Source organism: Kitasatospora sp. NPDC089509, assembly GCF_044749365.1.
Taxonomy (GTDB): domain Bacteria; phylum Actinomycetota; class Actinomycetes; order Streptomycetales; family Streptomycetaceae; genus Kitasatospora.
Genome location: NZ_JBIVHS010000005.1, coordinates 418,457 through 510,102 on the forward strand (window position 1 = coordinate 418,457; position 91,646 = coordinate 510,102).

General features: G+C 72.5%; 78 protein-coding genes, 1 pseudogene and 2 riboswitches (1 of these 81 cut by a window edge). Of the genes and pseudogenes, 41 read left to right on the plus strand and 38 right to left on the minus strand.

The annotated features are described in order from the left end of the window. Both ACIP4P_RS14095 and ACIP4P_RS14100 read right to left on the minus strand, forming a co-directional pair. Positions 1 to 1,996, minus strand: partial view of an ATP-grasp domain-containing protein gene (locus tag ACIP4P_RS14095; RefSeq protein WP_400917693.1) — the 5' portion only. The gene continues 605 nt to the left of window position 1, outside the view; the window shows 1,996 of its 2,601 coding nt (coding positions 1-1,996); its start codon is at positions 1,994 to 1,996; its stop codon lies beyond the left edge, outside the window. 85 nt (positions 1,997 to 2,081) lie between these two features. After that, positions 2,082 to 2,399, minus strand: coding sequence for a hypothetical protein (locus ACIP4P_RS14100; RefSeq protein ID WP_400917695.1), 318 nt, complete (start codon positions 2,397 to 2,399; stop codon positions 2,082 to 2,084). 311 nt (positions 2,400 to 2,710) lie between these two features. Between ACIP4P_RS14100 and ACIP4P_RS14105 the strand changes: the two genes are divergently transcribed. Next, entirely contained in the window at positions 2,711 to 3,934 is a 1,224-nt protein-coding gene (locus tag ACIP4P_RS14105; protein WP_400917697.1) for a helix-turn-helix domain-containing protein, read from the plus strand. Between the two features lie 73 nt (positions 3,935 to 4,007). On the opposite strand, the gene ACIP4P_RS14110 is transcribed toward ACIP4P_RS14105, so the two are convergent. Beyond that, positions 4,008 to 5,204, minus strand: coding sequence for an MFS transporter (locus tag ACIP4P_RS14110; RefSeq protein WP_400917698.1), 1,197 nt, complete (start codon positions 5,202 to 5,204; stop codon positions 4,008 to 4,010). A 145-nt stretch (positions 5,205 to 5,349) separates the two neighbouring features. Here ACIP4P_RS14110 and ACIP4P_RS14115 point away from each other — a divergent pair, with 145 nt between their 5' ends. The 9 genes from ACIP4P_RS14115 (at position 5,350) to ACIP4P_RS14155 (ending at position 19,214) form a co-directional block, all read left to right on the plus strand. After that, positions 5,350 to 6,627, plus strand: coding sequence for an ATP-grasp domain-containing protein (locus ACIP4P_RS14115; protein ID WP_400917700.1), 1,278 nt, complete (start codon positions 5,350 to 5,352; stop codon positions 6,625 to 6,627). After that, a complete protein-coding gene (locus ACIP4P_RS14120) occupies positions 6,624 to 8,876 on the plus strand; it encodes an ATP-grasp domain-containing protein (RefSeq protein ID WP_400917702.1) in 2,253 nt (750 codons plus the stop codon). The genes ACIP4P_RS14115 and ACIP4P_RS14120 overlap by 4 nt, the downstream gene beginning before the upstream one ends. Then, positions 8,873 to 10,819: a prolyl oligopeptidase family serine peptidase gene (locus ACIP4P_RS14125; protein WP_400917704.1), complete on the plus strand. Its 1,947-nt coding sequence runs from the start codon at positions 8,873 to 8,875 to the stop codon at positions 10,817 to 10,819. The genes ACIP4P_RS14120 and ACIP4P_RS14125 overlap by 4 nt, the downstream gene beginning before the upstream one ends. A gap of 112 nt (positions 10,820 to 10,931) precedes the next feature. Further along, the gene (locus tag ACIP4P_RS14130; protein WP_400917706.1) at positions 10,932 to 12,137 is read left to right on the plus strand and encodes a fatty acid desaturase family protein; all 1,206 of its coding nucleotides are present in this window, start codon (positions 10,932 to 10,934) and stop codon (positions 12,135 to 12,137) included. Continuing rightward, positions 12,134 to 13,111 (plus strand): proline dehydrogenase family protein, encoded by a 978-nt coding sequence (locus tag ACIP4P_RS14135; RefSeq protein WP_400917708.1) that lies wholly within the window; start codon positions 12,134 to 12,136, stop codon positions 13,109 to 13,111. Before ACIP4P_RS14130 ends, ACIP4P_RS14135 begins: the two co-directional genes overlap by 4 nt. A gap of 72 nt (positions 13,112 to 13,183) precedes the next feature. Continuing rightward, entirely contained in the window at positions 13,184 to 14,314 is a 1,131-nt protein-coding gene (locus tag ACIP4P_RS14140) for an aminotransferase class V-fold PLP-dependent enzyme (RefSeq protein ID WP_400917709.1), read from the plus strand. Next, positions 14,311 to 17,406 (plus strand): AMP-binding protein, encoded by a 3,096-nt coding sequence (locus ACIP4P_RS14145; protein WP_400917711.1) that lies wholly within the window; start codon positions 14,311 to 14,313, stop codon positions 17,404 to 17,406. Before ACIP4P_RS14140 ends, ACIP4P_RS14145 begins: the two co-directional genes overlap by 4 nt. Further along, positions 17,403 to 18,596 carry a cytochrome P450 gene (locus ACIP4P_RS14150; protein ID WP_400917713.1) on the plus strand — a complete coding sequence of 398 codons (1,194 nt, stop codon included), beginning with the start codon at positions 17,403 to 17,405 and terminating at the stop codon, positions 18,594 to 18,596. Before ACIP4P_RS14145 ends, ACIP4P_RS14150 begins: the two co-directional genes overlap by 4 nt. Positions 18,597 to 18,728: 132 nt before the next feature. Further along, positions 18,729 to 19,214 carry a GNAT family N-acetyltransferase gene (locus ACIP4P_RS14155; RefSeq protein WP_400917715.1) on the plus strand — a complete coding sequence of 162 codons (486 nt, stop codon included), beginning with the start codon at positions 18,729 to 18,731 and terminating at the stop codon, positions 19,212 to 19,214. Between the two features lie 156 nt (positions 19,215 to 19,370). Here ACIP4P_RS14155 and glnA read toward each other — a convergent pair whose 3' ends face one another. Further along, positions 19,371 to 20,783: a type I glutamate--ammonia ligase gene (glnA, locus tag ACIP4P_RS14160; RefSeq protein WP_350515858.1), complete on the minus strand. Its 1,413-nt coding sequence runs from the start codon at positions 20,781 to 20,783 to the stop codon at positions 19,371 to 19,373. A 327-nt stretch (positions 20,784 to 21,110) separates the two neighbouring features. Here glnA and ACIP4P_RS14165 point away from each other — a divergent pair, with 327 nt between their 5' ends. After that, positions 21,111 to 21,578, plus strand: a complete 468-nt coding sequence (locus ACIP4P_RS14165) for an RDD family protein (protein ID WP_400917717.1) — start codon at positions 21,111 to 21,113, stop codon at positions 21,576 to 21,578. Positions 21,579 to 21,689: 111 nt separating this feature from the next. Here ACIP4P_RS14165 and ACIP4P_RS14170 read toward each other — a convergent pair whose 3' ends face one another. From ACIP4P_RS14170 to ACIP4P_RS14205, 8 genes are all read right to left on the minus strand, one after another. After that, positions 21,690 to 22,379, minus strand: coding sequence for a DUF4191 domain-containing protein (locus tag ACIP4P_RS14170; protein ID WP_350515860.1), 690 nt, complete (start codon positions 22,377 to 22,379; stop codon positions 21,690 to 21,692). A 109-nt stretch (positions 22,380 to 22,488) separates the two neighbouring features. Then, entirely contained in the window at positions 22,489 to 22,722 is a 234-nt protein-coding gene (locus ACIP4P_RS14175; protein ID WP_400917719.1) for a hypothetical protein, read from the minus strand. Positions 22,723 to 22,966: 244 nt separating this feature from the next. Beyond that, entirely contained in the window at positions 22,967 to 23,920 is a 954-nt protein-coding gene (lipA, locus tag ACIP4P_RS14180) for a lipoyl synthase (protein ID WP_363436186.1), read from the minus strand. 232 nt (positions 23,921 to 24,152) lie between these two features. Further along, positions 24,153 to 24,923: a lipoyl(octanoyl) transferase LipB gene (lipB, locus tag ACIP4P_RS14185; RefSeq protein WP_400917810.1), complete on the minus strand. Its 771-nt coding sequence runs from the start codon at positions 24,921 to 24,923 to the stop codon at positions 24,153 to 24,155. Positions 24,924 to 25,069: 146 nt separating this feature from the next. Then, complete coding sequence (locus ACIP4P_RS14190; protein ID WP_400917812.1) at positions 25,070 to 26,992, minus strand: helix-turn-helix domain-containing protein; 1,923 nt, start codon at positions 26,990 to 26,992, stop codon at positions 25,070 to 25,072. Positions 26,993 to 27,137: 145 nt separating this feature from the next. Beyond that, complete coding sequence (locus ACIP4P_RS14195) at positions 27,138 to 28,493, minus strand: MFS transporter (protein ID WP_400917721.1); 1,356 nt, start codon at positions 28,491 to 28,493, stop codon at positions 27,138 to 27,140. A 247-nt stretch (positions 28,494 to 28,740) separates the two neighbouring features. After that, entirely contained in the window at positions 28,741 to 29,280 is a 540-nt protein-coding gene (locus ACIP4P_RS14200) for a hypothetical protein (RefSeq protein ID WP_400917723.1), read from the minus strand. Positions 29,281 to 29,427: 147 nt separating this feature from the next. Further along, the gene (locus ACIP4P_RS14205) at positions 29,428 to 30,189 is read right to left on the minus strand and encodes a 3-hydroxybutyrate dehydrogenase (RefSeq protein WP_400917725.1); all 762 of its coding nucleotides are present in this window, start codon (positions 30,187 to 30,189) and stop codon (positions 29,428 to 29,430) included. 309 nt (positions 30,190 to 30,498) lie between these two features. Here ACIP4P_RS14205 and ACIP4P_RS14210 point away from each other — a divergent pair, with 309 nt between their 5' ends. Next, the gene (locus ACIP4P_RS14210; protein ID WP_400917727.1) at positions 30,499 to 32,433 is read left to right on the plus strand and encodes a regulator; all 1,935 of its coding nucleotides are present in this window, start codon (positions 30,499 to 30,501) and stop codon (positions 32,431 to 32,433) included. Positions 32,434 to 32,519: 86 nt separating this feature from the next. Here the strand turns inward: ACIP4P_RS14210 and ACIP4P_RS14215 are convergent, their stop codons facing one another. From ACIP4P_RS14215 to ACIP4P_RS14225, 3 genes are all read right to left on the minus strand, one after another. Next, positions 32,520 to 33,743 (minus strand): cation:proton antiporter, encoded by a 1,224-nt coding sequence (locus ACIP4P_RS14215; protein WP_400917729.1) that lies wholly within the window; start codon positions 33,741 to 33,743, stop codon positions 32,520 to 32,522. A gap of 168 nt (positions 33,744 to 33,911) precedes the next feature. Next, on the minus strand, positions 33,912 to 35,243 hold the full coding sequence (locus ACIP4P_RS14220; RefSeq protein WP_400917731.1) for an NAD(P)/FAD-dependent oxidoreductase: 1,332 nt from the start codon (positions 35,241 to 35,243) through the stop codon (positions 33,912 to 33,914). A 495-nt stretch (positions 35,244 to 35,738) separates the two neighbouring features. Then, positions 35,739 to 36,644 carry a TIGR01777 family oxidoreductase gene (locus tag ACIP4P_RS14225; RefSeq protein ID WP_400917733.1) on the minus strand — a complete coding sequence of 302 codons (906 nt, stop codon included), beginning with the start codon at positions 36,642 to 36,644 and terminating at the stop codon, positions 35,739 to 35,741. A 65-nt stretch (positions 36,645 to 36,709) separates the two neighbouring features. On the opposite strand from ACIP4P_RS14225, the gene ACIP4P_RS14230 reads away from it, so the two are divergent. Further along, the gene (locus tag ACIP4P_RS14230) at positions 36,710 to 37,210 is read left to right on the plus strand and encodes a GNAT family N-acetyltransferase (RefSeq protein WP_400917735.1); all 501 of its coding nucleotides are present in this window, start codon (positions 36,710 to 36,712) and stop codon (positions 37,208 to 37,210) included. 97 nt (positions 37,211 to 37,307) lie between these two features. Then, entirely contained in the window at positions 37,308 to 38,393 is a 1,086-nt protein-coding gene (locus tag ACIP4P_RS14235) for a DUF2510 domain-containing protein (RefSeq protein ID WP_400917737.1), read from the plus strand. 30 nt (positions 38,394 to 38,423) lie between these two features. Here the strand turns inward: ACIP4P_RS14235 and ACIP4P_RS14240 are convergent, their stop codons facing one another. The 7 genes and pseudogenes from ACIP4P_RS14240 to cobU all read right to left on the minus strand — a co-directional run. Then, positions 38,424 to 38,939: a DUF4240 domain-containing protein gene (locus tag ACIP4P_RS14240; RefSeq protein WP_350515873.1), complete on the minus strand. Its 516-nt coding sequence runs from the start codon at positions 38,937 to 38,939 to the stop codon at positions 38,424 to 38,426. 142 nt (positions 38,940 to 39,081) lie between these two features. Next, positions 39,082 to 40,866, minus strand: a complete 1,785-nt coding sequence (gene sucB, locus ACIP4P_RS14245; RefSeq protein ID WP_400917739.1) for a 2-oxoglutarate dehydrogenase, E2 component, dihydrolipoamide succinyltransferase — start codon at positions 40,864 to 40,866, stop codon at positions 39,082 to 39,084. A gap of 76 nt (positions 40,867 to 40,942) precedes the next feature. Continuing rightward, complete coding sequence (gene lpdA / locus ACIP4P_RS14250) at positions 40,943 to 42,331, minus strand: dihydrolipoyl dehydrogenase (protein ID WP_350515875.1); 1,389 nt, start codon at positions 42,329 to 42,331, stop codon at positions 40,943 to 40,945. 405 nt (positions 42,332 to 42,736) lie between these two features. Beyond that, positions 42,737 to 44,242, minus strand: a complete 1,506-nt coding sequence (locus ACIP4P_RS14255; RefSeq protein ID WP_400917741.1) for a leucyl aminopeptidase — start codon at positions 44,240 to 44,242, stop codon at positions 42,737 to 42,739. A 256-nt stretch (positions 44,243 to 44,498) separates the two neighbouring features. Further along, a complete protein-coding gene (locus ACIP4P_RS14260) occupies positions 44,499 to 45,290 on the minus strand; it encodes an adenosylcobinamide-GDP ribazoletransferase (RefSeq protein ID WP_400917743.1) in 792 nt (263 codons plus the stop codon). Positions 45,291 to 45,418: 128 nt separating this feature from the next. Further along, the gene (locus ACIP4P_RS14265; RefSeq protein ID WP_400917745.1) at positions 45,419 to 46,534 is read right to left on the minus strand and encodes a nicotinate-nucleotide--dimethylbenzimidazole phosphoribosyltransferase; all 1,116 of its coding nucleotides are present in this window, start codon (positions 46,532 to 46,534) and stop codon (positions 45,419 to 45,421) included. An 11-nt stretch (positions 46,535 to 46,545) separates the two neighbouring features. After that, positions 46,546 to 47,118, minus strand: a pseudogene (gene cobU, locus ACIP4P_RS14270) (bifunctional adenosylcobinamide kinase/adenosylcobinamide-phosphate guanylyltransferase); the annotation flags it as partial. Positions 47,119 to 47,225: 107 nt separating this feature from the next. Between cobU and ACIP4P_RS14275 the strand changes: the two are divergent. After that, the gene (locus tag ACIP4P_RS14275) at positions 47,226 to 47,426 is read left to right on the plus strand and encodes a hypothetical protein (RefSeq protein ID WP_350515879.1); all 201 of its coding nucleotides are present in this window, start codon (positions 47,226 to 47,228) and stop codon (positions 47,424 to 47,426) included. Between the two features lie 43 nt (positions 47,427 to 47,469). Here the strand turns inward: ACIP4P_RS14275 and ACIP4P_RS14280 are convergent, their stop codons facing one another. Together ACIP4P_RS14280 and ACIP4P_RS14285 are read right to left on the minus strand one after the other, a co-directional pair. Further along, the gene (locus ACIP4P_RS14280; protein ID WP_350515914.1) at positions 47,470 to 48,192 is read right to left on the minus strand and encodes a methyltransferase domain-containing protein; all 723 of its coding nucleotides are present in this window, start codon (positions 48,190 to 48,192) and stop codon (positions 47,470 to 47,472) included. Between the two features lie 197 nt (positions 48,193 to 48,389). Then, a complete protein-coding gene (locus ACIP4P_RS14285; RefSeq protein ID WP_350515880.1) occupies positions 48,390 to 48,983 on the minus strand; it encodes a DUF3043 domain-containing protein in 594 nt (197 codons plus the stop codon). A 301-nt stretch (positions 48,984 to 49,284) separates the two neighbouring features. Between ACIP4P_RS14285 and ACIP4P_RS14290 the strand changes: the two genes are divergently transcribed. Together ACIP4P_RS14290 and ACIP4P_RS14295 are read left to right on the plus strand one after the other, a co-directional pair. Continuing rightward, on the plus strand, positions 49,285 to 50,094 hold the full coding sequence (locus ACIP4P_RS14290) for a PspA/IM30 family protein (RefSeq protein ID WP_350515881.1): 810 nt from the start codon (positions 49,285 to 49,287) through the stop codon (positions 50,092 to 50,094). Between the two features lie 34 nt (positions 50,095 to 50,128). After that, positions 50,129 to 50,428, plus strand: coding sequence for a hypothetical protein (locus tag ACIP4P_RS14295; protein ID WP_350515882.1), 300 nt, complete (start codon positions 50,129 to 50,131; stop codon positions 50,426 to 50,428). Between the two features lie 81 nt (positions 50,429 to 50,509). Here the strand turns inward: ACIP4P_RS14295 and nadA are convergent, their stop codons facing one another. Beyond that, positions 50,510 to 51,694, minus strand: a complete 1,185-nt coding sequence (gene nadA, locus ACIP4P_RS14300) for a quinolinate synthase NadA (RefSeq protein ID WP_400917748.1) — start codon at positions 51,692 to 51,694, stop codon at positions 50,510 to 50,512. Between the two features lie 220 nt (positions 51,695 to 51,914). On the opposite strand from nadA, the gene ACIP4P_RS14305 reads away from it, so the two are divergent. The 3 genes from ACIP4P_RS14305 to ACIP4P_RS14315 all read left to right on the plus strand — a co-directional run bounded on the left by ACIP4P_RS14305 (position 51,915) and on the right by ACIP4P_RS14315 (position 55,063). Continuing rightward, positions 51,915 to 52,838: an NADP-dependent oxidoreductase gene (locus ACIP4P_RS14305; protein WP_400917750.1), complete on the plus strand. Its 924-nt coding sequence runs from the start codon at positions 51,915 to 51,917 to the stop codon at positions 52,836 to 52,838. A gap of 168 nt (positions 52,839 to 53,006) precedes the next feature. Next, positions 53,007 to 53,471 carry an Lrp/AsnC family transcriptional regulator gene (locus ACIP4P_RS14310; protein ID WP_363436151.1) on the plus strand — a complete coding sequence of 155 codons (465 nt, stop codon included), beginning with the start codon at positions 53,007 to 53,009 and terminating at the stop codon, positions 53,469 to 53,471. A gap of 224 nt (positions 53,472 to 53,695) precedes the next feature. Further along, positions 53,696 to 55,063 (plus strand): pyridoxal phosphate-dependent decarboxylase family protein, encoded by a 1,368-nt coding sequence (locus ACIP4P_RS14315; RefSeq protein WP_400917752.1) that lies wholly within the window; start codon positions 53,696 to 53,698, stop codon positions 55,061 to 55,063. A gap of 75 nt (positions 55,064 to 55,138) precedes the next feature. Here ACIP4P_RS14315 and ACIP4P_RS14320 read toward each other — a convergent pair whose 3' ends face one another. Continuing rightward, positions 55,139 to 56,002: a GNAT family N-acetyltransferase gene (locus ACIP4P_RS14320; RefSeq protein WP_350515886.1), complete on the minus strand. Its 864-nt coding sequence runs from the start codon at positions 56,000 to 56,002 to the stop codon at positions 55,139 to 55,141. A gap of 244 nt (positions 56,003 to 56,246) precedes the next feature. Here ACIP4P_RS14320 and erpA point away from each other — a divergent pair, with 244 nt between their 5' ends. Then, on the plus strand, positions 56,247 to 56,600 hold the full coding sequence (gene erpA / locus ACIP4P_RS14325; protein WP_350515887.1) for an iron-sulfur cluster insertion protein ErpA: 354 nt from the start codon (positions 56,247 to 56,249) through the stop codon (positions 56,598 to 56,600). A 99-nt stretch (positions 56,601 to 56,699) separates the two neighbouring features. Here erpA and ACIP4P_RS14330 read toward each other — a convergent pair whose 3' ends face one another. Further along, positions 56,700 to 57,386 carry a hypothetical protein gene (locus ACIP4P_RS14330; RefSeq protein WP_400917755.1) on the minus strand — a complete coding sequence of 229 codons (687 nt, stop codon included), beginning with the start codon at positions 57,384 to 57,386 and terminating at the stop codon, positions 56,700 to 56,702. A 102-nt stretch (positions 57,387 to 57,488) separates the two neighbouring features. Next, a complete protein-coding gene (locus ACIP4P_RS14335) occupies positions 57,489 to 57,698 on the minus strand; it encodes a hypothetical protein (RefSeq protein ID WP_400917757.1) in 210 nt (69 codons plus the stop codon). A gap of 279 nt (positions 57,699 to 57,977) precedes the next feature. Between ACIP4P_RS14335 and ACIP4P_RS14340 the strand changes: the two genes are divergently transcribed. Continuing rightward, complete coding sequence (locus tag ACIP4P_RS14340; RefSeq protein ID WP_400917759.1) at positions 57,978 to 58,955, plus strand: carbohydrate kinase family protein; 978 nt, start codon at positions 57,978 to 57,980, stop codon at positions 58,953 to 58,955. On the opposite strand, the gene ACIP4P_RS14345 is transcribed toward ACIP4P_RS14340, so the two are convergent. Next, positions 58,948 to 60,393 carry a cysteine desulfurase/sulfurtransferase TusA family protein gene (locus ACIP4P_RS14345; protein ID WP_400917760.1) on the minus strand — a complete coding sequence of 482 codons (1,446 nt, stop codon included), beginning with the start codon at positions 60,391 to 60,393 and terminating at the stop codon, positions 58,948 to 58,950. The two genes, ACIP4P_RS14340 and ACIP4P_RS14345, sit on opposite strands and share 8 nt — an antisense overlap. Before the next feature lie 316 nt (positions 60,394 to 60,709). Here ACIP4P_RS14345 and coxB point away from each other — a divergent pair, with 316 nt between their 5' ends. The 4 genes from coxB to ACIP4P_RS14365 all read left to right on the plus strand — a co-directional run bounded on the left by coxB (position 60,710) and on the right by ACIP4P_RS14365 (position 65,202). Continuing rightward, on the plus strand, positions 60,710 to 61,564 hold the full coding sequence (coxB, locus tag ACIP4P_RS14350; protein ID WP_350515892.1) for a cytochrome c oxidase subunit II: 855 nt from the start codon (positions 60,710 to 60,712) through the stop codon (positions 61,562 to 61,564). Next, positions 61,561 to 63,336, plus strand: a complete 1,776-nt coding sequence (gene ctaD / locus ACIP4P_RS14355; protein WP_350515893.1) for a cytochrome c oxidase subunit I — start codon at positions 61,561 to 61,563, stop codon at positions 63,334 to 63,336. The genes coxB and ctaD overlap by 4 nt, the downstream gene beginning before the upstream one ends. After that, positions 63,336 to 63,758, plus strand: coding sequence for a cytochrome c oxidase subunit 4 (locus tag ACIP4P_RS14360; RefSeq protein ID WP_188304003.1), 423 nt, complete (start codon positions 63,336 to 63,338; stop codon positions 63,756 to 63,758). Before ctaD ends, ACIP4P_RS14360 begins: the two co-directional genes overlap by 1 nt. A 187-nt stretch (positions 63,759 to 63,945) precedes the next feature. After that, positions 63,946 to 65,202 carry an Ig-like domain-containing protein gene (locus ACIP4P_RS14365; RefSeq protein WP_350515894.1) on the plus strand — a complete coding sequence of 419 codons (1,257 nt, stop codon included), beginning with the start codon at positions 63,946 to 63,948 and terminating at the stop codon, positions 65,200 to 65,202. 19 nt (positions 65,203 to 65,221) lie between these two features. Here the strand turns inward: ACIP4P_RS14365 and ACIP4P_RS14370 are convergent, their stop codons facing one another. The 5 genes from ACIP4P_RS14370 to ACIP4P_RS14390 form a co-directional block, all read right to left on the minus strand. Continuing rightward, positions 65,222 to 65,593, minus strand: coding sequence for a GntR family transcriptional regulator (locus ACIP4P_RS14370; protein ID WP_350515895.1), 372 nt, complete (start codon positions 65,591 to 65,593; stop codon positions 65,222 to 65,224). Positions 65,594 to 65,710: 117 nt separating this feature from the next. Then, positions 65,711 to 67,369, minus strand: coding sequence for a cytochrome bc complex cytochrome b subunit (locus tag ACIP4P_RS14375; protein WP_400917762.1), 1,659 nt, complete (start codon positions 67,367 to 67,369; stop codon positions 65,711 to 65,713). Continuing rightward, a complete protein-coding gene (locus tag ACIP4P_RS14380) occupies positions 67,366 to 68,418 on the minus strand; it encodes a Rieske 2Fe-2S domain-containing protein (protein WP_400917763.1) in 1,053 nt (350 codons plus the stop codon). The genes ACIP4P_RS14375 and ACIP4P_RS14380 overlap by 4 nt, the downstream gene beginning before the upstream one ends. Before the next feature lie 8 nt (positions 68,419 to 68,426). Continuing rightward, positions 68,427 to 69,236 carry a c-type cytochrome gene (locus tag ACIP4P_RS14385; RefSeq protein WP_350515898.1) on the minus strand — a complete coding sequence of 270 codons (810 nt, stop codon included), beginning with the start codon at positions 69,234 to 69,236 and terminating at the stop codon, positions 68,427 to 68,429. Between the two features lie 187 nt (positions 69,237 to 69,423). Next, complete coding sequence (locus ACIP4P_RS14390; protein ID WP_350515899.1) at positions 69,424 to 70,044, minus strand: heme-copper oxidase subunit III; 621 nt, start codon at positions 70,042 to 70,044, stop codon at positions 69,424 to 69,426. Between the two features lie 396 nt (positions 70,045 to 70,440). Between ACIP4P_RS14390 and ACIP4P_RS14395 the strand changes: the two genes are divergently transcribed. The 3 genes from ACIP4P_RS14395 to ACIP4P_RS14405 all read left to right on the plus strand — a co-directional run bounded on the left by ACIP4P_RS14395 (position 70,441) and on the right by ACIP4P_RS14405 (position 73,867). Then, positions 70,441 to 70,866, plus strand: a complete 426-nt coding sequence (locus ACIP4P_RS14395) for a hypothetical protein (RefSeq protein WP_400917765.1) — start codon at positions 70,441 to 70,443, stop codon at positions 70,864 to 70,866. A 118-nt stretch (positions 70,867 to 70,984) separates the two neighbouring features. After that, the gene (gene trpD / locus ACIP4P_RS14400) at positions 70,985 to 72,061 is read left to right on the plus strand and encodes an anthranilate phosphoribosyltransferase (protein ID WP_350515901.1); all 1,077 of its coding nucleotides are present in this window, start codon (positions 70,985 to 70,987) and stop codon (positions 72,059 to 72,061) included. Positions 72,062 to 72,333: 272 nt separating this feature from the next. Beyond that, a riboswitch (SAM riboswitch) is annotated at positions 72,334 to 72,449 on the plus strand. 53 nt (positions 72,450 to 72,502) lie between these two features. Beyond that, positions 72,503 to 73,867, plus strand: coding sequence for an aminotransferase class V-fold PLP-dependent enzyme (locus ACIP4P_RS14405; RefSeq protein ID WP_400917766.1), 1,365 nt, complete (start codon positions 72,503 to 72,505; stop codon positions 73,865 to 73,867). A 15-nt stretch (positions 73,868 to 73,882) separates the two neighbouring features. Here the strand turns inward: ACIP4P_RS14405 and ACIP4P_RS14410 are convergent, their stop codons facing one another. Both ACIP4P_RS14410 and ACIP4P_RS14415 read right to left on the minus strand, forming a co-directional pair. After that, complete coding sequence (locus ACIP4P_RS14410) at positions 73,883 to 74,164, minus strand: Lrp/AsnC ligand binding domain-containing protein (RefSeq protein WP_350515903.1); 282 nt, start codon at positions 74,162 to 74,164, stop codon at positions 73,883 to 73,885. Positions 74,165 to 74,205: 41 nt separating this feature from the next. Beyond that, positions 74,206 to 74,988, minus strand: a complete 783-nt coding sequence (locus ACIP4P_RS14415; RefSeq protein ID WP_400917768.1) for a rhomboid family intramembrane serine protease — start codon at positions 74,986 to 74,988, stop codon at positions 74,206 to 74,208. Between the two features lie 200 nt (positions 74,989 to 75,188). On the opposite strand from ACIP4P_RS14415, the gene ACIP4P_RS14420 reads away from it, so the two are divergent. The 6 genes from ACIP4P_RS14420 to ACIP4P_RS14445 all read left to right on the plus strand — a co-directional run bounded on the left by ACIP4P_RS14420 (position 75,189) and on the right by ACIP4P_RS14445 (position 82,369). After that, positions 75,189 to 75,452 (plus strand): hypothetical protein, encoded by a 264-nt coding sequence (locus tag ACIP4P_RS14420; protein WP_400917770.1) that lies wholly within the window; start codon positions 75,189 to 75,191, stop codon positions 75,450 to 75,452. 267 nt (positions 75,453 to 75,719) lie between these two features. Further along, complete coding sequence (locus ACIP4P_RS14425; protein WP_400917815.1) at positions 75,720 to 77,030, plus strand: NYN domain-containing protein; 1,311 nt, start codon at positions 75,720 to 75,722, stop codon at positions 77,028 to 77,030. 199 nt (positions 77,031 to 77,229) lie between these two features. Further along, positions 77,230 to 78,264 carry an NlpC/P60 family protein gene (locus ACIP4P_RS14430; protein ID WP_350515906.1) on the plus strand — a complete coding sequence of 345 codons (1,035 nt, stop codon included), beginning with the start codon at positions 77,230 to 77,232 and terminating at the stop codon, positions 78,262 to 78,264. Between the two features lie 336 nt (positions 78,265 to 78,600). Continuing rightward, positions 78,601 to 78,757: riboswitch (cyclic di-AMP (ydaO/yuaA leader) on the plus strand. Between the two features lie 10 nt (positions 78,758 to 78,767). Further along, entirely contained in the window at positions 78,768 to 79,892 is a 1,125-nt protein-coding gene (locus ACIP4P_RS14435) for an NlpC/P60 family protein (RefSeq protein ID WP_400917772.1), read from the plus strand. Positions 79,893 to 80,135: 243 nt separating this feature from the next. Next, on the plus strand, positions 80,136 to 81,182 hold the full coding sequence (locus tag ACIP4P_RS14440) for an NlpC/P60 family protein (RefSeq protein ID WP_350515908.1): 1,047 nt from the start codon (positions 80,136 to 80,138) through the stop codon (positions 81,180 to 81,182). 155 nt (positions 81,183 to 81,337) lie between these two features. Further along, complete coding sequence (locus ACIP4P_RS14445; protein ID WP_400917775.1) at positions 81,338 to 82,369, plus strand: hypothetical protein; 1,032 nt, start codon at positions 81,338 to 81,340, stop codon at positions 82,367 to 82,369. A 30-nt stretch (positions 82,370 to 82,399) separates the two neighbouring features. Here the strand turns inward: ACIP4P_RS14445 and ACIP4P_RS14450 are convergent, their stop codons facing one another. Next, entirely contained in the window at positions 82,400 to 83,776 is a 1,377-nt protein-coding gene (locus ACIP4P_RS14450) for a glycosyltransferase 87 family protein (protein WP_400917777.1), read from the minus strand. Between the two features lie 211 nt (positions 83,777 to 83,987). Between ACIP4P_RS14450 and ACIP4P_RS14455 the strand changes: the two genes are divergently transcribed. Beyond that, complete coding sequence (locus ACIP4P_RS14455) at positions 83,988 to 85,124, plus strand: glycosyltransferase family 4 protein (protein WP_400917779.1); 1,137 nt, start codon at positions 83,988 to 83,990, stop codon at positions 85,122 to 85,124. A 70-nt stretch (positions 85,125 to 85,194) separates the two neighbouring features. Here the strand turns inward: ACIP4P_RS14455 and ACIP4P_RS14460 are convergent, their stop codons facing one another. Beyond that, positions 85,195 to 86,988 (minus strand): AMP-dependent synthetase/ligase, encoded by a 1,794-nt coding sequence (locus ACIP4P_RS14460; protein WP_400917780.1) that lies wholly within the window; start codon positions 86,986 to 86,988, stop codon positions 85,195 to 85,197. A gap of 347 nt (positions 86,989 to 87,335) precedes the next feature. Between ACIP4P_RS14460 and ACIP4P_RS14465 the strand changes: the two genes are divergently transcribed. The 5 genes from ACIP4P_RS14465 to ACIP4P_RS14485 all read left to right on the plus strand — a co-directional run bounded on the left by ACIP4P_RS14465 (position 87,336) and on the right by ACIP4P_RS14485 (position 91,555). Further along, positions 87,336 to 87,770 (plus strand): SRPBCC family protein, encoded by a 435-nt coding sequence (locus ACIP4P_RS14465; protein WP_350515651.1) that lies wholly within the window; start codon positions 87,336 to 87,338, stop codon positions 87,768 to 87,770. Between the two features lie 24 nt (positions 87,771 to 87,794). After that, a complete protein-coding gene (locus ACIP4P_RS14470; protein WP_400917782.1) occupies positions 87,795 to 88,967 on the plus strand; it encodes an ArsA family ATPase in 1,173 nt (390 codons plus the stop codon). 93 nt (positions 88,968 to 89,060) lie between these two features. Then, a complete protein-coding gene (locus ACIP4P_RS14475) occupies positions 89,061 to 89,465 on the plus strand; it encodes a DUF5304 family protein (protein WP_400917784.1) in 405 nt (134 codons plus the stop codon). 192 nt (positions 89,466 to 89,657) lie between these two features. Next, complete coding sequence (locus ACIP4P_RS14480) at positions 89,658 to 90,599, plus strand: ROK family glucokinase (protein WP_400917786.1); 942 nt, start codon at positions 89,658 to 89,660, stop codon at positions 90,597 to 90,599. A 182-nt stretch (positions 90,600 to 90,781) separates the two neighbouring features. Then, positions 90,782 to 91,555 carry an endonuclease/exonuclease/phosphatase family protein gene (locus tag ACIP4P_RS14485; protein WP_400917788.1) on the plus strand — a complete coding sequence of 258 codons (774 nt, stop codon included), beginning with the start codon at positions 90,782 to 90,784 and terminating at the stop codon, positions 91,553 to 91,555. The last annotated feature ends 91 nt before the right edge of the window (positions 91,556 to 91,646 follow it).

Genomic DNA, 91,646 nt, shown 5'->3' on the forward strand with positions numbered 1-91,646 from the left:
TGGGGTCGAAGTGCCACATCGACAGCGGCGTCTGCTCGTCGATCATGGTCAGGCAGGGCGCCCCGTAGCGGCCGACGGCCAGGAAGAGCAGCTCTCCGCCGTGCACGAAGCCGTCCGCGATCCACTCCTCGCCGCCGACGTACTCCTCCAGGACGAAGGTGCGCTGCGCCGTGCGGTCCGCGCGGTAGCGGCGGCTCAGGGCGCGCAGTCCCTCGAAGCCGTCCACGACCGCGGTGCGCGCGGTCGCGGCGCCGGCGATGGGCTTGAGCACCGCCTTGTCGTACTCCCATGCGACGCCGGAGACGTCGTGGACGTCGTCGATGACGGTGACCCGGGCGGTCGGTATGCCCGCCGCCGCCACCTTGCGCTTCTGGAGCGACTTGTCGCGGAAGTGCACCGCGGTGACCGGGTCGATGGCGCGGCAGCCGAGCTGTGCGGCGACTACTCCGGCGGTGACCAGCGCCCATTCGTCGGAGGTGTGGACGGCGTCGAAACGGTGCTCGCCCAGCCCTGCCCGGTGCAGGGCCATCAGGACCGCCTCAGGGCTCTTGTGGTCGTCGACGAGGAGGACGGTCAGCTCCGCGGGGACTTCGGCGAGTCCGTGGTCGTAGCCGGCCGCGCCCCACACGACGACCGCGTCGACCCCGCCGCGCACGCAGGCCTGCATGACGTACTTGTCGGTGCCCAGCAGCAGGACGCTGGGGCGGCGCTCGTCCTCGGCCACCTTGTAGACGTCGTTCTTCAGGGTCTGGATGGCGCGGTGGTCGGCCCGGATCCGCTCCATGTCGTCCGCCGTCAGGAAGATCCGCAGCGGGCTGGTGAGCAGGTCGACGGTGGGGCTGATGAGCTTGCCGGGGCCGAGCTTGACGCCGACCAGGTGGACGCTGGGCAGGGCCTCGATCCGATCGACGGCCGCCCGGTCCACCGACTCCACCAGGCCGCTGAGCTCGGTGCGGGTGCTGTGGACGGCGGCCGCGGCGCGCGGGGAGTAGACCCGGCCGGCGTACCGCCGGGTGAACTCCTCGGGACGGGCGTAGGCGAGGGCGGTCAGATCGGCCTGGTTGGCACCCAGGCAGAGGTCGTGGAAGCCCGGGTTCATGTTGCCGTTGAGGCGGGCTCCGATCTCGACCAGGGCCGGGCCCTGCGGGGTCATGATGACCTCGGCGTGGGCGGGGCCGTGCTCGATACCCAGCGCCTGCAGCACCGTGTCCACGTACGCGATCAGTTCGGGGACCGGGTGGGCGTCGGGGGAGAGCAGGACGTCGAGGTCGTAGATGTTCTTGCCGTTGGGCAGGATCTCCTTCTCGTACTCCCAGACCCCGCAGACGTAGCGCTCCCCGGCGACGCTGACGGTGTCGACGATGTACTCGGTGCCCTCCAGGAAGGACTGGACGAGGGCCTCGGAGTTGCGCTGCTCGAAGATGTCGGTCGAACCCAGCACCGCGCGGGCCGCCGCGAGGACCTCGGCCGTGTCGTGGCAGCGGTAGACGTGGTCGGTGGAGGCCGAGCTGAGCGGCTTGACGATCACCGGGTAGGTGCCCGCCTGCTCGGCCCAGTCGGCGAGGGCCTGCGGATCACCGCTCTTGTACTGGTCCGCGCAGCGCACACCCGCACGGCGCAGGGCCTCGATCATCTCGTACTTGTCGCGGCGGGCGGCGGAGAGCGCCGTGCCGTTGGTGGCGAGGCCCAGGGACTCGCTGAGTGCGTCGGCGAGCGGGACGCCGGGCTCCTGGCCCGCGAGTACGGCCACCGGGCCGAGTGCCCGCAGTGCCTCGACGGTCGTCTCGAAGGCGGTGGCGTCCGGGCAGGAGAAGTGCTCCCGGTAGGCACCGGGGTCCGGCTGGAGCATGGTCGCCATCGGTTCGGCGGAGCTGTACACGTGCACCACGTCGACGCCGAGCCGGGCGAAGGCGGGAGGCAGGAAGGTCCCGGTCGAATATCCGTCGACGATCACTGCGGTCTTGACCGGGTGGGCCGGAGGCGAGTCGGAAGCCATCGGGTCCTTCACTCTCTGGGGCGGTGTGCGAGGCATGAGGGGCGGCCGGTGAACGGGCCGGGGCACTGGCGGGGTGAGGGCGCGGCTACGGCTGCGGGGTCGGCCAGCCGATTTCGGCGTCGGGGGAGTGCAGCGAGGCCACGGCGACGGGCCAGCCGATCTCACTGGCGAGGGCGACGCCCTTCGGCGGGGCCGGCCAGCCGATTTCGGCGTCGGGGGAGTTCACGGAGGCGACGGCGACGGGCCAGCCGATGTCGTTGGCGACGGCACCGCTCTTCGGCGGGGCCGGCCAGCCGATTTCGGCGAGGGCGTGTCCAGCCGGTCCGGCGACGGCGAACAGGGCCACGAAGGCGATGGCGCCCGCGGTGATTCGAGCTCTGATGGCACGGATGGACGAACGCACGGCAACTCCTTGACAGAAGAAAGAAGGGAGGCCCGCGGCCTGTTCGTGACTGCCGCGATGACCAGGAAGCTAGTGCAGCCACCCACAGCTTGGCAAGTCATTGCCAAGCAGTTGGCAACGTCGGGCTGGATCGATTTTGGAGGCCATGGGCTACCTGCCCACGCATTGGGCAAGAATTTGTCGGGTCGTCCCGTTAAGGGCTAGCCTCGCCTTGCTGCGGGCACCCCCTGCCGCACGGAGAGCTGGGGACCACCCGCGCTGCCCGGGGCCTCCCCCCGTCCCCTGTCCGTCCGATTCCTGGGGTTGATGACGTGTTGGAACAGCCGTTGTTCGGCCGCCGGCTCAAGCAGCTCCGGACTGAGCGGGGGCTCTCGCAGGCCGCCCTCGCCGGAGAGGGCATGTCCACCGGCTATCTGTCGCGACTGGAGTCCGGCGCACGGCAGCCCACGGCCCGAGCCGTGGAGCACCTGTCCGCGCAGCTCGGCGTGGACGCCTCGGCGTTCGCCGAGGTCGTCACGGACTCGCTGACGCGCTCCCTGGCCATCGCCGCCTCGGCCGACTCCGACGAGAACGTGGCGCAGGTGGAGCGCGCGCTCGCGGGGTCCGGCGGGCAGGATCCGCTGTTGCGGTGGCAAGCCCTGTGGATGGTCGCCCAGTGGCGCCGCCGCCGGGGCGAGCACGAGGAGGAGAGCCGGTCCCTGGAGGAGTTGGTCCGGCTCGGCGACGAACTCGGCCTGCCTGAACTGCGGTCCCGGAGCCTGACCCAGCTGGCCCGCTGCCTACGTGCGCGCGGCGAGATCCCCCGGGCCACCGAGGTCGCCTCGGAGGCCCACCGGCTGGCCTGCGAGCACGGACTCCCGGCGGCCGACGTGGCCGCCACCCTGCTCGCGCTGGTCGCGGCGGAGGCCGAGGCCGGCCGTCTCTCCGAGGCGCGCGCCCACGCGGACGAGCTGACCGTCCTGACCGAGGGCCGCACTGACACCCTGTGGGCCGAGGCACTGTGGACGGCCGCCGCCGTCCGGGTCCGACAGGGCGATTTCACCGCCGCCCAGGGGTTCCTGGACCGGGCGCTGGCCGGGTTCGCCAGTGCCGAGAACCTGACGCTGTGGACGCGGCTCAGGGTCGCGGCAGCCCGGCTGCACCTGCAGAAGGTCCCGCCGGAGTTCGAGCTCGCCGAGCACTATGTCGAACAGGCCGAGACCAGCCTCGCCTTCGTGGGCATCCCGGCGCTGGGGCAGGAGGTGAACGTCCTCAAGGCCGAGATCGCCTTCGAGGGCAAGCGGTTCGCCGACGCCCGCACCCTGCTGGACCGGGTGCGCGGCACCGACCCGAACATGACGTATCGTGACCGGGTCCGGCTGGACATCCTGCACAGCCGACTGCTGATCGTCGAGGGCGCCGAGGCGGAGGGACTGGCCGGGATGCGCCACCTCGCCGAGCAGGCTCAGGGGGCGTCCAACATCGACCTCGCCGCTGAGATCTGGCGGCTTCTGGCCGAGACGCTCGCCCAGGCGCGCGGAACCTCCGGGTCCTGAGGACACCGCGGTAGGCCGGACACCGTGAAGGGACGCCGTACGGGCGTCCCTTCACGGTGTCCGGCCTACCGCCTCAGCCGAGCCGGCGGCCGATGACCAGCCCCGCGCCCGCGAGGACCAGGAACCCGCCGCAGCCGAGGAGCATCCCGCCCCAGCCGTGGGCCGAGTACAGCGCCGTGCCGATGAGCGACCCCGCCGCGCCGCCCGCGAAACTGGCCAGCATGAACAGCGTGTTGAGCCGCGCCCGGATCGCCTCCTCCAGGCGGAAGATGCGCACCTGATTGGCGATCTGGGAGCTGCTGCTGCCGTAGACCAGCAGGTTGGAGCCGACCACCAGAGCGGTCAGCGAGCGGTCGCCGTACAGGCCGAAGAGCAGGAAGGCGGCGCACACGCAGGCGAACGCCAGGAGGTTGACGTGGCGGGGGCTCCGCCGGTCGCTGAGTCGGCCCGCCGAGTACGAGAGCAGCGCCGCCGGCAGGCTGAACAGACCGAACAGCCCCGCCCAGGCCACCCCCTTGCCGAAGGGTGCGGCGGCGAGGTGGAAGGCGAGTGTCGCCCAGAACGCGCTGAAGGCCGCGAACACCGTCGCCCCGAGGAACGCGGACAGCCGCAGCTCCGGATGGGCCGTCACCAGCCGCGGGAGTGAGGCGATCAGTCGCCGGTAGGGCACCGGGCCGCCGGCCGCCCGCTCGGGCAGCAGCCTGGGGAGGAAGAACACCAGCGAGCCGGTGAGCACGGCTGCGGCGAGGTAGGCGGTACGCCAGTCGCCGCTGAGGCCGACGACGGTTCCGGAGAGCGTGCGCGAGAGCGTCGAGCCCAGGGTCAGCCCGATGCCGATCACGCCCAGGGCGCGTCCGCTGCGGCCCGGACCCGCCATGGAGGCGGCCGTCGGCATGATCACCTGCGGCAGCACGGTGGTGGTGGACAGGGCCACCGTCGCGGCCGTCAGCGTGGCCAGGCCGGGGGCGAACGCTGCGGTCAGCAATCCGGCCGTGGTCAGCAGGAGCAGCACCGTGGTCAGCCGGCGCAGCCGGGCTCCGTCCGCGAGCGGGACCACCAGGCCGATGCCGAGTGCGTACCCGACCTGCGCGGCGGTGGCCACCAGGCCCGCGGCCGAGCCCGTGATGCCGAGGTCGGTGGCGATGGCGTCCAACAGTGGCTGCGGGAAGTAGATGTTCGCGACGGTGAGGGCGCCCGCGGTCGCGAGTGCTGCCGCGGTACCGCGGCTCAGACCCGGTCGAGGCGGTGTTTCGAGTGCTGCGGCGGTCATGGCCGGTCCCTCCGCGTACGGGAGCAGTGGATGTTGCCAGAACGATGTTGCCAGGCCGACGATCGATATGGCAATCTCTTGCCAACCCTCTGGAAATAAGACCGGCCCAACCGATTCTTGGGTTCTCCTGAGCAAGGTGGATGACATGAGCGGCACTCAAGTGCGCCCTGTAGCAGTGCTAGTTGACGCGTACACCAGCGGCAACTACTTGCCTCCAGCATTTGCCAAGCTGGATGTCGACGTCGTGCATGTGCAGAGCACGCCCGAGCTGATGACCTCGATGCGGTTGCCCGACCTCGACGCCTACCGGGCAGTGCTCCCGTACGGCACCCCGGCCGAAACCGCCGACCGCCTCCGGGGGTTCGACCCGGTCTGCGTGGTCGCCGGCCAGGAGCCGGGAGTCGAGCTCGCCGACGAACTGTCCGAGCTGCTCGGCCTGCCGACCAACGGCACGGCGCTCTCCCGCGCCCGCCGTGACAAGTACGAGATGATCGAGACCCTGCGCCGCGCCGGAGTCCGCTGCGCCGAGCAGCTCAAGAGCGGCAGCGCGGAGGAGCTCGTCGAGTGGGCCGAGCGGCGCGGCGAGTACCCGGTGGTCGTCAAGCCGCTGTCCTCCGCCGCCACCGAGGGGGTGGCCGTCTGCCGCGGCCCCGAAGAGGTGCGCGAGGCCGCCGAGGCCGTCCTGGGTACCGTCAACATCTTCGGCGAGCGCAACGACGAGGTCCTCGTCCAGTCCTTCCTCCAGGGCGAGGAGTACATGGTCGACTTCGTCTCGTACGCGGGACAGCGCCGCGTGTGCGGGATCTGGCAGTACCACAAGCGCCTCGAAGGCACCCGCCGGATCTACGACCGCGACTCCGTCACCCCGCCCGGGTCGAGCCCCGCGCCGGAGATCATCGCCTACATGTACGAGGTGCTCGACGCCCTCGGCATCCAGTACGGCCCGACCCATGCCGAGGTCATCGTCACCCCGCAGGGACCGGCTCTGGTCGAGATCGGCGCCCGCCTCTCCGGCGGCGTCCTGCCCGACTTCCACGACTTGTGCACGGGAGCCAACCAGGCCGACCTCACCGCCGTCGCCTACGCCCGGCCGCAGGAGTTCCTCGACCAGTACGCCGGCCACTCCTACCGCAAGCTGACCGAGGCGAGCCAGATCTTCGCCGCCACCACCCTCGACGGTGTCGTCGACAGCCTCGACCAGGACGTCCTCGCGCAGATCCGGGCGTTGGAATCCGTCCATCTGGCGGTCCCCAAGCTGGCCCCGGGCAGCCGTATCCGACCCACGGTCGACCTCTACACCGCCACCCTCGTGGTGTGGACCCGCCACGATTCCACCGAGGTCCTCGAACGGGACTACGCGCGCGTCCTGGAGCTCGCGGACCGCCTCTACCGGCTGCGAGAGGACGCGGGGGTCGCCGCATGAACACCGCATCGCAAGCGCACCGGATGCTGCTGATCGGTGGCGGCGGGGCGATGACCCTCAGCGTCGACGTCGCGCTCCAGGCACTGGAGCAGGCACGCTCCCGAGGGTTGGGCACCCACGTGACCAACCTCGCCGACACGCTCGCCGCGACCCCCGAGGTCACGGCCGCCGCCGACGGCGCCACCGCCGTCGACTTCACCCGCCCCGGCGAGACCGCCGCCTGGGCCGCCGCCCGCGCCGGATCCGGCGACGCACCGTCCGTCGTGTTCGGCGTACGGGAGATGGCCCAGGTCGCCGTCGCCGAGACCGCCGAGCGACTCGGCCTTCCCGGCAACCCGCCCTCTGCGGTCCGCCGGATCCGTACCAAGGACGCCTGCCGCACGGCCCTCGCCGCCGCCGGATTCCGCCAGCCCGCCGTGCGGCTGTGCCACAGCGCAGCCGACGCCCTCTCCTTCCTCGCCCGGACGGCGGGGCCCTGGGTGGTCAAGCCGCGCGACGGCGCGGACAGTGCCGGCGTGCGCAAGGTCACCGGGCCCGCCGACCTGCCGGCCGCACTGGAGCAGCTGCCGGACCGCGAAGCCCCCTTCCTCGTCGAGGAGTTCGTCCAGGGCGAAGAGTTCAGCGTCGAGGGAATCTTCCTCGGCGGTGCCCCCCGTGTGCTCGCTGTCACCGCGAAGGAGAAGCTGGCGCCCCCGTACTTCGTCGAGATCGGCCACGTACTGCCCGCCGCCCTCCCGGCGGAGACGCGCCAGGAGATCGAGGACACCGTCCGCGCGGCACTCACCGCCCTCGACCTTCGGTTCGGACTGTTCCACGTCGAACTGTGGCTGACCGCCGAGGGAATCGTGCTCGGCGAGGTGCACGCCCGCATCGGCGGCGGCTGGATCCACCGGATGCTGCCGCACGCCCGGCCCGGCCTGGAGCTCTACGGGGCCGTCTACGACGACGTGCTCGGCCGTGCCGTGGAGACCCCCGCCCTCACCCGGGCCGCGGCCACCCGCTACTTCGCGCCGCCCGCCGGCCGGGTCACCGCCATCGAAGGATGGGAGGCCGTGGTCGCGCATCCGGCCGTGCTGCACGCCGAACTCCGCCTCGCGCCGGGCGACACCGTCCCCGGCTTCCGCTGCGGCGGGGACCGGGTGGGTGCGGTGGTCGTCGGGGCCGACACGCCCGAAGAGGCCCGGGAGCTCGCCCGCGCACTCGTCGACTCCGTCCGCATCACCGTCGAACCGCCCGCACAGGCGCCCGAGGTGTCCGTCACCGTCGAGCCGAGACGGCTGACCAGCTCCTTCCAGATCTCCCACATGACCATCGAAACGGTCGACATCGTCCGGCTGCGACTGCTGTCCGCCGACGGCGTCGACGGCGAGGGAGAGATCGCCGCCGACCTCGGCTACGGACAGGACGGCCCGGCCATCGCCGCCGAGGCCCGGGAACTGGCCCGCACTCTGGCCGGTGAGTGCACCACGACCGGGGACCCGGTGGAGCCGATCCGGACCCGACTGGCGAAGGCCGCGGCCGACGGTGTCAGCGCGCCCGCCCGGATGCTCGTCGAGATGGCCTTCCTGGACCGTGCCGCCCGGCAGGCCGGGGTACCGGTGTGGCGGCTTCTCGGCCTGCCCGAGCCCGGCCGCATCCGGCTCCTGCACACCGTGCCCATCGGCGAAGAGATCCCCCGTGACGGCAGGCCGCTCAAGATCAAGCTGGGCGGGTCCGACGACGCGGCGGTGCTGCGATCCCTGACCGGGGTCGACGCCCCGTTGATCCTCGACGCCAACCGCGGCTGGGACCGCGCCGACTGGGAGCGACTGCGCCCCCTGGTGACCGAGCTCGCCCCGGCCGTCCTGGAGGACCCGGTCCGCGACCCCGGGCTCATTCCCGAGATCCGCGCCGCGCTCCCCTCGACCGCCGTCCTCCTCGACGAGGGGGTCGCCACCCCTGCCGACGCCGAGTTCGCGGTCCGGGTGGCCGGCGGCCTCAACGTCAAGCTGATGCGCTTCGGCGGACTGCTTCCCGCACTCGCCGCACTGACCTCCGCGACCGAGCAGGGCGCCGCCCGCATGCTGGGCTGCTTCCTGGAGCCGCCGCGCGCCATCGCGTACGCCGCGCAGCTCGCCGGGCTGTGCGACTGGTCCGACCTGGACGGGCACTTCTGGGTGAGCGACGACCCGGCCGTGGAGCAGTACACCCTCGACAGCAGCACCCCGGGCATCCCTCGGATCGCGTACGGACGGGGCGCCGACGCATGACGGCCGCCCGACAGCAGCTCCCGCACGGAAGCTGGCCCTCCCCGGTCGCCCCCGAGGACGCCGCTCGCGGCGACGCCCTGCTCGAATGGGTGGGATTCCTCGGCGCCGACGTGTGCTGGACGGAGGTGCTCCCCGAACAGGACGGCCGCAGCGGGCTGATGCGCCGTACCCGCGAAGGCACCCGCGAGGTGCTGCCGCCCGGTTGGGACGTGCGAACCAGGGTCATCGAGTACGGCGGCCGGCCCTGGCTGGCCGTCAGCGACCGGGCCGAGGACGGCATCGTCTTCACGCACGGCCCCGACCAGCGGGTCTACCGCTGGCAGCCGGGCGGCGACCCGGTGCCGCTCAGCCCCGCCGGGGACTGGCCGGGGCAGCTCCGCTACGCCGACTTCGCCGTGCGCGACACCGAGGTGTGGTGCCTGCGGGAGACCGTCGGTGACGAACGGGCCGTGGAGGCCGTGCGCCACCTGGTGGCGCTGCCGCTCGACGGCCGTGCCGCCGCCGACGCCGGCGCCGTGCGCGAACTGGCCGCCACCCACCACTTCATGACCGGCCCGCGCATCGAACCGGGCGGCCACCGCGTGGCCTGGCTCGGCTGGAACCACCCCGACATGCCATGGGACAGCACCGACCTGATGGTCGCCGGGATCCGGGCCGACGGCACCCTCACCCGGGCGGTACCGGTCATGGGCGGCCCAGGGGAGTCGGTCACCCAGACCGAATGGGCCGCCGACGGATCCGGCACCCTCTACGCGGTCAGCGACCCCGACGGCTGGTGGAACGTCCACGAGATCCCTCAGGGCGGCAGGCCCCGTAACCTCTGCCCGCGCCCGGAGGAGTTCGGCGAGGCGCTGTGGCGGATCGGTCTGCGCTGGTGCCTTCCCCTGCTGGACGGCCGCCTCGCCGTCGTCCACGGAGTGGGCGAGCGCCGACTGGGCATCCTCACCGCCGACGGCACTCTGACGGACTTCGAGGGGCCGGCCACCGAATGGCACTTCGCGGCGACCGACGGCCGCCGCATCGCCGCCGTCGTCTGCTCGCCCGGGCAGCGGCGCACCGTGGTACTCGCCGACCCGGCCGACGGGAGCATCGACGTCGTCCGAGCCCCCACCGACGGCGCGCTCGACGCCTACGCCACCACACCGCACCGGCGCACCTACCGGGGGCCCGACGGCGAGGCGGTGCATGCACACGTCCACCCGCCCCACCACCCGGCCGTCACCGGGCCCGACGGCGAACTGCCGCCCTGGCTGGTCTTCGTGCACGGTGGCCCCACCAGCCGCACCCACCTGGTCCTCAACCAGGAGATCAGCTACTTCACCAGCCGCGGCATCGGCGTGCTCGACGTGCAGTACGGCGGCTCCACCGGCTACGGCCGGGCCTACCGGGAACGGCTGCGCCACAGTTGGGGGCTGACCGACGTCCGCGACTGCGCCACCGCCGCCCGTGGCCTGATCGCCGATGGGCTCGCCGACCCCGCACGGATCGCGATCCGCGGCGGCAGCGCCGGCGGCTGGACGGCGGTGGCCTCGCTCGTCGCCGAGCCTGACCTCTACCGGGCGGCCGGTATCTACTACCCGGTGCTCGACCCGGTGAGCTGGCGTGCGAAAGGCGGCACGCACGACTTCGAATCCCGGTACCTGGACAGCCTGATCGGCCCCTGGCCGCAGGCCGCCGACCGGTACGAGCGGCAGTCGCCGCTGGCCGGCGCCGAGTCCGTCCGCACCCCCTTCGTCCTGCTGCAAGGGCTCGACGACACCGTCTGCCCGCCCGCGCAGGCCGAACGGCTGCTGGAACGGATCGACCCGGCCCGCGCCCCCCACCACTATCTGACCTTCGAAGGCGAAGGCCACGGCTTCCGGCGCTCCGCCACCGTCGCCGACTCGCTGCGGGCCGAACTGCGGCTCTACGGGCAGGCATTCGGCTTCTCGCCCGCGCACTGAGCCCCCCGCGCACCGAGCCCCCGCGTACCGAGCCCCCCGTGCACTGAGCCCCCGTGCCGCACCGCCGCGCGGCCCGACGCTTCACGCTTCACGAACGAACGAAGGCGCTTACATGTCTGCATTCGAACAGCTGAACTTCGACCGGCTTGCGCCAGGAGTCCGCAAGGAGCTCCGCGCCCTGCGCGCCCTGGACGACTACCACGGTCCGCTCGCCATCCTCTTCGAGTACGCACTGGTCGCCGCCTCCGTGGCGCTGTGCGTCGGGGTCTCGTACTGGTTCTACCCGCTGGCCCTGATCGTCATCGGCTCGGTCCAGCGCTTCCTCGCCCACTTCCTGCACGAGTCCAGCCACAAGGTCCTCGCCCGGAACAAGGTCCTCAACCTGGTCGGCGGATCGCTGTTCTCGGGCTACCTCGTGTGGCACCTCTACGGTCCCTACCGCAGTTCCCACGTGGGCAACCACCACCGCAACCTCGGCGACGAGCAGAACGACCCCGACTACTCCTTCCACATCGAGTGCGGGCTCTACGACACCGAGCGGTCCGACCGGCACTTCTTCCTCAAGGAGGTCATCCTCTCCGCGCTCGGCCTGCGCACCTTCGCCTACCTCGGCTACATAGCCCGCGAGCGGGTCTTCTGCGACAGCTCCCAGATCACCGTCTCGGTGCCGGTCCCGCTGCGCATCGAGCGGATCGTCTTCCTCGCCCAGTGGGCCGCGATCTTCGGTGTCTGTGCCTGGCTCGGTGTCCTGCCCGGACTGCTGCTGTTCTGGTTCGTACCGCTGTTCACCACCAACGTGGCGATCGGCTGGCTGGCCGAGCTCTCCGAGCACTACCCCATGCCGGAGAGCGAGAACAAGCAGGTCCTGCTCACCCGCAACCGCCACGGCATCCTCCTGGAGCGGTTTCTGATCAGTCGTCACAACGACCGCTACCACCTCGTCCACCACATGAACGCGGGCATCCCGTTCTGGAACCTGGGCCGCGCCCACAAGGTCCTGCTGAACGACGCCGGCTACGCGGCTTGGGACGGCCTGTGGGCCGGCGCCTTCACCCGCCCCCGCTCCCGCCGCGGCAAGGAGACCGTGATCAGCTACGCGGCCAAGTACCGGGTCTGGCGGCAGGCGGGCGGCGACCCCGCTGCGGTCGGCCCCAGCTTCGCCCAGCTGATGATGCTCGCGGCCCAGGCCGGGACTCCGGTGGACCCCGCCTCCCTGGTCCCCGCCTTCCCGGGTTCCGTCCCGAACACGATCCCCTCCCGCATCTCCCGCATTCCCGCTCCCGCCCGTACCGAAGAGAAGATCAAGGTGCTGTCATGACCTTCGCCATGTCCCAGCGCGCGCTGCACCAGGCCGCCGGCCAGGGTCTGCGCATCCTGGCCGCCGACGAGCGCTGCCGCGAGGCCTTCACCACCCCCGGCTCCATCCTCCAGGACGTCCTCTCGCCGGCCGCGCGGCGCTACGTACTGGCGCCCGGCCGCGAGGAGTTCCTCAGCCACCTCCAAACCCTGCGGGCCAAGTCCTACCGGATCGCCGTCGAGTTCGTCGGCGAGGAGAACTCCGACCCCGCCGAGATCGAACGGGTCGTCGACGAATACCTCGCGGTCCTGGCAGACGAGTCCGTGCCCGTCCAGCTCGGCTTCGACCTCTCCAACCTGGGACTGGCCGTGTCCCGCGAACTCGCGGTCGAGAACACCGCCCGGATCGCCGGGGCCGCCGCCGCTCGCGGCGGCGAGGTCGTCCTCAGCATGGAGCGCGCACCCGCCGTGGACGACGTCCTCGGCGCCTACCGCGAACTCGCCGCCGACCACCCCAACCTCGGTGTCACCCTCCAGGCCTACCTGCACCGCACCGCAGGGGACCTGGACTCCCTTCCCCTGGAAGGCCGGAAGATCCGCCTGGTCAAGGGCGCCTTCAACGAGTCCGTCGGGCAGGCCCTGGGCCGGGGCCCCGCCCTCGACCAGCGCTACCTGGAGCTGGCCCGGGAACTCGTGGACCGCGGCGCCCGGTTGAGCCTGGCCACCCAGGACCCGGCGATCCTCACGGAGGCGAAGGAGTGCGGCCTGCTGGACCGCGTCACCGAGATCGAGATGCTGCACGGGGTGCGCCCCGAGCTGCTGCGCACCTATCGCGAAGCCGGTTACGCCTGCCGCATCTACGCCACCTACGGAGAGAACTGGTGGCTGCACCTCCTTCACCGGCTCGCGGAGCATCCGCCGATGGTGTTGACCGCGCTCGCGGACATCGCCGAGCGCCATCAGAACCGCGGCCACACCGTGGGCGCCGGTTACTGACCGCGCCGCCGTGCCACGGGGCGACGGCGAAGCACTTTCACACGGACCAGCAGAGGCGGAGCAGTGGGAGACATGATTCACCTGAACACGGCCGGGGCGGGCCTGGTACCCGCGGAGGTCCGGCGGACCATGGCGGAGGTTCTCGACCGCGAAGCCGCACACGGGTGCTACGAGACCGAGGAGCACTACTCCCCGGTCGTGGGCGAGGAGATCTACCGGCGGATCGGCCGCGTGCTCGACGCCCCCGCCCAGGACGTGGCACTCTTCGACAGCGCCACCCGGGCTTGGTGCGCCGTGGTGCCCAGGCTCCCCCTCGGCCCCGCCGACCGGGTGTGGGTCACCCCGTACGAGTACGCCGGCAATCTCATCTCCCTGTTCAACCTGCGCGACCGCACCGGCTGCCGCATCGAGGTCGTCCCCACCCTGCCCGGCGGAGACCTCGACCTCGACTGGATGGCCGCGAACATCGCCGACGACGTGGCGCTGGTCTCGGTCACCCACGTCCCGTCCGGCTGCGGCATCGTCAACCCGGTCGAGGAGATCGGCCGACTGCTCGCGCCGTACCGCTGCTTCTACGCCGTCGACGCCTGCCAGTCCATCGGCCAGATCCCGGTGAGCGTCCGCCGCATCGGCTGTCAACTGCTCACCGGCGCGGGCCGCAAGTTCCTGCGCGGCCCCCGGGGCACCGCCTTCGCGTACGCGGCCCCCGAGCTGCGTGCGGTCCTGGAGACGGACTTCCACGATCTCCACGTCGCGCGGGTCGACTCGCCCACCGGCTACCGCGTCGACGACCACAGCGCCCGCTCCCTTGAGCTCGCCGAACGGGGAACGGCCGCCACGGTCGGCTTCAACAGCGCCCTGACCCTCTTCGAGGAAGGCACCCCGTTCGACCAGCAGGAGGTGTTCCAGGCGCTGCGCGCCACCGTGGAGGCCGTTCCGGGCACCGAGCTGATCGCCCCGGGCACCCGGCAGTCGGGCATCGTCTCCTTTCGCCACGACCGGGTCCCGGCCGAGGTCATCCGCGCCCGCCTCGCCGAACGGCGCATCAACGTGTGGAAGATCGTCGGCCATCACACGCCGATCTTCATGGCGCGGCACGGGGTGGAGACCGCCGTCCGCGCGTCGGTCCACTACTACAACACCCTGGACGAGGTCGAGGTGTTCGGCCGGGCCCTGCACGAGGCCGTCGGAGCCGGGGCATGAGCGGCCACCGCCCGGAGACGCTGCACACCGCGGTCGCCCTGTGGGCCGCCGAGCGTCCCGACGCCACCGCCGTCATCCACGGCGCACACCGCGTCAGCTACCGGGAACTGGACCGCACCGCCGACGCCTGGGCCGCGGCCCTCGGTGCCCGCGGCGTCGCCGACGGCGACCTGGTGCCCATCCTGTTGCCCCGGGGGATCGACCTGGTCACGGCCGTGCTCGCGGTACTCAAGCTGGGCGCCGCCTACGCGCTCCTCGACCCGGCCTGGCCCGATCGGCGGATCCGCGAGGTGGCCGCCGAACTCGACGCACCGCTGATCATCGGCGACAGCGACAGCGCAGCGCGGGCCTGCCTGCCTGCCTGGACCCCGCCGCCCGCCGGCTCGGACCTGCGTCCGCCCGCCGGGTTCCGGCCCGTCGAAACCGATCCCTCCGCCCCTGCCTGCGTGTTCTTCACCTCCGGGACCACCGGGCGGCCCAAGGGCGTGCTCACCCCCCACCGCGCCACTGCCCGCCTCGTACGTCCCGGTACCTTCGCCCGCTTCGGCACCTCCACGGTGATCCCGCTTGCCGCGGCCCTGCCCTGGGACGCGTTCTCCCTCGAACTGTGGGCCGCGCTGCTCAGCGGTGGCTCTTCGCTCGTCATCGACGAGCCCTACCTGTCGGGCCAGGCCATCCGTGAGGCGGTCACCGCGCACGGCGTCGACACCCTGTGGCTCACCAGCAGTCTGTTCAACCTGACCGTCGACGAGGACCCGGACGCCTTCAGCGGGCTGGCCCAGGTGATGACCGGAGGCGAACGGCTCTCCGTACCGCACGTCCGCGCCTTCCTGCGAAGGCATCCCTCGATCGCCCTGATCAACGGGTACGGACCGGTGGAGAGCTGCGTGTTCGCCACCACGCACCGCATCACCGCGGCCGACTGCGAGCTGCCCGGAGGCATCCCCGTCGGCCGTCCGGTCCCCGGTACGGCCGTCCACCTCGTCGACGGGGAGATCTGCGTCTCCGGAGACGGGCTGGCGTTGCGCTACCTGGGAGACCCCGTGCTCACCGAGGAGAAGTTCCCCAGCATCCCCCTCGCCGACGGCGGCGCGACCCGCGTCTACCGCACCGGAGACCTCGGGCGGCTCGACGAGGACGGCGTACTGCACTACCTGGGCCGGGCCGACCGCCAGGTGAAGATCCGCGGACACCGGATCGAACCCGCCGAGGTCGAACGGCAGATCGAGGCTCTGCTGCCCCGTGTGCGTACCTGCCGCGTCGTGGCCCGCCGGGACGCCACGGGCACCGCCGAAGCCCTGCTGGCCTTCTGCCTGCCCGCCGAACCGGGCGACCCGCTCACCGGCGCCGAAGACGTGCTGCGCGATGCGCTCGTGCCCTACCAGCGCCCCGAGGCGTTGATCGGCGTCGAGGCTTTCCCGCTGACCGGGAACGGCAAGCTCGACGAACAGGCCCTGCTGGCATCGGCCCCGGCGGTCCGCGCTCCGGCCCGCCCTGCCCGCGCCCCGGCCGGTGCGCCGCGGCCGGCGGCGGGCGGACAGCCCCTGGCGGCCCTGGTCGCCGAGGTGTTCGCCGCAGTGCTGGACCTTGGGTCGGTGCCCCCGCACGTCCCGTTCACCGACCTCGGTGGCAGCTCGCTGGCGGCCGGCCGGGTCTGCGCACGCCTGGCCCGCGAACTCGACCGGCCCGTACCCGTGTCGAGGCTGTACGCGCACCCGAGCGCCCGGGCCATGGGAGAGTGGCTCGCCGCCACTCCCGCCGAAGCGGTGCCGGCCCCGGCCCCGGCTGCGTCCGGATCCGGCGTACCGCTCACGCCCATGCAGACCGGCTACCTCACCCGACACCTCCTCGTGCCCGAGGACCGGTCGGCCCACTGCCTGCTGCTCTTCGAGATCACCGGCGCACTCGACCTGGACGCCGTCGAATCCGCGATCGACGCCGTGCACCAACGCCACGAGGCACTGCGTTCCGCCTACCGCGCCGACCCCCACCCGATGGCCTGGCCCTGCGAGTTCCCGGCTCCCGTCCTGGAGATCCTCGATCCGTGCCCCGACACCGGCGCGGCGGTCGAGCTCCTGAGCGACATCCTGGGCGACCCCCTCGAACTCGCCGAAGGAGAGGTGTGGCGCACCGCCCTGGTGCCGCTGGAGTGCGGTGACCGCCAGGTGTTCGGTTGCGTCGTGCACCACATCGCCTTCGACGGCTGGTCCGAATCGGTCTTGAGCGCCGACCTCGCCACCGCGTACGAGCAGGCCCGCCACCGAGCCACCGCGCCCGCACGCCCTGCCGCCCTGCCTGCCGGGCTCCCGGTCGCCGAGGCGGGCCGGCTACGCGCCGAGCGGCTCGCCCAGACCGATCCCGACCGTCAGCTCGCCGCGCTCACGGCCGAGTTGCGCGACGTGCCCGAACTGCGCTGGCCCGCACCGCCCTCACCGGAGACCGCGGCCTCCGCCGAGGGCACGGCCCGTACGGAACTGCTCCTCGACGAGGACGCCGGCCACCGCCTGGACGCAGCCGCCACCCGGTCCGGTGTCAGCCGGTACGCCGTTCTCCTCGCGCTGTACGGCCGACTACTCGCCGAGATCACCGGCGGGCGGGACTTCGCCGTCGGCGTGCCCGTGGCCCAGCGCGACGACGCAAGGCTCCACGACGCCGTCGGCTGCCACATCGAGATGGCCTGCCTGCGGCTGCGCGGCCCGGTCCTCGACGGCGGCCCGGCCGCCGTCGCCGAGGCCGGCCGCATCCTCCGCACGGCCTTCGCCGCGCAGGACGTGTCCTTCCACGCCCTCGTACGTCACCTCAACCCACCGCGCACCGGTCGGCCCCCGCTCTTCCAGACACTGCTCGTGCTCCAGGACAACGCCCCGGCCGAGCTCCCGCTCGCCGGACTGCACACCGAGCTCCTGCGCCCGCCCTACCTCGACCTTCCACTTGAGGTCCACACCGAAGTCTGGCCCTGTCCCGACGGGCGGCTGCGGCTCGCGGTCAGCCACCGCACCGCCGCCGTGACGCCCACCGTCGCCCGCGAACTCCTCAAGGGCCTCGCCGACCTCATCCATTCCCTGCCGCTGCCCGAAGGACCCCTCCGATGACCCTGCTGGCTCCCGAGAGCGTCAGCCTCGTCGACCCCGAGCTGTACGCCACCGGCGACCCGTACCCCGTCTTCCGCTGGATGCGCGACAACGACCCGGTGCGCTGGCACAGCGCCACCCAGTACCCCGGCTTCTGGTCGGTGACCCGGTACGACGACATCCGCGCCGTCTACGGTGACGCCCGCGTCTTCAGCTCCGCCCAGGGCATCCTGCTGCGCCCCCGGAACCACGGCCAGGACCCTGGTGGCGGGCGCACCCTGGCGCTGACCGATCCGCCGCGCCACAAGGCGCTGCGCACCCTGGTCGCCGACTGGTTCACCACCCGCTCGGTACGGGCGCTGGAGGACGCGATGCGCGAGGCGGTCCGCGCCGTGCTGGCCCGCGCGAGTGCCCTCGGCGAGTGCGACTTCGTCACCGACGTCGCGGCGCGGCTGCCGCTGTACGTCATCTGCCGGCTCATGGGCGTACCGGCGCACGAGCAGGAGATGCTCTTCTCGCTCACCAGCCAGGCCTTCGGCGCGGGCGAGCCCGAGATCCGCAGCATCGCCCACCAGCAGATCATGGCCTACTTCGTGGAACTGATGTACCGGCGCATGGACGAGCCGGCGGACGACCTGGTGAGCGCTCTGGTCAACGGCGAGGTCGACGGCGAACTGCTCACCGAGGAGGACATCCTCCTCAACTGCGACAACCTCCTCGTGGGCGGTACCGAGAACGTCCGCCTGGCGGTCGCCGGCGGCATGCGGACGTTCCTGGAGCGCCCGGCGGACTGGGAACGCCTGCGCGTCGACCGGAGCCTGATGCCGACGGCGGTCGAGGAGGTCCTGCGCTGGACCTCCACCGCCACGCACATCATGCGGACCGTCACCGAGCCCGTGCTCCTGAGGGAGCGCCGGCTGGAGCCGGGCGACCGGGTCGTCATGTGGACCCCGTCGGCGAACCGGGACGAGCGCTACTTCGAGGACCCGGACACCTTCGACATCGCCCGCCGCCCCAACCGGCACCTGGCTCTGGGCGCAGGCGAGCACTTCTGCCTCGGCGCGATGATGACCCGTACCGAGATGCGGATCCTGTTCACGGAACTGCTCGACTCCGTGCGCTCCATCGAACAGACCGGGCCCGCAGTACCGCTGCGCTCCATCGTCGTCAACGGGCTGGAAAGCCTACCGGTGAGGATCACCGCAAGGTGAGTCCACATTGCGCCCTTGGTCGCGGACCCACGAGTTTCGGTTGAGCCGCGGCAGTTCGGGTGGAGAGACCGGGCCCCGGGAGTTGTCGCAGTCAGGTCATGGACTGCCCCGGGCCTGAGTACTCTGTTCCGGATGGAGATCCGTATCGCCTCTGACGAGGACTGGCCGAGCATTTACCCGTTCTACTCCGCGATCATGGCCGAAGGTAAGACGTACGCCTTCCCCGAGCAGCAGAGCCTCGACGAGGCGAAGCCGTGGTGGATGGAGAACCCGCCGGGTCAGACGGTGGTGGCCGTCATGGACGGAAAGATCGTGGGCTCGGCGAAGATGGGCCCGAACAAGCCCGGACGCGGAGCCCACATCGGGACGGCATCCTTCCTGGTCGACCCGGCGTACCAGGGAAGGGGCGTGGGCCGTGCCCTGGGCGAGTACGTCATCAACTGGAGCCGTGGGCAGGGCTTCCGCGGTATCCAGTTCAACGCGGTGGTGGAGGTCAACGCCCCGGCGGTGCACCTCTGGAAGTCCTTGGGGTTCGAGGTGATCGGCACGGTGCCGGGGACCTTCGACCACCCCGAGCACGGCCTGGTCGGCCAGCACGTGATGTTCCACCGGCTTTGAGCGAGAGGGATCGAACTCGGCCCACTCCTGTGTCACACCGCGAGCCCCAGGGCCTGCCGGCGTGATTCGGCCGAACGCGTTTCCGTAGGTCAGCGTGGTGCCGACCTACGGAAACGATGAGGGGTCGAACTACTTTTCCGCAGGTCAGAGCGGGTTCTACAGGTCGTAGTACAGCTCGAACTCGTGCGGGTGGGGCCGGAGGGCGATCGGGGCGATCTCGTTGGTGCGCTTGAAGTCGATCCAGGTCTCGATCAGGTCCGGGGTGAAGACGTTGCCCGCGAGGAGGTACTCGTGGTCGGCTTCGAGGGCCTCCAGGACGGCCGGGAGCGAGGAGGGCACCTGGGGGACGTTGGCGTGCTCCTCGGGGGCGAGCTCGTAGAGGTCCTTGTCGACCGGCTCCAGCGGCTCGATCTTGTTGCGGATGCCGTCCAGGCCGGCCATCAGCATGGCGGAGAAGGCCAGGTACGGGTTGGAGGACGGGTCCGGGGCGCGGAACTCGATGCGCTTGGCCTTGGCGTTGGAGCCGGTGATCGGGATGCGGATCGCGGCCGAGCGGTTGCGCTGCGAGTAGACCAGGTTGACCGGCGCCTCGAAGCCCGGGACCAGGCGGTGGTAGGAGTTCACCGAGGGGTTGGTGAAGGCCAGCAGCGAGGGGGCGTGCCGGAGCAGGCCGCCGATGTAGTACCGGGCGGTGTCGGAGAGGCCCGCGTAGCCCTGCTCGTCGTAGAAGAGCGGGGAGCCCTCGGTCCACAGCGACTGGTGGACGTGCATGCCGGAGCCGTTGTCGCCGAAGATCGGCTTGGGCATGAAGGTGGCCGTCTTGCCGTTCCGCCAGGCGACGTTCTTGATGATGTACTTGAACAGCATCAGGTCGTCGGCCGCGTGCAGCAGGGTGTTGAACTTGTAGTTGATCTCGGCCTGGCCGGCCGTGCCGACCTCGTGGTGCTGGCGCTCGACCTCCAGGCCGGACTTGGCCAGCTCCAGCGACATCTCGGCGCGCAGGTCGGCGAAGTGGTCGACCGGCGGAGTGGGGAAGTAGCCGCCCTTGTACTTGACCTTGTAGCCGCGCACGTCGCCCTCGGCGGCGCCGCTGTTCCAGGCGCCGGCCTCCGAGTCGATGTGGTAGAAGGACGCGTTGGCGCTGGTCTCGAAGCGCACCGAGTCGAAGACGTAGAACTCGGCCTCGGGCCCGAAGAAGGCGGTGTCGGCGATGCCGGAGGAGGCGAGGTAGGCCTCGGCCTTCTTGGCGACGTTGCGCGGGTCGCGGCTGTAGGCCTCGCCGGTGACCGGGTCCTGGATGAAGAAGTTGATGTTGAGGTGCTTCTCGGCCCGGAAGGGGTCGAGCCGGGCGGTGGCGAGGTCCGCGACCAGGGCCATGTCGGACTCGTGGATGGCCTGGAAGCCGCGGATCGACGAACCGTCGAACATCAGGGTCTCGGACGGATCGAAGGTCGCCGCGGGTACGGAGAAGTGCTGCATGACGCCCGGCAGGTCACAGAAGCGGACATCGACGAACTTGACGTCGTTGTCCTGGATGAACTGCTTCACTTCGGCGGCGTTGTTGAACATCCATCCTCCTCGGCGTGCGAATTGGGCTCACCCTAGGAATGGGTCGTTTCCAGCCGGTGACCCGCTCGTTTCCTAGATGTTAACCACGACCGCCGAACGGGCCGCAAAATCCTACGGGACGGGGCAAATCACCTCGCCGAGCTGGGGGTCCTCCGCGAAGTGGTCTGGACCACTTGGTAAGCCGGTCGAGCGGGATTCACCCGGTCGTGGAGCAGGCCCCGAGCAGGCCGCGAGTGCTCCGCCGACGCTCCGCCGACGCCCCACCCGCGCCCCGCCCGGAGGGGAGCCGGTGCCGGTCCGCGGCGTGAGCCCGGTTAGTGTGGATTCGTGGACACCAGAGAAGCGTTGGGATCGTGGATCGACGGCCCCAAGGCGGCCGCCGAGAAGATGGGCGCCGACTTCGGCTACCGCGGCGAGCGCCTCGGGCTGCCCAAGGAGGGCCCCGGCTCGATCGCCGGCCCCGGCCGACGGATCGGCGCGCTGTTCGTCGACGGCTGGCTGGTCTCGCTGATCTCCTTCGGCCTGCTGGCCAAGGGGGACACGGCCGAGGCCAACCTGTGGACCCTCCCGCTGTTCTTCCTGGTCGCGGTGATCCTGCTCTCCACCTCCGGCACGACCCTCGGCAAGCGGCTGTTCGGCCTCCGGGTGGTCCGCTTGGACGGGCGCCGCGCGACCATCCCGCAGGTCCTGCTGCGCACCGTGCTGCTCTGCCTGGTGGTGCCGCCGCTGGTCTGGGACCGTGACACCCGGGGCCTGCACGACAAGGCGGTCGGCACCGTCGAGGTCCGGATCTAGTCCGATCTAGCGCGACAACGCGACAACGCGACCGACAACGCCACAACGTCGAACGGCCCGCCCCGGAGGATCCGGGGCGGGCCGTTCTGGTGTCGTCAGGGGAGGGGCGGGTCAGCGGGCCTGGCCACCCTTGGGCATCCGGGCACCCTTGGGCATCGGACCCTTGGGGATCGGCGCCTTGGAGAGCAGGTCGCCCAGCGCGCGCAGCCGGTCGTTGGTCTCGGTGACCTGGGCGGCGGTGATGGAGCGGGGCAGGCGCATCAGGTGGATCTGCAGCTTCTTCAGCGGGATCTCGCCCTCGCCGGTGCCCACCACGATGTCGTGCACCGGCACGTCGCCGACCACACGGGCCATCTTCTTCTTCTCGGAGGCCAGCAGCTGCCGCACCCGGTTCGGGTTGCCCTCGCCGATCAGCGCGATGCCGGCCCGGCCCACGGCGCGGTAGACCGCGTCCTGGTTACGGGTGACGGCGACCGGGGTGGAGTTGGAGCTCCAGCCGCGCCGGATGTTGTTCAGCACCGCAGCGACGGCGCCCGGCTGTCCCTCCATCTGTCCGAACGCGGCGCGTTCGGCCCGGCGCCCGAAGACGATCGCCATGGCCAGGACGGCCACGATGAAGCCCAGGATGCCCAGGTAGACGGGATGGTCGATCGCGAAGCCGATGGCGAGGAACACGCCGAAGGTCAGCAGGCCGACGCCGGCGATGATCAGGCCGATCTTGGTGTCGACCTTCTTGGTCATGGTGTACGCCAGGCGGATCTGCTTCAGTCGCCCGGGGTTCTCGGATGTTTCCCTCGCCATAACGCTCATGGTACGTGGCACGGGTACGGGATATCCAAGCCCGGGTACCCGTTCGCCCGAACCGTGACCCTCGGGTCCGCTCACGGTCGCGCACAGCGACGCCGCGGCCTCAGCGGGGTACGGAGCGTGTTCCCGCGGCGCGCGAGGCGGCCTCCGTGACTTCGGCGCCCTCCGCGCCCCCGGCGCCCTCCGCGTCGTGCCGTCGGTCCGCCGCGTGCTCGCGGTCCTCGCACACCGCCGCCCAGGCGTTGCGGCGGGCGTGCCGCTGCCCGGGTGCCAGCAGGACGCTCTCGGCGAACCGCAGCGCCGCCCCCACCGACCGGATCCGCACCTGCAGCTGCATCCCGAACAGCTCCTCTCGTAGCCGGCCACGGCTGATCCCGACCGATTGCTGTCACCGATCACCGTGATCGATCACCGGCACCGATCACCGTGGCTGAGAAGAATCGAACGCCCACCAGGCGTCCATCATCCCCACCCCGTGTTACCAGTCCGTGACCAGGCAGTCAAAGCGCGGTGAAACCCGGAAGGGCGGAGCCGCAGCTCCGCCCTTCCAACGGCCCAGTGGCCGAAAACCGCTCTCGGGATCAGACCGCGGCCTGCTCGCGCCGCTCCAGCGCCTGCCGGTACAGCCGGCCGGCCCGGTACGACGAACGCACCAGCGGCCCCGACATGACACCCGCGAAGCCCAGCTCCTCGGCCTCCTCCTGGAGCTCGACGAACTCCTGCGGCTTGACCCAGCGCTCCACCGGGTGGTGGCGCAGCGAGGGCCGCAGGTACTGGGTGATGGTGATCAGCTCGCAGCCGGCCCCGACCAGGTCGGCCAGCGCCTGGCTGACCTCCTCGCGGGTCTCGCCCATGCCCAGGATCAGGTTGGACTTGGTGACCAGCCCGGCCGCGCGGGCCTGGGTGATGACGTCCAGCGAGCGCTCGTAGCGGAAGGCCGGGCGGATCCGCTTGAAGATGCGCGGGACCGTCTCGACGTTGTGCGCGAGCACCTCGGGGCGGGAGGAGAAGACCTCGGCCAGCTGCTCGGGCACCGCGTTGAAGTCGGGGATGAGCAGCTCGACGCCGGTGCGGCCGGCGGCGCGCTCGGCGGTCATCGCGTGCACCTGGCGGACGGTCTCGGCGTACAGCCAGGCGCCGCCGTCCTCCAGGTCGTCGCGGGCGACGCCGGTGATGGTGGCGTAGTTGAGGTCCATGGTGACGATGGACTCGGCGACCCGGCGCGGCTCGTCGCGGTCGAACTCGGCGGGCTTGCCGGTGTCGATCTGGCAGAAGTCGCAGCGGCGGGTGCACTGGTCACCGCCGATGAGGAAGGTCGCCTCGCGGTCCTCCCAGCATTCGAAGATGTTGGGGCAGCCGGCCTCCTGGCAGACCGTGTGCAGCCCCTCCTTCTTCACCAGCGACTGGAGGGCGTTGTACTCCGGGCCCATCTTCGCGCGGGTCTTGATCCACTCGGGCTTCCGCTCGATGGGGGTCTCGCTGTTGCGGACCTCCAGGCGGAGCAGCTTCCTGCCGTCGGGCGCGACAGCGGACACGTGCGACTCCTAGAACTAGACGGGGTACCCCCAGGGTACGCCTGTGGTTGTACGGCCTGTGCCGGGCCTGCCGCCCTGCAATCGCAGGGCAACACGGCTACCGGTCAGTAGATTCCCAGCGGCTGGGGCTTCCTCGGACCGACCCGGGACCAACCCCGGACCAACCCGGAGCCGACCCCGGACCAACCCCGGCCTGACCCCGGGTCCGACCCCGGGCCCGACCGGAACGGGCTCAGCGGCTGAGCGCCGGCTCCGGCAGCTCCGCGAACACGTCCTTGAGGTGCCGCTCGACCGTCGGCGTCGCCTCGCCCACCGGGAAGTCGCGCCCCAGCTCGCCGGCCAGCGAGGCCACGCCCGCGTCCCGGATGCCGCACGGCACGATCTTGTCGAAGTAGGTCATGTCCGGGTCGCAGTTGAGCGCGAAGCCGTGCATGGTCACCCCGCGGGCGACCCGCACCCCGATCGCGGCGAGCTTGCGGTCGCCGCCGCGCTGCCCGGCGTTGGACGGCGCGTACTCGGGCCCGGCGAGCCGCGGGTCGATGCCCAGCGGCAGGCCCATCCGCAGGGTCAGCTTGCCGATGTCGACCACCTCGGCGGGGTCCACCACGGCGTCCGGGAGGTGCTGGCCGAGCACCCAGACCCCGCTGCGGCCCTCCACCCGGGTGGTCCCGACGCCGAAGTCGGCGGCGGTGCGGATCAGCGCCTCCTCCAGGCGGCGGACGTACGCGATCACGTCGATCGGGTCCGGCAGCTTGATGATCGGGTAGCCGACCAGCTGGCCGGGGCCGTGCCAGGTGATCTCCCCGCCCCGGTTGACCTCGACCACCGGGGTGCCGTCCAGCGGCAGGTCGGCGGGGTTGGTGCGCTTGCCCATGGTGTAGACGGGCGGGTGCTCCAGCAGCAGCACGGTGTCGGGGATCTCGTCCGCGACCCGCAGCGCGTGCAGGCGCTGCTGCTCCTCCCACGCCTCCTCGTACGGGACGACGTGCTCGCCTATGCCCATTCGAACGAACCGTACGTTCTCGCTCACCGCTGCCGCTCCTTGCCAGGCGTTCGAGACCAGCCTCGCGTTCGAGACCAACCTCGCCACTGTACGCCCCGGCCCCGACGGACCGGTCAGCCGCCCGTGCCGGGGTCCGGACGGACCGGTCAGCCGCCCGCGCCGGGGTCGGACAGCAGTTGCAGCCGCAGTGCCAGCTGCAGTTCCAGCGACCGTTCCGGCTGGTTCCAGTCCGGGCCGAGCAGCGCCTCGACCCGGTCCAGCCGCTGCACCACGGTGTTCACGTGGACGTGCAGGTCGTCCTTGGCCCGGGTGAGGCTGCCGCCGCAGTCGAAGTAGGCGCGCAGGGTGCGTACCAGTTCGGTGCCGCGCCGGGCGTCGTAGGCGAGCAGCGGGCCCAGGGTGGCGCCGACGAACCCGTCCACGTCGTGGCCGTCGCCGAGCAGCACGCCGAGGAAGCCGAGGGTGCGGGACGAGGCGCCCTCCCCGGCGCGGCCGAGCACCCGCAGGGCGCGGACGCAGCGCAGGCCCTCGGCGTACGAGGCGGCCAGCGCGGCCGGACCGGCGGCCTCCCGGCCCGCGCCGACGGTGGCCGGGAAGCCGGCCAGTCGGGCCAGCCGTTCGGCGGCCTCCCGGGCGGTCCGCTCGGGGTCGTCGGTGCCGCCCGGCGTGACGGGCACCAGCAGCACCACCGCCTCGCCGTGCTCGGCGCTGACCCCGCGGGAGCCGAACAGGTAGCGCCGGGCCGCGCCCGCCAGCCGGCCCCGGTGGTCGCCCGTCCCGTCGGCGGGTTCGGCGACCAGCACCAGGTGCGGCCGGGCGAGGTCGACGCCGAGCCGGCGGCCGCGCGCGGTGAGCCCGGCCGGGTCGCGCTCGGGGGCGGTGAGCAGGTCGGTGAGCAGTTCGCCGCGGACCCGGTTCTCGGTCTCCGCGACCGAGCGGCGCAGCAGCAGGAGCAGCGCGGTCACCACGCTGGCCCGCTCGAACAGCCGCCGGTCGGCGTCGTCGAGGTCGGGCCGGCCGCGCAGCACCATGGTGCCCAGCGTGTCGTGCCCGGCGAGCACCGCGCACACCCACAGCGCGCCGTGCCGCACCGACCGGCCCTCGGCCCGGGACGCGGCGACCGCCCCGACCAGTTCGGCGCCGGGCGCGGGCCGTCCGGCCAGCGGCTCGCCCTCGGCGTCCAGGACCGCTATCTCGCCGTCCAGCAGGTGGGCGACGGCGGCGGCCACGTCCGGCACCTCGGCGCCGCGCAGTACCAGGTCGGTGAGCCGGTCGTGCGCCTGCTCGGCACGCTGGACGGCGGCGGAGTGGGCCCGCACCAGCCCGTTGGCGGCGTTCAGCTCGGCCAGCGCGGCCCGGGTGTCGGCCAGCGACTTGGCGGTGTCCAGGGCGATGGCGGCGTGCGCGGCCAGGGTGCAGAGCAGCGCGACCTCGTCGGGGGAGAAGGCGCGCGGGGTGCGGTCGGCGGCGAACAGCACGCCGATGACCTCGCCGCCGAGCAGCAGCGGCACGCCGATGATCGCCACCAGGCCCTCGTCCAGCACGCCCGCGTCGATCGTGCCGGTGTGGTGGAAGCGCTCGTCGGTGCGGTAGTCGGGGGTGGCGTACGGGCGGGCGGTCTGGGCGACCAGCCCGCCCAGCCCGTCGCCGAGGCTGAGCCGCAGGGTCTGGAACAGGACGGACACCGAGCCGTCGGTGACCCGCATGTAGGTGTCGCCGGCGGCCTCGTCCGGCAGGGTCAGGTACGCGGTGTCGGTGCCGAGCAGCATCCGGGCCCGGCGGACGATCGCCTGCAGCACGGCGTCCAGGTCCCGGGAGGCGGCGAGGTCCCCGGCGGTGTCGAACAGGGCGGTCAACTCGGCCTCGCGGCGCCGGTGTTGACGCAGAGTGCGGTGCACCCGCAGGGCCTGCCAGGTGGCGTCGTCGATCTCGGCGAGGACGTCGGCCGACGCCCCGCGGCGGCGGGCGTCGGCCAGCACCTCGGCGAAGTCCTCGGTGGCGGCGCCGGAGGCGAGCAGGTCGAGCAGCCGCCGCAGTGCGGGGGCGGCGCTCTCGTCGGGGTGGTTCACGGTGCGGGCCGCCAATCGGCGTCGGTTCCGACGGTTGCGAGGAATCGCGATGCTATCGCCTCAACCCCCGGGCCCCGTCCGGCCGATCCTGCCGGACGGACGGTGAGATCGACCCGACGGGCGGTGGGATCGACCGGACGGGACCTCAGGCCACGGCGGGCTTTCCGACCGTCGCGCCGTCCTCCGAGACCTCCTCCTCGACCGCCGTCAGGTCCTGTCCCCTGGTCTCCCGCGCGCACAGCACGGCCAGCAGGGTGAGCGCCGCGGCGGCGGCCATGTACACCGAGATGGGGGTGGCGCTGCCGTAGTCCTTGAGCAGCGCGGTCGCGATCAGCGGGGCGGGCGCGCCGGCCGCCACCGAGGCGAACTGGGCGCCGATCGAGGCCCCCGAGTAGCGCAGCCTGGTCGCGAACAGTTCGGAGAAGAAGGCCGCCTGCGGCGCGTACATCGCGCTGTGGAACACCAGGCCGACGGTCACCGCGAGCACCAACTGCCCGAACGAGTGAGTGTCCACCAGCCCGAAGAACACGAACGCCCAGACCCCGACCCCGGCCGCGCCCACCAGGTACACCGGTTTGCGTCCGACCCGGTCCGACAGCGCGCCGAACAGCGGGATCAGCGCGAACTGGATCGCCGAGGCGATCAGCACGGCGTTCAGCGCGCTCTGCTTGTCGAAGTGGGCATGGGTGACGGCGTACGTCAGCACAAAGGTCGTCATCACGTAGTACGAGATGTTCTCCGCCATCCGCGCGCCCATCGCCACCAGCACCTCCCGCCAGTGGTGCTTCAACACCCCGACCAGCGGCGGCTGTTCGGCGGTCGGCCGGTTCTCCAGCGCCTGCCGGAACAGCGGCGACTCCTCCACCGCCAGCCGGATCCACAGCCCCACCGCGACCAGCACCGCCGACAGCAGGAACGGCACCCGCCAGCCCCAGGCCAGGAACGCGCTCTCCGACTGCACCGCCGTCATCAGCGACAGCACCCCGGCCGCCAGCAGGTTCCCGGCCGGTGCCCCGCCCTGGGGCCAGGACGCCCAGAACCCCCGCCGCCGTCGGTCCCCGTGCTCCGACACCAGCAGCACCGCCCCGCCCCACTCCCCGCCGAGCGCGAAGCCCTGCACCAGCCGCAGCGAGGTCAGCAGCACCGGCGCCGTCACCCCGACCGAGTCGTACGTCGGCAGCAGCCCGATCGCCGTGGTCGCCCCGCCCATCAGCAGCAGGCTCAGCACCAGCAGCTTCTTCCGGCCCACCCGGTCCCCGAAGTGCCCGAACACCAGCGCCCCGAGCGGCCGGGCCGCGAACCCGATCGCGTAGGTCAGGAAGGACAGCAGCGTCCCCGTCAGCGGATCGCTGTTCGGGAAGAACACCTTCCCGAACACCAGGGCCGCAGCCGTTCCGTACACGAAATAGTCGTACCACTCGATCGTCGTGCCGATCAGACTCGCGGCCACCACTCGTGGGAGTGAACGGGTCGCCGCCGAACCAGGGGCAGGGGCATTCATGGGTCACCACTTCCAGACGCGGACGATGTCGCCACAAGGTAGGAACCCCACGCCCCACCGCCTATGTGATCGACCCACACAGTCCCTGGGTAAGGCATGGCCCGCATCCCCACAACTTCCTGAGCCCTGAGCCGTTGCCCGATCCATTCGCCCTCAGGCCGAAAAGCAGCCGGGGGCCGGGCGACGAAATCGCCCGGCCCCCGGCCGCGGTGACGCTGTCCACAGGCCCTGCAGGCCCTACCGGCCACTAGTGCCGGCAGTGCCAGGAGAGGTCCTCCACCCCCGCGGGGATGGTGCTGAACAGCACCCGGTACAGCGGGCCGTCCACCGGCTCGGTGCCCGAGGCGTTGAAGCGCACCGGGTACTCGGCGTCCTCCGCGGAGACCATCGTGAACCCTGCCTCCCGGACCAGTTCGGCGATGGCCTGCTCGGTGCCGGCGGCCGGTTCCTCGATCACCTCCACACTGAGGATGCGGAACCTCCGCGGCCAGCCCCTGGTCACGCGCAGGAGCATGGCGTACGGGCCCACCATGGACAGGCGCAGGCTCCACTCGCGGGGGCCCTCCCTGAGCTCTAGGACGAAGCAGACATGGTCGTTCTCGTCCGACATGTTCGTGACCTTCACGAGCCGGGAGAGGGTTGCAAGCAGCTCCGCGTGCGTGTCCTCCACCCTCGCCCCGGACGCGAAGCGGAAGTCCGGGTCCTCCAGGCTTCCGTAGGTGTGGCGGGCACGGTCGAGGTAGCCCTCGATCCGGACCTCCTGACTGCTGTCCCCAGGGCGTGCCATGGACCTTCCCCTTCCCCGTCGTCGCTCGGACCTTGTGCTGTGGTCGGGTCCGACCGTTCTCGACCGGGCGGCCGTAGCGCGTCCCGCCGAGCCGGTTCGAGCCGGTTCGACCCGGTTCGACCCGCGTCCGGCGCGTCCCGTCCTGCCTCAGTGTGCCGTCCAGCCGCCGTCGATGGGCAGGCTGGCCCCCGTGATGTAGGCGGCGGCGGGGGAGCAGAGCCAGAGGGCGAGGCCGGCGACCTCGGCGGGCTCGATCAGGCGCTTGACGGCGGTGCGGTCGAGCATGATCCGCTCCACCACCTCCTCCTCGGGGATCCCGTGGGCCAGCGCCTGGGCGGCGATCTGCTTCTCCACCAGGGGAGTTCGGACGTAGCCGGGGTTGAGGCAGTTGCTGGTGACGCCGTACGGGGCGCCCTCCAGTGCGACGGTCTTGCTGAGGCCCTCCAGGGCGTGCTTGGCGGTCACGTAGGCGGACTTGAAGGCGCTGGCGCGCAGGCCGTGGACGGAGGAGATGTTGACGATCCGGCCCCACTCCCGCTCGTACATGTGCGGGAGGGTTCGGCGCAGGATGCGGAACGGGGCCTCGACCATGACGCGTTGGATGAGCGTGAAGCGTTCGATCGGGAACTCGTGTACGGGCGCCACGTGTTGGAGCCCGGCGTTGTTGACCACGATGTCGGCGTCGGCCGGCAGGGCGTCCACGGCCTCGGGGTCGGCGAGGTCGGCGACGATCGCCTGCCCGCCGATCCGGTCCGCGAGTTCCCGGGCCGGGCCGGCCGCGAGGTCGACCACGTAGACCCGGGCGCCGGCCCCGGCGAGGGTTTCGGCGCAGGCGCGGCCGATGCCCGAGGCGGCCCCGGTGACCAGGGCCGTGCGACCGTCGAGCGGGGTGGCGGTAGAGGTGTCCATGGCCGAGAACGGTAGGAATCCGGTGGCGCCGCTCCCATGTGGTGGACCGCTACAGCATCCTGTCGACCCCTGGCGGTCACCACTATGACCATCGATCGACGGTTCGACCCCGGAAGGCCAAACCCATCCTGACCTCGCTTCCCCACAATGGGCGCGGTTGCTTCACCCGTTCGGAGGATTGCTCGGTCAGATCCACCCATAGCGCCCGAATGCTCGCTACATTCACGCCGATTCCCGACAGGGGGCGCCGCCCCAGGCGAACCGATGTGCTGGTGGAGCCCGGTGCGACGTCCGAGAGGTGTGACTGACATGCCCCAACGGCCTGCAACCGACAGCCCGGCGTACGGACCGCTCGACCCGCTCGGCCAGCGCCGAGGCCCGGTCGGCCGGGCCCTTCCGGACGCCTCCGACGCCCAGACCGCCGACACGCTGACCGCCGACGCCCCGACCGCCGACGAACTGCGGCTGCCCGCACAGGCCACACCGGCACAGGCCACACCCGCACAGGCCACACCCGCCCGGCACGAACCCGCCACGGCCCCCGCCCGGCACGAAGCCATCGCGGCCCCCGCGCCCGCGACCACCAGCGGCCACGGCACCCACCCCGGCGGCAGCCACACCGGCCACTCCGGCCCGACCCCGCAGAACGGCCAACTCGCCGCCCTGATCGAGGAGGCCGGCTTCTCGCACGCCGGCCTGGCCCGCCGGGTCGACCAGCTCGGCCTGGAGCACGGCCTCGACCTGCGCTACGACAAGACCTCGGTCACCCGCTGGTTGCGCGGCCAGCAGCCCCGCGGCGCCACCCCCGCGCTGATCGCCGAGGTCTTCACCCGCCGCCTCGGCCGCCGCCTCACCGCCCAGGACCTCGGCCTGGACGCCTGCGCCCCGGTCTACGCGGGCCTGGAGTTCGCCGAGACCCCGCAGGAGGCGGTGGACATCGTGGCGAGCATGTGGCGCAAGGACAACGGCCCGCAGTCCGAGCTGCGCCGGATCGCCTTCACCCCGGCCGGCCTGGTCGTCCCGAGCCGGGACTGGCTGATCGGCCGCACCGACGAGCGGGTCGCCCGGGACGGCTCCACCCTGGCCCGCCCGGACACCGCCACCGGTCCACCGGGCGCGGCCGCCGGCGCGCCCGTCCCGGGCACGCCCGGCGCTCCCGTCGTGAGCCCGGCGCGCACCCAGCCGGCGGGCGTCCCGGGCCTCCCGGGCGCCCGCAGCACCGCCGGGACCACCGGCACCGCCGCCACCATCGGCCGGGTGCCCACCCAGAGCCGCCGCCCGCCCGCCGCCGTCGAACCGCCGTACACCGACCCGACCCGGGAGGCCCGCCCCGCGCTGCGGGTCGGCCGCGGCGACATCGCCGCCATCCGCGCCGTCGGCGACCTCTTCCGTGCGCTCGACCACGCCTACGGCGGCGGCCACGCCCGGCAGGCGCTGGTCCGCTACCTGGAGAGCGAGGCCGAGCCGATGTTGCGCGGCCGCTACGGCGAGCAGATCGGCCGGGCCCTGTTCGGGGCCGTCGCCGACCTGACCAGGCTGGCCGGCTGGACGTCCTTCGACATCGCCGCGCACGGTCTGGCCCAGCGCTACTTCGTCCAGGCGCTGCGGCTCTCCCAGGCCGCCGGGGACCGCGCGCTCGGCGGCTACGTGCTGGTGACGATGAGCCAGCAGGCCGTCCACCTGGGCCACGGCCGGGAGGCCGTCCAGCTCGCCCGGGTCGCCCAGCAGGGTGTCGGCACCGCCGTCCCGCCGGTGGTCCAGTCGCTGATGCACGCGGCCGAGGCGCGTGGGCACGGCCTGCTGGGCGACGTCCGCTCCTGCACCACCGCACTGGTCCGGGCCGAGCGCTCGCTCGCGGCCTCCCGGACGGGCGACGAACTGCCCTCCTGGGCACGGTACTTCGACGAGGCGCAGCTCTCCGACGAGTTCGCCCACTGCTACCGCGACCTCCAGCAGTGGCGCACCTCCGCGCAGCACGCCGAGAAGTCGCTGCGGCTGCGCTCGCCCGCCTACGCGCGCAGCCGGATCTTCTGCCGGCTGGTGCTGGCCACCGCCCGGCTCGGCATGGGCGACCTCGAAGAGGCCTGCACCATGGCCACCGACGCGCTGCGGGCGGCGGGGGAGATGCGCTCGGCCCGCTCGCTGGAGTACGTCCGGGACTTCCACCGCCGCCTCACCCCGTACCGGGGCAGTCAGGTGGCCCGAGCCTTCGAGGAGACGGCCCGCCAGGCGGGCGTGATCTGATCCGGTCCAACCGGGCCGATCCCCCACCGGGCCGATCCAACCAGGTCGGGTCAACCGGGCCGGGCCGGGCCACCGGGGCCGGGAGCTCACCAGCTCTCGGCCCGGACCCTCGGCTGCCCGGAGTCCGCGGCCGCCGGCCGCGCCCCGCCCCGCACCCGCTGCGCCACCAGCGGGAACACCAGGACCGAGAGCATCCCGGCGCCGACCAGCGCCGCCGCCGTCGAGGACGGCAGGTGCCCGGCCTCCACCTCGATCGTGGTGATCACCACGACCAGCGGCAGCGCCGTGGCCCCGTACAGCCCGAGCGCGGCCCGGTCCCGCCGGGCGAGCCCGGCCGGGGCGAGCAGTGCCGCCGGCCCGCCGCGCACGGCGAGGAACAGCAGCAGGAACACCGGGACGAGCAGCAGCGTGCCGGGGTCGTCCAGCAGCGCGTCCAGGTCGAACTTCATCCCGCTGACCACGAAGAAGATCGGCACCAGGAAGCCGAAGCCGATGCTCTCCAGCTTGGCCTCGATCACGTCCTCCTCGGCCTGCCGGATGCCGGCCAGCAGCAGCCGGGAGACGATCCCGGCGGTGAAGGCGCCGAGCAGCATGTCCAGGTCGAGCCAGAGCGCGGCCGCCACCATCACGGCCAGCACCAGGATCACCGCCCGGACCGCGAACTGCCCGGAGGTGCGCAGGGTGCGTTCGATCAGCCGGGTGGCCCAGGCCGGGCGCGGCCGGCGGGCGCCGAGGACGGCGACGGCGGTGATCACCGCGAAGGCGCCGAGGATGACCGCGGTCCGGGCGGGGGAGTTGCCGCTGAGCAGCACGGCGATCGCGATGATCGGCCCGAACTCGCCGACCGCGCCGGTGGCCATCACCAACGAGCCGAAGGGGGTGGGGAGTTCGCCGGAGTCGCGGAGGATCGGCAGGATCGTGCCGAGCGCGGTGGTGGTGATCGCGAGCCCGGCGAAGGCGCCGTTCCACGGGTCCCGGTTGATCAGCGCGCCCACGCCGAGGGCCGCGACGAGCGAGACCAGCCACGCGGTGCCCGCCCGTTTCAGCGGGCCGCCGCGCAGCTTGGCGAAGTCGATCTCGTACCCGGCCAGGAACATCAGTATGGCCAGGCCGAACTGGGACAGCGCGTCCACCAGGTCGTCGACGTGCGCCCAACCCAGGACGTCCGGGCCGATCAGGACGCCGAGCACGATCTCGAACACCACGGTCGGTACGGCGATCCACCGCAGCAGCCGGTCGGCGAGCAGCGGCGCGGCGACGGCTGCGGCGGGGATCAGGATCAGCGCCACCGGCTGGGCGGAGGCGCTCACCTCGAAACCGGCTGAACAGCAGAAATCATCCGATGAACGGTCAGAACGCACATGCGGGAATCCTGGCACGCCGTCGGTCTGTCACCCCGGCAGACCGCTGGTGTGTCCGTCCTCCCGTACGGCCGCCCCGCGCTGCGCCGCCCTCGGCCGCCCCGCGCCGCGCCGGCCTCAGGCCGCCGCCTCGGCCCCCCGCGCGCCGGCCGGCACCCCGAGGTCGCCCAGCACCGCCTTCGCCGCCCGCCGCCCGGAGACCAGCGCGCCCTGCACGGTGCTGGTGTCCCGGTGGTCCCCGGCGACGTACAGCCCGGCCAGCAGCCGCACCGGACGGCGGGGGTTGTGCGGCGGCGGCATCGCCGGCAGCGCGTCCGGGACGTGCCGCACGCTGAGGAACTGCCAGTCCGCGGTCGGGACGCCGTACAGCTCGGCGAGCCGGGCCCGGACGGCCGGTTCCAGTCCGGCCGGGCCGCCCGCGTCGAAGGCGCGCCGCCCGAGCACGGTGCTGGCGATCAGCGCCTGTCCGGCCGGGGCGTAGGACGGGTGCAGCTCGCTGAGCACCAGCGAGTGCGAGACCAGCGACGGGTGCCCGTTCGGCCGGTCGGCGTCGAGCAGCAGCACGGCCTCGCCGATCGGGGCGCGGTCGGCCGCGTGGAAGAAGGTGGTGACGGAGTGGAAGTCCGGCAGCCGCAGTCCGGGCAGCAGTTCGGCGGCGGAGCGGGCGTCGGTGGCGACCACCACGGCCTGGGCGCCGATCCGCCCGTGGGCGAGGGTCTCCACGCCGTCGGCGCCGATCGCGGTGACCCGCACGCCGGTCCGCACGGTGCCGACGGGCAGTGCGGCGGCCAGCTGGGCGGGCACGGCCGCGATCCCGTCGGCGGGCAGACAGAGCCGGCCGCGGGCGTAGGAGCGCAGTACCAGGTCGGCGATCCGGCTGCTGGTGCCGAGGGTCGGATCGCTGAGCAGTGCGCCGAGCAGCGGCCGCAGGAAGCCGTCGACGGTGCGCGGGGCGAGCCCGTGGCCGGTGAGCGCGCGGGCGGCGGTGGTCTCCGGCCGGGCCAGCAGCCGACCGGCCGGGGTGGTGGCGATCCGGCCGAGCCAGCTGCCGAGCCGGGCCTTGTCCAACGGGCTGCCGAGCGGGGCCCGGAGGGCGGCCTGTCGGGCGGCGGTGAGCTGCGGGTCCCCGGCGCGGTAGCGGCGGCCGGCGTTGTGCACGAGTACGCCGGGCGCGAGCGGGCGCAGGTCCAGGCGGTCGAGGTCGAGCGTCCGGCGCAGCTCGGGGTAGGCGGTGTTGAGCAGGTGGCTGCCGTCGTCGAGGCGGAAGCCGTCGAGTTCGCGGGTGGCCATCCGGCCGCCGATCCGGTCGGTGGTCTCCAGCACCTGGACGGTGAGGCCGTGGCCGGTGAGCGCGCGGGCGGCGGCCAGGCCCGCGAGGCCGGCGCCGACCACGACGACGTCCGGGTCGGACGGGCGGCGGGCGCGGCGGGTGAAGTCGTACGTGGGCACTGGGGTGCTCCCTCCCTGGTCCCGGGGCTCCGGCCGACGCAGGCAGCGGGGTGCCGGGACACGGTCCGAGGAAGGTGATGCCCAGTCGGTGTGAGCGTCAGACAAGTGCGATGGACCGGATGCGGGGCTCGCGAGGGGTTGTGCAGCGCCGGGCGGGGGCGCGGTCACGGACAGTGCGCCGTGGTGGCCGGGTTACCGGGTCGGCGGGCGCGTACGGTCACCGGGGGCGTGCGACGCGCCCGCCATGTGCTCCCGTGCGCCCCCTCTCCAAGCCCCTCCCCGGGCCCCTCCGACCCCCGCCCGGCATATGCCCCTGGCCAGGGCGAATGCCGTACGGGGACTACGCAGAACGCTGCGTCGCAGGGTCACCGGAGGGGTCGCACCACCGTTCCCGGCGGCCTCCCGGACCCCGCCCGCGCGTCACCGGACCCCATGCGCGCGTCACCGGACCCACCCGAGCACCGCGCCCCAGGAGGCCTCAGACCTCACGGGGTGTCACAGCGCCGCCCGCACCACCGAGTCCAGGTCCGGGTGCGCGAACCGGAAGCCCGCCTCCAACAGTCGCCGCGGCACCACCCGGTGGCTGCCGACCACCTCGACCGCCAGCTCCCCGAGTACCGCCTTGAGCACGGCCTCGGGCACCGGGAACGGCGTCGGCCGCCGCAGCGCCCGGCCGAGCGCGGCGGTCAGCTCGGCGTTGGTGGCCGGCTCCGGCGCGGTGAGGTTGAAGGCGCCGGAGAGGTCGTCCCGGTCGAGCAGGAAGCGCAGCGCCGCCACCTCGTCGGCCAGCGAGAGGTAGCTCCAGTACTGCCGTCCGCTGCCGAGCCGGCCGCCCAGTCCCAGCTTGAACAGCGGGAACAGCCGTCCGCCCGCACCGCCCGCGGCGGAGAGCACCATCCCGGTGCGTGGGTGGACGACCCGGATCCCGGCCCGCTCGGCCGGCCGGGCGGCCGCCTCCCACTGCACGCAGACCTCGGCCAGGAAGTCGTCCCCGGCGGGGGAGTCCTCGTCGATCACCTGGTCGCCGGTCTGCCCGTACCAGCCGACCGCGGAGGCGCTCAGCAGCACCTTCGGCGGCTCCTTGAGCGCCGCCAGCGCGACGGCGAGCGTCTCGGTGCCGTACACCCGGCTCTCCCGGATCTCCCGCTTGTAGGAGTCCGTCCAGCGGCGGTCGCCGACCCCGGCGCCGGCCAGGTGCACCACCGCCCCGACCCCGGCGAGCCCGTCCCGGTCGACCTCGCCGAGCAGCGGGTTCCAGCCGATCGCGGTGCTGCCGTCGGGCTGCGGCCCGGTCCTGGAGCGGTGCCGGACCAGCCGGACCACCTGGTGGCCGTCCGCCAGCAGGGAGCGGACGAGCGCCGAACCGATCAAACCCGTGGAGCCTGTGACAGCGATGCGCATGGGCCCATCCTCGCAGCTCTTATCGCCCGTCACCTTTCGCATGTGCCCCGTTAGCATCATGCGCCATGACCCGCGAAGACGATCCGATCATCCGCCCGGCCCGCCCCGAGGACGAGCACGCACTCGCCGCGCTCAACCGTGCCACCTGGTCCCCCCTCTCCGAGGTCTCCCCGCGGCCGTCCGCCGAGGAGGGCGTCTTCGACGAGCGGCACACCCCCGACCAGTACCTGCTCGCCGTCCTGGACGGCCGGGTCGTCGGCTACGTCCGCCAGGTCCCGGCGACCCCGCTGGAGTGCAACCGGCACGTCCGGCAGATCCAGGGCCTGGCCGTGGACGATTCGGCGCGCGGCCGGGGCCTCGGCCGCCGGCTGGTCGAGGCGGCCTGTGCGGCGGCCCGGGCCGGCGGCGCCCGCCGGATGACCCTCCGGGTGCTCGGCTGGAACGCCCCGGCCCGTCGGCTGTACGAGAGTTGCGGCTTCGCGGTCGAGGGCGTGCTGACCGAGGAGTTCCTGATCGACGGACGGTACGTGGACGACGTGTGGATGGCCCGCCGACTGGTCGGCTGAACCCGTAAGCGAACTGACGCATCGTCAGTTCCGGCGGTGCAGAGTCGTGACGTAACCGCGCTGTCTGGGACGGGGATCCGCCGGGTACCGTACGCCCGTGAGCAACTCGACGCCTCCCGGGTGGTACCCGGTCCCCGGTGCGGACGGCACCCCCGGTCACGAGCGCTGGTGGGACGGCAACGCCTGGACCGCCGAGCTCCGGCCGCTCCAGGGCGGTGCCGGACAGCTCGCCGACGCCCCGACCCAGCCCTGGCAGCCGCCGGCCGGCCAGCCGCCGCAACAGGGCTACGGCTACCCGGCGCAGAGCGGCTCGCCCGGCTACGGCTACCCGGCCCAGGACGCGGTCCAGTCCGCCGGCTACGGCTACCCGGGCCAGGCCGGCTACCCGGGGGGCCAGGCCGGCTACCCCGGCCAGGAGGCCTACCCGGGCGCCGGCTACGGCTACCCGCCGCCGGCCGCCCCCAGGAACCGGACCGGCCTGATCGTCGGCATCTCGGTCGCCGTGCTGGCCGTCGGCGGTCTCGTCGTCGGACTGGTGGTCAACAACGGCGGGGACGACAAGGCCGGCCCGACCCCGAACCCCACGGTCACCATCACCCAGAGCGACAGCCCGCAGCCGAGCCCCACCCCGACCCTGCCGACGCCGACCGTCCCGGCCCCCAAGCCGGTCCCCACCCTCAAGAGCACCGTCCCGGACCCCCAGCACGCGATCACCGTCCCGGTGTTCGACGGCTGGGACGCGGGGGCCAACTCCGCGAAGTCCACCGTCTACCTCGGCAGCGGCCGCTACACCTGCGCCGACGGCAACTCCTGCATCCGCGGCCAGTTCTCGGTCCAGAAGGACACCGCCCAGGGCGACACCCCCAAGGCCGCCTCCGACGCCGCGATGCCGGCCTACGCCGGGACGATCTTCACCGGGATCACCTCGCACACCGACTCCGGCTCCGGCTACGTGAGCGTCGCCGGTGTGCTCGGCTACGCCACCCGCTGGCACATCCGCACCTCGGACGGCACCCAGGGGTACGTCCTGCTGGCCGCCGTCCCGGCCAAGGGCGGCGGCTACGTGGTCTTCGAGGGCGGTGTGGACGACGACCCGGCCGCACCGGACGCCTCGGTGCTGGACCAGATCCTCAAGGGGATCAAGCAGGACGGCTCGGCGGCCTCCCCCGGCACCAGCACCTGAGGCGCGGCGACGAACCCTGGTGGGTAGGCCCTAGTCCCCGTACCGCTCCCAGAGCTTGGGGAAGCGTTTCGCCATCACGTCCGGATCCTCGAAGTCCAGCGCCGTCCCGGCCGGCCGTCCCGGCTGCCGCCCGCCCACGTCGGGCAGCGGCAGCCCGGTGAGCTGCTCGTACGCCTCGTCGGCGGCGAAGCCGAGGTCCTCCGCCTCGCCGTCCTCCTCCTCGTCGAACTCGGGCAGCAGGTCGGCGAGGTCGTCCGGCTCGGCCAGCCCGCCCTCGAAGACCTCCCGGCCCTGGCCGATCAGCCAGCAGCGGAAGTAGTCGAAGGAGTCCTCGGAGGCGCCGCCCAGCAGCAGGTTGGCCGCACCCCACAGGTCGTGCCGGTAGGCGCGCTGGAACCGCGCCTCGAACAGCCGGGCGAAGTCGATCACGTCGTCCGGGGTCAGCTGGACCAGCTGTTCCACCAGCCTGTCGGCCTGTTCGTCGGGGTCGCCGTCGGCGGCCTCCCAGGTGTCGTCGATGATCTGCCAGAAGTCGGTCTCGTCCATCACCGCTCAAGCATCCCTGTTCCGTCGTCTCCACGCATGCCATGACCCGGCGGAATCCGCACCCCGGGAACGCCGGAGCCCCGCGCTGTCCGGGGACGGCGCGGGGCTCCGGTACGACCGCAGTCACTTCCGCGGCAGTGCCTTACAGGCCGAGCTCGACCTCGAACTCGCCGGCCTCCAGGATCTCCTTGACCGCGACCAGGTAGCGGGCGGCGTCGGCGCCGTCCACCAGGCGGTGGTCGTAGGAGAGCGAGAGGTAGGTCATGTCACGGATGCCGATGGCGGTGCCGCCGTCGGCCTCGATGACGACCGGGCGCTTGACGGTGGCGCCGATGCCCAGGATGGCGGCCTGGTTCGGCGGCACGATCACGGTGTCGAACAGCGCACCGCGCGAGCCGGTGTTGCTGATGGTGAAGGTCGCACCGGACAGCTCGTCCGGGGTGATCTTGCTGTCGCGGACCTTGGCGGCCAGCTCGGCGGTCTTCTTCGAGATGCCGGCGATGTTGAGGTCGCCCGCACCCTTGATGACCGGGGTCATCAGACCCTTCTCGGAGTCCACCGCGATACCGATGTTCTCGGTGTCGAAGTAGGTGATGGTGCCCTCGGCGTCGTTGATCCGCGCGTTGACGACCGCGTGGACCTTCAGGGCCTGGGCGGCGGCCTTCACGAAGAACGGCATCGGGGAGAGCTTGACGCCCTCGCGGGCGAGGAAGCCCTCCTTGGCCTTGGCGCGCAGCGACATGATCTTGGTGACGTCCACCTCGACCACGCTGGTCAGCTGGGCCTGCTCGTGCAGGGCCTTCATCATGTTGTCGCCGATGACCTTGCGCATGCGGGTCATCTTGACCGTCTGGCCGCGCAGGGCGGACGGCGCGGCGGCGGCCTTCGGCGCAGCGGCCGGGGCGGCGGCGGCGACCGGGGCCGGAGCGGCCTTGGCGGCCTCCGCGGCGGCGATGACGTCCTGCTTGCGGATGCGGCCGCCGACGCCGGTGCCGGCGACGGAGGTCAGCTCCACGCCGTGCTCGGCGGCGAGCTTGCGCACCAGCGGGGTGACGTAGGCGTCACCGCTGTCGGCCACCGGGGCGGCCGGGGCGGCGGCCGGGGCCGGAGCGGCAACCGGAGCCGGAGCGGCAACGGGGGCCGGAGCGGCGACCGGGGCAACCGGAGCCGGGGCAGCGACCGGAGCGGGAGCGGCAACCGGAGCCGGAGCGGCAACGGGGGCCGGAGCGGCGACCGGGGCAACCGGGGCCGGGGCGGCGACCGGAGCGGGAGCGGCAACCGGGGCCGGAGCGGCGGCGGCCGCACCCGGGGCACCGATCAGCGCGAGCTGGGCGCCGACCTCGGCGGTCTCGTCCTCGCCGACCAGGATCTTGACGACGACACCGGCGACCGGCGACGGGATCTCGGTGTCGACCTTGTCGGTGGAGACCTCGAGCAGCGGCTCGTCGATCTCGACCGTCTCACCCTCGGCCTTCAGCCAGCGGGTGACGGTGCCCTCGGTGACCGACTCGCCCAGCGCGGGCAGCAGCACCGGGGTGGCGTCGCCGGCCGGAGCGGCCGGAGCAGCCGGGGCGGCAACGGGGGCCGGAGCAGCGACCGGAGCCGGAGCGGCAACCGGGGCCGGAGCGGCGGCAACGGGAGCCGGAGCGGCCTCGACCACGGGGGCCGGGGCGGCGACCGGGGCGCCGGTGCCGTCGTCGATGATCGCCAGCTCGGCGCCGACCTCGACGGTCTCGTCCTCGCCGACCTTGATCGAGGAGAGGATGCCGGAAGCCGGGGCCGGGATCTCGGTGTCGACCTTGTCGGTCGAGACCTCGAGCAGCGGCTCGTCGACCTCGACACGCTCACCCTCGGCCTTCAGCCAACGGGTGACGGTGCCCTCGGAAACGCTCTCGCCCAGCGCGGGCAGTGTTACTGAGACCGCCATGGTTTCAGCGACTCCTATCAAGTCTTGCGTACGGGAAGTACGGGAAGTACCGGAAAAGGGGGGGTGGTGGGCGCGATCAGTCGTGCGCGTGCAGCGGCTTGCCGGCCAGCGCCAGGTGCGCCTCGCCCAGGGCCTCGGACTGGGTCGGGTGCGCGTGGATCAGCTGCGCGACCTCGGCCGGCAGGGCCTCCCAGTTGTAGATCAGCTGGGCTTCGCCGACCTGCTCGCCCATGCGGGCGCCGACCATGTGGACGCCGACCACGGCGCCGTCCTTGACCTGGACGAGCTTGATCTCGCCGGCGGTCTTCAGGATCTTGCTCTTGCCGTTGCCGGCCAGGTTGTACTTCAGGGTGACGACCTTCTCCTTGCCGTACAGCTCGACGGCCTTGGCCTCGGAGATGCCGACGGAGGCGACCTCCGGGTTGGAGTAGGTCACCCGCGGGACGCCGTCGTAGTCGATCGGCATCGGCTTGAGGCCGGCCAGGCGCTCGGCGACCAGGATGCCCTCGGCGAAGCCGACGTGGGCGAGCTGCAGGGTCGGGGCGAGGTCGCCGACGGCCGAGATGGTGGGCACGTTGGTGCGCATGTACTCGTCGACCAGGACGTAGCCGCGGTCCATCGCGACGCCGTTCTCCTCGTAACCGAGGCCGGCCGAGACCGGGCCGCGGCCGATGGCGACGAGCAGCAGGTCGGCGTCGATCTGCTTGCCGTTCTCGGTGGAGACGCGGACACCGGACTCGGTGTACTCGACGCCCGAGAAGCGGGCCTTCAGCTCGAACTTGATGCCGCGCTTGCGGAAGGCGCGCTCCAGCAGCTTGGAGGAGTTCTCGTCCTCCAGCGGGACCAGGTGCGGCAGCGCCTCGACGATGGTGACCTCGACGCCGAAGGACTTCCAGACCGAGGCGAACTCGACGCCGATGACGCCGCCACCGAGGATGACGACCGACTTCGGGATCCGGTCGAGCTTCAGGGCGTGGTCGGAGGAGATCACGCGGTTGCCGTCGATCTCCAGGCCCGGGATCGAGCGCGGCACCGAACCGGTGGCCAGCACGATGTGGCGGCCTTCGATGCGCTGGCCGTTCACGTCGACCGAGGTCTGCGAGGAGAGCTTGCCCGCGCCCTGGATGAAGGTGACCTTGCGGGACGCCACCAGGCCCTGGAGGCCCTTGTACAGGCCGGCGATGACGTCGTCCTTGTACTTGTGGACGCCGTTGATGTCGATGCCCTGGAAGGTGGCCAGCACGCCGAACTCGGCGGCCTCCTTCGTCTCGTCCGCGATCTCGGCGGCGTGCAGCAGGGCCTTGGTCGGGATGCAGCCGCGGTGCAGGCAGGTGCCGCCCAGCTCACCCTTCTCGACCAGGGCGACGCTCAGACCCAGCTGAGCGGCGCGGAGCGCCGCGGCGTAACCGCCGCTTCCGCCTCCGAGAATGACTACGTCGAAAACGGTGCTGGCGTCGTTCGCCACGTCACGTCCTCCATGCAATGGGGTGGGTCGCCGGGCCGGTCGCGGTCCGGTGGGTCGGAAGCCTTTGTGGGGCGCCCAGTCGTGCCGGAAATACATCTTCGCACTTGTTCGCGGTAGCTGATGTCCGGGTCCACCCCAGGGGTGGTCCACGGAGTGGTCACCGGGGCGGGAACACCCCCGACGGAAGGGCATCATTGCAGCTCAAGGCCCTGTTGACAGCCGCCGGACGGGCGTCTTCCGCGGTGTTCGGGGCCGCCTCTTCCGCAGTGCGGAACAAAGTTTCGCCCGTGGCGAACAAGGGTGCGGTGGGGTGTTCGGGTCTACTCGCCGGTAACCCTCCGGGAACGCCGACGGGGGCCCGGCGCACACGCGCCGGGCCCCCGTCACGGGCTCAGGGCCGGAGGATCAGGCCTTGCCGTTGGCCGCGGTCTGCTCCGCGAACCGGACCAGGGTGCGCACCGCGCTCGCGGTGCCGCCCTTCGGGGTGTAGCCGAACGGGGCGCTCTCGTGGAACGCCGGGCCGGCGATGTCCAGGTGCGCCCAGTCGATGCCCTCGGCCACGAACTCCTTCAGGAACAGACCGGCCACCAGGCCGCCGCCCATCCGCTCGCCCATGTTCGCCAGGTCGGCGATGGTCGAGTCGGTCATGCCCTTCTTCAGCTCGGCCGGCAGCGGCATCGGCCAGGACTGCTCGCCGACCTCGCCCGCGAGGGTGTGCAGGTTCTCGCGCAGCTCGTCGTTGTTGGCCATCACGCCGAAGGTGCGGGTGCCCAGGGCCAGCACCATGGCGCCGGTCAGGGTCGCCACGTCGACGATGACGTCCGGGTTCTCCTCGCCGGCCTTCACGATCGCGTCGGCCAGCACCAGGCGGCCCTCGGCGTCGGTGTTCAGGACCTCGACGGTCTTGCCGCCGTACATGCGCAGCACGTCACCCGGGCGGGTGGCGGTGCCGGACGGCATGTTCTCGGCCAGCGCCAGCCAGGCGGTCACGTTGACGACCAGGCCGAGCCGCTTGGCGGCGACCACGGCGGCGAACACGGCGGCGGCGCCGGCCATGTCGCACTTCATGGTCTCGTTGTGGCCGGCCGGCTTCAGCGAGATGCCGCCCGAGTCGTAGGTGATGCCCTTGCCGATGAACGCCAGCGAGGCCTTCGCCTTCGGGTGGGTGTAGGCCACCTTCACCAGCCGCGGCGGGTTGGCCGAGCCGGTGCCGACGCCCAGCAGGCCGCCGAAGCCGCCCTTGGTCAGCGCCTTCTCGTCCAGCACCTCGACCTTGAGGCCGTGCTCCTTGCCGGCCGCCTGGGCGATCGCGGCGAAGCTCTTCGGGTTCAGGTCGTTCGGCGCGGCGTTGACCAGGTCGCGGGCGCGGTTCATCTCCTCGCCGATCGCGGCGGCCCGCTCCACGGCGGCCTTGGCGTCCTTGCTGCCCTTGCGGGCGGTCAGCACGACCAGCTCGCCGACCGGCTCCTTGCCGGCGCCGTTGGCCTTGTACGTGCCGTAGGAGTACGAGCCGAGCAGGCCGCCCAGCGCGACCGCCTCGACCTCCTCCGCGGACTCGACCGGCAGGGCCAGCGCGGCCTTCTTGACGCCGGCCAGGGTGCGGGCGGCGACACCGGCGGCGCGGCGCAGCGTCTCCAGGTCGTAGCCGGTCTCGGGGGCCTCGCCGAGGCCGACCGCGAGCACGAGCGCGGCCTTCAGGCCGGCGGGGGAGGCCACCTTGGCGGTCTCGCCCTCGGCGCCGGTCGCGCCCAGGGTGCCGAGGATCTCGGCCAGCTTGCCCTCGAACGCCTCGTTGACGGCCTCGGCGCCGGGGGCCAGCACAATGCCCTTGGGGCCCTTCGCGACACCGACCACCAGGGCGTCCGCGCGCAGGGAGGCGGCGGAGGAGGTGCTCACAGACAATGCAGTCACGTAATGCGTCCTGTTCTTTCGGGGTCCACGGCCGGTCGCGGCGTGACTGCCGAACCGGCGCAGCCCGCCGTCAAGGACCGTCCGTCCGACGGGCCCTGCGGGTCCGGGCCCCCTGGCGCGCGCGTCCGCCGGAGCGGCCGCGCACACCAGAGGACCCGGCTCCTCGGTGCGCCGGGCGGGCAGGACCTGCGACGGTGCAGGGCTGCGGTGCTTCACGCATGGTAGTCCGCATGCTGGTATCACGCGCCGCCCGGTGTCAGCCGAGCAACGCCAGGGCGATCAGCGTCCCGGTCGCGGCGGTCTCCGCCATCGCGCCGAGCACGTCCCCGGTGATCCCGCCGAACCGGCCGACACACCGCCCGAGCAGCAGCCGGGCGCAACCGAGGCCGAGCACAACGGCCAAGGGGAGACGAAGGGCTGACCAGCCGTCGAACGCTCCGACCGCGGCCAGGGCGAGCGCGGCGAGGGCCGTCCCGGCCGCGGCCCCGGCGGGTGTGACGGTGCCCGCCACCATCGCCCCGAGCCCACCCGGGCGGGCGGCCGGCACCGACCGCCGACAGCCCCAGGCGAGCGCGCAGCGCGCGGACACCGCCGAGGCGAGCACCGCGAGCGCGCCGCGCGTCGTCGAGTGCCCGAACTGACCGGCCAGCGCGGCGACCTGGGCCAGCAGCACCAGCAGCAGGGTCAGGACGCCGAACGGGCCGATGTCGGACTGCTTCATGATCCGCAGCGCGTCCTCGGCCGGCTTGCCGCTGCCCAGCCCGTCGGCGACGTCCGCCAGGCCGTCCAGGTGCAGACCCCTGGTCAGCGCGGCCAGCACCCCGACCGCCGCCACCGCACCGAGCGATCCGCCCGCCCGCCAGGCCACCAGGGCCCCGACGACGGCCGCGATCCCGCCCAGCACCGCCCCGACCACCGGAGCCGCCGTCATCGCCCGGCCCCCCGCCGCCCGGTCCCAGCGCTCCACCCGCACCCGCAGCACCGACAGCGTCCCGAACGCGAACCGCAGCCCCTCGCCCCACGTCGCCCGCTCGCCGCCGCCGGCCATCGCTCCCACTCCTCCAGCACACCCGAACCGCACCGACAGAAACCCCGCGCCCGCCCGGGCCGCACCCGGGCAAACAGAATCCCCGCGCCCCGACGGGGGCGCGGGGAACCGCGCGGGCCGGACCGGGTCTAGAGCCGCCGCAACAGATCGGCCGCCGACGGCAGCTTCGGCTGCTCCTTCGGCGCCGACGGCACGAACGGCCGCGGTGCCTCGTCCGCGAGCGCGTCGCCCGCCGCCTGGAGCAGCGGCAGCGCGAGCACCGCGCCGACGCCCTCGCCCACCGTGATCCCCTGGTCCTGCAGCGGCGTCAGGGTCAGCCGGTCGTACGCCTTCGCCTGGGCCGGCTCACCGCTGGACTGCCCGGCCCGCCACCACTCCGGCGCCCGGAAGGCGATCCGCTGCGCGACCAGCGCGCAGGCCGAGGAGACCACGCCGTCCAGCACCACCGGCAGTCGGCGGACGGCGGCCTGGAGCAGGAAGCCGGTGATCGCCGCGAAGTCGGCCCCGCCGGTGGCGCCGAGCAGCGCCAGCTGGTCGCCGAGCACCGGCCGGGCCCGCCGCAGCGAGTCCCGGACGGTGGCGCACTTGACCATCCAGACCCGGTCGTCGATGCCCGAGCCGCGCCCGCACACCGCCGCCGCGTCCGTCCCGCACAGCGCGCCGACCAGGACGGCGGCCACCGTGGTGGAGCCGACCCCGAGGTCGCCGAGCAGCACCAGGTCGGTGCCGGAGTCGGCCTCCTCGTCGGCCACCGCCATGCCGGCCCGGAAGGCCCGGACGGTCTCCTCCGGGGTGAGCGCGTCCTCGACGTCGATCCGGCCGGAACCGCGCCGGATCCGGTGGGCGACCACCTCGTCCGGGAAGTCCGCCGGGTCGACGTCCACCGCGACGTCGACCACCCGCAGTTCGGCGCCGTAGCGCGAGGCCAGTCGGGCCACCGGGGCGCTGCCGTCGAGCACGGCCCGCACCCGGGCCGCGGTGCCGCCGGCGGCGGGCAGCCGGGAGACGCCGAGCGCGGCCACGCCGTGGTCGGCGGCGAACAGCAGCACCTTGGGCGCCGAGACCGGCCGCACCGGGGAACGCCCCTGTACGGACGACAGCCAGCTGCCCAGCTCCTCCAGCTTGCCGAGGCCGCCACGCGGCCGCCCGGCTTCCTGCCAGCGTTCCTCGGCGGCCCGCCGGGCGCTGTCGTCGGGGCGCTCGACGAGCGAGGAGAACGTATCGAGATCCACGGTCGTGTCCATCGTCCGGAAGGCTACACGCCGCAGGTGTGCGGGCTCGGCTTGACCGTCAGAACCTGTCCGGCGACGACCAGCTGCACCCGCTCCGAGGCGTCCGCCACGGCCATGTTGAGCCGGCCCAGGGTGTCCCGGAACCGCCGTCCGGCGGCGGTGGCCGGCACCACGCCCATGCCGACCTCGTTGCTCACCGCGACGGCGGTCCGCGAGGTGTTCGCCCAGGCCACGGCCAGTGCCTCGCAGCGGCGCTGCACCGCGGCCTCGCCGCCGGCCGCCCAGGTGGCGTCGTCCCAGGCCCCGCACTCGTCCATCACGGCGGTCAGCCACAGCGCCAGACAGTCGATCAGCACCGGCGCCCGGTCCGCGTCGTCGGCCAGCACGGCCTCCAGGTCGCAGGTCTCGGCGGTGCGCCAGCCGGCCGGGCGGCGCACCCGGTGCAGCTCGACCCGCTGGGCCCACTCGGCGTCGCCGTCCCTGGTCCCGCCGGTGGCCACGTACAGGACGTCGGGGTGCGCGCCGAGCAGCTGCTCGGCGCGGGTGGACTTGCCGGAGCGCGCGCCGCCGAGCAGCAGCGTGCGGGGGAGCGGGGGGTGGGTCGCCATGCCGTCCATCCTGCCCGACAGGCATACGGAAGATCGGGCCGGGCAGGCTATGGTGCGCAGCACACAGCAGGCAGCGTCAGTGGGAGGAGCCGGGCATGGTCTGGACGTGGCGGTACGAGAAGACGGACGGCACTGCGGTGACGCCGAGCCTGGCCCAGGAGGAGTTCGCCGGCCAGGGGGACGCCGAGACCTGGATCGGGGAGACCTGGAAGCAGCTCGCCGAGGAGGGCGTGGACACCGCGGTCCTGCTGGAGGACGGCACCAAGATCTACGGGATGAGCCTGCACGAGGGCTGACCTCGCCGCGGGGCTGATCCCCGCACGAGCGGGCGAGTGACCGCTACTTCGCCCCGAACACGTGCAGCAGCGCCGCGACCTGCCGGTACGGGTCGGTGCGGGCGGCCCGGTCCTCGGCCTCCAGCAGCTGGGCCAGCTGCCGCCCGTCCACCGGCGGGGCCGCGTCGTCGGGGGCGTTGTCGGTGAAGACCCGGACGCCGTACCAGTGCCGCAGCGGCACCGACACCTCGGAGAGGGTGACGGTCAGGTCGGCGAGCCGGTCGGCGCGGGCGGCCAGCCCGAGCCGGTTGTAGTACCGGTCGCTCTCGAAGGCGTGCAGGGTGGCCCGCCAGTCCCCGGCGGCGGCGGGCCGCAGCGCCAGCGCGTCGCGGTTGCGGACCAGCAGCGAGAGCAGCCCGCCGGGCGCCAGCAGCCGGGCCAGCGAGGCGATCATCGGATCGGGGTCGGGCAGGTACATCAGGACGCCGTGGCAGAGCACCACGTCGAAGCTGCGCGGGCCGAACCAGCGCCCGCACTGGTGGCTGTCGCCGCTGAGCAGCTGCATCCGGCCGCGCACCTCGGGCGGCTCCTCGGCGAGCGCCCCCTGGGCGACGCCGAGCGCGACCGGGTCGGAGTCGATCCCGGTGACGTAGTGTCCCGCCCGGGCCAGCCGCAGGGCCTGGGTGCCCTGCCCGCAGCCGATGTCGAGGACGCGCTGCCCGGTGCGGCCGGCCAGCTGCTCGGCGAGCTGCCGGGAGACCAGCTCCTGCCGGACGAAGTCGCGCAGTCCGCCGAGCCGGTCGAGCCAGGCGCCGGTGCCGCCGGCGAAGGAGCCGCTGCGGGAGGGCAGCTTGCGCTCCTGGCCGAGCCGGTCGTGGCCGCCGCCCCCCTGACCGGGGAGCCCGCTGCCCTGTCCGGGAAGTGCGTAGAGGCCGGGCCCCTCCCAGGACGGCGGGGCCCAGCCGGAGTCCACCGGTTCGGCGGTCAGGGCTTCTCTCCGCGCCGCACCTGCGGCTTGGGCAGGCGCAGCCGGCGCATCTGCAGGGTGCGCATGACGCCGTAGGCGACGGTGCCGCGGGTGTTCTGCCCGGCGAAGCGCTCGGCGAGCTGCTTGCGCAGGCCGAAGCCGAGGCGGACGAAGTCCAGGATGACCAGGACGAAGAACAGCAGGAACAGCAGCGTGGACAGCAGCTGCAGGGCCGGCACCTTGACGATGCTGAGCACCAGGATGACCACGGCGGCCGGCAGGAAGAACTCGGCGAGCGACCAGCGGGAGTCCACGTAGTCGCGGGCGAACTTGCGCACCGGGCCCTTGTCACGGGCCGGCAGGTGGCGCTCGTCGCCGTCGATCAGCGCCTGGCGCTGCTTCTCGCGCTCGACCCGCATCCGGTCGCGGGCCTGGCGGGAGGCCTCCTTGCGGTCCTTGGGCACGGTCACCCGGGTGCGCCGGCTGGCCTCGGCCTCACTGCGCTTGGGGGTGGGTCGGCCCTTCTTGGCCTGCGGGTCGCGGACCTGGGGCGTCTCGTCCTCCAGCACGGTGGCGGAGGCGGCGGCATCATCTGAACGGCGTCGGAACACACCACCAGCGTACGGGGTGCGCGGCCGCGACCACGGGTCCCCTCGGACCCAAACGCATATCGATCCGTCCGGTCGTGTCCCGACCCGGGTCGCCCGGGCTCTTCCCGTAGGGGATCAATCGGATGGACTATGGGGAGGATGAGAAGCGGATCCACCCGGGGGATGAGGATCCGACGCTGGTCGCTGTAGCAGTCTTGTTGCAGGCAGGTGCACTGCGGCGATGGGCTCGCTGCACATACACTCGTCGTGTCTGGTAACGAGATTTAAGACCGCAGGCCGGAGAAGGGGGCACCCGAGGCCCATGAGCGACGGAATCATGAAGCGTATGGGGCTGATCTTCCGCTCCAAGGCGAACAAGGCCTTGGACCGGGCGGAGGATCCGCGTGAGACGCTCGACTACTCGTACCAGAAGCAGCTCGAACTGCTGCAGAAGGTACGGCGTGGCGTGGCGGACGTCGCGACCTCGCGCAAGCGCCTGGAACTCCAGCTGACCCAGCTCCAGCAGCAGTCCGCGAAGTACGAGGACCAGGGCCGCAAGGCGCTGTCCCTCGGCCGCGAGGACCTTGCGCGCGAGGCGCTGACCCGCAAGGCCAACATGCAGTCCCAGATCAACGATCTGGAGACGCAGTACCAGGCCCTGCAGGCTGAGGAGGAGAAGCTCACCCTCGCCTCCCAGCGCCTCCAGGCCAAGGTGGACGCCTTCCGCACCAAGAAGGAGACCATCAAGGCCACCTACACCGCGGCGCAGGCCCAGACCCGCATCGCCGAGTCCTTCTCCGGCATCTCGGAGGAGATGGGCGACGTCGGCCTGGCGATCCAGCGTGCCGAGGACAAGACGGCGCAGATGCAGGCCCGGGCCGGTGCGATCGACGAGCTGCTGGCCTCCGGCGCGCTCGACGACGCCAGCGGTCTCGGCCGCAAGGACGACATCGAGGCCGAGCTGGAGCGGGTGGCCGGCGGTTCCGACGTCGAGCTGGAGCTGGCCCGGATGAAGGCCGAGCTGTCCGGTGGCCCCGCCGCCGGTCCGGCCGCGATCGAGCAGGGCAAGCCGGCTCAGCAGCCGCAGGACGCCCACCCGCAGGACACCCCGCGCATCAACTACAACAAGTGAGCTGAACGCACCCACGAACCAGGAGAAGCGCAGCATGATCATGAGGGTCATGGGTGAGGGGCAGTACGAGGTGGGCGAGGACCACCTGAACCTGCTCAACCAGCTCGACGACGAGCTGCTCACCGCTGTGGAGTCGGGCGATGAGGACAGCTTCCGGCAGGCCTACGGCAAGCTGCTGGGCGCCGTGAAGCAGTACGGCACCCGGCTGGCGGACGACTCGCTGGAGCCGTCCGAGCTGATCCTGCCGAGTGCCGAGGCGACCCTCGACGAGGTCCGGGCCCTGCTGCTGTCCGAGGGCGAGGGCGTCATCCCGGGGTTCCCCGAGTACGAGTAGCCGCGCGGCCGCTGCCAGACGAAAGGGCGGGTCCCCTCCAGTGGGAGGGGACCCGCCCTTTCGTCGTTCTCCGGCTCCGGGCTACGGCAGGGCCAGCATCCGGTCCAGCGCGGCCTTGGCGTACTTCTCGGTCTCCGCGTCGACGGTGATCACGTTCGGCACCCGGCCCTCGACCAGCGACTCCAGCGCCCAGACCAGGTGCGGCAGGTCGATCCGGTTCATGGTCGAGCAGAAGCAGACCGTGCGGTCCAGGAAGACGATCTCCTTGTCCGGGTGCGCCTTGGCGAGGCGGCGGACCAGGTTCAGCTCGGTGCCGATGGCCCACTTGGAGCCGGGCTCGGCGGCGTCCAGCGCCTTGATGATGTACTCGGTCGAGCCCACCATGTCGGCGGCCGCGACGACCTCGTACTTGCACTCGGGGTGCACCAGGACGGTCACGCCGGGGATCCGCTCGCGGACATCGTTCACCGAGTCCACGCTGAACCGGCCGTGCACCGAGCAGTGGCCGCGCCAGAGGATCATCTTGGCGTCCCGCAGCTGCTCGGCGGTCAGGCCGCCGTTGGGCTTGTGCGGGTTGTACAGGACGCAGTCGTCGAGCGAGAGGCCCAGGTCCCGCACGGCGGTGTTCCGGCCGAGGTGCTGGTCGGGCAGGAAAAGCACCTTCTGGCCCTGCTCGAACGCCCACTCCAGGGCGCGCTGGGCGTTGGAGGAGGTGCAGATGGTGCCGCCGTGCTTGCCGGTGAAGGCCTTGATGTCGGCGGAGGAGTTCATGTACGAGACCGGGACGGTGACGTCGGCTATGCCGGCGTCGGTCAGCACGTCCCAGCACTCGGCGACCTGCTCGGCGGTGGCCATGTCGGCCATCGAGCAGCCGGCCGCGAGGTCCGGCAGCACGACCTGCTGGTCGTCACCGGTGAGGATGTCCGCGGACTCGGCCATGAAGTGCACGCCGCAGAAGACGATGTACTCGGCCTCGGGGCGGGCCGCGGCGTCGCGGGCGAGCTTGAAGGAGTCGCCGGTGACGTCGGCGAACTCGATCACCTCGTCGCGCTGGTAGTGGTGGCCGAGGATGAAGACGCGGTCGCCGAGGGCGGCCTTGGCGGCCCGGGCGCGATCGACGAGGTCGGGGTCGGAGGCCGCCGGGAGGTCGCCGGGGCATTCGACGCCGCGCTCGCTGTTCGGGTCGGCCTCCCGGCCGAGCAGCAGCAGAGCGAGCGGCGTCGGAGTGGGGTCGACGCCGTGGGTCTCGGTGATGGTGGTGGTCACGGGCGGGTGCCCTTCTGTGCGGCCGAACCAGCGGTGGGGCCTTTTCGTCTATCTGACACTATCTATTCTAACCGGTTAGCGTCAGAGTGACGATGGCCATCCTGTCGATGTGACGAGAACCGCTCTGCGGATCGGGCCCCTGGCGTGGCCGGATAGCCAATTCGGGGGGGTCGGCCGTGGCCGAATCGATATTTCGAAGCCTCCGGGTATCTCTGAGCCCATGAAAGCAATCGCGATCAACCGCTACGGCGGCCCCGAGGTGGTCGAGTACACCGACCTGCCCGACCCCAAGGTCGGCCCCGACTCCGTGCTGGTGCAGGTCCGGGCGGCCGGGGTGAACCCGGTGGACTGGAAGGTCCGGGACGGCGCCCTGGACGGCCTGCTGGACGCGCACTTCCCCCTGGTCATGGGCTGGGACGTGGCGGGCGTGGTCCGTGCGGTCGGCGGCGGGGTGACCGAGTTCGCCCCGGGCGACGAGGTGTACGGCTACGTCCGCAAGGACGCGGTGGAGCACGGCACCTACGCCGAACTGGTCTCCGCCCCGGTCCGCACCCTGGCCCGTCGGCCCGCCGCGCTGGACTGGGCGCAGTCCGGCGGCCTGCCGCTGGCCGGGCTCACCGCGCTGCAGAGCCTGAACGCGCTGGGGCTGGCGGCGGGGGAGACCCTGCTGGTGCACGCCGCGGCCGGCGGGGTCGGCCACCTGGCCGTCCAGCTCGCCCGGGCCCGCGGCGCCCGGGTGATCGGCACCGCGGGCGAGCGCAACCACGACTACCTGCGCGGCCTCGGCGCCGAGCCGGTCGCGTACGGCGAGGGCCTGGCCGAGCGGGTCCGCGCACTCGCCCCGGACGGGGTGGACGCGGCCCTGGACCTGGTCGGCCGCGGCGCCGTCCAGGTCTCGGCCGAGCTGGTGGCCGACCCGGCCCGGATCGCCTCGATCACCGACTTCGGGGTCAAGGCGCTGGGGGGCCACTACGTCTGGGTCCGCCCGGACGCGGCCGGACTGGCGGAGCTGGCCGCGCTCGCCGACGAGGGCCGGCTGACCGTCACCGTCGCCTCCACCTTCCCGCTGGCGCAGGCGGCCTCCGCCCAGGCGCTCAGCGCCGAGGGACGCACCCGGGGCAAGATCGTGCTCCTGGTGGACTGAGCGCGCCGGGTGGGCAGACGGTCTTCTCGCCGTCATCTGTCGGCGATGAACTGGTTCAGGTCATCCGCCAGAATGGGTGGCGAACCGTTTCGGCAAGAGCGGCAGTGCCAGCGCCGCCGCGCCGGGACGCCCCCTCGCCCCCCGCACGACCCGTGGAGCCCCGCACCGATGACCAGCAGCCGAGCGCACGAGGTGATCGGGGCGGACCTCGACGAGACCGACCGCCAGCTCCTCGCCCGCCTCGGCAGCGACGGCCGCGCCTCCTACGCCGAGATCGGCCTCCAGGTGAACCTCTCCGCCACCGCCGTGCGCCGCCGGATCGACCGGCTCCGGGCGCGCGGCGTGGTGCGGGGCTTCACCGTGGTGCTCGACCCGGCCGTGCTCGGCTGGCAGACCGAGGCCTTCGTCGAGGTCTACTGCCGGGAGCGCACCGCCCCCGAGGAGATCCTCGCCAGCCTGAGACAGTTCCCCGAGGTGATCGCCGCCTGGACGGTCACCGGCGACCCGGACGCCCTGGTGCACCTGCGGGCCGCCGACATGCGCCACCTGGAGGCCGTCATCGAGCGGATCCGGCGCGAGCCCGGCGTCCAGCGCAGCCGCTCCTCGGTGGTCCTCTCCCAGCTGATCGGCTGACCGCCGGCCCGCCCCCGCCCCGCCCCCGTATCGGACCCGTCAAGGTCGGCGCAGGAATCCTGCGCCGACCCGTCCGAACACGCCCGAAACCTGCCTGACCAGCCGCGTTCCGACGCGCGGCGAGGCCGCCCCGCTGCCTACGCTGATCACGTCCGGTCAGTGCGGTGAGGTCCTCCTGTCGCGAGCGGACCGCCCCCCGACACCCACAGCCGAGAGGGACAGCCGTGTCCGCAGCACCCGACCGCATGCACCGGCCCGACAACGAACTGGTCGACCTGGTTTTCGACTACATGCGGGACCGGCTGCAGTACGACCCCGTCCCGCTCGACCACCCCGGTGACGGCGAGCACCTGCGCACCCAGCTGGCCGGCCTGCTCAACCAGGACGGCAACGCCCCGGCCGACGTGCTCAAGCTGTACGACCACGAGCTGTCCCGCGCGGTCATCTCCGCCGACAGCCCCCGCTACCTGTCCTTCATCCCGTGCGCCCCGACCAAGGCCGCGCTGCTGTTCGACATGGTCGTCTCCTGCGCCTCGCTGCAGGGCATCTCCTGGCTGGAGGCGGCCGGCGCCATCGCCGCCGAGAACCAGGTGCTGCGCCTGATAGCCGACCGGGCCGGGCTGCCCGCCTCGGCCGGCGGCTGCTTCGTCTCCGGCGGCTCGGCGGGCAACCTGTCCGCCCTGGTGGTCGCCCGCGACACCGCCCGCCGCAAGCTCGGCGTCGGCCCGGAGGCCCGGCTGCGGATCGCCGTCGCCGACCAGGTGCACTCCTCGGTCAAGAACACCTTCAACATCATCGGCGTCGAGGCCTTCAAGGTCCCGACCGTGGACCGCCGCTTCACCGGCGAGGCGCTGCGTGCCGCCCTGGCCGCCGACCCTCACCCCGAGACGGTGATCGCCGTCGTCGGCACCGCCGGCACCACCAACGAGGGCATCGTCGACGACCTGGCCGGCCTGGCCGAGGTCGCCCGCGAGCGGGACCTGTGGTTCCACGTGGACGGCGCCTACGGCGGCGCGGGCCTGTTCGCCCCGTCGGTGCGCGAGCGCTACAACGGCATCGAGCACGCCGACTCCTTCGTGGTCGACCCGCACAAGTGGCTGTTCGCCCCCTTCGACTGCGCCGCGCTGATCTACCGCAACCCGCAGCTCGCCCGCGCCGTGCACACCCAGGACGCCTCCTACCTGGACGTCCTGCACACCGAGGGCGACGAGTGGAACCCCACCGACTACGCCTACCACCTGACCCGGCGCGCCCGCGGCCTGCCGCTCTGGTTCTCGCTGGCCGTGCACGGCGTCCAGGCCTACACCGACGCCATCGAGACCGGTCTCCAGCTGGCCCGGGACACCGCCCAGCTGATCCGCGACACCGAGCACCTGGAGCTGCTGTTCGACCCGCAGCTCTCCGCCGTCTGCTTCAAGCGCACCGGCTGGACCAACGACGACTACTACCGCTGGTCGCAGCAGCTGCTCGCGGACCAGATCGGCTTCGTCACCCCGACCGGCTGGGACGGCGAGACGGTCGCCCGCTTCGCCTTCCTGCACCCGGGCACCACCATGGAGATGGTCCGGGAGATCCTGGACACCATGGCCTGATCGGGCCCGTCGTCCGTCCGCACGGCCCCGCCGGTCCACCCGGCGGGGCCGTACGCACCTCCGGGGCCGCACGCCCTACAGGAACGCCCCGCTCGGCAGGTACGGCGCCGGCGGCCGCATCCCGCGCACCCCGACGAAGCCGGCCGTCTCCGGGGTCAGCCCGACCTCCAGCCCGACGTCCAACGCCCACTCCTGCTCGGCGGTCAGGTACTCCACCCGCGCCTCGACCCCGTCCGGCACCCGGGCCAGCGCCTCGCGCAGCAGCCGGGCCGCGATCCGCTTGCTGGTGGCCGCCAGCAGCCGCACCACCCCGCCGTCCCGGTAGCAGTAGCCGCTGCCGGCCAGCGCGTCGGCGACCAGCAGCTCCTCGAAGTGCCCCAGCATCAGTTCGTGGTCCGGGCCGTGCGCGGACCCGCGCAGCCGCCGGTCCACCGAGTCCAGCAGGTGCAGGTGGGTGGCGTTGCCGCGGTGCACCGGGATGTCGCCCGGGTCGATCAGCCCCTCCCGGTCCACCCGGCCGGTCAGCCGCATCGCCGGGTGCAGGGTGAAGCCGGCCAGCCGGTAGCGGCGGGCCGCCGCCGGGGAGCCGGAGACGCAGACCATCCCGCGCAGGCAGCCCCCGGCGTGCGCCAGGGCCCGTTCGAACAGCAGCCGGCCGACGCCCCGGTCCCGCGCGGTCGGCCGGACCGCGAACAGTGACGGCATCCACAGGCCCTCGCGACGCATCGACAGCACCACCCCGACCGCCTGCCCGCCGCTCTCCGCCAGCCAGCAGCCCCCGGGGTCGGTGCGCGCCAGGTGCCGGGTCCGGGCCAGCTGCAGCGGCGTCGGCCGGGGCGGCCGCGCGGGGTCGTCGGACGGTGCGGCGAACGCGGCGAGGGACACCTCCTGGACGACCTCCGCGTCCGCTGCGGTGTCCCTGACCTGGCGAAGGATCATGCCGCCCATCCTGGCGTCCGGGGGGCGGCCGTGGGGCCCGTTCGCCCGGATCCGTACCGCGGGCGGTGCCCGCTCCGCCGCGGTTGTGCGAGCATGGGGAGGTAGAGGCCCGGGTGACACGCCCGGCCCACGGAGAACCAGGCGTCGAGCAGGCCGCAGAAATCCATCGCCGACCGGGAAATGAAACCGGACGGTCCGTGGTTGGCACTGGCGGCAGACCGTCGTCAAGACCGGGAGAAAGCAGATGACCGTCCAGGACGAGACCACCGTCGAGAGTGGCATCCTCCTTACCGATGCCGCCGCGGCCAAGGTCAAGGCCCTGCTGGAGCAGGAAGGCCGCGAGGACCTGGCGCTGCGCGTCGCCGTCCAGCCCGGTGGTTGCTCCGGCCTGCGTTACCAGCTGTTCTTCGACGAGCGCTCGCTCGACGGCGACGTGCTCAAGGACTTCAACGGCGTCAAGGTGGTCACCGACCGCATGAGCGCCCCGTACCTGGGTGGCGCCACCGTCGACTTCGTCGACACCATCGAGAAGCAGGGCTTCACGATCGACAACCCGAACGCCACCGGCTCCTGCGCCTGCGGCGACTCGTTCAGCTAGGCCTGACGGCCGGCCTCGAACGGTGAGGCGGCTCCGGGGACTTCCCCGGGGCCGCCTCTTCGCGTTCCGACGCCTCCGCCGTCTCCGCCGCTCCCGCTGCTAGCGCGCGGGGCCGTCCGGGGTCACCGGGTCCGGGCCCATGTGGGCGTCGCCCTCCAGCGGCACCTCCTGGCCGCTGGTCCGGTCCACCACCGTCCGCCCGGCCAGCGGCGAGCGCAGGTCGGCGGAGACGGCCTGCCGCTTCGCCAGCGCGGTGCAGACCTGCCCCGGCTGGACGGCGGGCGGGCCCGGCACGACCGCGACGTCCACCTGGCCGGACTGCGACTCGTCCGCCTTCAGCGCGTACTTGGTGCAGACCCCGCCGAAGAAGTACACGGTCAGCTTGGTACCGCCGTCCAACCGGTAGCCGATCGGCGGGCGGACATTGGGATTGGCCGTGCCCGTCCCCGCCGGGTTCGGCTCGCCGGGGGCGATCCCGTTGGCCGGGGGAGTGGCCGCGCCCGAGGGCCGGCCCGGCGCGGGCTGGGCCGGGGTCGGGGACCAGCCGGTCGGCGGCGCCTGGCCGGACGGGCTCGCCGGGCCGGCCCCCTCGGACGGTGAGCCGGGGGCCGATGGTGCCGACGGGGAGGCGCTCGTCGAACCCGAGGCGCCCGCGGTGGCCGCCGCCGAGTCGGCGGAACCCTTGCCGTCCCCGTTGCACCCGGCCAGAGTCACCACCGCCGCCAGCGCGGCCACCGCCAGGGCCGTCGCCCGCCGTCCACGGCGCGGCATCGTCTCCAGATCCATCTGCACATCCTCCCGAGGGCTCAGCGGCGCCGCCTCCTCGGCCGCTCCGCGCGGATGTGACGTGCCCCGGTCGGATCCGGTTCCGTGCCGGTCCGGGTCGGCTCAGATGCCGTACTCGGCCATCCCGGCGACCAGCCGCTGCGCCCCGGACGGGACCCGGACACCGACGGACGCGGGGGTGGCCGGCTCCGGTCCGGCCGTCACCACCGGCCAGAACCGGCGCAGCCGCCGGGAGGAACTGACCAGGGCGTCCAGGGTCTCGCCGTCCGCGTCCGCCCGACGGGCGTCCGACGGGGAGTGGTTGGGCATCATCGGGCATCGCTCCGATCCAGGGCCGCGGCCGCACTGCCACGGCTGACGACGGGCCCCGCCCGGGTCCGGCAGGGCTCCTGAGGCCGACCCTAGGCCGGGCCCCGGAAGCCCACCAGTGCTACCCGGAGGTAGTACACGTTCGAGGGTGCCGGGTGCCACCACGGTCGGAGGGACGTCGAGCAGCTTGCGGGACTCTTGCTGGCGCGCCCGCCCGGACGGGTACCGTGGGTGGGTTCATCCACCCCCGCTGGCCCGTGTTGCCATCCTGAGGAGACCCCCGTGCGTATCGCCGTCGCCGGCTCGATCGCCACCGACCACCTGATGACGTTCCCCGGTCGGTTCGCCGACCAGCTCGTCGCCGAGCAGCTGCACACCGTGTCGCTGTCGTTCCTGGTCGACGCCCTGGACATCCGCCGTGGCGGGGTCGCCCCGAACATCGCGTTCGGCATGGGCGTGCTCGGGCTCCGCCCGGTCCTGGTCGGTGCCGCCGGCGCGGACTTCGCCGAGTACCGCAGCTGGCTGGAGCGCAACAACGTGGACTGCGACTCGGTCCACATCTCCGAGACCCGGCACACCGCCCGCTTCATGTGCACCACGGACGAGGACCACAACCAGATCGCCTCGTTCTACACCGGCGCCATGGCCGAGGCCCGCAACATCGAGCTCAAGCCGATCGCCGACCGGGTCGGCGGCCTCGACCTCGTGCTGATCGGCGCCGACGACCCGCAGGGCATGGTCCGGCACACCCAGGAGTGCCGCACCCGCGGTTACGCCTTCGCCGCCGACCCCTCCCAGCAGCTGGCCCGACTGGACGGCGAGGACATCCGCGAGCTGGTGGACGGCGCCTCGTTCCTGTTCACCAACGAGTACGAGGCCGCGCTGATCGAGACCAAGACCGGCTGGGACGCCGAGGAGCTGCTCACCCGGGTCGGCACCCGGATCACCACCCTGGGCAGCAAGGGCGTCCGGATCGAGCGCAAGGGCGAGGCCCCGATCGTGGTCGGCTGCCCGGCCGAGGACGCCAAGGTCGACCCGACCGGCGTCGGCGACGCCTTCCGGGCCGGCTTCCTGGCCGGTCAGTCCTGGGCGCTCGACCTGGAGCGCTCGGCCCAGCTCGGCTGCATGCTCGCCACCCTGGTGATCGAGACCGTCGGCACCCAGGAGTACGAGCTGCGCCCGACCGCCTTCCTGAAGCGCTTCGAGGCCGCCTACGGCGCCGAGGCCGCCGCCGAGATCAGCGCCCACCTGGTCAAGTAGTCCGCCGGACGAGGTAGGCCGAGCCCCGGTCGCCGCCGTAGTCGGCGGCCGGGGCCTCGCCCGCGTACTCCTGGTCGCGCATCCCGCACCAGGCCGGGATGTCCAGCCGGGCCGCCTCGTCGTCCGCCAGCACGACGACCGTGCCGCCCACCGGCACCTCGCCGATCCGCTTCGCCAGCTCGATCACCGGCAGCGGACAGCGCTTCCCCAAGGCATCGAGAACCAGGAGCGGTGCGGACGCGGCCGCAGGCGCGGGCAGGTCCAGCCCGAGCGGCGCCCGGACCCCGGCGACCAGCTCGGGCAGCACGGTGAGGAAGCGCTCCACGTCCGCCTCGGCCGTCCCGTACGGCAGCGAGACCCGGACGTTGCCCTCGGTGAGCACCCCCATCGCGGCCAGCACATGGCTCGGCGTCAGGGTGGAGGAGGTGCAGGAGGAGCCGGAGGAGACCGCGAAGCCCGCCCGGTCCAGCTCGGTCAGCAGCACCTCGCCGTCCACGTACAGGCAGGAGAAGGTGACGAGGTGCGGCAGCCGCCGCACCGGGTCGCCGACCACCTCGACCTCGGGCACCAGCTGCGGCACCCGGGCGCGGATCCGCTCCACCAGCGCGTGCAGCCGGGCGTTCTCCCGCTCGGCCTCGGCCCGGACGGCCCGCAGCGAGGCGGCCGCGGCCACGATCGCCGGGACGTTGACGTACCCGGGCACCCGCCCGCCCTCGCGTTCGTCGGCCGGCAGCGGGGAGGCGTACCGGACGCCCTTGCGCACGGCGAGGACCCCGACCCCGGGCGGACCGCCCCACTTGTGCGCGCTCGCGGTCAGCAGCGACCAGCCCGCCGGGACGTCCACCCGCCCGGCGCTCTGCGCCGCGTCGACCAGCAGCGGCACCCCGGCCCCGGCGCACAGCGCGGCCACCTCGTCGACCGGCTGGACGGTGCCCACCTCGTGGTTGGCGCTCTGCAGGGCGGCCAGCGCGGTGTCCGGGCGGAGCAGGGCGCCGAAGGCCGCCGGGTCGACCCGTCCGCCGCGGTCGACCGGGACGACCGAGACCTCGCCGCCGGAGGCCTCGTGGCGCTCCGCGACGTGCAGCACGCTGGAGTGCTCCACCGCGGAGTGCACCAGGTGCCCGCCGCGCCGCCGGTTCCCGGACAGGGCGCCCAGCAGGCCGAGTTGGACGGCCTGGGTGCCGCTGGCGGTGAAGGAGATCTCGTCGGCCCGCGCGCCCAGGACGGCGGCGACCGTCTCCCGGGCGGCGTCCAGCAGCATCCGGGCCTGTCGGCCGGAGCGGTACAGCCGGGCCGGATCGGCCCAGCCCTCGTCCAGGGCGGCGGTCAGGGCCTGCCGCGCGACGGGGTGCAGAGGGGCCGTCGAGGCCACGTCGAAGTACACGGTCACATTTAACGACACACCCGGGAACGGGGTGGCGGCGGCGGGATTGCTCACCGGTCGTCAGTCGATCATCCCGAATGTCCGCTTCGTCCGGTCCCGACGGGCCGTCACCCGCGATGTTCGAGGTCATCCCCCGATCGGGCGTAAGGACCTCGAATGCCTACGATGACCTGCGGCGCAGCCCCTGCCGGGCCTGATCGGGCGACCGGGCGGCGCGTTACCGGGGGCTGCCCGTCAGGAGCGCATAAGGCTGGAGTAGGGTTTGGCCCGCATAAGCATTCAAACCGTGCCCGTGGACGGGTCGCCGGAGGGGCTCACACTCCCCTCCCGGTGCGACGCGAAGGCGGGCGAGACTTCGGGAAGGCGCTACGTGAGTCCCAACGGCTCCGACCGCTCGCCGCGGCGCACGATGCGGCGGAAGCTGCCTCAGGCGCTGGCACTGGGCCTCGTCATCGCGACCGCCACCGGCTGCTCGGCCAACGACCTCCCCAGGCTTGGCCTCCCGAGTCCGGTCACGAAGGAAGGACCCATGGTCCTCCAGATGTGGCAGGGCTCCTGGATCGCGGCGCTGGTGGTCGGCGTACTGATGTGGGGTCTGATCATCTGGAGCGTGATCTTCCACCGGCGCAAGCGCACCGGCGTGGAGATCCCCCCGCAGACCCGGTACAACGTGCCCATCGAGGCGCTCTACACCGCGGTCCCCATCATCATCGTCTCGGTCCTCTTCTACTTCGTCGCCCGCGACGAGTCGAAGCTGATCTCCGTCTCCGCCAAGCCGCAGCACTACGTCAACGTGGTGGGCTTCCAGTGGAGCTGGGCGTTCAACTACGAGAACACCGAGACCCCCGACCCGGCCAACAAGGACGCCGCGTACGACGTCGGTACGCCCAAGGACGCTCCGACGCTCTGGCTGCCGGTCAACGAGACGGTGCAGTTCCGACTGACCTCTCGTGACGTCATCCACGACTTCTGGCCCGTCAACTTCATGATGAAGATGGACGTCGTTCCGGGCGTGGTGAACAAGTTCGAGGTCACCCCGACCGTCAAGGGCGACTACATGGGCAAGTGTGCCGAGCTCTGCGGCGTCGACCACTCGCGCATGCTGTTCAACGTCAAGGTCGTCGATCGCGCCGACTACGACAAGCACCTGGCCGAGCTCCGTGCGAAGGGCCAGGAAGGCGCGGTGCCCTCCGGCGTCATCACCATGGGAAGTGAAGCGAAGTGACCATCCTCAACGAGCCCGCCGCGGCCGGCGGGGGCGCCGAGGCCGTCACGGTCGGGGCGCAGCGGACCCGCAAGCCGGGTTCGACCATCATCAAGTGGTTGACCACCACTGACCACAAGACGATCGGCACGATGTACCTCGGTACGTCGTTCGCCTTCTTCCTGATCGGTGGCATCCTCGCCCTGGTCATGCGCGCCGAGCTGGCTCGTCCCGGGACCCAGATCCTGTCGAACGAGCAGTTCAACCAGGCGTTCACGATGCACGGCACGATCATGCTGCTGATGTTCGCGACCCCGCTGTTCGCGGGCTTCGCGAACTGGATCATGCCGCTCCAGATCGGTGCCCCGGACGTGGCCTTCCCGCGTCTGAACATGTTCGCGTACTGGCTGTACCTCTTCGGTTCGTCGATCGCGGTCGGCGGCTTCCTGACCCCGAACGGCGCCGCCGACTTCGGCTGGTTCGCCTACTCCCCGCTGTCGGACGCGGTGCACTCGCCCGGCGTCGGCGGCGACATGTGGATCATGGGTCTGGCCTTCTCCGGCTTCGGCACGATCCTCGGTGCGGTCAACTTCATCACCACGATCATCTGCATGCGCGCTCCGGGCATGACGATGTTCCGGATGTCGATCTTCGTCTGGAACGTCCTGCTGACCTCGGTGCTGGTCCTGCTGGCCTTCCCGGTGCTCGCCGCCGCGCTGTTCGCCCTGGAGGCGGACCGCAAGTTCGGGGCCCACGTATTCGATCCCGCCAACGGCGGGGCGATGCTGTGGCAGCACCTGTTCTGGTTCTTCGGCCACCCCGAGGTGTACATCATCGCGCTGCCGTTCTTCGGCATCGTGTCGGAGATCATCCCGGTCTTCAGCCGCAAGCCGATGTTCGGCTACTCCGGCCTGATCGCGGCCACCATCGCGATCGCCGGTCTGTCCGTGACGGTGTGGGCGCACCACATGTACGTCACCGGGCAGGTGCTGCTGCCGTTCTTCTCCTTCATGACCTTCCTGATCGCGGTCCCGACCGGTGTGAAGTTCTTCAACTGGGTCGGCACCATGTGGAAGGGCTCGCTGAGCTTCGAGACCCCGATGCTCTGGACGGTCGGCTTCCTGGTCACCTTCCTCTTCGGTGGTCTGACCGGTGTCCTGCTGGCCTCCCCGCCGATCGACTTCCACGTCTCGGACTCGTACTTCGTCGTCGCCCACTTCCACTACGTGGTCTTCGGTACCGTCGTCTTCGCGATGTTCGCCGGCTTCCACTTCTGGTGGCCGAAGATGACCGGCAAGATGCTGGACGAGCGCCTCGGCAAGATCACCTTCTGGACGCTGTTCTTCGGCTTCCACACCACCTTCCTGGTGCAGCACTGGCTCGGCGCGGAGGGCATGCCCCGCCGCTACGCCGACTACCTGGCCTCGGACGGCTTCACCACGCTGAACACCGTCTCGACCATCGGCTCCTTCGTGCTCGGCCTGTCGATCCTGCCGTTCCTCTACAACGTCTGGAAGACCGCCAAGTACGGCGAGAAGGTCGAGCAGGACGACCCGTGGGGCTTCGGCCGCTCCCTGGAGTGGGCGACCTCCTGCCCGCCGCCGCGGCACAACTTCCTCACCCTGCCCCGGATCCGCTCCGAATCCCCGGCCTTCGACCTCCACCACCCGGAGATCGCCGCGCTGGACTACCTGGAGAACCACGGCGAGCCGGCCAAGCACCTCGCCGGTGTGACCCCGGCGAAGTACGACGCCCCGAAGCTGGGCAAGGGCAAGCAGGAGGGTGACGCCTGATGAAGGAACAGGGAAAGATCTTCCTCGGTCTGGCGGTCTTCGTGCTGGCGATGGCCATCACGTACGGCCTGTGGACCAGCCACGCGAGCAACGGCCCGGGTCTGGAGGCAGCCGGTACCACCGCGCTGTTCCTGGCCTTCGGCCTGTGCGCCTTCATCGGGTACTACCTCGCCTTCACCGCCCGTCGGGTGGACAGCGGCGCGGGTGACAACCCCGAGGCCGAGGTCGCGGACGACGCCGGCGAGCTGGGCTTCTTCGCCCCGCACAGCTGGCAGCCGCTGTCGCTGGCGCTCGGTGGCGCGCTCGCCTTCCTGGGCGTGATCTTCGGCTGGTGGCTGATGTTCTGGGCCGCTCCGATCATCCTGATCGGCATCTTCGGATGGGTCTTCGAGTTCTACCGGGGCGAGAACCAGAACCAGTAGGTTCGGCAGGTTCCGTTGCCGACACCAGGGCCGGTCTTCCCGTACGGGGGGACCGGTCCTGCTGCGTCCGGGGAGTGACGAGCTCACTCGCCCGGGTGAACGGGAGGTCGCTCGGATGTCGTTCGATCCGGGCGGTTCCTACGATCTGAGCAATCGTGCGAATAGTGCGGACCCCTCGGAGGCGGTCATGGCCGACAGGCGCGGAATCGCAGGCATCGGCAGCATCTCGCTGGCCCTGGCAGTGCTGGCCCCCTTGGCCGCCTGCTCCTCAGGCGAGGACGATCCCGCCGGCCCGCACCGGATCGACGCGGGTCCACTCGTCCACCTCTCGGCCGAGGGCAAGGTCGACCCGTCCAAGCCGGTCACCGTGACCGCCGTGGCGGGAAGCCGGCTCACGGACGTCACCGTGGTCGGCCCGGACGGCCGGGTGGTGGCCGGGCGGCTCGCCGACGACCAGCGCAGTTGGCAGACCACCGGCCGGCTGAAGGCCGGCACCGCCTACGCCGTCCGGATCGCCGCCGACGACGGCCGCAACGGCCGCGGCGACACCACCCAGGGCTTCACCACCCTGGCCGCCCAGCGCCTGCTCACCGCCGAGCTCGGCCCGGAGACCTCCAGCAGCGGCGTCTACGGGGTGGGCCAGCCGCTCACCGTGACGCTCTCCGAGGCGGTGAAGGACCCCCAGGCCCGCCAGGAGGTCGAGCGGGTGCTCACCGTGAGCTCCCAGCCGGCCGTCACCGGCGCCTGGTACTGGGTGGACGACAAGAACCTGCACTTCCGCCCGGAGGACTACTGGCCGGCCGGGACGGCCGTGGCGCTGGCCTTCGACGGCACCGGCGTCCGGATCTCCGACGGCCTCTACGGCGGCGACCGCACCTCGATCCGGATGCGGATCGGCGCGCGGGTCGAGTCGGTCGTCGACGCGGCGGCCCACCAGCTCACCCTCAAGCGTGACGGCGAGGTGGTCCGGACCATCCCGGTGACCACCGGCAAGCCCGGCTTCGACACCCGCAACGGCGTCAAGGTGGTGCTCGGCCAGGAGCGCTCGGTGCGGATGAACGGCGAGACCATCGGAATAAAGGCCGGGAGCTCGGAGTCGTACGACCTGGACGTGCTGTGGGCCACCCGGGTGACCTGGAGCGGCGAGTACGTCCACGCGGCGCCCTGGTCGGTCGGTGCGCAGGGCGTCGAGAACGTCAGCCACGGCTGTACCGGCATGAGCACCGACAACGCCAAGTGGTTCTACGACAACACCCGGATCGGGGACCTGGTGACGGTGGTGAACAGCCGCGGCGCCACCATGGAACCCTTCGGCAACGGCTTCGGAGACTGGAACGTCTCCTGGACGGACTGGGTCAAGCACAGCGCCCTCGGACAGCCCCTCGGCACCACCGCCCCGCCCTCCCAGGCGCCCGCCGCAGGGATGATGCGCCCGGAGGTCTGATCCGGGCCAGGATGGGGCGTCACGCCCCGGGATAGGCCAGGTCCAGCGCGGTGACCACGGCGGCCAGGGCGTCCGGCCGGGAGAGCCCCAGCCGGTGCGCCCGCGCCGCGTACTCGGCGGCGGCCTCGGCGGCCAGCCGGTGGGCGGCGTCCCCGGTGGCGGCGATCAGGGTGCCGCGCCGGCCGTGGGTCTCCACCACTCCGTCCGCCTCCAGCTCCTTGTAGGCCCGGGCGACCGTCCCGGCGGCCAGCCCCAGCTCCTCGGCGAGGGCCCGTACGGTCGGCAGCCGCAGCCCGGTCGGCAGCGCGCCGGAGCGGGCCTGCTCGGCGATCTGGGCGCGGATCTGCTCGTACGGGGGAGTGGCGGCGGCGGGGTCGACGGACAGCTGCACGGACGGCTCCTGGAGGCGCTGCGGGTACGGGGCTGGTGGACGGGCAAAGGCCGAGGGCCGCCGACCAGGTGAACTCTGGTCAGCGGCCCTCGGGGGTGACGCGCGGTGCGTACGGGATCAGTGGTGGCCGTGGCCGCTGGTGATCTCGTGGTGCTCCTCGGCGGTGGGCTTGGGGATCTGGCTGCCCTCGCCGTAGAAGCCGCGGGAGAGCTTGGCCCGGGTGCGGGTGAGGGCGCCGGCCTTGCGGGCCACGCCGTTCTCGTCCGTCTGGGCCGGCAGCTCGACCGGCTGGATCTGCTCGTGCGCCGTGAGGGTGTGCAGGTCCTTCGACGGCAGCTGGGCGTGCACCTCGACGAACTCACCGTGCGGCAGGCGCTTGATGACACCGGTCTCGCGGCCGTGCAGCACCTTCTCCTTGTCACGGCGCTGGAGGCCGAGGCACCAGCGCTTGGTGATGATGAAGGTGATGACCGGGACGGCGAAGAAGCCGACGCGGACGAAGTAGGTGATCGAGTTGAGCGACAGGTGGAAGTGCGTGGCGAACAGGTCGTTGCCACCACCGATCAGCAGCACCAGGTACAGGCTGATCCAGGCCGCACCCAGGGCCGTGCGGACCGGGGCGTTGCGCGGGCGGTCCAGGATGTGGTGCTCGCGCTTGTCGCCGGTGATCCAGCCCTCGATGAACGGGTAGACCGCGATGGCGACCAGGACCAGCGGGAAGATCATCAGCGGGATGAACACACCCAGGTTCAGGGTGTGGCCCCACAGGCTGATCTCCCAGCCCGGCATGACGCGGATCAGACCCTCGGAGAAGCCCATGTACCAGTCGGGCTGGGCGTCGGTCGACACCTGGTCCGGACGGTACGGGCCGTAGGCCCAGATCGGGTTGATCGTGGCGATCGCCGAGATGGCGGCGATGATGCCGAAGACCAGGAAGAAGAAGCCACCGGCCTTGGCCATGTAGACCGGCATCAGCGGCATGCCGACGACGTTCTTCTCGGTCTTGCCCGGGCCCGCCCACTGGGTGTGCTTGTGGTAGAAGACCAGGATCAGGTGCGCCACCAGCAGGCCGAGCATGATGCCCGGGATCAGCAGCACGTGGATGGTGAAGAACCGCGGCACGATGTCGTGGCCGGGGAACTCGCCCCCGAACAGGAACATCTGGATGTAGGTGCCGACCAGCGGGACCGCGAGGATCGCGCCTTCCATGAAGCGGATACCGGTGCCGGACAGCAGGTCGTCGGGCAGCGAGTAGCCGAAGAAGCCGTCGAACATGCCCAGGACCAGCAGCAGGAAGCCGAAGACCCAGTTGATCTCACGCGGCTTGCGGAACGCGCCGGTGAAGAACACGCGCATCATGTGCACGAGCATGGCGGCCACGAAGACCAGGGCGGCCCAGTGGTGGATCTGGCGGATCAGCAGACCGCCGCGGATCTCGAAGCTGATGTCCACCGTCGAGGCGTACGCCTCGGACATCCCGATGCCCTTGAGCGGCACGTACGAGCCGTTGTAGACGACCTCGGCCATCGACGGCTTGAAGAACAGCGTCAGGTAGACACCGGTCAGGATGATGATGACGAACGTGTAGAGGCAGATCTCGCCCAGCATGAAGGACCAGTGGTCCGGGAAGATCTTCCGCAGGTTGGCCTTGGCGAGGGAGTAGATCCCCAGCCGGCCGTCCGTCCAGTCCGCCGCGGACTCCCACTTGTTGGCGGGGTTGGCGCGCGTGCTGGAGGGCTTGGCGGCACCGGTCTTGGTGCTGCTCGCGCTACTCATCGAGCACGCTCCCAGAAGCTCGGGCCGACGGGCTCCGCGAAGTCGCCGGTGGCGACCAGGTGGCCCTTGTCGTCAGTGGTGATCTTCAGCTGCGGCAGCGGGTGGCCGGCCGGGCCGAAGATGACGCGCGCGCCGTCCGCCAGGTCGAAGGTCGACTGGTGGCAGGGGCAGAGCGCGTGGTGGGTCTGCTGCTCGTACAGGCTGATCGGGCAGCCGACGTGGGTGCAGATCTTGGAGTAGGCGAGGATCCCCTCGAAGCCCAGCTCCTTGGACTTGTCGTCCTTGATGTCGTCCGGCGCGATGCGCACCAGCATCAGGGCGTCCTTGGCGATGCGCTGCTGGAAGTCCTCGTCGTGGGTGGTGAGACCCTCCGGCATGGCGAAGGTCAGCGAGCCGATGACGAGGTCCTCGGGCTTCATCGGCTGCATGGTGCTCATGTTGACGAGCGCCAGCGGGGTGGCCGGGGTGGCCTCCTTCCAGCCGGTCTCCTTGAGCTTCTTCTCCGGCAGCGGGCCCAGGTCGCGGAGCAGGACCACGCCGGAGAGCGGGACCAGCGCCATCGACCCGATGAGGGTGTTGCGGATCATCTTGCGACGACCGAAGCCGGACTCGGCGGCACCGGTCTTGAACTGCTCGATGACGTCGTTGCGGACGTCGTCGTCAGCCTCGATCGGGTGACGCTCGGCGGGCAGCTCGACGTCCGACATCAGGGTGCGGGCCCAGTGGACCGCGCCCGCGCCGATCATGAACAGCGCGACGCCCAGGGTCAGGCCCAGTGCGAAGTTCAGCGCGCTGACGTGACCCAGCGGGAAGATGTAGACGATCTTGTCCGGGTCGATGGCCACGTAGGAGGCGATGAAGCCGATGGTGGCGAGCATCGAGACCACGAACATCAGCGAGACCTGACGCTCGGCGCGCTTGGCGGCCCGCTCGTCGATGTCGGTGCGGCGGGGCTCGTGGGCCGGCAGGCCCGGGTCGGCGAACGGGTTGCCGTGGTCGGCCACCTCGCCGGCGGAGCCGTGCGGCTCCGGGAGCTTGTCTTCTGACATGTCGTGGCTCATGACTTCTTGGCCTTGGTGGTGTGGGCGGCGACCCAGATCGCGACCGCGATGAGCGTGCCGAGGCCGAAGATCCAGCCGAACAGACCCTCGGTCACCGGACCGAGGCTGCCCAGGGTGAGACCGCCGGGGTTGGGCTCATCGTTGGTGGTGTGGCGGACGAAGGCCACGATCTGCTTCTTCTGCTCCTCGGGCATGGTGCTGTCCGGGAACGACGGCATGTTCTGCGGGCCGGTCTGCATGGCCTCGTAGATGTGCTTGGCGTCCACGCCCTCCAGCGACGGGGCGTACTTGCCCTTGGTCAGGGCACCACCCTGACCGGCGAAGTTGTGGCACTGGGCGCAGTTGGTGCGGAACAGCTCCCCACCCTTGGAGATGTCGTCAGGGTTGGTCGAGGAGTACTGCTTCGCGTCCGGGGCGATCGGGCCGGGGCCGAGCGACTGGACGAAGGCGGCGAGCTGGTCGATCTCGCCCTGGGTGTAGATGGCCTTCTTGCGCGGCACCTGGGCACCGGGCTGCTGGGCCGGCATGCGACCGGTACCGACCTGGAAGTCGACGGCGGCGGAGCCCACGCCGACCAGGCTCGGACCGTCACTGCTGCCCTGGCCGTTCAGGCCGTGGCAGGAGGAGCAGCCGACGGCGAAGAGCTTCTTGCCCTCATCGATCGCGAGCGACTGCGCGGCGACGTCGGCCTGCGCCTTGTCGGCGGGCGCGAACATGCCGTACAGCCCCCCGGTTGCCGCCAGGGCGAGAAGTAGGACGACCAGCGCCGCCAATGGGTGGCGCCGTCGTGCGGAGAGCTTTTTCACGGAATAACCCCGGTGTCAGGATCTGGTCGACTGGTGGGTGCACCCGGCTGCCGGTCTGGCCGGCACGAGGCTGCCTGTCCAAGGCTGCGCGCGCGGTCGGTCGGTGGGAGCGTCGGCACCGGCAGAAGCGGCCCGTCGCCGGTGAGGGCGGGGGCCGCAGCCGGTGGCCAGCGACCTGATCAGCTGGTTACTTGATCAGGTAGATGGTCGCGAACAGACCGATCCACACGACGTCGACGAAGTGCCAGTAGTAGGACACGACGATCGCGGCGGTGGCCTGCTCGTGAGTGAAGCGCTTGGCTGCGTACGTCCGTCCGAGGACCAGCAGGAAGGCGATCAGACCGCCCGTCACGTGCAGACCGTGGAAGCCGGTGGTCAGGTAGAACACCGTGCCGTACGGGTCCGAGGACAGCGAGAGGCCGTCGTTCTTGACCAGCTCGGTGTACTCGTAGACCTGACCGCCGATGAAGATCGCGCCCATGAAGAACGTGAGGGCGAACCACGCGCGGAGCTTCTTCACGTCACCGCGCTCGGCGGCGAACACGCCGAGCTGGCAGGTGAGCGAGGAGAGCACCAGGATCGTGGTGTTGATCGAGGAGAACGTCACGTTGAGGGCGTGCGCCTTCTCGGCCCAGAACTCGGCTCCCTTGACGGAGCGGAGCGTGAAGTACATCGCGAAGAGCGCCGCGAAGAACATCAGCTCGGAACTGAGCCAGACGATCGTTCCGACGCTGACCATGTTCGGTCGATTGACCGATCCGTGCGCGTGCCCGGTTTCTGTTGCTGTTGCTGTCGCCACGACGGACATTATGTCGGTCCCTTATTCCGTCTTCACGTCGGGGGGTGTCCCTCGGAGTGTCCGGTGCGTGCGGTATGCCCGCTTGAAGGGCGGCGAGGGGGCCGTACGGGGGCTGAGCAGTGGGGTGTCCCTTTTCTGACGGTTCCTCTGTCGGGCCCGCCACCCCCTTGCCCAGTGCGTCGTTGCGCGGACGGCGCAGTCGCGGGTTGTAGGGGAGAGGACCCCGGATGGGCCGTCCGGGTGGACCGGGCGGGGTGGGGTGACGGGCCGTCCTCCGGGCGGGTGAGCGGCGGGCGCGTCGGCTTGAGGGGGAACGTGCGCGAGGGGGACCGGTGACGGGGGAAACGGGGGTAGCATCCGGATCAGGTGAACGTGGTCCGGATCACACTTGAGGGAGCAGGGTCCATGGCGTACACGACCGACGAGACGCTCACCGTCCTCGTCTACAGCGACGACCGCAACACCCGCGAGCAGGTGCTGACGGCCCTCGGCCGTCGGCCCGCCGAGGATCTTCCGGAGCTGTCCTACCTGGAGTGCGCGACCACCCCCGCGGTGCTCAAGGCGTTGGAGAAGGGCGGCATCGACCTCTGCGTGCTGGACGGCGAGGCGGTTCCGGCCGGCGGGCTGGGCCTCGGGCGCCAGCTCAAGGACGAGATCTACGGCTGCCCGCCGGTGCTGGTGCTGATCGGCCGGCCGCAGGACTCCTGGCTGGCCGCCTGGAGCCGGGCCGATGCCGCGATCTCCCACCCGGTGGACCCGGTGGCGCTGGCCGAGGCGGTCGCCGTCCTGCTGCGGGCCCGGCTGGCCAAGCGGGCCCCGGCGAGCCGTTGAGCGGTGCCGTCTCAGTAGGAGAGAAGTCGGGGCCGTAGCCGCCCCGCCGCTCGATAGGCTGACTCCATCCGTACGGACGTCCCCCGGAGCGGGGAACCGACAACAGCTGGAGTCAGCCATGGTGAACGTGAACCCTGCGAACGGTGGTACCGACCCCGCGCAGGTGGTCCGCACCTGGCCGGACCTCCTGGCGGCGTTGTTGAAGGGGGAGGACCTCGACCGCTCCTCCACCGCGTGGGCGATGGACCGGATCATGAGCGGCGAGGCGTCCCCCGTCCAGGTGGCCGGGTTCATGGTGGCGCTGCGGGCCAAGGGCGAGTCGGTCGAGGAGATCTCCGGCCTGGTCGACGCGATGTACGACCACGCCGAGCCGCTGGACATCCCCGGCCCGGCGGTCGACATCGTCGGCACCGGCGGCGACCGGGCGAAGACCGTCAACATCTCCACCATGTCGGCGATCGTCGCGGCCGCGGCCGGGGCCAAGGTGGTCAAGCACGGCAACCGGTCGGCCTCCTCCACCAGCGGCTCCTCGGACGTGCTGGAGAAGCTCGGGGTCGCGCTGGACCTGTCGCCCCGGCGGGTGGCCCAGGTGGCCGAGGAGGTCGGGCTCACCTTCTGCTTCGCGGCGAAGTTCCACCCCTCGATGCGGCACGCCGCCACCGCGCGACGCGACCTCGGGGTGCCGACCGCCTTCAACATCCTCGGTCCGCTGACCAACCCGGCCAAGGTCACCGCGCACGCGGTCGGCTGCTTCGACACCCGGCTCGCCGGGCTGATCGCCGGGGTGCTGGCCCGGCGCGGGGCGACCGCGCTGGTGTTCCGCGGCGACGACGGGCTGGACGAACTGACCATCACCACCACCTCGCAGGTGTGGGTGGTGCGCGACGGGGTGGTCACCGAGACCACCTTCGACCCGCGGGACGTCGGCATCGAGCTGGTCGGCATCGAGGCGCTGCGCGGGGCCGACGCCGCGTACAACGCGGAGGTCGCCCGGCGACTGCTGGCGGGGGAGCGCGGGCCGGTGCGGGACGCCGTCCTGCTGAACACCGCGGCGGCACTGGTCGCGCTCGACCTGGGTGACGCGCCGCTGACGGAGCAGCTCGCGGCGGGCATGGTGCGGGCGGCCGAGGCGATCGACTCGGGCCGGGCGCAGGATCTGCTGCGGCGCTGGTCGGAGGCCACCAGCCGGATCTGAGGCGGCAGTTGAGGGCCCGGGCCGGTTCCGCCGCCCCGGGCCCTTCCCGTCCGACCCGGGCCCTTCCGCCCGCCCCGCCCCCCGGTGCCCCGCCCCGAGCCGAAGGGGCGCGCCGGTGCCGAAAGGGAGAAGCGAGGGAGCGACGAAGGAGCGAGGGAGCGCCGACCGTCGGCACCGGATCAGAGCGCCCCGGAGGCGAGCGGGCGAGAACACTGTCCGGATGGTGGATGACTGTTTGACCGTCCGACGTACCCGACCTAGAGTCTTCGCCAGGTCATGAGTGACAGCGTCAAGCCCCAGCTGGCTGTCCGGCAACCCTCCGTCCGTGGCGGGGTGCCCTGGGTGAGGACCGGGTCGCCGGAAGCCGTCCGTGCGACAAGCGCGGACGCCCGACGAGCAGCACTCCCGGGGGTCCCTGACCCGTAGAAGGAGTGCATCCTCATGTCCGTCTCCGTCGAAACCCTCGCCCCGCTCGCCGTCCTCGGCCAGGACGTCCAGGTCCCGCTGGCCAGCGGCGAGAAGGTCGGTTACGCGGCGCTCGACTACGCGGCCAGCGCGCCTGCGCTCCAGCGGGTCTGGGACGACGTCGCCGCCTACGCGCCGTACTACGGCAGCGTGCACCGCGGCGCCGGGTACCTGTCGCAGCTGTCCACCGACCTGTTCGAGCAGAGCCGGCGGACCGTCGCCGAGTTCCTCGACCTGCGCGCCGACGACCAGGTGGTCTTCACCCGGGCCACCACCGACTCGCTCAACCTGCTGGCCGGCGCGGTGCCGGCCGGCACCCGGGTGTTCGCCTTCGAGACCGAGCACCACGCCTCGCTGCTGCCCTGGGCGCACGCGGGGCTGGAGGTCGACTACCTGCGGGCGCCGCGCTCGCGGGCCGAGGCGGTGGCGGCGCTGGAGAGCGCGCTGGCCGCGGCGCCCGAGGGGCCGAAGCTGCTGTGCGTCACCGGCGCCTCCAATGTGACCGGCGAGCTGTGGCCGGTCGCCGAGCTGACCGCGACCGCGCACCGGCACGGCGCCCGGGTGGTGCTGGACGCGGCCCAGCTGGCCCCGCACCACCGGGTCTCGGTCCGCGAACTGGACGTCGACTGGATCGCCTTCTCCGGCCACAAGCTCTACGCGCCGTTCGGGGCCGGGGTGCTGGCCGGTCGGTCGGACTGGCTGGACGCGGCCGAGCCGTACCTGGCCGGCGGCGGGGCGACCCGGACGGTGGCCCGGGAGCTGGACGGCTCGGTGGCGGTGCAGTGGCACACCGGCCCGGCCCGGCACGAGGCCGGTTCGCCGAACGTGATCGGCGCCTACGCGATCGCCTCGGCCTGTCGGGCGCTCACCGAGGCCGGCTTCGACGCGCTGGAGGCCCGGGAGCGGCAGCTGGTCGAGCGGCTGACGGCGGGGCTGGCGGAGATCCCGGAGGTCCGGGTGCTGAACCTGTTCGGCGCCGGCTCGGCCCGGGTGGGCGTGCTGTCCTTCGTGGTCCGGGGCTGGAACAGCTCGCACTTCTCGGCCGCGCTGTCGGCCGAGTACGGCATCGGGGTGCGGGACGGGCTGTTCTGCGCGCACCCGCTGGTGCGGACGCTGCTCGGGGAGGAGGAGGTGGCGCCGTCCGAGTGCGGGGCGCCGGAGTCCTCGCTGCCCGGGGAGCGCAGCCTGAACGCGATCCGGGTGAGCTTCGGGGCCGGCACGCCGGACGAGCACGTGGAGCGCTTCCTGACCGCCGTCCGCGAGCTGGTCACCGACGGCGCGGCGTGGAACTACCGCAACGAGGGCGGCCGTTGCGTCGTCGACACCCGTCGCGAGGGCTGAGCCCCACGCGTCGTCCTACTCGTCCAGGCCGAGCGCGAAGGCCGCTTCCAGGTCGTGCTGGGAGTAGGTGCGGAAGGCGATCTGGGTCTCGGTGTGTGCCACGCCCGGGACCTTGTTGAGCCGGCCCGGGATGACGTCGGCGAGGTCGTCGTGACGGCGTACCCGGACCATCGCCACCAGGTCGTAGCCGCCGGTCACCGAGTACACCTCGCTGACGCCGTCGATCGCGGCGATGGCCTCGGCGATCTCCGGGATGCGGTCGACGCTGGTCTTGATCAGGACGATGGCAGTGATCACGGTGCGGGCTCCTTCATGGGGTGCGGTCAGCGTATCGGGCCTCAGCCGGGTCGTCTCGGGGGGTGTCCGACGACGGTGCAGGCGTACAGGAAGCCGGCCGAGAAGCCGATCACGTGCACCAGGTAGGCCACTCCGGGCCCGGCCGAGTGCACCGACCACCACTGCAGGGCGAACCAGAGGCCGAGCACCAGCCAGGCCGGGAAGCGCAGCGGGAGGAAGAGGAGCAGTGGGACCAGGGTGGTCACCCTGGCCCGCGGGTGGAAGCGCAGGTAGGCGCCGAGCACGGCGGAGATCGCCCCGGAGGCGCCGATCAGGACCCGGGTGGAGTCGGGGGAGTGTGCCTCGGCGAGCGCGAAGCCGTACGAGGCCAGGCTGCCGGCCGCCAGGTAGAAGAGGAGGAACCTGGCCCGGCCGACCCGCCGTTCGACGGTGGGGCCGAAGACGTGGAAGAAGAGCAGGTTGCCCAGCAGGTGCAGCCAGCCGGCGTGCAGGAAGAGGCCGGTGAGGGCGGACACGGCCGGGTGCTTGCCCGGGGTCGGGGCGGCGGGGCAGCCGGGGACCGGGGCGGGGGCCTCGGCCAGCTGCTCGGCGGTGAGCGGGTGGCCCGTCAGCAGTTCGGCGGGGACGGCGCCCCAGCGCTGCTCGTAGCGCTGCTCGGCGCAGATCCGGGCCTGGCCGGTGCCGTACAGCGGGTTCAGGCCGGCCGCCGGGCCGAGCAGGAAGACCAGGGTGTTGAGCGCGATCAGGGCGTAGGTGACGGCCGGGGCGGGAACCGCCGGGCGGCCGTCCCGCGCATCGGTGTGGTCGGGGGCCGCGAGCGCCATGCGGCCAAGCATTCCTCCGGACACCGCACATGACACGCCCGTTTACGGCAGGTGGACTAGCCATCAAGTTCGACTGACCGGTGGTCGTGACGGTTGCCCCAGGCAATAGGCTTGGGCCGGGCGATCCCGCCTCCCGCCGCCGATGCCGGGGCTCCGGGGGAGCGCCTGACCGCCCAGGGACCAGCCGAGAGGATCCCCCGATGACCGTCCCCGCCCTGACCGCCGAGACGCGCTGGCGCTGCACGCTGTGCGGCAACCTCACCCGCTTCGACGTGACCCGCACCGCGCGGGTCACCGAGTTCCTCCACTTCGACCTGGCCGGCGACTCCAAGGTCGAGGAGACCGAGGTGCACAGCGAGACGGTCGAGTCGGTGCGGTGCCGCTGGTGCAACGCGGTGGACCAGGTCGAGCTGGTGGCCCGCCCGGGCGCCGAGGGTGCGGAGGCCCCCGCCGAGCAGGGCTGATCCCGGCCGGTGCGGTGGGCGGCGCGTGACGCGGCCGTCCACCGCACGGGACAATACAGACAAGACGCACGGAGCGTGACGACAGGGGCGGCCGTCGGCCGTACCCGCTGGACCAGGATCGGAGCCGAGGACGTGGTGGACGCAGCGAGGGAGCCCGCCGACGCGCAGGGGCTTCAGCCCGCTGCGCAGGCACCGGCGTCGGAGGACGGGGCGGCCCCGTTCGAGACCCCGCTCCCGGACCCGGCCGGTGGCGCCGTCGAGCGCCCGGTGGAGAAGCTGGACCGGCCGCTGCCCGAGGGCGTGCGCCGGCGCGTGGTCGGCCTGGCCTCGGACGCGCTGGGCGGGCTGCCGCCCGGGGAGCTGCCGCAGAGCCTGCGTCAGTACGTGAAGTTCACCCCCGCGCGGCGGGCCAAGTACGCGGCCACCGCGCTGGCGGCCGCGCTGGAGTCCGAGCCGGCCTTCCGGGTGCGGATAGCGGAGCGGCTGCGGCTGGGCCAGCCGGACCTGGTGAAGGCGCTGGAGTCGGGCAGCGTCCCCGGCGCCGCCGATCCGATGGACGTCGCGGCCGCCGCCTACCTGGTGCGTTCGGCGGGCTGGAGCCGGCTGGTCGCCGAGGTGGGTGAGGAGGTCGAGCGGGCCGGTGCCGAGGACGCGGCGGCGGAGGCCACTCGGCTGGTGGAGAAGCTGCAGGCCGAGCTCGCCGAGGTGCGGGCCGCCGCGCGGGCGGACCTGGACCGGCAGCGGGCGGAGTCCGAGGGGGTCCGGCGGGAGGCCGAGTCGCTGCGCAAGAAGGTGCGGTCGCTGGAGAGCGACACCCGCCGGGCGCAGGCCGAGACCCGGCGGGTGTCCGGGGAGCTGGAGGCCGTGAAGGCGCAGGCCACGGGTGAGCGCAGTGCGGCCGAGGGCGAGGCCCGGCGGTTGCGGCACCGGGTGTCCGAGCTGGAGAACGCGGTCGAGCAGGGCCGCCGCTCGGCCCGGGAGGGGCGCAGCGTCGAGGACATGCGGCTGCGGCTGCTGCTGGACACCGTGCTGCAGTCGGCGCAGGGCCTGCAGCGCGAGCTGGCGCTGCCGGTCTCCCAGATCCGCCCGGCGGACCTGGTCGAGGCGGTGGTGCCGGGGGCGGCCTCGCCGCACGACGTGGCCCGGCGCGGCCTGGCCGACGACGATCCGGCGCTGCTGGACCAGCTCCTGGCGATCCCGCAGGTGCACCTGGTGGTGGACGGCTACAACGTGACCAAGACCGGGTACCCGACGCTGCCGCTGGAGCAGCAGCGGATCCGGCTGCTGGGCGGACTGGCGATGCTGGCCCAGCGCACCCAGGCGGAGGTCACCTGTGTGTTCGACGGGCAGGACCTGGACGTCCCGGTCATCATGGCGCCGCCGCGCGGGGTGCGGGTACGGTTCAGCCGGACCGGGGAGACCGCGGACGAGCTGATCCGTCGTCTGGTCCGGGCCGAGCCCCAGGGCCGTCCGGTGGTGGTGGTGTCCACCGACCGGGAGATCGCGGAGGGCGTGCGGAAGGCGGGCGCGCGCCCGGTGGCCTCGGTGCTGCTGCTGAACCGGCTGGCCCGGCCCTGACCGGGGCCGGAGGGCGTGACGGCAGCTCAGTGCGGTGACCGCGGGGGTGTGCGGATCCGGTGAAGCCCGTGGGGGAACCGGAGTTCACGCCTTCGGGGGAGTGGCAAAACGGATAGATCTTCACTAGGGTCTGGCGTCAAACCTATTTTCCGGAATCTCACCTGATCAGGTGAGTCCGATGGAAGAAGGAGCCGGTCCCTTGGCCTCCCACCGCCGTCCCAAGCAGCCGAGCCGCGCGCGGGTCTCCGTGCTCACCGCGGCCGCTGCGACCGCGGTCGCCCTCTCCGCCCAGGTGGCCGCGCACGCCGCGCCGCAGCCGAACAAGTCGGACGTCAAGGCGCAGATCGACCAGCTCCAGCAGGAGCAGGAGCAGGCGGCCGAGAAGTACAACGGCGCCAAGGAGCGGGCCGACCAGCTCCGCAAGCAGGCCGACCAGCTGCAGGACCAGGTGGCCCGCAGCCAGGACCAGATGAGCCAGCTGCAGGTGGGCCTGGCCCAGGTCGCGGGCGAGCAGTACCGCACCGGCGGCATCGACCCCTCCGTCCAGCTGATGCTCTCCTCCGACCCGTCCGGCTACCTGGAGAAGGCGTCCAGCGTCCAGCAGGCCAGCGCCAGCCAGACCGAGGCGCTCAAGGGCCTGCTCGACCAGCAGCGCCGGCTGGACCAGGAGAAGGCCGAGGCGGCCGCCGTGCTGGCCTCGCTGGACTCCACCACCAAGGACCTGAACCAGGCCAAGTCGGACGTCAACACCAAGCTGAAGTCCGCCCAGGACCTGCTGAACTCGCTCAGCGCCGCCGACCGGGCCGCGCTGCGGGCCCAGCAGCAGCAGGACGACCGCGCCTCGCGCGGCAGCGACCGGGTCGACCTGAGCAACCTGCCGCCGGCCAGCGGCTACGCGGCGGTGGCCGTGGCGAAGGCGATGAGCAAGCAGGGCTCGCCGTACGTGTGGGGCGCCACCGGGTCGAGCACCTTCGACTGCTCCGGTCTGATGGTCTGGGCGTACGGCCAGGCCGGCGTCTCGCTGCCGCGCACCTCGCAGGAGCAGGGCCACATCGGGACCGCCGTCACGCTGGCCACGGCCCAGCCGGGCGACCTGGTGATCTACGGCGGGGACATGCACCACGTGGCGATGTACATCGGCAACGGCATGGTGGTCCACGCGCCGCACACCGGTGACGTGGTGAAGGTGATGAAGGCCGACGCGATGTCGATCAACACCATCCGCCGGATCTGACGGAACGACACGCCGCGAGCCCCGTTCCGACCCTGTGATCCGCGCCACCCTCCGATCGGGGGTGGCGCTTCGGGTTGGCCCGTTCAGCGGTCGAGCGATGAGACCTGATCAGCTTTGCGTACGGTGGCGATCACGATCAGTCATTTTCACAAAAGAACCTGGGTAATCTTCCGTCTTTTTTCTGACAAGGATTTGAACGGATCACGGTTCAGTTACTAGGGTCGTGCTCCGAACCACCGCACTGTCGATCACCCAGCCTGGGTGGCGGCGGTGGTTACCGCCGAGTTCGCGAAACAGCGGGGCAGGTCGAAGCGACTGCCCGACAGGGGAGCCCAGTAGTCGGGGGCGCTGCGGAGCGGAGCCGGGGAACCACACGTTCCTCCGGGGTGAATCGGCGCCAGGTCGGCCGCGCTAGTGGCCGGTGAGGCGTCGTAGGGCATGCTTCCGGCCCGAACCCGTCAGCTCACCCGGTAGGCGGACGTAGGAAGAAGGAGTCCGCCTTCGTGGCGTCCCATCGTCGTCCCAAGCCCGCCAGCCGCGCTCGTGTCTCGATCCTCACCGGCGTCGCCGCCGCGGCCGTCGCCCTCTCCGCGCAGTCCGGCGCGCACGCCGACCCGCAGCCGACCAAGGACCAGGTCAAGGAGCAGGTCGACCAGCTCAACGAGCAGGCCGAGCAGGCGACCGAGAAGTACAACGCCGCCCAGGAGAAGCAGCAGGAGCTGGAGAAGCAGGTCTCCGGCCTGCAGGACCAGGTGGCCCGGCAGCAGTCGCAGGTGACCGACCTGCAGGGCGGCCTCGCGGAGATCGCGGGCGAGCAGTACCGCAACGGGGGCATATCCCCGACCGTCCAGCTGATGTTCTCCTCCAGCCCGGACAACTTCCTGAACCAGGCCGGTGCGCTCAATCAGGCCGGCAGCACCCAGAAGAACCAGCTGAAGCAGCTCCAGGAGCAGCAGCGCAAGCTGGACCAGGACCGCACCGAGGCCCAGGGCAAGCTCGCCGAGCTGGAGTCCACCACCACCCAGCTGAAGGCCTCCAAGGACGAGGTCCAGAACAAGCTGAAGGCGGCCCAGGACCTGCTCAACACGCTGACCGAGCAGGAGCGCCAGGCCCTCAAGGCGGCCGAGGACAAGGCCGCCGCCGACGCCAAGGCCAAGGCGGACGCCGCCGCGAAGGCCGCCCAGCAGTCGGCCCCGGACCGCGCCTCGCGCGACAACAGCCGCAGCGACCTCGGCTCGGGCTCGACGTCCGCGCCGGTCAAGGTCGCCCCGGGCAGCTCGCACGGTGCCGCCGCACTGGCCGCCGCCGCCTCCAAGGTCGGCAGCCCGTACGTCTGGGGCGCCACCGGCCCCGGCTCCTTCGACTGCTCCGGCCTGATGGTCTGGGCGTTCAACCAGGCCGGCGTGTCGCTGCCGCGCACCTCGCAGGAGCAGGCCGGCGCCGGCACCCGGATCGGCTCGGACATCTCCCAGGCCCAGCCCGGCGACATGCTGATCTTCTACGGGGACGCCCACCACGTCGGCATCTACGCCGGTAACGGCCAGGTGCTGCACGCTCCCAAGCCGGGCGCCTCGGTCCGCTACGAGGCCGTCTCCAACATGCCGCTGGCTTCCATCGTTCGGGTCTGATCCGGACTCCGCCAGAACGCCGGCCAGGCTTTCCCGGGCCCGGCCCTCCGCCACGGAGGGCCGGGCCTGCGGCTTTTCCGGCGGCTCGGTCGAATGTCCGAATAGGGGTCAAATATTCGGGTCGGGAGGGGTTTGGACTCACTTGCCCGGACTCGCTAACCTCTGCCACCGGACTCCCGCTCGACGGCCGCCCATCGGGGCGCGGCCGCGGGGCCGCGCCGCAGGACTGGAGCCGCTGCCGCCATGGCCGTGCACCGACGTTCCCAACTGCTCGCACGTGCGCTGGTACTGACCGCGGCCGCCACCACGGCCCTGGGCGTGGCGACCGCCGGCAGCGCCCAGGCCGCCCCCGGGGCGCCGGACGCGCCCGACCGCAAGGACGTCAAGGCGCAGGTCGAGCAGCTGTACGACGAGGCCGAGCAGGCCTCGGAGAAGTACAACGCCGCCCAGGAGGCGCAGAAGCGGCTCCTCGGCGAGACCACCGTGCTGCAGGGCGAGGTCGCCGAGGGTCAGGAGCAGCTCAACGAGCTGCGCGGCGACCTGGCCACGGTGGCCGGGGCCGAGTACCGGGGCGGCGGGATGACCCAGACCGCCCAGCTGATGCTCTCCACCGACCCGGAGGGCTACCTCGCCCGGGCCCGCACCCTCGGCCAGGCCGCCGAGCGGCAGCAGGAGACGCTGCACGAGCTGGTCACCCGTCAGCGCCGGCTCGACCAGCGCCGCACCGAGACCGCGGCCAAGCTCGCCGAACTCGACCAGGCCCGCCGCTCGCTGGGCGAGAACAAGCAGCAGATCCAGCAGCGGCTGGCCAAGGCGCAGAAGCTGCTCAACAGCCTGGGCGCGGCGGAGCGGGTCCGGATGGTCGCCCAGGACGCCCGGGAGGCCGAGCAGCGCGCCACCCGGGGCACCGACCGGCTGGACCTCGGCAGCACCCCGGCCGCCTCCGAGCGCGGGGCGGCCGCGCTGGCCGCCGCCGTGCGGATGGTCGGTTCGCCGTACGTCTACGGATCCACCGGGCCCCGTGCCTTCGACTGCTCCGGTCTGATGTACTACAGCTGGCGGCAGGCCGGAGTGACCCTGCCGCGGACCTCGCAGGCCCAGGCGTACGCCGGGCAGCGGATCAGCCTCTCCGAAGCGCGACCGGGAGACCTGGTGATCTTCTACCGGGACATGCACCACGTCGGGATGTACGCCGGCGGCGGGGTGATGGTGCACGCCCCGTACCCGGGGGCCAAGGTCCGGTACGAGAGCGTCAACGCGATGCCGGTCTCGGGGGTGGTCCGGCTCTGAGCGCGACCCCGGAGCCGGTACCGATAGCACCGGCCCGCCGCACGCTGTCCCGGCGCGGTGCGCTGCTGCTGGCGGCCGGCGGGTTCGCCCAGCTGTCGCTGCCCCCGGCCGCCCCGGCGGCGCCGGCGCGGCAGCTCGCCGACCGGCGCGCCGAGGTGGCCGGGCTGCTGGCGGCCCGGGCGCGCTCGCTGCCCGAGTGGTCGGGGCTCACCGGGGCCGAGGCGTCGTACCGCAACCTGGTGCTGCCGTCGTCCGTCGCCGCCGACCGGCTGACCGTGGCCGCGGAGCTGGTGGTGCGGATCGCCGGGTACGACGAGTACCCGGTGGTGTACCCGCGCCGGATCGAGCTGGTCCGGGACGAGGGCGGCTGGCGGGTCGTGCACGAGGAGGGCACCGGCGGGCCGCCGGCGCTCTGGGACCTCGGCGCCGTCCGGACCGCCGCCGGCGCCCGGTGCCTGGTCCTCGGCCTCGCCGAGGGGCCCGACCCGGCGGGCCTGGTCCCGGTGGGGGACCGCGCGGTGCCGGCCGTCAGCGCGGTCTGGGGCGAGGCCTGGTCCGGTCGGCTGCTGCTCGAACTGCCCGCCACCGAGCCGCAGTTCGCCCGCCTGTTGGAGGCCGACCCGGCGGGTTGGGCGGGCCTGGCGGCGGTCACAGTGGCCGCCCCCGGTGCGCCGCTGCACACCCCGGCGGACCGGGTGGTGATCAACCCCGAGGCGTTCGGGAAGCTCAGCGACTTCGGCCGGCAGGTGGTGGTCACCCACGAGACCACCCATGTCGCGACCCGGGCCGACACCCGGGCCTGGACCCCGCTCTGGCTCTCCGAGGGCGTCGCCGACTGGACCGCCTACCGCGACTCCGGGCGCACCCCCCGGCAGATCGCCCCCGAGCTGGCCGGGGACGTCGCCGCCGGGAAGCTGCCCACCGCGCTGCCCGCCGACGCGGACTTCGCCGCGGGGGCCACCGGCATCGCCCAGGCCTACGAGCAGTCCTGGCTGGCCTGCGACCTGATCGCCCGCCGGTACGGCACCGGTCGGCTGGTCGCCTTCTACCGGGCGGTCGGCGCGGCCGACGGGCAGGGCGAGGACCGGGAGCAGCGCACCGACCGGCTGCTGCGTGCCGTCCTGGGCGTCGGACTGGCGGAGTTCACCCGGCTCTGGCTGGCCGACGTGGCGACTTTGAAGGGCTAGCTCTCGTTAGAGGGTCTCACAGAGCCGGGTTCAGTGGCCGTTCGCCGGCCGGGCGCCCGCCGGTTGGTCGATGCCGTCCAGCAGGTCCTGCTCGTAGGCGATGCCCGGGCGCACCGGGTAGGTGGAGGCGGGCGGCAGGGCCGGGGGCTCGGAGAGCACCACGGTGGGCGGCAGCGGCGCGGCGGCGGCGCGGGTGGAGCGCCAGAGCCGGATGCCGGAGAGCACGGCGGCGGTCAGCAGCAGCAGGTTGCGCAGGCCCAGCACGGTGATCGCCAGCGGTTCGCTGTTGAGCACCTGGGTGAACAGCGTCGGGAACTCCAGCAGGGTGAGCGGGCAGGCGAGCAGGATCAGCAGCGCCACCGGCCGCTGGCTGGTGCCGCGCACGGTCAGGCAGACCGCCGCCACGCCGATCAGCCAGACCAGGTACTGCGGGCTGATCACCCGGCTGGTCACCACGAAGATCAGCAGCGCGCACAGCGCCGCGTCGTACATGGTGGCCGCGTTGCGGCGGCGGGCGGTGAAGCGCCACAGCAGCAGCCAGAGGAAGCCCAGCACGGTGCCGGCCATCATCACCTTGCTGATCACGCCGACCCACGGCCCGAGCATCTCGGGGGAGCCGTAGTTCATGGTGACCTTGCCGTTCCAGCCCCCGGCCATCCGGGCGATGTGCAGCGGCAGCGCGCCGACCGACTCGACCTCGATGCCGCGCGCGCCCTGGAAGGCCAGGAAGCCGAAGGCGCCGTTCATGCCGGCCGCGAGCAGGAAGCCCACCGAGACGGCGGTGGCCGCGGCCAGCGTCCAGGCGCGGCGGGTGCGGCGGCCGGACGGCGTGCCGATCAGGCCCAGCAGCGGCCAGATCTTGACCACGCCGCCCAGGCCCAGCAGCAGCCCGCCGACCGCCGGGCGGCGGATCAGCGCGAGCAGGCCGGCCAGGGTGAGCGCGGTGACCAGGAGGTCGAAGCGGTTGTAGATCATCGGGCCGAGCAGCGGCACGGCGACCACCCACAGCCAGGCGCCGGTCAGGGTCCGGCCCCGGCGCAGCCCGGTGCGGATCAGCAGCGCGGCCGCGGCGGCGTCGGCGATCCCGCAGATCACCCAGAACGAGGTCAGGTACGACCAGGGCAGCAGGCCCGGCAGCAGGATCACCAGCGCGGCGCCGGGCGGGTACTGCCAGGTGACGTCGTCGAACGGGAAGGTGCCGGTCTGCAGCACGCCGTACCAGGCGTGGTAGATCATCCAGACGTCGGCGGTGACGTCGCCGCCGGGGGCCTTCAGCACGCCGGTCATCAGCAGCACCAGCAGGGTGCGGGTGGCCACCCAGGTCGCCCCGAGGGCGGCGAGCGCCCCGAGCGGGCGGCCGAGGCGGCCGCGCGAAGAACCGGACTCGGTGGCCGGGGCCAACTCCACTGCGCTCCTCGTTCGTCTCGACGTCCTCACCGGAGGCGTCGTACGGACGGACGCCCGGGCCGCCGCGTCCGCGGCCTAGGTACTAGGACTGACCCGGGGGTCAAACGGTTGCCGTACGCGGTTCCGTTCCCGGCGGGTCATGGTGTTGACCTATCGTACGGATCACCCAGCGGTACACCGAGCACCCCCCGACCGAGCGAGCCGTGGCCTGATGCACAGAACCTTGATCGTCACCAATGACTTCCCGCCCCGCCCGGGAGGCATCCAGGCCTTCGTGCACAACATGGCGGTCCGTCAGCCCCCCGGGAGCATCGTGGTGTACGCCTCGACCTGGCGGGACGGCTCGGAGGTGCGGCGCTTCGACGCCGAGCAGCCGTTCCCGGTGATCCGGGACCGGACGAAGGTGATGGTTCCCACACCGCGGGTGACCCGGCGGGCCGCCGAGATCCTGCGGGCGGAGCGGTGCGACTCGGTCTGGTTCGGCGCGGCCGCCCCGCTCGGCCTGATGGCGCCCGCGCTGCGCCGGGCCGGGGCCGGGCGGCTGCTCGGCATGACCCACGGGCACGAGGCCGCCTGGGCCCAGCTGCCCGGCTCCCGGCAGCTGCTGCGGCGGATCGGCGCGGGCACCGACGTGCTGACGTACCTGGGGGAGTACACCCGCTCGCGGATCGCCGCCGCGGTCGGGCCGCAGGCCGCGGCCCGGATGGTGCAGCTGCCGCCGGGCGTGGACGAGACGACCTTCCACCCCGGCTCCGGCGGCGCGGAGGTGCGCCGCCGGCTGGGGCTGGCGGACCGGCCGGTGGTGGTCTGCGTCTCCCGGCTGGTGCCGCGCAAGGGCCAGGACACCCTGATCGAGGCGATGCCGCAGATCCTGGCGGACGTGCCGGACGCGGTGCTGCTGATCGTCGGCGGCGGGCCGTACCGGGCGGACCTGGAGAAGCTCGCCGACGCCAAGGGCGTCCGGGCCTCGGTGCGCTTCACCGGCTCGGTGCCCTGGGAGGAGCTGCCCGCCCACTACGGGGCCGGGGACGTCTTCGCGATGCCCTGCCGGACCAGGCGCGGCGGGCTCGATGTGGAGGGGCTGGGGATCGTCTACCTGGAGGCCTCGGCGACCGGCCTGCCGGTGGTCGCGGGGGACTCCGGCGGGGCGCCGGACGCGGTGCTGGAGGGCGAGACCGGGTACGTGGTGCCGGGCGGCTCGGCCGGGGCGGCCGCGGAGCGGATCGTCCGGCTGCTCCGGGACGAGGAGCTGCGGCGGCGGCTCGGCGAGGCCGGGCGGCGCTGGGTGGAGCGCTCCTGGCGCTGGGACCTGCTGGCCGGGCGGCTGACCTCGCTGCTGGCGGGCTAAGGCCTGCCGGCGGGCCGGTGTACGGCGAAGGGCCCCGGGGGATCCCGGGGCCCTTCGCCGTACGCTCCGGTCACTTCTTGTAGAGCGCCTCGATCTCGGCGGCGAAGTCCTTCAGCACGACGTTGCGCTTGAGCTTCAGCGAGGGCGTCAGGTGGCCGCTCTCCTCGGAGAACTCGGTGTCCAGCAGGCGGAACTTCTTGACCGCCTCGGCGTGCGAGACGGCCGCGTTGCCGTCGTCCACCGCGGACTGCAGGGCGGCCAGCAGGTCCGGGTCGTCGGCGAGCTCGGCGACGGTGGCGGTGGCGGGCTTGCCGTTGAGCTCCTTCCACTTCGGGAAGAAGTCCGGGTCGACGGTGACCAGGCAGGCGATGAAGGGCTTGCGGTCGCCGACCACCATGACCTCGCCGACCAGGGCGTGGGCCCGGATCCGGTCCTCGATCACGGCCGGGGCGACGTTCTTGCCGCCCGCGGTGACGATGATCTCCTTCTTGCGGCCGGTGATGGTCAGGTAGCCGTCGGAGTCCAGCGCGCCCAGGTCGCCGGTGGCGATCCAGCCGTCCTTGAGGGTGTCGGCGGTGGCCTGCGGGTTGTTCCAGTAGCCGGTGAAGACGTGCGGGCCCTTGAAGTAGACCTCGCCGTCCTCGGCGATCCGGACCGAGGCGCCGGGGACCGGCTGGCCGACCGTGCCGATCTTCGGCTTGTCCCACGGGTTGAAGGCGGTGGCCGCGCAGGTCTCGGTGAGGCCGTAGCCCTCCAGGACGGTGAAGCCGATGCCCCGGTAGAAGTGGCCGAGCCGCTCGCCGAGCGGGGCGCCGCCGGAGATGGCGTGGGTGGCCCGGCCGCCGAGGGCGGCGCGCAGCTTGCTGTAGACCAGCTTGTCGAACACGGCGTGCTTGAGCCGCAGCACCAGGCCCGCGCCGCCGGCGTCCAGCGCCCGGCTGTAGGCGATCGCGGTGTCGGCGGCCTTGTCGAAGATCTTGCCCTTGCCGTCGGCCTGGGCCTTGGCGCGGGCGGTGTTGTAGACCTTCTCGAACACTCTCGGCACGCCCAGGATCAGGGTCGGCCGGAAGGCGGCCAGCTCGGCGGTGACGTCCCTGATGTCGGAGACGTGGCCGAGCTTGATCGGGGCCATCACCGGGGCGATCTCGGCGATCCGGGCGAGCACGTGGGCCAGCGGCAGGAAGAGCAGTACGGAGCTCTCGCCGGTGCGGAACAGCGGGGCGAGGCGCTCGACCACGTTGCCGCACTCGGCCAGGAAGTTGCCGTGGGTCAGCTGACAGCCCTTCGGGCGGCCGGTGGTGCCCGAGGTGTAGACGATGGTGGCGATGTCGTCGGGGCCGGCGATCGAGCGGCGCTCGTGGACCGTCGTGTCCGGGACGTCCCGCCCGGCCTCGGCGAGCGCGGCCAGCGCGCCGTCCTCGATCTGCCAGGTGTGCTTCAGCTCCGGCAGCCGGTCGCGGACCTCGCCGAGCACCTGGACGTGCTGGGTGGTCTCGGTGATGACGGCGACCGCGCCCGAGTCGCCGAGGATCCACTCGACCTGCTCGGCGGAGGAGGTCTCGTACACCGGCACGGTGATCGCGCCGGCCGTCCAGATCGCGAAGTCCAGCAGCGTCCACTCGTACCGGGTGCGGGACATGACGCCCACCCGGTCGCCGGGCCCGATGCCCGCGGCGATCAGGCCCTTCGCGGCGGCGTGCACCTCGGCGAGGAACTGGACCGAGGTCAACTCCTGCCAGCGGCCGTCCACCTTCCGGCTGAGCACCGCGACGTCCGGGTGCTCCTCGGCGTTCCGGTGCACAGGGTCGGCGAGGTTACCGCCGCTCGGTACCTGGTAGAGGGCCGGAAGGCTGAAGTCGAGCAAGACTGCTCCTCGTTCGCGACGCTGCGGGACGGCAGGACGTTACTGCCCGGTAGGCAGCTTCGACCAGGGGGGTCGGCCCCGGTGTTCGAAGTGTCACACCCGGCCGGGTCGGACCAGGCCGTGACCGGGTCGTTCGACTGGCACCCTACGACAGCCCGTTGGTGACCGGCCGGTAGCATGCTCGGCCGACCGGCCCGGACGGCCCGCGGCCGGTGCCTCCGACGGCCCGCCCCGGTGCCCGCGCGGCCGAGTCGATCGCCGGTCGCGATAGCCTGCTCCGGGCGGACCGGGCCGAGCGCGCCTCGACCCGGACCGGCAGCCAGAGGGACGACGCGGAGGGCCATTCCATGGCGGAGCACACCAGGTCGAGCATCACCATCGACGCGACCCCGGCCACGGTCATGGCCGTGATCGCCGACTTCGCCGCCTACCCGGCCTGGACCGGCGAGGTCAAGGAGATCGAGGTCCTGGAGACCGGCGAGGACGGCCGCGCCGCGAAGGTCCGGCTGCTGCTCGACGCCGGCGCCATCCGCGACGAGCACGTCCTCGCCTACACCTGGGACGGCGACCGCGAGGTCGGCTGGACCCTCGTCCGCAGCCAGATGCTCCGCTCGCTGGACGGCTCCTACACCCTCGCCCCGCTGGCCGGCGGTCGGACCGAGGTCACCTACCAGCTCGCCGTGGACGTCAAGATCCCGATGCTCGGCATGATCAAGCGCAAGGCCGAGAAGGTCATCATCGACCGCGCGCTGGCCGGACTGAAGAAGCGCGTCGAGGGCTGACACGGCGGAACGGGGGCTGACGGCATGACCGCGACACGCACCATCCTGGTCAGCGGCGACGCGGGCGCGCCCGCCGTGGCCGCCGCCACCGCCCTGCACGCCGCCGGGCAGGGCCACCGCACCTGGCTGCTGGCCGCCGACGACCCGCACCGCGCCCTGGACTCCGCGCTCGGCATCCGCCTGGAACCCGAACCGTACGGTTACGCGCCCGGCCTGACGGTCTCCCGGATCGACGAGCAGGCCGCCTTCCGCTACGCCGTCGGCGAGCTCACCGGCCGGCTCAAGCCCGCCCTCGACCTGCTCGGCGCCGAACAGCTCGACCCCGAGGAGCTGACCGCCCTCCCCGGCATCGCCCGGCTCGCCCTGCTGCGCGCCCTGCCCGCCGCCGACCACGACGTCCTGGTGGTGCTCGCCCCGGCCCCCGCCGAGCTGATCGCCACCCTCGCCCTGCCCGAGCAGCTGACCCGCTACCTGGACCGGCTGGTCCCGGAGCAGCGCCAGGCCGCCCGGGCGCTGCGCCCGCTGCTGGCCGGGCTGGCCGGCGTCCCGATGCCCGCCGAGTGGCTGTACGAGGGGCGCACCAAGGCCGCCGCGGTGCTGGCCGAGTCCCGCGCCGCGATCAGCGACCCGGGCACCAGCGTGCGCCTGGTGGTCTCCGCCGACGGCCACCCGTACGAGCAACTGCGCCGGGTCCGGGCCGGGCTCGCGCTGTACGGGCACCGGCCGGACGCCGTCGTGGTGCACGGCGCGCTGCCCCCGGCCGCCGTCGCCTCGCCCGACCCCTGGCTGGCCGAGCTGGCCCGCCGCCGGCAGCAGGAACTGGACCGGCTCGCCGCCGAGACCGACGCCCCGGTGCTGGTCACCGGCCTGGCCGAGGGCACCCTGGAGGCCGTCGCCGAGCGCCTGTACGGGGACGGCCCCGGCCCCGAGCGGCTCGAACCGCAGCCCTGGCCGGTCGAGGACCGGCTCGCCGAGGAAGGCCTGCTGGTCTGGCACCTCGACCTGCCCGGCGCCGACCGGTCCGGACTGGACCTGGTCCGCCGGGGCGACGACCTGGTGATCGGCCTCGGCGCCCACCGCCGGGTGCTCCCGCTGCCCGCCGCGCTGCGCCGCTGCACCGTCGCCGGGGCCGGCCTGCACGAGGGCGTGCTCTCGGTGCGGTTCGCGCCCGACCCGGCGCTCTGGCCGCAGGGCTGACGGGCCTTCCGGCCTTTCGGCCCGGTACGGCCGGTCGGGTAGCGTCGGGCCGAAGGGCCGCGGGGTGCGGCCACGGCTGAGGAGGCGCCCGCGATGACCAGCACCGACGACCGTACCGAGCCCGGCGGCGAGCAGGGGAGCGGGTCGTCGCACCCGTTCGGGGCGGAACTGGGCCCGCTGGTGGACGAGGTCCGCCGGTTCGCCGACGCCGTCGGCGAGAAGGCCCAGGAGGCGAGCGCCACCACCCTGATCGCCCTCTCCGGCCTGGCCGACCGGCTGCGCACCCAGCAGCCGGAGGTCTACACCCACCTCGCCGCGGCCGGCTCCGGGCTGGCCGCTGCGGGTGCCGAACTGCTGGCCGCCTACCGGGTCGCGGTGGCCGGGCACGAGCAGCGCTGGACCTCCGGGGAGGGGGCGCCGGTGGAGAAGATCGACCTCGACGCACCGGGCCGGGCGGAGGGCGCCGACGAGGCTGACGGGCCGTCCGCCAAGCAGTGAATCCGTAACTTTCGCAGCGTGACCGCGTTGCTCTCTTACGTCACGAAGATGGAGATTAGATACGACTTTTGAAGCGTCGCGGCCCGGCTTTCCCGGAATTGTCTTCGGATAATGTATGCGAGGCTGTGTACGGGGGCAGGGTTGGGCGGTACCGTTCCGTCCAGCGGGAACGAGTGAATAGCTGAGGGACACATGGCTCTGACCATCGGCGTCGATGTCGGCGGAACCAAGATCGCGGCAGGTGTGGTCGACGAGGCGGGCGCGATCCTGGCTCGGACCCGGGTGCCCACCCCGGCCGACCCCCAGTGGGCGGTCGACGCCATCGCGCAGGCCGTCCGCGAACTCAAGGACCAGCACCCCGGCGTCACCGCCGTCGGCGTCGGCGCCCCCGGCTTCGTCGACAGCAACCGCTCCACGGTGATCTTCGCGCCCAACATCGACTGGGAGAACGAGCCGCTGCGCGGGCGGATCGAGGAGCTCACCGGCCTGTCCACGGTGGTCGAGAACGACGCCAACTGCGCCGCCTGGGCCGAGTTCCGCTTCGGCGCGGCCGCCGACCACCAGGACATGGTGCTGATCACCGTCGGCACCGGCATCGGCGGCGGCATCGTCCTCGACGGACGGCTGCACCGCGGCCGCTTCGGCGTGGCCGGCGAGATCGGCCACCTCAACATGGTCCCGGACGGCCTGCAGTGCGGCTGCGGCGGCAAGGGCTGCTGGGAGCAGTACGGCTCCGGGCGGGCGCTGCGCCGCTACGGCCGGGAGAAGGCGGCGGCCGACCCGGTGCGCGGCCGGCGGATGCTGGACCTCAACGACGGCGTCGCCGAGACCATCCGCGGCATCCACATCACCGAGGCGGCCGAGGCGGGCGACCCGCTCGCCCTGGAGTGCTACGCCGAGCTCGCCGACTGGCTGGGCCGCGGCATGGCCGACCTGGCCGCGCTGTTCGACCCGGGCGTCTTCGTCCTCGGCGGCGGCGTCTCCGACTCCGGCCGACTGCTGCTCGACCCGGTGGCCAAGGCCTTCGAGCACTACCTGACCGGCGGGGTGCACCGCCCGCGCGCCGAGGTCGTGCTCGCCTCGATGGGCTCCGCGGCCGGCATCGTCGGCGCGGCGGACCTCGCCCGCACCTGAGTGGGATTTCCCCTTCGCCGATATTGCGGCTCAGGGGGACCCCTTCGCCGGTACTGCGGCGCAGGGGTGTGAGACCCGCCGGTGGCGGCGCGACCGGGCCCCGACCGATCCCGGCTGCGCCGCCACCGTCGCATCAGAAACTACCGTCCTCCGTGGTGACACCGCACAGGGGAGGACCACGGATGACCGTCGCGCCCATCGAACCGCCGCCGGGCGGCCCGCGCCGACTGCGCCTGCTCAGCTACAACATCCGCTCGCTGCGCGACGATCGGCGCGCGCTCGCCCGGGTGATCCGGGCCTGCGCGCCCGACCTGGTCTGCGTGCAGGAGTCCCCGCGCTACTGGCGCCCCGAGGGCCAGGCGGCCTGGCTGGCCCGCAGCACCGGGACGGTCGTGCTGTCCGGGGGCGGTCGGACCGCCGCGGGCCCGCTGCTGCTGGGCCGGCCCGGCGCGGTGGAACTGCTGGGCGTGCACGACCGGTTGCTGCCCAAGACCCGCGGCCTGCACGCCCGCGGTTTCGCCACCGCGCTGCTCCGGCTGCCCGGGACCGCCCCGTTCGGCGTCACCAGCTGCCACCTCAGCCTCGACCCCGAGGAGCGGTACGGGCAGTTCGAGCTGCTGCTCGACCAGCTCACGATCGCCGAACAGGGCATCGTGGCAGGGGACTTCAACGAACACCCGGACGGGCCGGGCTGGCAGCTGCTGGCCTCCCGGATGTGGGACGGGTACCCGACCGCGCCCTGGGGCGGCGAGTTCACCTCCGTACCGGAGAACCCCTACCAGCGGATCGACGCCGTCTTCGCCACGCCCGGGATCACCGTGCTCGGCTGCGGGGTGCCGCACGGCCTGCCCGGCGTGGCCGGGGCCGACCTGCGGGCCGCGACCGACCACCTGCCGGTGCTGGCCGTGCTCGAACTGCCGGATGGCCGGCCGGACACGCCGGCCGACACGCTTTAGGGCGTGTCTGACAATTCCCGCCGGGCGCGCGACGCCGGGGCACGCACCTCGCCGCGTTGTCGTCGGTCGCCGATGCTCCGCATGGACTCCC

Bases quoted from the DNA above. Each gene is read 5' to 3' on its own strand.
- ACIP4P_RS14415 (WP_400917768.1), bottom strand. From the start codon at position 74,988: ATGGCGCTCGCGGCCCCCGACCACACCGATGCGCGGGACGGCCGCCCG.
- sucB (WP_400917739.1), bottom strand. From the start codon at position 40,866: ATGGCGGTCTCAGTAACACTGCCCGCGCTGGGCGAGAGCGTTTCCGAG.
- ACIP4P_RS14195 (WP_400917721.1), bottom strand. From the start codon at position 28,493: ATGAATGCCCCTGCCCCTGGTTCGGCGGCGACCCGTTCACTCCCACGA.
- ACIP4P_RS14485 (WP_400917788.1), top strand. From the start codon at position 90,782: ATGACCGTCGCGCCCATCGAACCGCCGCCGGGCGGCCCGCGCCGACTG.
- ACIP4P_RS14260 (WP_400917743.1), bottom strand. From the start codon at position 45,290: ATGGCCGGCGGCGGCGAGCGGGCGACGTGGGGCGAGGGGCTGCGGTTC.
- ACIP4P_RS14360 (WP_188304003.1), top strand. From the start codon at position 63,336: ATGAAGGAACAGGGAAAGATCTTCCTCGGTCTGGCGGTCTTCGTGCTG.
- lipB (WP_400917810.1), bottom strand. From the start codon at position 24,923: ATGGGCATAGGCGAGCACGTCGTCCCGTACGAGGAGGCGTGGGAGGAG.
- ACIP4P_RS14110 (WP_400917698.1), bottom strand. From the start codon at position 5,204: ATGACCGCCGCAGCACTCGAAACACCGCCTCGACCGGGTCTGAGCCGC.
- ACIP4P_RS14115 (WP_400917700.1), top strand. From the start codon at position 5,350: ATGAGCGGCACTCAAGTGCGCCCTGTAGCAGTGCTAGTTGACGCGTAC.
- ACIP4P_RS14305 (WP_400917750.1), top strand. From the start codon at position 51,915: ATGAAAGCAATCGCGATCAACCGCTACGGCGGCCCCGAGGTGGTCGAG.
- ACIP4P_RS14200 (WP_400917723.1), bottom strand. From the start codon at position 29,280: ATGGCACGCCCTGGGGACAGCAGTCAGGAGGTCCGGATCGAGGGCTAC.
- ACIP4P_RS14155 (WP_400917715.1), top strand. From the start codon at position 18,729: ATGGAGATCCGTATCGCCTCTGACGAGGACTGGCCGAGCATTTACCCG.
- glnA (WP_350515858.1), bottom strand. From the start codon at position 20,783: ATGTTCAACAACGCCGCCGAAGTGAAGCAGTTCATCCAGGACAACGAC.
- ACIP4P_RS14475 (WP_400917784.1), top strand. From the start codon at position 89,061: ATGACCAGCACCGACGACCGTACCGAGCCCGGCGGCGAGCAGGGGAGC.
- ACIP4P_RS14480 (WP_400917786.1), top strand. From the start codon at position 89,658: ATGGCTCTGACCATCGGCGTCGATGTCGGCGGAACCAAGATCGCGGCA.
- ACIP4P_RS14120 (WP_400917702.1), top strand. From the start codon at position 6,624: ATGAACACCGCATCGCAAGCGCACCGGATGCTGCTGATCGGTGGCGGC.
- ACIP4P_RS14390 (WP_350515899.1), bottom strand. From the start codon at position 70,044: ATGTCCGTCGTGGCGACAGCAACAGCAACAGAAACCGGGCACGCGCAC.
- ACIP4P_RS14275 (WP_350515879.1), top strand. From the start codon at position 47,226: ATGGTCTGGACGTGGCGGTACGAGAAGACGGACGGCACTGCGGTGACG.
- ACIP4P_RS14365 (WP_350515894.1), top strand. From the start codon at position 63,946: ATGGCCGACAGGCGCGGAATCGCAGGCATCGGCAGCATCTCGCTGGCC.
- ACIP4P_RS14145 (WP_400917711.1), top strand. From the start codon at position 14,311: ATGAGCGGCCACCGCCCGGAGACGCTGCACACCGCGGTCGCCCTGTGG.
- ACIP4P_RS14320 (WP_350515886.1), bottom strand. From the start codon at position 56,002: ATGATCCTTCGCCAGGTCAGGGACACCGCAGCGGACGCGGAGGTCGTC.
- ACIP4P_RS14135 (WP_400917708.1), top strand. From the start codon at position 12,134: ATGACCTTCGCCATGTCCCAGCGCGCGCTGCACCAGGCCGCCGGCCAG.
- ACIP4P_RS14170 (WP_350515860.1), bottom strand. From the start codon at position 22,379: ATGGCGAGGGAAACATCCGAGAACCCCGGGCGACTGAAGCAGATCCGC.
- ACIP4P_RS14455 (WP_400917779.1), top strand. From the start codon at position 83,988: ATGCACAGAACCTTGATCGTCACCAATGACTTCCCGCCCCGCCCGGGA.
- ACIP4P_RS14465 (WP_350515651.1), top strand. From the start codon at position 87,336: ATGGCGGAGCACACCAGGTCGAGCATCACCATCGACGCGACCCCGGCC.
- erpA (WP_350515887.1), top strand. From the start codon at position 56,247: ATGACCGTCCAGGACGAGACCACCGTCGAGAGTGGCATCCTCCTTACC.
- ACIP4P_RS14330 (WP_400917755.1), bottom strand. From the start codon at position 57,386: ATGGATCTGGAGACGATGCCGCGCCGTGGACGGCGGGCGACGGCCCTG.
- ACIP4P_RS14380 (WP_400917763.1), bottom strand. From the start codon at position 68,418: ATGTCAGAAGACAAGCTCCCGGAGCCGCACGGCTCCGCCGGCGAGGTG.
- ACIP4P_RS14405 (WP_400917766.1), top strand. From the start codon at position 72,503: ATGTCCGTCTCCGTCGAAACCCTCGCCCCGCTCGCCGTCCTCGGCCAG.
- ACIP4P_RS14150 (WP_400917713.1), top strand. From the start codon at position 17,403: ATGACCCTGCTGGCTCCCGAGAGCGTCAGCCTCGTCGACCCCGAGCTG.
- ACIP4P_RS14470 (WP_400917782.1), top strand. From the start codon at position 87,795: ATGACCGCGACACGCACCATCCTGGTCAGCGGCGACGCGGGCGCGCCC.
- ACIP4P_RS14205 (WP_400917725.1), bottom strand. From the start codon at position 30,189: ATGGACACCTCTACCGCCACCCCGCTCGACGGTCGCACGGCCCTGGTC.
- ACIP4P_RS14395 (WP_400917765.1), top strand. From the start codon at position 70,441: ATGGCGTACACGACCGACGAGACGCTCACCGTCCTCGTCTACAGCGAC.
- ACIP4P_RS14140 (WP_400917709.1), top strand. From the start codon at position 13,184: ATGATTCACCTGAACACGGCCGGGGCGGGCCTGGTACCCGCGGAGGTC.
- ACIP4P_RS14440 (WP_350515908.1), top strand. From the start codon at position 80,136: ATGGCCGTGCACCGACGTTCCCAACTGCTCGCACGTGCGCTGGTACTG.
- ACIP4P_RS14130 (WP_400917706.1), top strand. From the start codon at position 10,932: ATGTCTGCATTCGAACAGCTGAACTTCGACCGGCTTGCGCCAGGAGTC.
- ACIP4P_RS14210 (WP_400917727.1), top strand. From the start codon at position 30,499: ATGCCCCAACGGCCTGCAACCGACAGCCCGGCGTACGGACCGCTCGAC.
- ACIP4P_RS14335 (WP_400917757.1), bottom strand. From the start codon at position 57,698: ATGATGCCCAACCACTCCCCGTCGGACGCCCGTCGGGCGGACGCGGAC.
- ACIP4P_RS14310 (WP_363436151.1), top strand. From the start codon at position 53,007: ATGACCAGCAGCCGAGCGCACGAGGTGATCGGGGCGGACCTCGACGAG.
- ACIP4P_RS14290 (WP_350515881.1), top strand. From the start codon at position 49,285: ATGAGCGACGGAATCATGAAGCGTATGGGGCTGATCTTCCGCTCCAAG.
- ACIP4P_RS14420 (WP_400917770.1), top strand. From the start codon at position 75,189: ATGACCGTCCCCGCCCTGACCGCCGAGACGCGCTGGCGCTGCACGCTG.
- trpD (WP_350515901.1), top strand. From the start codon at position 70,985: ATGGTGAACGTGAACCCTGCGAACGGTGGTACCGACCCCGCGCAGGTG.
- ACIP4P_RS14225 (WP_400917733.1), bottom strand. From the start codon at position 36,644: ATGCGCATCGCTGTCACAGGCTCCACGGGTTTGATCGGTTCGGCGCTC.
- ACIP4P_RS14265 (WP_400917745.1), bottom strand. From the start codon at position 46,534: ATGGACACGACCGTGGATCTCGATACGTTCTCCTCGCTCGTCGAGCGC.
- ACIP4P_RS14125 (WP_400917704.1), top strand. From the start codon at position 8,873: ATGACGGCCGCCCGACAGCAGCTCCCGCACGGAAGCTGGCCCTCCCCG.
- ACIP4P_RS14230 (WP_400917735.1), top strand. From the start codon at position 36,710: ATGACCCGCGAAGACGATCCGATCATCCGCCCGGCCCGCCCCGAGGAC.
- ACIP4P_RS14240 (WP_350515873.1), bottom strand. From the start codon at position 38,939: ATGGACGAGACCGACTTCTGGCAGATCATCGACGACACCTGGGAGGCC.
- ACIP4P_RS14375 (WP_400917762.1), bottom strand. From the start codon at position 67,369: ATGAGTAGCGCGAGCAGCACCAAGACCGGTGCCGCCAAGCCCTCCAGC.
- ACIP4P_RS14175 (WP_400917719.1), bottom strand. From the start codon at position 22,722: ATGCAGCTGCAGGTGCGGATCCGGTCGGTGGGGGCGGCGCTGCGGTTC.
- ACIP4P_RS14295 (WP_350515882.1), top strand. From the start codon at position 50,129: ATGATCATGAGGGTCATGGGTGAGGGGCAGTACGAGGTGGGCGAGGAC.